Origin of the sequence: Maribacter polysiphoniae (assembly GCF_003148665.1) — a bacterium.
Lineage (GTDB): Bacteria > Bacteroidota > Bacteroidia > Flavobacteriales > Flavobacteriaceae > Maribacter_A > Maribacter_A polysiphoniae.
Window position 1 is genome coordinate 1 of sequence record NZ_QGGQ01000004.1, and the last position, 115,343, is coordinate 115,343.

General features: G+C 40.7%; 102 protein-coding genes and 1 other RNA gene. 67 read left to right on the plus strand and 36 right to left on the minus strand.

Annotated features, from left to right (window positions below; all coding sequences use genetic code 11):
* On the plus strand, window positions 1-337 hold a 337-nt coding region (locus tag LX92_RS09720; RefSeq protein WP_146197819.1), incomplete at its 5' end, for a transposase.
* A gap of 1 nt (window position 338) precedes the next feature.
* Here the strand turns inward: LX92_RS09720 and LX92_RS09725 are convergent.
* Complete coding sequence (locus LX92_RS09725; RefSeq protein ID WP_109650119.1) at window positions 339-1,238, minus strand: hypothetical protein; 900 nt, start codon at window positions 1,236-1,238, stop codon at window positions 339-341.
* 681 nt (window positions 1,239-1,919) lie between these two features.
* On the opposite strand from LX92_RS09725, the gene LX92_RS09735 reads away from it, so the two are divergent.
* The 5 genes from LX92_RS09735 to LX92_RS09755 all read left to right on the plus strand — a co-directional run bounded on the left by LX92_RS09735 (window position 1,920) and on the right by LX92_RS09755 (window position 5,242).
* Window positions 1,920-2,411 (plus strand): RNA polymerase sigma factor, encoded by a 492-nt coding sequence (locus LX92_RS09735; RefSeq protein WP_109650120.1) that lies wholly within the window; start codon window positions 1,920-1,922, stop codon window positions 2,409-2,411.
* Entirely contained in the window at window positions 2,395-3,051 is a 657-nt protein-coding gene (locus tag LX92_RS09740) for a hypothetical protein (RefSeq protein WP_109650121.1), read from the plus strand. The genes LX92_RS09735 and LX92_RS09740 overlap by 17 nt, the downstream gene beginning before the upstream one ends.
* A 114-nt stretch (window positions 3,052-3,165) precedes the next feature.
* Window positions 3,166-3,618 (plus strand): hypothetical protein, encoded by a 453-nt coding sequence (locus tag LX92_RS09745; protein ID WP_109650122.1) that lies wholly within the window; start codon window positions 3,166-3,168, stop codon window positions 3,616-3,618.
* Window positions 3,619-4,051: 433 nt separating this feature from the next.
* Window positions 4,052-4,522 carry a hypothetical protein gene (locus tag LX92_RS09750; protein ID WP_109650123.1) on the plus strand — a complete coding sequence of 157 codons (471 nt, stop codon included), beginning with the start codon at window positions 4,052-4,054 and terminating at the stop codon, window positions 4,520-4,522.
* A 276-nt stretch (window positions 4,523-4,798) separates the two neighbouring features.
* Complete coding sequence (locus LX92_RS09755; protein WP_109650124.1) at window positions 4,799-5,242, plus strand: hypothetical protein; 444 nt, start codon at window positions 4,799-4,801, stop codon at window positions 5,240-5,242.
* A gap of 77 nt (window positions 5,243-5,319) precedes the next feature.
* On the opposite strand, the gene LX92_RS09760 is transcribed toward LX92_RS09755, so the two are convergent.
* The 3 genes from LX92_RS09760 to LX92_RS09770 form a co-directional block, all read right to left on the minus strand.
* The gene (locus LX92_RS09760) at window positions 5,320-5,673 is read right to left on the minus strand and encodes a hypothetical protein (RefSeq protein ID WP_109650125.1); all 354 of its coding nucleotides are present in this window, start codon (window positions 5,671-5,673) and stop codon (window positions 5,320-5,322) included.
* A 199-nt stretch (window positions 5,674-5,872) separates the two neighbouring features.
* Window positions 5,873-6,208, minus strand: a complete 336-nt coding sequence (locus LX92_RS09765) for a hypothetical protein (protein WP_109650126.1) — start codon at window positions 6,206-6,208, stop codon at window positions 5,873-5,875.
* Window positions 6,209-6,458: 250 nt separating this feature from the next.
* Window positions 6,459-6,806, minus strand: a complete 348-nt coding sequence (locus tag LX92_RS09770; protein WP_109650127.1) for a hypothetical protein — start codon at window positions 6,804-6,806, stop codon at window positions 6,459-6,461.
* A 206-nt stretch (window positions 6,807-7,012) separates the two neighbouring features.
* Here LX92_RS09770 and LX92_RS09775 point away from each other — a divergent pair, with 206 nt between their 5' ends.
* Entirely contained in the window at window positions 7,013-7,954 is a 942-nt protein-coding gene (locus LX92_RS09775; RefSeq protein WP_109650128.1) for a TerC family protein, read from the plus strand.
* Window positions 7,955-8,012: 58 nt separating this feature from the next.
* Here LX92_RS09775 and LX92_RS09780 read toward each other — a convergent pair whose 3' ends face one another.
* The 3 genes from LX92_RS09780 to LX92_RS09790 all read right to left on the minus strand — a co-directional run bounded on the left by LX92_RS09780 (window position 8,013) and on the right by LX92_RS09790 (window position 11,354).
* Window positions 8,013-8,708: an OmpA family protein gene (locus LX92_RS09780; RefSeq protein WP_170117822.1), complete on the minus strand. Its 696-nt coding sequence runs from the start codon at window positions 8,706-8,708 to the stop codon at window positions 8,013-8,015.
* 70 nt (window positions 8,709-8,778) lie between these two features.
* A complete protein-coding gene (locus tag LX92_RS09785) occupies window positions 8,779-9,261 on the minus strand; it encodes a lipocalin family protein (protein WP_109650130.1) in 483 nt (160 codons plus the stop codon).
* 116 nt (window positions 9,262-9,377) lie between these two features.
* Entirely contained in the window at window positions 9,378-11,354 is a 1,977-nt protein-coding gene (locus LX92_RS09790; protein ID WP_109650131.1) for an alpha-ketoacid dehydrogenase subunit alpha/beta, read from the minus strand.
* 115 nt (window positions 11,355-11,469) lie between these two features.
* On the opposite strand from LX92_RS09790, the gene LX92_RS09795 reads away from it, so the two are divergent.
* The 6 genes from LX92_RS09795 (at window position 11,470) to LX92_RS09820 (ending at window position 16,406) form a co-directional block, all read left to right on the plus strand.
* Window positions 11,470-12,420, plus strand: coding sequence for an isopenicillin N synthase family dioxygenase (locus tag LX92_RS09795; protein WP_109650132.1), 951 nt, complete (start codon window positions 11,470-11,472; stop codon window positions 12,418-12,420).
* 3 nt (window positions 12,421-12,423) lie between these two features.
* Window positions 12,424-12,750, plus strand: coding sequence for a translation initiation factor (locus tag LX92_RS09800; protein WP_109650133.1), 327 nt, complete (start codon window positions 12,424-12,426; stop codon window positions 12,748-12,750).
* Between the two features lie 114 nt (window positions 12,751-12,864).
* A complete protein-coding gene (locus LX92_RS09805; RefSeq protein WP_109650134.1) occupies window positions 12,865-13,797 on the plus strand; it encodes a DUF1835 domain-containing protein in 933 nt (310 codons plus the stop codon).
* A 1-nt stretch (window position 13,798) separates the two neighbouring features.
* Window positions 13,799-14,665 (plus strand): nucleoside phosphorylase, encoded by an 867-nt coding sequence (locus tag LX92_RS09810; RefSeq protein WP_109650135.1) that lies wholly within the window; start codon window positions 13,799-13,801, stop codon window positions 14,663-14,665.
* Window positions 14,666-14,774: 109 nt separating this feature from the next.
* Window positions 14,775-15,629 carry a substrate-binding domain-containing protein gene (locus tag LX92_RS09815; protein ID WP_109650136.1) on the plus strand — a complete coding sequence of 285 codons (855 nt, stop codon included), beginning with the start codon at window positions 14,775-14,777 and terminating at the stop codon, window positions 15,627-15,629.
* Window positions 15,630-15,980: 351 nt separating this feature from the next.
* On the plus strand, window positions 15,981-16,406 hold the full coding sequence (locus tag LX92_RS09820; protein WP_109650137.1) for a hypothetical protein: 426 nt from the start codon (window positions 15,981-15,983) through the stop codon (window positions 16,404-16,406).
* A gap of 19 nt (window positions 16,407-16,425) precedes the next feature.
* Here LX92_RS09820 and ung read toward each other — a convergent pair whose 3' ends face one another.
* Both ung and LX92_RS09830 read right to left on the minus strand, forming a co-directional pair.
* Window positions 16,426-17,091 carry a uracil-DNA glycosylase gene (gene ung / locus LX92_RS09825; protein WP_109650138.1) on the minus strand — a complete coding sequence of 222 codons (666 nt, stop codon included), beginning with the start codon at window positions 17,089-17,091 and terminating at the stop codon, window positions 16,426-16,428.
* A 168-nt stretch (window positions 17,092-17,259) separates the two neighbouring features.
* Window positions 17,260-18,309, minus strand: a complete 1,050-nt coding sequence (locus LX92_RS09830; protein WP_109650139.1) for a DUF6340 family protein — start codon at window positions 18,307-18,309, stop codon at window positions 17,260-17,262.
* A 175-nt stretch (window positions 18,310-18,484) separates the two neighbouring features.
* Here LX92_RS09830 and LX92_RS09835 point away from each other — a divergent pair, with 175 nt between their 5' ends.
* From LX92_RS09835 to LX92_RS09850, 4 genes are all read left to right on the plus strand, one after another.
* Complete coding sequence (locus LX92_RS09835) at window positions 18,485-20,656, plus strand: endonuclease MutS2 (protein ID WP_109650140.1); 2,172 nt, start codon at window positions 18,485-18,487, stop codon at window positions 20,654-20,656.
* Window positions 20,657-20,838: 182 nt separating this feature from the next.
* The gene (locus LX92_RS09840; protein ID WP_109650141.1) at window positions 20,839-21,246 is read left to right on the plus strand and encodes a thiol-disulfide oxidoreductase DCC family protein; all 408 of its coding nucleotides are present in this window, start codon (window positions 20,839-20,841) and stop codon (window positions 21,244-21,246) included.
* Between the two features lie 376 nt (window positions 21,247-21,622).
* Entirely contained in the window at window positions 21,623-23,659 is a 2,037-nt protein-coding gene (locus LX92_RS09845; RefSeq protein ID WP_109650142.1) for a DUF4139 domain-containing protein, read from the plus strand.
* 117 nt (window positions 23,660-23,776) lie between these two features.
* Window positions 23,777-25,021: a mechanosensitive ion channel family protein gene (locus LX92_RS09850; protein WP_109650759.1), complete on the plus strand. Its 1,245-nt coding sequence runs from the start codon at window positions 23,777-23,779 to the stop codon at window positions 25,019-25,021.
* Between the two features lie 379 nt (window positions 25,022-25,400).
* Here LX92_RS09850 and LX92_RS09855 read toward each other — a convergent pair whose 3' ends face one another.
* From LX92_RS09855 to LX92_RS09865, 3 genes are read right to left on the minus strand one after another with little or no spacing between them, the layout of a single operon-like run.
* The gene (locus LX92_RS09855) at window positions 25,401-26,726 is read right to left on the minus strand and encodes a dicarboxylate/amino acid:cation symporter (RefSeq protein WP_109650143.1); all 1,326 of its coding nucleotides are present in this window, start codon (window positions 26,724-26,726) and stop codon (window positions 25,401-25,403) included.
* Window positions 26,727-26,786: 60 nt separating this feature from the next.
* On the minus strand, window positions 26,787-27,851 hold the full coding sequence (gene aroC / locus LX92_RS09860) for a chorismate synthase (RefSeq protein WP_109650144.1): 1,065 nt from the start codon (window positions 27,849-27,851) through the stop codon (window positions 26,787-26,789).
* 53 nt (window positions 27,852-27,904) lie between these two features.
* Window positions 27,905-30,811, minus strand: coding sequence for an FAD-binding and (Fe-S)-binding domain-containing protein (locus LX92_RS09865; RefSeq protein WP_109650145.1), 2,907 nt, complete (start codon window positions 30,809-30,811; stop codon window positions 27,905-27,907).
* Between the two features lie 92 nt (window positions 30,812-30,903).
* Between LX92_RS09865 and LX92_RS09870 the strand changes: the two genes are divergently transcribed.
* Both LX92_RS09870 and LX92_RS09875 read left to right on the plus strand, forming a co-directional pair.
* On the plus strand, window positions 30,904-31,395 hold the full coding sequence (locus LX92_RS09870; RefSeq protein ID WP_109650146.1) for a hypothetical protein: 492 nt from the start codon (window positions 30,904-30,906) through the stop codon (window positions 31,393-31,395).
* Between the two features lie 103 nt (window positions 31,396-31,498).
* A complete protein-coding gene (locus tag LX92_RS09875) occupies window positions 31,499-32,629 on the plus strand; it encodes a TlpA disulfide reductase family protein (protein WP_109650147.1) in 1,131 nt (376 codons plus the stop codon).
* Window positions 32,630-32,774: 145 nt separating this feature from the next.
* On the opposite strand, the gene LX92_RS09880 is transcribed toward LX92_RS09875, so the two are convergent.
* Window positions 32,775-33,425, minus strand: coding sequence for a rhomboid family intramembrane serine protease (locus LX92_RS09880; protein ID WP_109650148.1), 651 nt, complete (start codon window positions 33,423-33,425; stop codon window positions 32,775-32,777).
* 60 nt (window positions 33,426-33,485) lie between these two features.
* Here LX92_RS09880 and LX92_RS09885 point away from each other — a divergent pair, with 60 nt between their 5' ends.
* The gene (locus tag LX92_RS09885; RefSeq protein WP_109650149.1) at window positions 33,486-34,364 is read left to right on the plus strand and encodes a lysophospholipid acyltransferase family protein; all 879 of its coding nucleotides are present in this window, start codon (window positions 33,486-33,488) and stop codon (window positions 34,362-34,364) included.
* A 13-nt stretch (window positions 34,365-34,377) separates the two neighbouring features.
* Here the strand turns inward: LX92_RS09885 and LX92_RS09890 are convergent, their stop codons facing one another.
* Together LX92_RS09890 and glmM are read right to left on the minus strand one after the other, a co-directional pair.
* On the minus strand, window positions 34,378-35,163 hold the full coding sequence (locus LX92_RS09890) for an endonuclease/exonuclease/phosphatase family protein (RefSeq protein ID WP_109650150.1): 786 nt from the start codon (window positions 35,161-35,163) through the stop codon (window positions 34,378-34,380).
* A 10-nt stretch (window positions 35,164-35,173) separates the two neighbouring features.
* Window positions 35,174-36,562 (minus strand): phosphoglucosamine mutase, encoded by a 1,389-nt coding sequence (gene glmM / locus LX92_RS09895; RefSeq protein WP_109650761.1) that lies wholly within the window; start codon window positions 36,560-36,562, stop codon window positions 35,174-35,176.
* Window positions 36,563-36,657: 95 nt separating this feature from the next.
* Here glmM and LX92_RS09900 point away from each other — a divergent pair, with 95 nt between their 5' ends.
* The 7 genes from LX92_RS09900 to LX92_RS09930 all read left to right on the plus strand — a co-directional run bounded on the left by LX92_RS09900 (window position 36,658) and on the right by LX92_RS09930 (window position 44,848).
* A complete protein-coding gene (locus LX92_RS09900; protein ID WP_109650151.1) occupies window positions 36,658-37,242 on the plus strand; it encodes an acyl carrier protein phosphodiesterase in 585 nt (194 codons plus the stop codon).
* A gap of 12 nt (window positions 37,243-37,254) precedes the next feature.
* Window positions 37,255-38,967 carry a gamma-glutamyltransferase gene (gene ggt / locus LX92_RS09905; protein ID WP_109650152.1) on the plus strand — a complete coding sequence of 571 codons (1,713 nt, stop codon included), beginning with the start codon at window positions 37,255-37,257 and terminating at the stop codon, window positions 38,965-38,967.
* A gap of 17 nt (window positions 38,968-38,984) precedes the next feature.
* Window positions 38,985-40,583: a phytoene desaturase family protein gene (locus LX92_RS09910; RefSeq protein ID WP_109650153.1), complete on the plus strand. Its 1,599-nt coding sequence runs from the start codon at window positions 38,985-38,987 to the stop codon at window positions 40,581-40,583.
* Window positions 40,584-40,587: 4 nt separating this feature from the next.
* A complete protein-coding gene (locus LX92_RS09915) occupies window positions 40,588-41,295 on the plus strand; it encodes a hypothetical protein (protein WP_109650154.1) in 708 nt (235 codons plus the stop codon).
* Between the two features lie 79 nt (window positions 41,296-41,374).
* On the plus strand, window positions 41,375-43,579 hold the full coding sequence (locus tag LX92_RS09920; protein WP_109650155.1) for an APC family permease: 2,205 nt from the start codon (window positions 41,375-41,377) through the stop codon (window positions 43,577-43,579).
* Entirely contained in the window at window positions 43,576-44,232 is a 657-nt protein-coding gene (locus LX92_RS09925) for a lysoplasmalogenase (protein ID WP_170117823.1), read from the plus strand. Before LX92_RS09920 ends, LX92_RS09925 begins: the two co-directional genes overlap by 4 nt.
* A 190-nt stretch (window positions 44,233-44,422) precedes the next feature.
* Window positions 44,423-44,848: a GNAT family N-acetyltransferase gene (locus LX92_RS09930; protein WP_109650157.1), complete on the plus strand. Its 426-nt coding sequence runs from the start codon at window positions 44,423-44,425 to the stop codon at window positions 44,846-44,848.
* Between the two features lies 1 nt (window position 44,849).
* Here LX92_RS09930 and LX92_RS09935 read toward each other — a convergent pair whose 3' ends face one another.
* Window positions 44,850-45,611, minus strand: coding sequence for an XRE family transcriptional regulator (locus LX92_RS09935; RefSeq protein WP_109650158.1), 762 nt, complete (start codon window positions 45,609-45,611; stop codon window positions 44,850-44,852).
* 189 nt (window positions 45,612-45,800) lie between these two features.
* Between LX92_RS09935 and LX92_RS09940 the strand changes: the two genes are divergently transcribed.
* Window positions 45,801-45,986, plus strand: coding sequence for a hypothetical protein (locus tag LX92_RS09940; protein ID WP_109650159.1), 186 nt, complete (start codon window positions 45,801-45,803; stop codon window positions 45,984-45,986).
* Between the two features lie 5 nt (window positions 45,987-45,991).
* A complete protein-coding gene (locus LX92_RS09945) occupies window positions 45,992-46,651 on the plus strand; it encodes a TIGR03915 family putative DNA repair protein (RefSeq protein WP_109650160.1) in 660 nt (219 codons plus the stop codon).
* A 12-nt stretch (window positions 46,652-46,663) separates the two neighbouring features.
* Here LX92_RS09945 and LX92_RS09950 read toward each other — a convergent pair whose 3' ends face one another.
* On the minus strand, window positions 46,664-47,191 hold the full coding sequence (locus LX92_RS09950; protein WP_109650763.1) for a hypothetical protein: 528 nt from the start codon (window positions 47,189-47,191) through the stop codon (window positions 46,664-46,666).
* A gap of 114 nt (window positions 47,192-47,305) precedes the next feature.
* Between LX92_RS09950 and uvrA the strand changes: the two genes are divergently transcribed.
* The 5 genes from uvrA (at window position 47,306) to LX92_RS09975 (ending at window position 56,946) form a co-directional block, all read left to right on the plus strand.
* Window positions 47,306-50,140 (plus strand): excinuclease ABC subunit UvrA, encoded by a 2,835-nt coding sequence (gene uvrA / locus LX92_RS09955; protein WP_109650161.1) that lies wholly within the window; start codon window positions 47,306-47,308, stop codon window positions 50,138-50,140.
* Window positions 50,141-50,215: 75 nt separating this feature from the next.
* Window positions 50,216-50,902 (plus strand): LOG family protein, encoded by a 687-nt coding sequence (locus LX92_RS09960; protein WP_109650162.1) that lies wholly within the window; start codon window positions 50,216-50,218, stop codon window positions 50,900-50,902.
* 90 nt (window positions 50,903-50,992) lie between these two features.
* The gene (locus tag LX92_RS09965; protein ID WP_170117839.1) at window positions 50,993-53,755 is read left to right on the plus strand and encodes a M1 family aminopeptidase; all 2,763 of its coding nucleotides are present in this window, start codon (window positions 50,993-50,995) and stop codon (window positions 53,753-53,755) included.
* Between the two features lie 163 nt (window positions 53,756-53,918).
* Entirely contained in the window at window positions 53,919-56,333 is a 2,415-nt protein-coding gene (locus LX92_RS09970; protein ID WP_109650164.1) for an alpha-ketoacid dehydrogenase subunit alpha/beta, read from the plus strand.
* A gap of 235 nt (window positions 56,334-56,568) precedes the next feature.
* A complete protein-coding gene (locus tag LX92_RS09975; protein WP_109650165.1) occupies window positions 56,569-56,946 on the plus strand; it encodes a DoxX family protein in 378 nt (125 codons plus the stop codon).
* 1 nt (window position 56,947) lies between these two features.
* Here the strand turns inward: LX92_RS09975 and holA are convergent, their stop codons facing one another.
* The gene (holA, locus tag LX92_RS09980; protein WP_109650166.1) at window positions 56,948-57,949 is read right to left on the minus strand and encodes a DNA polymerase III subunit delta; all 1,002 of its coding nucleotides are present in this window, start codon (window positions 57,947-57,949) and stop codon (window positions 56,948-56,950) included.
* A gap of 26 nt (window positions 57,950-57,975) precedes the next feature.
* On the opposite strand from holA, the gene LX92_RS09985 reads away from it, so the two are divergent.
* The 3 genes from LX92_RS09985 (at window position 57,976) to LX92_RS09995 (ending at window position 60,397) form a co-directional block, all read left to right on the plus strand.
* Window positions 57,976-58,422 (plus strand): type I restriction enzyme HsdR N-terminal domain-containing protein, encoded by a 447-nt coding sequence (locus LX92_RS09985; RefSeq protein ID WP_109650167.1) that lies wholly within the window; start codon window positions 57,976-57,978, stop codon window positions 58,420-58,422.
* Between the two features lie 12 nt (window positions 58,423-58,434).
* Window positions 58,435-59,436, plus strand: coding sequence for a glycosyltransferase family 2 protein (locus tag LX92_RS09990; protein ID WP_109650168.1), 1,002 nt, complete (start codon window positions 58,435-58,437; stop codon window positions 59,434-59,436).
* 109 nt (window positions 59,437-59,545) lie between these two features.
* Window positions 59,546-60,397, plus strand: coding sequence for an OmpA/MotB family protein (locus tag LX92_RS09995; protein WP_109650169.1), 852 nt, complete (start codon window positions 59,546-59,548; stop codon window positions 60,395-60,397).
* Between the two features lie 69 nt (window positions 60,398-60,466).
* On the opposite strand, the gene LX92_RS10000 is transcribed toward LX92_RS09995, so the two are convergent.
* From LX92_RS10000 to LX92_RS10010, 3 genes are read right to left on the minus strand one after another with little or no spacing between them, the layout of a single operon-like run.
* Complete coding sequence (locus LX92_RS10000) at window positions 60,467-61,087, minus strand: L-threonylcarbamoyladenylate synthase (RefSeq protein ID WP_109650170.1); 621 nt, start codon at window positions 61,085-61,087, stop codon at window positions 60,467-60,469.
* 11 nt (window positions 61,088-61,098) lie between these two features.
* Window positions 61,099-61,983 carry a glycoside hydrolase family 16 protein gene (locus LX92_RS10005; protein ID WP_109650171.1) on the minus strand — a complete coding sequence of 295 codons (885 nt, stop codon included), beginning with the start codon at window positions 61,981-61,983 and terminating at the stop codon, window positions 61,099-61,101.
* A 28-nt stretch (window positions 61,984-62,011) separates the two neighbouring features.
* Window positions 62,012-64,351 (minus strand): ATP-dependent helicase, encoded by a 2,340-nt coding sequence (locus tag LX92_RS10010; protein ID WP_109650172.1) that lies wholly within the window; start codon window positions 64,349-64,351, stop codon window positions 62,012-62,014.
* 133 nt (window positions 64,352-64,484) lie between these two features.
* Here LX92_RS10010 and LX92_RS10015 point away from each other — a divergent pair, with 133 nt between their 5' ends.
* The 5 genes from LX92_RS10015 (at window position 64,485) to LX92_RS10035 (ending at window position 69,392) form a co-directional block, all read left to right on the plus strand.
* A complete protein-coding gene (locus LX92_RS10015; protein WP_109650173.1) occupies window positions 64,485-65,027 on the plus strand; it encodes a DsrE family protein in 543 nt (180 codons plus the stop codon).
* Window positions 65,028-65,038: 11 nt separating this feature from the next.
* On the plus strand, window positions 65,039-66,313 hold the full coding sequence (locus LX92_RS10020; protein WP_109650174.1) for an amidohydrolase: 1,275 nt from the start codon (window positions 65,039-65,041) through the stop codon (window positions 66,311-66,313).
* 82 nt (window positions 66,314-66,395) lie between these two features.
* Window positions 66,396-67,970, plus strand: coding sequence for an FMN-binding glutamate synthase family protein (locus LX92_RS10025; protein WP_109650175.1), 1,575 nt, complete (start codon window positions 66,396-66,398; stop codon window positions 67,968-67,970).
* A gap of 42 nt (window positions 67,971-68,012) precedes the next feature.
* The gene (locus LX92_RS10030) at window positions 68,013-68,789 is read left to right on the plus strand and encodes a hypothetical protein (RefSeq protein ID WP_109650176.1); all 777 of its coding nucleotides are present in this window, start codon (window positions 68,013-68,015) and stop codon (window positions 68,787-68,789) included.
* Window positions 68,790-68,873: 84 nt separating this feature from the next.
* A complete protein-coding gene (locus LX92_RS10035; RefSeq protein ID WP_109650177.1) occupies window positions 68,874-69,392 on the plus strand; it encodes a DUF7935 family protein in 519 nt (172 codons plus the stop codon).
* Window positions 69,393-69,474: 82 nt separating this feature from the next.
* Here the strand turns inward: LX92_RS10035 and LX92_RS10040 are convergent, their stop codons facing one another.
* Together LX92_RS10040 and LX92_RS10045 are read right to left on the minus strand one after the other, a co-directional pair.
* Window positions 69,475-70,386, minus strand: coding sequence for a patatin-like phospholipase family protein (locus LX92_RS10040; protein ID WP_109650178.1), 912 nt, complete (start codon window positions 70,384-70,386; stop codon window positions 69,475-69,477).
* Window positions 70,383-72,401, minus strand: a complete 2,019-nt coding sequence (locus LX92_RS10045) for a M1 family metallopeptidase (protein WP_244915930.1) — start codon at window positions 72,399-72,401, stop codon at window positions 70,383-70,385. The genes LX92_RS10040 and LX92_RS10045 overlap by 4 nt, the downstream gene beginning before the upstream one ends.
* A gap of 359 nt (window positions 72,402-72,760) precedes the next feature.
* On the opposite strand from LX92_RS10045, the gene recG reads away from it, so the two are divergent.
* From recG to LX92_RS10075, 6 genes are all read left to right on the plus strand, one after another.
* Window positions 72,761-74,866 carry an ATP-dependent DNA helicase RecG gene (recG, locus tag LX92_RS10050; RefSeq protein WP_109650180.1) on the plus strand — a complete coding sequence of 702 codons (2,106 nt, stop codon included), beginning with the start codon at window positions 72,761-72,763 and terminating at the stop codon, window positions 74,864-74,866.
* A gap of 358 nt (window positions 74,867-75,224) precedes the next feature.
* The gene (locus tag LX92_RS10055) at window positions 75,225-75,989 is read left to right on the plus strand and encodes an SOS response-associated peptidase (RefSeq protein WP_109650181.1); all 765 of its coding nucleotides are present in this window, start codon (window positions 75,225-75,227) and stop codon (window positions 75,987-75,989) included.
* 19 nt (window positions 75,990-76,008) lie between these two features.
* Window positions 76,009-76,380 (plus strand): VOC family protein, encoded by a 372-nt coding sequence (locus LX92_RS10060; protein ID WP_109650182.1) that lies wholly within the window; start codon window positions 76,009-76,011, stop codon window positions 76,378-76,380.
* A 222-nt stretch (window positions 76,381-76,602) separates the two neighbouring features.
* A complete protein-coding gene (locus tag LX92_RS10065; RefSeq protein WP_109650183.1) occupies window positions 76,603-79,878 on the plus strand; it encodes a S41 family peptidase in 3,276 nt (1,091 codons plus the stop codon).
* A gap of 150 nt (window positions 79,879-80,028) precedes the next feature.
* Window positions 80,029-80,901, plus strand: coding sequence for a pirin family protein (locus tag LX92_RS10070; RefSeq protein ID WP_109650184.1), 873 nt, complete (start codon window positions 80,029-80,031; stop codon window positions 80,899-80,901).
* Between the two features lie 246 nt (window positions 80,902-81,147).
* Window positions 81,148-81,756 carry a hypothetical protein gene (locus tag LX92_RS10075; protein ID WP_109650185.1) on the plus strand — a complete coding sequence of 203 codons (609 nt, stop codon included), beginning with the start codon at window positions 81,148-81,150 and terminating at the stop codon, window positions 81,754-81,756.
* Between the two features lie 120 nt (window positions 81,757-81,876).
* Here the strand turns inward: LX92_RS10075 and LX92_RS10080 are convergent, their stop codons facing one another.
* Both LX92_RS10080 and LX92_RS10085 read right to left on the minus strand, forming a co-directional pair.
* Window positions 81,877-82,812 (minus strand): 3-keto-disaccharide hydrolase, encoded by a 936-nt coding sequence (locus tag LX92_RS10080; RefSeq protein WP_109650186.1) that lies wholly within the window; start codon window positions 82,810-82,812, stop codon window positions 81,877-81,879.
* A 42-nt stretch (window positions 82,813-82,854) separates the two neighbouring features.
* On the minus strand, window positions 82,855-83,313 hold the full coding sequence (locus LX92_RS10085) for a Cif family virulence factor (RefSeq protein WP_109650187.1): 459 nt from the start codon (window positions 83,311-83,313) through the stop codon (window positions 82,855-82,857).
* A 135-nt stretch (window positions 83,314-83,448) separates the two neighbouring features.
* Here LX92_RS10085 and panB point away from each other — a divergent pair, with 135 nt between their 5' ends.
* Genes panB through LX92_RS10105 form a run of 4 tightly spaced genes read left to right on the plus strand, consistent with a single transcriptional unit; the run spans window position 83,449 to window position 86,040 of the window.
* The gene (gene panB / locus LX92_RS10090; RefSeq protein WP_109650765.1) at window positions 83,449-84,267 is read left to right on the plus strand and encodes a 3-methyl-2-oxobutanoate hydroxymethyltransferase; all 819 of its coding nucleotides are present in this window, start codon (window positions 83,449-83,451) and stop codon (window positions 84,265-84,267) included.
* Window positions 84,268-84,296: 29 nt separating this feature from the next.
* A complete protein-coding gene (lspA, locus tag LX92_RS10095) occupies window positions 84,297-84,779 on the plus strand; it encodes a signal peptidase II (RefSeq protein ID WP_109650188.1) in 483 nt (160 codons plus the stop codon).
* Between the two features lie 2 nt (window positions 84,780-84,781).
* Window positions 84,782-85,474 carry an RluA family pseudouridine synthase gene (locus LX92_RS10100; protein WP_109650189.1) on the plus strand — a complete coding sequence of 231 codons (693 nt, stop codon included), beginning with the start codon at window positions 84,782-84,784 and terminating at the stop codon, window positions 85,472-85,474.
* A 41-nt stretch (window positions 85,475-85,515) separates the two neighbouring features.
* Window positions 85,516-86,040, plus strand: coding sequence for a DUF4252 domain-containing protein (locus LX92_RS10105; protein ID WP_223308366.1), 525 nt, complete (start codon window positions 85,516-85,518; stop codon window positions 86,038-86,040).
* 22 nt (window positions 86,041-86,062) lie between these two features.
* On the opposite strand, the gene LX92_RS10110 is transcribed toward LX92_RS10105, so the two are convergent.
* Window positions 86,063-86,920, minus strand: coding sequence for a DMT family transporter (locus LX92_RS10110; RefSeq protein WP_223308365.1), 858 nt, complete (start codon window positions 86,918-86,920; stop codon window positions 86,063-86,065).
* A gap of 7 nt (window positions 86,921-86,927) precedes the next feature.
* Window positions 86,928-88,472 (minus strand): hypothetical protein, encoded by a 1,545-nt coding sequence (locus LX92_RS10115; RefSeq protein WP_109650192.1) that lies wholly within the window; start codon window positions 88,470-88,472, stop codon window positions 86,928-86,930.
* 147 nt (window positions 88,473-88,619) lie between these two features.
* Here LX92_RS10115 and LX92_RS10120 point away from each other — a divergent pair, with 147 nt between their 5' ends.
* Window positions 88,620-89,792, plus strand: coding sequence for a 2-isopropylmalate synthase (locus LX92_RS10120; RefSeq protein ID WP_109650193.1), 1,173 nt, complete (start codon window positions 88,620-88,622; stop codon window positions 89,790-89,792).
* On the plus strand, window positions 89,793-90,911 hold the full coding sequence (leuB, locus tag LX92_RS10125) for a 3-isopropylmalate dehydrogenase (RefSeq protein ID WP_109650194.1): 1,119 nt from the start codon (window positions 89,793-89,795) through the stop codon (window positions 90,909-90,911).
* A gap of 10 nt (window positions 90,912-90,921) precedes the next feature.
* On the opposite strand, the gene LX92_RS10130 is transcribed toward leuB, so the two are convergent.
* Window positions 90,922-92,142, minus strand: a complete 1,221-nt coding sequence (locus LX92_RS10130; protein ID WP_109650195.1) for a peroxiredoxin family protein — start codon at window positions 92,140-92,142, stop codon at window positions 90,922-90,924.
* Between the two features lie 130 nt (window positions 92,143-92,272).
* Here LX92_RS10130 and pheT point away from each other — a divergent pair, with 130 nt between their 5' ends.
* Window positions 92,273-94,699 (plus strand): phenylalanine--tRNA ligase subunit beta, encoded by a 2,427-nt coding sequence (gene pheT / locus LX92_RS10135; RefSeq protein WP_109650196.1) that lies wholly within the window; start codon window positions 92,273-92,275, stop codon window positions 94,697-94,699.
* Here pheT and LX92_RS10140 read toward each other — a convergent pair.
* Window positions 94,691-95,266: a fasciclin domain-containing protein gene (locus LX92_RS10140; protein ID WP_109650197.1), complete on the minus strand. Its 576-nt coding sequence runs from the start codon at window positions 95,264-95,266 to the stop codon at window positions 94,691-94,693. The genes pheT and LX92_RS10140 overlap by 9 nt on opposite strands.
* Before the next feature lie 207 nt (window positions 95,267-95,473).
* Between LX92_RS10140 and LX92_RS10145 the strand changes: the two genes are divergently transcribed.
* Window positions 95,474-96,193, plus strand: coding sequence for a hypothetical protein (locus LX92_RS10145; RefSeq protein WP_109650767.1), 720 nt, complete (start codon window positions 95,474-95,476; stop codon window positions 96,191-96,193).
* A 13-nt stretch (window positions 96,194-96,206) separates the two neighbouring features.
* Here LX92_RS10145 and LX92_RS10150 read toward each other — a convergent pair whose 3' ends face one another.
* Together LX92_RS10150 and LX92_RS10155 are read right to left on the minus strand one after the other, a co-directional pair.
* Window positions 96,207-97,346 (minus strand): hypothetical protein, encoded by a 1,140-nt coding sequence (locus LX92_RS10150; RefSeq protein ID WP_109650198.1) that lies wholly within the window; start codon window positions 97,344-97,346, stop codon window positions 96,207-96,209.
* Window positions 97,347-97,372: 26 nt separating this feature from the next.
* On the minus strand, window positions 97,373-99,001 hold the full coding sequence (locus tag LX92_RS10155) for an ABC-F family ATP-binding cassette domain-containing protein (protein ID WP_109650199.1): 1,629 nt from the start codon (window positions 98,999-99,001) through the stop codon (window positions 97,373-97,375).
* A gap of 176 nt (window positions 99,002-99,177) precedes the next feature.
* On the opposite strand from LX92_RS10155, the gene LX92_RS10160 reads away from it, so the two are divergent.
* Window positions 99,178-100,563 (plus strand): TlpA family protein disulfide reductase, encoded by a 1,386-nt coding sequence (locus LX92_RS10160; protein WP_109650200.1) that lies wholly within the window; start codon window positions 99,178-99,180, stop codon window positions 100,561-100,563.
* Window positions 100,564-100,632: 69 nt separating this feature from the next.
* On the opposite strand, the gene fsa is transcribed toward LX92_RS10160, so the two are convergent.
* From fsa to ffs, 3 genes are all read right to left on the minus strand, one after another.
* Window positions 100,633-101,286, minus strand: a complete 654-nt coding sequence (fsa, locus tag LX92_RS10165) for a fructose-6-phosphate aldolase (protein WP_109650201.1) — start codon at window positions 101,284-101,286, stop codon at window positions 100,633-100,635.
* A 55-nt stretch (window positions 101,287-101,341) separates the two neighbouring features.
* The gene (locus LX92_RS10170) at window positions 101,342-102,151 is read right to left on the minus strand and encodes an SDR family oxidoreductase (RefSeq protein WP_109650202.1); all 810 of its coding nucleotides are present in this window, start codon (window positions 102,149-102,151) and stop codon (window positions 101,342-101,344) included.
* Between the two features lie 126 nt (window positions 102,152-102,277).
* An RNA gene (ffs, locus tag LX92_RS10175) (signal recognition particle sRNA small type) lies at window positions 102,278-102,376 on the minus strand.
* A 149-nt stretch (window positions 102,377-102,525) separates the two neighbouring features.
* Between ffs and LX92_RS10180 the strand changes: the two genes are divergently transcribed.
* The 8 genes from LX92_RS10180 (at window position 102,526) to LX92_RS10215 (ending at window position 110,905) form a co-directional block, all read left to right on the plus strand.
* Window positions 102,526-103,569: a glutaminyl-peptide cyclotransferase gene (locus LX92_RS10180; RefSeq protein ID WP_109650203.1), complete on the plus strand. Its 1,044-nt coding sequence runs from the start codon at window positions 102,526-102,528 to the stop codon at window positions 103,567-103,569.
* Complete coding sequence (locus tag LX92_RS10185) at window positions 103,569-103,964, plus strand: acyl-CoA thioesterase (RefSeq protein ID WP_170117824.1); 396 nt, start codon at window positions 103,569-103,571, stop codon at window positions 103,962-103,964. The genes LX92_RS10180 and LX92_RS10185 overlap by 1 nt, the downstream gene beginning before the upstream one ends.
* Window positions 103,965-103,981: 17 nt before the next feature.
* Window positions 103,982-105,505 carry a hypothetical protein gene (locus LX92_RS10190; protein ID WP_109650205.1) on the plus strand — a complete coding sequence of 508 codons (1,524 nt, stop codon included), beginning with the start codon at window positions 103,982-103,984 and terminating at the stop codon, window positions 105,503-105,505.
* Between the two features lie 155 nt (window positions 105,506-105,660).
* Window positions 105,661-106,404, plus strand: a complete 744-nt coding sequence (locus LX92_RS10195; RefSeq protein ID WP_109650206.1) for a LytR/AlgR family response regulator transcription factor — start codon at window positions 105,661-105,663, stop codon at window positions 106,402-106,404.
* Between the two features lie 144 nt (window positions 106,405-106,548).
* Window positions 106,549-107,040 carry a hypothetical protein gene (locus tag LX92_RS10200; protein ID WP_109650207.1) on the plus strand — a complete coding sequence of 164 codons (492 nt, stop codon included), beginning with the start codon at window positions 106,549-106,551 and terminating at the stop codon, window positions 107,038-107,040.
* A gap of 236 nt (window positions 107,041-107,276) precedes the next feature.
* On the plus strand, window positions 107,277-109,349 hold the full coding sequence (locus LX92_RS10205; protein WP_109650208.1) for a tetratricopeptide repeat-containing sensor histidine kinase: 2,073 nt from the start codon (window positions 107,277-107,279) through the stop codon (window positions 109,347-109,349).
* A 69-nt stretch (window positions 109,350-109,418) separates the two neighbouring features.
* Window positions 109,419-110,090: a helix-turn-helix domain-containing protein gene (locus LX92_RS10210; RefSeq protein ID WP_109650209.1), complete on the plus strand. Its 672-nt coding sequence runs from the start codon at window positions 109,419-109,421 to the stop codon at window positions 110,088-110,090.
* A 173-nt stretch (window positions 110,091-110,263) separates the two neighbouring features.
* Complete coding sequence (locus tag LX92_RS10215; protein ID WP_109650210.1) at window positions 110,264-110,905, plus strand: hypothetical protein; 642 nt, start codon at window positions 110,264-110,266, stop codon at window positions 110,903-110,905.
* Window positions 110,906-110,913: 8 nt separating this feature from the next.
* On the opposite strand, the gene glyA is transcribed toward LX92_RS10215, so the two are convergent.
* Complete coding sequence (gene glyA / locus LX92_RS10220; RefSeq protein WP_109650211.1) at window positions 110,914-112,188, minus strand: serine hydroxymethyltransferase; 1,275 nt, start codon at window positions 112,186-112,188, stop codon at window positions 110,914-110,916.
* A gap of 111 nt (window positions 112,189-112,299) precedes the next feature.
* Between glyA and fahA the strand changes: the two genes are divergently transcribed.
* Together fahA and LX92_RS10230 are read left to right on the plus strand one after the other, a co-directional pair.
* A complete protein-coding gene (gene fahA, locus LX92_RS10225) occupies window positions 112,300-113,601 on the plus strand; it encodes a fumarylacetoacetase (protein ID WP_109650212.1) in 1,302 nt (433 codons plus the stop codon).
* A gap of 108 nt (window positions 113,602-113,709) precedes the next feature.
* On the plus strand, window positions 113,710-114,897 hold the full coding sequence (locus tag LX92_RS10230) for a hypothetical protein (protein ID WP_109650213.1): 1,188 nt from the start codon (window positions 113,710-113,712) through the stop codon (window positions 114,895-114,897).
* 36 nt (window positions 114,898-114,933) lie between these two features.
* Here LX92_RS10230 and ytxJ read toward each other — a convergent pair whose 3' ends face one another.
* Window positions 114,934-115,329, minus strand: a complete 396-nt coding sequence (gene ytxJ, locus LX92_RS10235; protein WP_109650214.1) for a bacillithiol system redox-active protein YtxJ — start codon at window positions 115,327-115,329, stop codon at window positions 114,934-114,936.
* Window positions 115,330-115,343: the final 14 nt, after the last annotated feature.

The following is a 115,343-nucleotide window of genomic DNA, read 5'->3' on the forward strand; positions in this document are numbered from 1 at the left end:
GAGCTGGCAGCGTAACTGGGAGCAGTTATCGCAGTACTTCCAGTACACCGAACCCATCAGGAAGATCATCTATACGACCAACGCCGTGGAAGGTTTTCATCGCCAAGTTCGTAAGGTAACCAAGACCAAGGGGGCATTTACCAACGACATGGCCTTGTTGAAACTGGTATACCTGGCCACAAAGAACATCGAAAAAAAGTGGACAAGCCCATTACATAATTGGAGTCTTACCGTTCAACAACTTTATATTAAATTTGGGGAGAGGATACCACTGGTCTTAAACGCCAATTCCTTTGGGGCTAGCCCCAAAGGAATTGGAACAACGGACAGAGTTTAATTTACAGACCCATACCATCTCCAATGAATTTTTCGAATTTAGAAGGACTGCCATTATCATCCCCCGTTAAAAGGTAATAGAATAAACCACAATCAGAAATATCTGCGTCGCCGCCACTATGAGCTTCTAGTCTAGAATACATCCATTTTACATCAGGGTCTTTATGATCGCGCATCCAATACCAAACAGAAAAGTCTTTTTGTGAATTCCATAAATCGTTTGGAACAGTTTTATTATTTTGATCTTTAATTTTCTTATATTTTATACGATTCCCACATAATTCCTGAACATCATTCCAAGTTCTATGATAATTGCGTCTTTTTTCTCCTTCATTAAACTCACTATGAGATAAAAGATATACATAATTAAGTGCTTCAATATTACCTTGCTTTATAACTTCTTCTACAACTTGATATAAAAATTCTGAAAGACCTGCGTGCATAAAATATAAAGGGTTGGCAGCAGTTGATTTTCCCATTTCTGAAGCCAAATTAAGTTTAGATGCTTCAAGCTGTGTTGTCACATCAAAAAATTTACTTCCATCAAAATCCCACCTTTCTATAGCCCCATCGCAACTTATTTTAAGCTCATTTTCATTATCAGGACCAGCAGGAGCATCAATAAAATTATTGTATGAGCAATGTACAAGCTTATCTTGCAAGCCCAACTTTGCAATAATTGCTAAAGAGGCTGCCGCAGCTCCCCAATCATCAGGATCTCCTGTTGGCCATTTATAGGCATTATCTGGCTCACTATTACCGTCAAAGCTAACTGCTAAGCGATTGTTATTATACTCCCATGGTTTAGAAATAGATTGTACTTGAGCTTTACATTGGGTCAATATAGATGCCATCATCATTATAATAAGAAATTCAAATATTGAATACGTTTTTTTATACATTAGTTCTTATTTATAGTAAATTTAGATACAAAATAGTTCAAAAAATATAGCATTACACCATAAGTAAAAATGAGCGTGTTGCAATGAGTAGCATAAAAATAATTCCATAAACGAAAATAGAAATAATAACTACTCTATTTTTAGTAGTTCGTATAATTCCCTTTTTAGTTTCTTCTCTAAAAAAGTACCTAAGAACAAAAGTGCCAAAAGAAAAGCTGGGCGAACCTAGAGAAAATCTTTGGGTAGCGTTGATAGGTTTTATACCAGATAAAGAGCCTTTGTTATTCTTCATTAATTCTAAAACCCTTGTAAAACCTGATAATTTCGTCTTCTTTGAACACATTGCATTATGACACTTTGCTTTGGTAAACGGCATAAAATATATAGGTCTGGGAGACCTTTATATTTTTGAGCGAGATGTAGCGCAGGCGTATTGGGCTCTACATTCTCTTCGTGCCTAGTCACTTTTATGCGACCCAACGATAGGAGGGGAGGGCTTGCGGATTTTCTATTCGGTTTTTATTTGGTAAATTATTTGCTCAATCACGCAACCAATCAATTGTAACCTGTAGCCGTATTTCAGGATGGGACGGTTTCTCCCAAAAGAGATTCTTTTTACAATTTTGACATTGGCCTGTAATAATTCCTAATTTAAGCCACTAACCAATAAAAACGACACTATTGAGTAGCGATTTTTATAAAACATCCATTTTACCATTTGCAGGAATAATCATTAAATTATGTCGAGCCTATACCAATTCGCAAGAAGATTTTGAAGATTATTATCAAGAAGTGTGTTTGCAAATCTGGAGGAGTAAAGACAACTTTCGTGAGGAATCCCAATGGAGCACTTGGGTGTATCGAATTTCTTTAAACGTTTGTTTGACCTTACTTAAGAAAAAGAAAAACAATGTTCAACATTTTGTATCCGATGCTATAACTTCTGAAGAGACTGAGGATAATTTTGCGTTTTTGGATGAATCCCTAAATGTATTATACGATGCTATCAGAAAACTCTCAGAAATAGATAGAGCGGTTATTATGCTTTATTTAGAGGAAAAATCACAAAAGGAAATCGCTGAAATTATAGGAACAAATCCTAATAATATCGGGGTTCGTGTTAAAAGGATTAAAATTAGATTAAAAAAAATATTGGATGGAGAAATCAATTGAAAATATTTGGAAGGAAGGTTTTCTTAAGAGCGACGCATTGGTAGCACCAAAAATCAACAATCTTTACAACCAAAAATCAATTCATATCATTGATAAATTCAAAAGAATGTTCAAAATAAATTTGATTGCCATTGTTGCATTCTCATTTGCTTTTTTAATCGTCTCTTTCCTAATAGGCATTCCAATAACAGGCATCCTATTTTTTGTAACCCTTTCAGTTCTTGTTTTTATCAATAGGAAATTGTTAAACGATTTAGGAAAAATAGATTTTGGCATAAGCAGTTACCAATACTTAAAAGCATTTAACCAATGGAAGAACAAACAGGTATCCATCAATGAGAAAATTTCAAAATTGTTGTACCCAATAATATTTATATCCCTGATTTTAGGCTTTTGGTTTAAAGATGCCGAAGGTATGCCTTTGGGAGAACGACTGGTAAATGAAATTCTTGTTGGTTTCCCAGACACTTATCTCATCTTTGGTATTCCATTAATAGGAATCTTTATGGTACTATTAATAATAGCCTTACTATTCCATTTTGGAGGTCGGATTTATAAATGGGATGTAAACATTGTTTACGGAAGGGTTTTCAAAAAATTGGATGAATTGATGGCCGATATCGAAAGCTTAAGGAGCTAAACACCTAGCAAAGAGGTGTGGTCGTGTAGTTTTTTTAGAAATTTTTCGAATAAAATGGGTTTTAGGTGTAATAATTTTTGATTTGGACCACCAACCAAGAAAACATTAGAAATTATGACACTAAATAATGCATTGAACTTTTTTGAAAGTTTAAAATCTGAAACAACTAATAAATCGGAGATTAAGGTTTACGGGAAATTTATATATAATCTGACCGCATTGCAGCATAGGGGATTTTCAAATGATGAAATTCAAGCTTTAGAAATGGAATTAGATCGTTTAAATTTAAATTCAAATCCTGGTAACAGAAAAAAATTCTTTAAAAAAGCACTGGGTAAATTTGAGACCTATTTAAAGGATACATTTTCCTTGATTTCCAAAGGATACTATACGAACTTGAGTGTAAGTTTAGGAATATTATTTGGCGTTGTTTTGGGTGTACTTATTGGTGAACGTTTTGAAAGGTCATTAGGGATTTCCTTTGGCATTTGTATAGGGCTGTTTATTGGTGCATATATAGGTCGTCGCATGGATGCTCAAGCTAAAGCAGCTGGAAACATACTGTAGTCATTTTAGCGGCGAGTTGATGCGTTGGCAAAGTCGCAGACACCGCTTAATAGTTTCATGACCCTGCTTATAATTCGCTTAAATAATAAAATGTTCCGGGATATTTTACATAATGCAATTATAGCTAACCGATGGGGAACAATTATTAAAGTATAGCGTGTTGGTTTCCTTTGACATAATATCTGCCGATATAGTCCTAACGGCCGATATCTGATATTATATCAAATAGCATAGCTATACGGAAACTGCACACAATACATTTGTACTATAATTTATATTATGTAAAATAGGATATTTGAAAGGACGTATGACCACCCTTTATCGAATATCCCTGCATCTTATCCAAGATAACCGTTTTCCACTCCCCTGACTGATATAAATCAGTTGATTACAATTATTTCCAAAATAAATTAGTCCCTTAAAACATGAGATAATGAAATATAAAAGTCCCCCTTTTATGCTCATTTGGGCAATGATGTTCTTTTTCCTAGGTTGTAACAATGATGACGTCAAGGAAGCCGTAATACTTCAAAGTGTTGCATATCCCATTTATGATATTTCAAATTCCAACATCTCAGGCACAGCGACCTTTACCCAGGAAGACAATGGTTCTACCCACGTTTTGATCGAGCTCGAAGGCGCCTATACCTCCGAAAATCCAGCCTACATTAGGTTTAACAGCGCTGCTGAAGGCGGTACGGTGGCCATAACCCTAAAAAACTGCGAATGCGCCATCAGTAATACCACTGTCACCCACCTGGATAATGGCAATGCCATTTCCTATGAAGGATTGGTTGCCCTAAACGGACATATTACCATTCATGGCGGTGTGGGGTACAACGCCCCCATCGTTGCCGTGGCCGACATTGGTTCCAATGCGAAATCAAGTTCAACGTCCCTTTAGCAGGTGTTGCAAATAGTCAAGGCTTTCATTCTAACGATTCCTGTTATTCCTTTGGTGGATTTCCTCCAAATGGACCCCTGATTTTCCGTTTTCGAGACTTCTTTTGGACATTTATCCCTGAATAATTCCAAAATCGTTTCGATAAAAAGCGATTTATCCTACCGAAAACTGCTATACGTCGGAATTTTCACCCTTTTGGTAGAAAAGGCATTTCCAAATACAATATCATATCAACCAATTTCTAATTTTGGAGGGAATAAACAACACTTAAGAAATATGAAAATTAAAAGTTCCCTCGCAGTCTTGGCTTTGCTTTGTGTAATGGTTTTTACTGGATGTAAAAAAGATGACGTCGAAAAAGCTGTTATTCTACAAAGCGTAGAATACCAAATTTATGATGTTTCCGGTTCTGGTATTTCCGGTACAGCGACCTTTACCCAGGAAGATAATGGTACAACACACGTATTGATTGAATTGGATGGTGCCAATACCTCTACCAATCCAGCTTATATACGCTTTAACAGTGCCGCTGAAGGTGGTGATATCGCCATTACCCTTGCTGTTTGCGAATGTGCTATCAGTAATACCACCATTACCCAATTGAACAATGGCAATTCCATAACCTATGAAGGACTGATTGCGTTAAACGGACATATTACCATACACGATGCCAACAACAACATTGTAGCCGTTGCTGATATAGGGGCTAATTCAAACTAATCACATTTATCCAATAAACCAAAAAAAGCCCTGACGTAACCGTCAGGGCTTTTTTTATATCTGAACATCATCATTGCTCAATGATGAACGTATTTTGTCCTGGCCTCCTCCATATACGCTTCCACGCCCCGTTTCAAGGCATTGAATTCCGAATATTGTTCCTGTACCTTTTCATAATATCTTTTTGTCGGATTCTTATCCTCCTTAATGGATAGAATAATAGCCCTATTGACCTTCGCAAGGGTATCCAATCTGTTTCGCAGTGACTCTATCCGTTTAAAATCTGTATAGGTTTGCGGTTCGCAACTGTAGGAATTCAAATAATTACGTAATTGACCTACGTCCTGTAAATTACGTTCCAATCGATGGATCAATGCATTTGCGCCGGGCTCAAGACCTGTTGAACCCCTGGTATTTAATAATGTTCTCATAGGATTTGATTTATGGGGTTAAACAAAAACTACTCCAATACCCTTAAATTACGAAATTATACCCACCCTTTTGAATTCCAATTTCCTTATTATCAATATTTAACGGTAATTTAGTATTCCCTTAAAATAACCTTACCATAAGGCATAAAAAAACCTCCGTGTTTCGGAGGTTTTTTGCAATGTAGTTTGGTTAAAAGGTTTATTGTTCCTCTTCAATAAAATCAATATCGGCCATGGCCTTGTTCATCTCATTGGAGAACGGATTTTTATTGAGTACTTTCAGAAGTCTTTCCCTACGTCGTTCGGAAATATCCAATGTATCCAAAATCCGCTTTCTGAGCGCAATGGAATTTTCGCGTTTTTCCTTTAGTTGCTTCCGTTCTGCAACACTAAGCACCAAATCAGGTTCATACATTTCCATAACCGTATGCTTTTTCACTTCTTGGGCCGATGGCTTATACTCCTGTGCCATAATATGGTTGGTCCCCAATACAAAAAACAGGAAACCCACCACAGTTGATGTGTTTTTTTTCATTTTGTAAGTAATAGCGTCTACCGAACAAGATAGTGAAAATATGATTTACCTCCCTTTCGCCAAAAACTACTTTAATCGAATAAATACGTCCATAGGTCGATATAATCCCCTGAATCTAGGGCTTGTAAGTATCATACGACACGGACAACGGGTTGTACTGTCTATTGTAGGGCATAAAAAAACCGATATAACCCCTACCCTTTCGAATATGATTATATCGGTATACTTCCTTACGTAAATGATAAGGTCCTTAGGGCTGTAACTTCGCCTTGGCCTTAAGGTATTTTTTGAGTTGCCCTTTGGAAAGCATGGCTGCCATATCCTCATTCTCCTGGGTGGTCAATTGTTTGAGCATAACGGCCTTATCCGATTCGGAAATATTCAGTTTCCCTACTTTCGCTTTTTTTACCATATAACCGGTAAGGGTTTGTTCAAAGTCCGCCAATTGATCGGCCTCCAAACCCAATTCCGCCGTGTATTTCTTTGTCAATTCCTTGGCCTTGGCCTTGACCACGGCATCCCCATCCTGTAATATGGTATTGGCGCTACCTATTTGTGCCAATAACAATGCACTAAAAAGTAAAATAAATTTTCTCATGGTTTATGATTTTTATTTGATATCGTTTATCCTAAATGTCTTTATATATCGTGAAAAGGTATAAAAAAAACGGATGACCGTGGCGGCAAATCCACCAATTTATGAATCAATTACAATTTTCAGGCCAAAAGTGGATAACTGTCAAAAGGTTTGTTGCCTGATTTCAAAAATACTGCTTAACTTCGGGGCTTTAAATTTGAGAAAATATGCTGGTTTGGATCCTGTTTATTGCTTTGGTAATCGTTTTTTTAGCCCTCGACCTTGGTGTTTTCCATAAGACAGAGCATGTTATTAAAAGTAAGGAAGCTGGTTTATGGACAGCCGTATGGGTTACCGTGGCACTAAGTTTCAGCGGGGTCATCTATTGGTTGTTTTCTTCTGGAATGGTTGAAAACCCTACCGGTCTAACCCCCAACAATGCGGTATTGAAATACATAACGGGATATCTTATTGAATTGTCCCTTAGTATTGATAATGTTTTTGTCATTGCCGTTATCTTCCAAGCTTTCAAGATTCCGGCCCTTTATCAACACCGGGTGCTGTTCTGGGGTATTCTTGGGGCAATCGTCTTTCGTGGACTTATGATCCTCTTTGGGGTGGCCCTGATAACCAAATTCGATTGGATCATTTATGTTTTTGGGGTTTTCCTCCTGTACACGGCCTTTAAAATGTTGAAATCCGATGAATCCCATTTCGATCCCAAAAAATCCTGGGTCTTCCGACAGATAAAAAAAATATATCCGATAACATCCACCATCAACAACCATGATTTCTTCGTTAAACGAATGGGAATCAATGCGGCCACTCCCCTATTTGTGGCCTTGATCATTATTGAATTGACCGACGTGCTATTTGCGCTGGACAGTATTCCCGCGATTTTGGCGATCACGGCGGATCCCTTTATCGTATTCAGTTCCAATATATTGGCCATACTGGGATTGCGATCCATGTACTTCCTGATCTCGAGGATGCTGGAGAAATTCAGGTATATCAACTATAGCCTTGTGGTGATTTTGGCTTTTGTCGGACTCAAGATGCTGTTCTCTCACAACATTGAATTGCCCGAATGGGTTTCCTTAACGGTGATATCCGTTTCCTTGGTTGCCGGTATCATTGCCTCTTTGGCCATACCGGAAAAAAAGAAATAAAAAAATCCCGACACCAAAATGTCGGGATTTTTTTTTAAGGCTTATATTTTGACCCTATTTAATTTCCGGTTTGCTGTTTGGCCTCTTCCTTAAGCTCCTCACTGGCAACAATGGCCAATTCTACCCTACGGTTTTTAGCTTTGCCCTCTGCAGTGGCATTATCGGCCTTAGGTTGGTTTTCACCATACCATTTTACAGTGAAACGTTCTGGACTGATTCCCTGTGAAATCAAGTAATTGGTCACCGATTCAGCCCGTTGTTGTGACAATTTCATATTGTAATCCTCAGGTCCGGCACTATCGGTATGCCCTTCAACAAGGATATTACTTTTAGGATATTCCTTGAAAATACCGGCCAATTTATCCAATGTGGTTGCTGAAGTTCCCTTTACATAGGATTTATTGGTGTCAAAATAAACACCTGCATCCTCGGTGAAGGTAACATTGATACCCTCTCCCACACGGGTCACCTCTGCACCTGGTATTTCTTCCTCAATACGTTCCGCTTGGCGATCCATACGGTCTCCGATATAGCCACCGGCAACACCACCGACCACGGCTCCGATAATGGCACCCAAGGCCGTATTTTTCCCTTTACCGATGTTGTTACCCAATACACCTCCGATTACCGCTCCACCACTGGCACCGATGACGGCCCCTTTTTGTTTATTATTCGCATTACGGGTAACACTACACCCGGTAATCAACACCATACATAATAGTACGTAAACACTTTTTCTCGCTATGCTTTTCATTTGTATATATTTATTTTTACTGTTGGATGAATTTGGTCATTCCCTTTGACCTATGATTTGGTCCTTTTTTTTATTTCTTGGTGAATTGATAAACGATGGTTACTTGTTCCCCATCGACTTGATTGTTCGATTTCAAGATCATTTCCGTTGGGGTCAAGGTGTCTATATTCAACCGATAACCCAAACCACCATCAATATCCTTGTTTTTGGCATCTATGAATTTAAACTGTAGTTGGCTGGTATAATTTTCGTCACGATCGACCACCGACCAACGAATGTAGCGATCCCCGCCATTGCAAAGGGTCGAAGGGGCGATTGTATACCGACCCGTACTGTTATTGTCCCTAAAAAACCAATTACTACCCTCAAAACAGATATCCTTGGCATCATTAAAAAGGATTGAAGAGAAATTACCCGTGTTGTTCTCATAGGAAACATCTTCCAGGATCCAAGTACCACTTAATAGATTTCTTTTTTCACGCGCTACCTTTGAGACAGAACAGGATGTCATCAACAATCCCACTATCCCAAACAATACTACTATTTTTTTCATGTTTATATTTTTGGGTTACAGCATATATATACGTTTCCAAAAAGATCTTGGATGTAATTTATAAAGGAATTTTTAACGCAATCGATAATTTATATGGTCTGTATCGAACATAGGTTTCAATACGCCAACAACTGTAATAAGGCACTCTCAAACCTTCCTTTGGACAAGTAATTGTCTTCCAATGTCTTGGCAAAAGGAATCGGGGTTTCCAAACTGGCCACCCGTTTTACGGGAGCATCGAGATACTCGAAACAATTTTCCATCACCAAGGCCGAAATATCACTGGCGATTCCACCAAAAAGACTATCTTCTTGAAGAATGATGAGTTTTCCCGTCTTTTTTACGGAGTCATACACCGCATCTATATCCAAAGGTTGCAGCGAACGCAAATCAATGACATCTGCTTGGACATCCTTATTCTTTTCCAAGGTTTCCAAGACCCAATGTACGCCCGCCCCATAACTGACGATACTGATATCATCCCCTTCCTTCAAAAGACTGGCCTTACCCAAGGGCAAGGTGTAATAGTCCTCAGGAACATCCTGATACACGCTTCTGTATAACCCCTTATGTTCAAAAAACAGCACGGGATTGGGATCGTTTATGGCGGTAGCCAATAAACCCTTGGCATCATAAGGAAACGCCGGATACACCACTTTCAACCCTGGCGTTTTGGTAAACCAAGCCTCATTGGTCTGGGAATGGAAGGGTCCCGCAGCCACCCCACCGCCACAAGGCATACGAATGACCACATCGGCGTTCGCTGACCAGCGGTAATGCGACTTGGCCAAATAATTCACAATAGGATTAAACCCTGAACTCACAAAATCGGCAAATTGCATTTCCATGACGGCTTTCATTCCGTGGATCGAGAGTCCCATGGCCGCTGAAACAATGGCCGATTCACAAATGGGGGTATTTCGAACCCGCTCTTTTCCGAAAGCTTCGACAAAACCATCGGTTATTTTAAAGACACCACCATATTCGGCCACATCCTGCCCCATTATCACGAGGTTATCATGGAGTTGCATCGATTGCCTTAATCCCGCTGAAATTGCATCGACCAATCGAATGTTCTTAGTGACCGGCCCCGGCCCCACTTCCTCATATTCAAAATCCTTATAGACATTCCGTATTTCCGTAAAGGTATCTGGAACAACTTCCTGTTCCGCAAAAGCCTTTTTCAAGTGTTCATCTATTTCAGCAATTAGCTGTTTTTTATATACTACGTCCTGGGCTTCGGTAAGAATGTTCTCATCCCGTAAATACGCTGAGTAGTTTTCCAGGGGATCCTTTGCCGCCCAGCGGTCCATTAATTCCTGCGGAACATATTTGGTACCACTGGCCTCTTCATGACCCCGCATACGAAAGGTCTTGAACTCCACCAACACAGGGCGAGGATTTTCCCGCATACTTTTACAAAGGGCATCGATTTTGGTATACACCTCCAAGATGTTGTTCCCATCAATGATATGCGATTCCATGCCATACCCTTTGCCCTTATCAGCCAAATGCTCGCACTTGAATTGCTCAGAAGTAGGTGTTGATAGTCCATACCCATTGTTTTCCACGCAGAACAATACGGGTAACCCCCATACCGCGGCCACGTTCAGGGCTTCATGGAAATCGCCTTCACTTGTGGCTCCCTCCCCGGTAAACACTGCGGTTACCTCTTTTTTTTCTTGTAGAAGTCCGGCCAAGGCAATGCCATCCGCCACCCCCAATTGAGGCCCTAGATGCGAGATCATACCCACTATCTTATACGCTTGGGTACCAAAATGGAAACTACGATCACGTCCGTTGGTAAAGCCATTGGCCTTGCCCTGCCATTGTGAAAAAAGTCGGTACAAAGGAATGTCACGGGTCGTAAACACCCCTAAATTCCGATGCATGGGAAGTATATATTCCTCCGTGGCCATAGCTGTGGCCACCCCTACTGCGATAGCTTCCTGCCCTATACCACTGAACCACTTGGATATCTTGCCTTGCCGTAATAAAATAAGCATTTTCTCCTCGATCATACGAGGTTTCAACATCGAGGTATAAAGCCTCAGCTTCAAATCATTATCAAGATCGTATTTACCGTAATCCATGCGTTATAGTATAATCACCATAAATGTAACAAAAAAGATAGGAGAGGCATTAAAAAGAGCCTCCGTTTCAATTGAACATTAATTTGTAATTTTGATTTCAGTTAAAAATACAACTATGGATATGATACCCAGTGTGGACTTGAAGGATTTTGTTTCCGGTGATCCCCAAAGAAAACAGAAATTCATTACCGAAATAGGAAATGCCTTTGAACAAATTGGCTTTGTGGCCTTGAGCGGACATTTTCTTTCGGATACGTTGGTCAAGGACCTATACAAAGAGGTAAAGAACTTTTTTGACCTACCACAGGAAATCAAGGATAAATATGAAATCGAAGGTATTGGCGGACAACGTGGGTACACGTCGTTCGGAAAGGAGCATGCCAAGGGAAAAAAGGAAGGGGACTTAAAGGAATTCTGGCATTTTGGACAGTATGTGGTGGACAATCCAAAATTGGAGGCCGAATATCCGGCCAATATCATGGTCACGGAGCTTGGGAAATTCAATAGCGTAGGCAAGGAAACCTATAAGATGCTCGAGAAGACCGCAAAATATGTCCTACGTGCCCTAGCCCTGCATTTAGGGCTGGACGAATATTACTTTGATAAGTTCATATTGAATGGTAACTCCATCCTAAGGCCTATCCATTATCCGCCCATTACCTCAGAGCCCAAAAATGCGGTCAGGGCCGCCGCCCATGGCGATATTAACCTGATTACCTTATTAATGGGTGCCCATGGTCGTGGCCTACAGGTCAAGAACCACGAAGGGGAATGGATCGATGCCATCGCCAAACCGGACCAGTTGATGATCAATGTAGGCGATATGCTATCACGCCATACCAATAATAAATTGAAATCGACCATACACCAAGTGGTAAACCCTCCCAAGGAGTTATGGGGTACCTCACGATATTCCATTCCGTTCTTTATGCATCCCATCAGCGAAATGCCCTTAAATTGTTTGGAGCATTGCATCGATGCGGAACACCCGAAACAATTCGAGGATATTACCGCCGGTGAATTCCTTCACGAAAGGTTGATAGAATTGGGATTGATAAAAAAATAGTTTATGGATTTAAGTGACCAGCTCAAAAACCTTTTCCCCGAACACGTACCCTCCGAAAACGAGTCCGATGTACCCCAATCGGATATTTGGATGCAAGATGCCCCCATTATATGCAAATATGAGAAGCGCAAGGGCAAACCCATAACCATTCTGGAAGGTTATACCGGTGCGGATACCGATTTTAAGAAGTTGACCAAGGAGCTGAAAACGAAATTAAGTGTTGGGGGGACCTTTAAAGATGAACGAATTATCATTCAGGGGGATTACCGTGATAAAATCATGCAAATACTTCAAGATAAAGGATTTAAAGTGAAACGCGTGGGCGGGTGACCCCTCCCAAAAAGCAACTTGAATTTTGAGGGTTGCGTAGTTTACTGTTAATTTTTTTTGTAATTTTCAATTATATATTACTTTTATTCGCCAAAACCAAAAAGAAACCTAAAGATGAGTTCCCTATTACATATAACCAATGGTGATAGCTTGACCGATAGGTTGAGGTCCCTGAATTTAAAAGGAGATATAATCACATGGCGCGAAATGCTATGTGAAGGTAAGACGCTGACCACTGTGGGAAGCGAATCTTTTTGGAAAACCAGATTCGAATTCCTGAACAAGAATTATAAGGTTTCAAAATCCTGGTTTATTGAAAAGACCTTAAAGGAATACCGTTCCCTTTGTAACCATAAGCAACAGGATGAGATTGTTCTCTGGTTTGAATACGACCTGTTCTGTCAAATAAACATGTTGGCGGTTATTAGTTGGTTAAAGACCCACCGTAAATATGCCAAAATCTCATTGGTGAGTTGTGGCAAGGAGGACAAGACCGATAAAATGTACGGTTTCGATGAGTTGAAGAATGATTACATCATGGATCTTTTTGAGAAAAGGGTCGAATTAAAACAGGATGATATCGAATATGCCGATTATGTTTGGCAACTATACTGTAGCGACAACCCGATACGCTTGGAAAACCTTTCCGATTTTGACAATTACAGGTTCGACTACCTTTCCGGAGCCATCACGGCCCACTTAAAAAGGTTCCCGACCATTAAAAACGGCCTGAACGAATTGGAAAACCATATTTTGGAATTGTCGGTCGACAAAAAGCCCAAATCGAAGAAAGAACTCTTAACTACAGTCATCTCAGACCAAGGATTATACGGTTTTGGAGACACCCAGATCGATCGTATCATCACCACCTTAAAACCCTTATACCACTCCTTCAACCCCGTCCGCTTAACAAAAAAAGGAAAAGAAATACTAGAGGCACAAACCAGTTATTACGCTTGCATTCAAGATAATGATGCGTATTTGGGAGGCGCCCTGAAATACAATTACCTTTACAACACTGAATCTAACAGAATTCTAAAATTATAACATGTTAGAAGCTTCCGAGCTCATCCTAAATGCTGATAACAGCATTTACCACCTTAATTTATTACCAGAAGACATATCGGATACCATTATAATCGTGGGCGATCAAAATCGTGTGGCACAGGTATCCAAGCATTTCGACATTATTGAGGTCAAAAAAGAAAAACGGGAGTTCATCACCCATACCGGAAGGATGAACGGTAAACGACTTACCGTACTATCCACGGGAATAGGAACCGACAATATCGATATTGTCCTGAACGAACTGGATGCCTTGGCCAATATCGACTTTGATTCAAGGAAAATCAAAAAGGAATTCAAGCAACTGAAGATCGTACGTATCGGAACATCGGGAGCCGTTCAAAAAGACATTCCGGTGGATTCCTATGTATTGAGCGATTACGCCCTGGGTTTCGATGGGGTTTTGCACTTCTACGAAAATGAAGGCCTATGCGATGACGAGTTTTCGGAAGCCTTTGTAAAACACACCAACTGGTCAGACAAAAAACCTTGGCCCTATCTCGTCAAATGTGATGAAACCTTGCGGGAAAGACTGATTTCAAATCGTATACGATATGGTGTAACCGGTACAAATTCAGGTTTTTACGGACCCCAAGGCCGTAAATTACGTTTAAGCCTGCAAGATGATACCCTAAATGATAAAATAACCTCATTCAAGTATAAGGACCTGAAGATCACCAACCTCGAAATGGAATCTTCGGCTATTTATGGACTGAGTAAGTTACTGGGACACCAAGCGGTCTCCCTAAATTGCATCATTGCCAATAGGGTTTCGGGTGAATTTTCCGAGAATCCCCGAAAAACCATAAATGGTTTGATCAAGTATACCCTGGACAAGTTGACCAAGTAACCACCGGGTCATTTTATCAGGAAGCTACAACTGAAATTCCAAAAAGATAATATCTTTGAGAAGAAAGAATATCTTTCGCTATAATTATTGCATTTCATAGCCATTTAAAATGAAAAAAGTAAAGATCATCGGCGTCCCCGAACATTTTAACATGCCCTGGCACTTAGCTATCGAAGAAGGGGCCTTTGAGGAACGGGGAATCGAACTTGAATGGACCGATATACCTGAAGGTACTGGCAAAATGTGCCAAATGCTCGAAAACCAGGAAACCGATTTGGCCATTATCCTTACCGAAGGACTGATAAAAAGCATTACCGAGGGAAATCCCGCAAAGATCGTTCAGGAATATATTGCCTCGCCCCTACACTGGGGCATACATGTAGGTGCCAAAAGCACCTATAATTCCATTGACGACCTAATGGGCCGTAAAGTTGCGATAAGTCGATTTGGTAGCGGGAGTCACCTTATGGCCTATGTCAATGCCCAAAATGAAGGCTGGGACACCCAAAACCTTCAATTCGAGGTCATCAACAACCTCGATGGTGCCGTGGAAGCCTTAACAAAGGGTACCGCTGATTATTTTATGTGGGAACACTTTACCACCAAACCCTTGGTAGACCAGCAAGTATTCAGAAGATTGGGGGATTGCCCCACGCCTTGGCCTTGCTTCGTCATTGCCGCTACCGATAGTTTTATACAGGATAATGCTTCCACACTTGAACATATCCTGGAAATCATAAACATGTATACCGCGGATTTCAAACAGATTCCCAGTATTGACCGCACCTTGGCCAATCGCTATGGACAACAGTTGGAAGATATACAGGAATGGATGTCAATGACACGTTGGAGTCAATCCCAATTAAAACCCCAAACGGTTGAAAAGGTACAGGACACTTTGATGGATTTAAAATTAATAGTAAAACAAAAGCCTTATACCGACATCGCCTTCTCCAAAGGGTAGCCCATTATCCGTGGATACACTAAAATTCCACATGGGAATTTTGGGGAATATTGTGTTTTCTTCATTACGGCCACCCAGCGACCGGTGCGCTAATACGCGCTATCATTCAGATCAATCCCTTGACGAAAACACATGGTGACCTACATCACCCCAAACAACATAAAAACATTATATTATTTTTTAATTAACTGTAAATAAGTATTTTAAATTCATTACTTAATGTATTGGTTTATATTTTATTGTTGGGAATTTTATACTATTTTTAATATTTTAGGTCTTGACATTGTGTTTATCCCATTCTAATTTTGTGGTGGAAATTTAACTGTTCATTGATTTAAACCTTTTGTTATTATGAAAACCAGAACCTTTTCTATAACAAGATTTTTGACATTACTGATTTTTCTATTTCTTACCCCTGCCCTTTGTGCCCAGTCATTTTATGCGTTGAAAATAGATCGGAAGATTCGATTTAAGGCTGCGGATATAACAGCTAAATATCAACCCAGATTGGTTATGGGTCCTGAACAGGCTTTGGATTTTCAATCTACGGTCGCCCGTTTCCTGGTAAAGAAAAAAGCCGTGGAAGAGGATCAAACCCTTTCCCCAATGGCCAAATATGAATTATTGAAACAACTATCGAGTCGTGAAACCTCAGCAATGGCCGATGTGCTTGAGTCCTATCGTTGGCAAGAGTATATGCGTATCAAAAGTGAGATCCAACCCATACCTAAACCCGAGAAGGCCATAGCGCTGGAGGATGCCATTGTCATTCACTGACAGTACCCTAACCATACATTTACCAATCAATTGGGGTTTTACCCATTTGCTGCAAGAGTGCATTGGTCGCACTAAAATGCTTATTGCCAAACCAGTATCCGCGATTGGCACTCAATGGGGATGGGTGTCCCGAAGTTAATATATGATGCTTGTTTGCATCAATCAATTTGATTTTTTTTTTGGCATATCCGCCCCAAAGTAAAAAAACAATTCCTTCCCGCTCCTTGGAAATTGTCTTTATGACGCTATCCGTAAAGGTCTCCCAGCCTTTTCTTTGATGGCTTCCTGCTTCATGTGCCCTTACGGTCAAAGTAGCATTTAAAAGCAATACACCATGGTCGGCCCAGCGTTCCAGGTTACCACTTTTGGGATAAGGCTTCCCCAAATCGGTTTCGATTTCCTTAAAGATATTGATCAATGATGGGGGATGCGGTATGCCATCCGTTACGGAAAAACAGAGTCCATTGGCCTGGTTTGGACCATGATAAGGGTCCTGCCCAATAATGACCACTTTGGTCTTTTCAAACGGACTATGGTCAAAGGCGGCGAAGATCTGTTTGCCCGGTGGGTAACAGGTATGCTCTTGATACTCTTTTTTGACAAAATCAACCAACCCCTTAAAATAAGGTTGGTCAAATTCGTTTGCAAGTGGCTGTTTCCAGCTATCGTGGATATCGACGGTCAAAATGGATGTTTTTTCATGATTTCGACCACAAAAATAATCATCCCGGACTTTAATCCTTGCATTTATAGTGAATCTTCCGTTTACGTGCGCAGATTACACCCACTACACGTGAAGTCTTACGTAATCACACACCTAAAATAGGCCCTACACCTGCGCTTGGACAACAGGTTATTTCGACAATTGCCGGTTTAGGTTTTCTTGCTGCCTTACACGATATTTTAGGGTGTTCAAATAACTGAGCGCATCGTTTATTTCGTAATCGGTATAGGATTTTGAGGCCCATTGTATGGCGGATTCCAAATCCCCGTTGATTTCATTGCTTATGGCCATATTATAACAGGCACGTCCGGCCACCTTCCTGTCTTTATTGGAGGTTTCCAACTGCCAAAGTTCAGCGGCACCCTCCCAATCCCCAGCTTGGGCCCTTCGTTGTGCCATTTTAAAATTATCGGTTCCCCTAACGAAATAGTCCCGGTTAACGCGATGTTTATAGGGCAGTATACGCTGGGCGTAGTCCTTACCCATATATGTACTTGTGCCCAAAACCGCTTCCTTTCTGCCCATAATAGCTTCATAGGCCTTAACGGGATTGATCCCTTTTCCCACAGAAACCACGGGATCGTTATAAACCAACTCATCGGCAATGCGACGGCTATAGGGATCATAGATACGCCATCCGTTCTTAACCAAGGTATTCAAGGTCAATTCATGGGCAGGTACCGATGCCTTTATCCCCAGATCATTGGGCAATTGCATGGTCGTCATCTTATAGGTCACTTTGGTATCGGTATCGTAAAATGCCAGTGAAAATATGGCGTCTACCTTATATTGCTCGCACAGCGATTCTATTTCCGCCCAGTCCAAAGGCGCTGGAAATACACTCAGACCTTTCTGTAACCGGGATTCATTTTCAATGATCACGACCTCCTGAAGGTTCCGGTTTTGTTCTAGGTTTTCCTTTAAGGACAGAACAGCCGCTTTAGAACCTTCCTCATCGAGATGTAGTCCTTCAGCGGATAATAGTTTATCGACCTGATCGGCGATCTTATTTCCCTCAGCAGGCAGACTGCGGTTGATAATACCGATTCGGGTTACATCCTTTGAAAGGGTTACGGGGGCCGGTTCAACGGCACTCATGGTCAAATTGTTCGTTGCACTGCAGCCTACAAAAAGTAAGGCGAGTAACGCAATTGCAGCAATGGGGTTACGACTTGTCATTGGGATAGATTTTGTTTACAACGTGAAAAGGATCGTTTATCGTATGTAAAAGCGGCATTATTAATTCTCCAGGAAGCAACAAAACGGAAAGAAAATCACGGTTGTGGGTTATGGATTTCAAAAGTTCGCCATATCATCCCTAAATCATACCTTTGCAATCGATTTATAAAGGCAAATGGGTACGATTCATACAAAAACACTTCAAGATTTAGAATTCGATACGGTATTGAAACAGCTTTCCGTACGCTGCACTACCGAGTTGGGTAAACAGAGGGCTTTGGACATTGCCCCATTACCCGATGCGGAAGACATACATCGCCAACTGGGACAGACCTCTGAGTATTTATCTTCCCTGATCAGTGACAATCGCATTCCCAACCATGGGTTTGACAGTATAGACGGAGACCTGAAATTGCTCAAAATCGAAAACACCACCTTGGAAATCAGCGGTTTTCGACGTATTGGAAACATTTGCAAGACCGTTGCCGACCATAAAAAGTTCTTTAAGAAATTCAAGGAGTATTTCCCTTTGTTATTCGAGGCTACGGAAGAAATCCAACTAAATACCGAAATACCGGCACATATTGATTCCGTTATCGACCGTTTTGGGGAGATCAAGGACAATGCCTCCGATAAATTATTGGGCATACGCCAAGAAATCAATGAGGTAAAAGGAAAGATCAACCAAAGTTTCGCTTCGGCATTGAACACCTATAAAACTTCCGATTATTTGGATGACATTCGGGAGTCGGTCGTTGAGAACCGTCGGGTTTTGGCGGTAAAGGCGATGTATCGCAAGAAAGTGAAAGGTACGGTTATGGGGTCCTCCAAAACCGGTAGTATCGTCTATATAGAACCAGAGGCCTCCTTGCGATACAGTAGGCAACTGAACAATCTCGAATTCGATGAACGTGAGGAAGTACAGCGGATCCTTAATGAACTAACGGGGCGCATTCGGCCCTTTGCCCCTTTCTTAAGCGATTATCAAGAATACTTGGCCCATATGGATATTACCGCGGGCAAAGCAAAGTACGCCTCGGAAATGAACGCCATACTGCCTAAAATCAGTGAAGAGCGTAAGATGTTCTTAAGGGATGCCTACCATCCCCTACTTTTCCTGAGCAATAAATTGAAGCGGGCGAAAACGTATCCGCAAACCATAGAATTACAACCAGACAACCGGATCATCGTTATTTCGGGTCCCAATGCCGGGGGTAAGAGTATCACCCTAAAGACCATTGGCTTGCTACAGGTCATGTTGCAAAGCGGTTTTTTGGTCCCTGTGCACGAACGCTCGTCCATGTGCCTGTTCAAAAAGGTCCTTACGGATATCGGGGACAACCAATCCATCGAAAACCATTTGAGTACCTATAGCTATCGGCTAAAGAACATGAACAACTTCTTACGGAAATGCAATAGCAAGACCTTATTCCTAATCGATGAATTCGGGACCGGGAGTGATCCTGAGTTGGGAGGGGCCTTGGCCGAGGCCTTCTTGGAGGTGTTCTATGAGCGGGGAGCCTATGGTGTGATTACCACCCACTACGCCAATTTAAAGGCCCTGGCCAATGAATTGCCGCATTGTACGAATGCGAACATGCTCTTTAATTCGAAAACCTTGGAACCCACCTTCCAATTGGTCTTGGGACAAGCGGGTAGTTCGTTCACTTTTGAGGTGGCACAAAAGAACGGCATCCCCTACTCGCTCATCAACAAGGCAAAGAAGAAGATAGAGCGCGGAAAAGTACGCTTTGATGCCACCATAGCCAAATTACAGAAAGAACGCAGCAAAATGGCTGAAACAGGCTCAAAACTGCATGAGGAGGAGTTAAAGGCAAGGGAAGAAGCCCGTCGACTTGAAACCCTGAACTCCAAGATCAAATCAAAACTGGAGAATTATCAGGAATTGTACGACCACAACCAACGAATGATCTATTTGGGAAATAAGGTGAATACCGCTGCAGAGCACTATTTCCACGATAAGAAAAAACGGGTGTTGGTTTCTGAATTGTTGCGCATTGTGGAGACCGAGAACAGTAAACGCAAGAAGAAGCCCGTCAAGGAAGTCAAAGCAGCACGGGCCAAGAAAGTCCAAGTGGCCCAGGAAGTAGAAAAAGAAGTCAAGGTTATACGCGAAAAAAAGAAAGTAGCGAAAAAGAAAGCGGTCATTGCCGAAAAGAACAAGCCGCGCCCGGTTTTCAAGATCGGTGACCGGGTCAGAATGATAGACGGAAAGGCCGTTGGCAGTATCGATAACCTGGAAAAGAACAAAGCATTTGTAAACTATGGCCTGTTCACCACCAATGTAAGCGTGGATCAGTTGGAATTGGTGGAGGCTAGGAAGTAAGATCCCTTCTCCCCTATTTGAAATTGTATCAAAATTGATTATCAGCGGATTGCATCAAATCGTATATGATTTTTGAACTAAAAAACACACCCCTTGGATTACGGAATTGAAAACCATTTCCATTGAAAAGGTTATCCTTGTCTTTCCAAGGAATTGAAACACAAACGACAGTGAAATAAAATATGGAGGATCCTAAGAAAATAGTGCTTTTTGATGGCGTTTGTAATCTCTGCAATCGATCCATCCAATTTATCATAAGACATGACAAAAAGGATGAATTCCGTTTTGCAACCCTTCAAGGTGACCTGGGAAAACAACTGGTGAAAGAGCGTCATATCGATACGGATACCGTAGATTCCATTATTCTTATTGAGCCTGGTGTGGCTTATTATACCAAGTCCACCGCAGCCTTGAAAATAGGGACTTCCTTTGGTGGCGCATGGAAACTGCTAACCGTACTGGAATTGATTCCCAGCAGCTTAAGTGATATCGTATACGATTTTGTTGCCCGTAACCGATACCAATGGTACGGCAAAATGGATGCCTGTATGATACCTACTCCAGAGCTAAAGGCCAAGTTTTTGGAATAATAGGATCCCTCCGTCATTTCGAAGGAGGAACGATTGGGAAATCCCAATACCCCGAGCCACGTCTAAATCATCAATCCACAAAGGTTTATGAAAATCAGGATGTGATTCCCCTCATACATTCGGAATGACCCACCGTCATTTTAAAGGTGGACCGACTGGGAAATCTTAATACCCGAGAGAAACCTTTACTTCCCCAACAACAAATCGTATATGATTATTGGTCCAGTTAAATGAAATACCATTGATTTACCATGACCATATACATCTTCCCTAACCCAAAATACACTTTTCCTCATCCCTTGCCCCCGCTCACGCATCGGTGGTTTCCTAATTGTCTTTCAAGAAGGACCTTAGAAAAACTTTAAAATCCAACACAATGAAAAAATTAGTACTTCTCCTGTTTCTACTACCCATCCTATTCTACGGGAACGATAAAAAAATACCGACTAAGATCAAAGAAGTCACCGTATTCCTGAACGGTGCCCAAATAACACGAGTGGCACAGGTACAGCTTACCCCTGGAACGAGTGAATTTACGCTAATCGGACTCTCCCCCAAAGTCGATGAAAGCAGCATACAGATTTCAGGGTTAAAGTCGACCTCTATCCTATCCATGCAATTTGACATTGATTATTTATCCCCATCAGAAGACAATCCGCAAATAACAAAACTTCAAAAAGTAATCGATGGGCACGAACATCAAATTGCGTTACTAAAAAACAATATCTCCGGGTTCGAGGAAGAACAGAAGGTCATCAATGCCAATAGATTGATCGGTGGAAACAACACCGCATTGGATTTGGACCGGATCAAACAGATAAGCTCGTATTACCGTGAGCGGATAATAGCCATTAAGAATGAAATACTGCAAGCCAATCAAGCCATAGAGCTGTTGAACCTCGAACTTGAGAAATATCACAAACAATTGGTCGAAATCAATAACACCCCTATCAAGGAACAAGGCGTAATACGCCTAAAAATAGACGCTCCAGCCACAACAACATTACCACTTCAAATATCGTATACGATTAAGGATGCCGGATGGATACCGAATTATGACATAAAATCAAGTCAATTGGACGCTCCATTGCGACTAACCTATAAAGCCCATGTGTACCAGAAAACGGGGGTGGACTGGAATGACGTCAAAATCAGTCTCTCCACTGGAAATCCATCTTTGAATATCGTCAAACCGAATATGGCCCCAAAGTACCTCAACTTTGTAAACCTTAATGCAGCGCGACATCGGGGACCTATTAAAAAACAAAAGTATTTTTATAACCCCACGATCAAAGAAGTCATGGGGCAGGTCACAGACGCATCGGGAATGCCCCTACCCGGAGCGAATGTAATGATCAAAGGAACCTCCTTGGGTACCCTGACCGATTTTGATGGCAATTATTCGTTGGAAGTCCCCAACGGAAAGGAATTGGAAATTACATACCTAGGGTTCACCAGTTTCGAAATACCTATCTATAGTTCGATCATTAATTGCCGTTTAGAGGAAGATGTACAAGCCCTTGATGAAGTGGTGGTAACAGGTTATGGTTTATCGGGGTCTTCATCCGGGGTAAGGATTAGGGGCCTATCGAGCAATTCAAGCCATACGAAAACCCCTGTACCCGTCACCCCACTATATATTATCGACGGAGTGCCTGTTGATGGCTTTATTGAGGGGGATTTGGATGACAACGAAATTCAATCCATCGACATCCTGAAAGGAGACAATGCCATCAGCTTATATGGTCATCGCGGAAATCATGGTGTTATTGTCATCACCACAAAGAAAAGCACTGTGGATATAGGGGCCATAAATACGAAGTTCGTCATCAAGAAACCTTATTCCCTTCCCTCAAATGGGGACATAACGGCCATTGAACTGAATACTTTTGAATTAAAGGCCGAATACGGGTATTTTGCCGCTCCCGTCCTCAATGAAAATGTTTTCATGACCGCAACCGTTACGGACTGGGAACAACATAACATGTTGCCGGGAGAGGCCAACGTTTATTTCGAGGGGAGGCTTGCCGGAAAAACAACGATTGATCCGTATACGACGGACAAGGAAATCACCTTATCCTTGGGCATTGATCCCGACATCACCGTGACCCGTTCGCAGGATCGGAATTTTAAAAGTAGATCTTTCACAGGGAGCAATCGAATCCTTGACAGAACTTACGAATTAGTGGTGAAAAACAACAAATCCACTCCCGTACAAATAAAACTGATGGATCGTGTGCCCTTATCCCAGAACAAGGAAATAAAGGTTGATGACATACAATCGAACAATGCTTCCTTAAATGCTAAAAAAGGCTTATTGACTTGGGAGCTTCAATTAGCTCCAAAACAAAGCACAACGGAAACTTTTTCCTTCAAGGTAAAATACCCAAAATACAAGTCCATTTCGATTTAATACCAGTTTTCATAAAGAAGTGTAAAAAGCCATGTTAATCGGAAGTGATCTACTAATTTTGCACCGCTCATCCGGGGTTCGTAAAAACACTTGTACGAACCCCAAAAATCAAAATTTATGAAAAGGATATCACATTGGATTTTTGATTTTTTGGTGGATCATGGACTTTCCGATTCATGGGCAGGAACCATTAACATGCTCGCTTTATTATTGTTGGTATTCATTGTTCTTTTTGTAGTGGACTTCTTTTTGCGAAAGATAATAGTAGGGGTCTTCAATCGCCTATCCAGTTCCTCTAAAACACATTTCGATGATTTATTGGTACACAACAAAGTCCCTAGGAACATTGCCCACATCATTCCCTTGGCACTTGCCTATAAGGCGATTCCAGCAATCTTTAGGGACTTCCCGAATGCAGAGCTGTTTTTCGTCAAGGCCATAGAGGTTTGTGGCATTATACTTTTCCTATGGATTGTTCGTAGTGTACTGCACACAGTAAAGGACTTTTTAAAGACCCTTGCAAGTTTAAGGGACAAGCCCATAGACAGCTACATTCAGGTATTTATGATATTTGCATGGGCCATTGGATTGTTCTATGCTTTTTCGATTGTTTCAGGCATTGAGTTATGGAAATTCCTTACCGCCTTGGGTACTGCATCAGCCGTGATCATCCTTATCTTCAAGGATACCATTTTAGGTTTTGTCGCCAGTATACAAGTCTCCATCAACGATATGGTACGTATTGGGGATTGGATTACGTTTGAGAAATATGGGGCCGATGGGGATGTAATCGAAATAAACCTGGCCACGGTAAAAGTGCAGAATTTCGATAAGACCATTACCACAATACCCACCTACGCCTTAATATCCGACTCCTTCAAGAACTGGAGGGGCATGGATGATTCCGGCGGAAGACGTATCAAAAGGGCCCTGATCATCAAACAGGAAAGCATCAAATTTTTGACCAAGGAAAATATTGAGGCGCTTAAAAAGATTGAATTGATTCGTAATTATCTTGAAACCCGGGGTAAAGCCATTAACACCTTCAATAGTGAAAATGGAATAGACAAATCACTTTTGATCAATGGAAAAAACCTTACGAACGTGGGGGTTTTCAGAAAATACATCGACACGTATATCAATCGTCATTCTGGGATAAACAAGGAGATGACCATTATGGTGCGTCATTTGAAACCCTCCCCACAAGGGTTACCCATAGAAATCTATGCCTTTAGTAGTGATAAACGTTGGGCCAATTACGAATACATCATGGCTGATATTTTCGATCATCTATTAGCTGCCATTCCCTACTTTGAATTGGAAGGTTTTGAATTGCCCAGTAGCACTAATTTTAAGAAATAGGAAGTCATTTCGAAGGAGCAACGACTGAAAAATCACAGTATGCCGAGCTGCGCCTTAAACAACATTCAACAAAGGTTTACGAAAATCAGGATGCGATTCCTCGGCGCTATCGCTTTGTCGGAATGACCCACCGTCATTTCTAAGGAGGAACGACTGGAAAATCACAGTATGCCGAGCTGCGTCTTAAACAACATTCAACAAAGGTTTACGAAAACTAGGATATGATTCCTCGGCACTATCGCTTTGTCGGAATGACCCACACGTCATTTCGAAGGAGGAACGACTGGGAAAACGCATTAGGCCAGGCCATAAACAATAATTCAATGGGTATGGAAATCAGGATGTGATTCCTTCACGGTCTTTATAAAAATCCTATCCCCTACTTGACTTCATCCAAGTGGTCATCCCAATTCTCTACATGGGGTTTCCCTAATTTACCTACCGATTTCGCCACTATGGTAGCAACCGTAGCATCACCGGTCACATTGATTATGGTGCGGCACATATCCAATGGTCGGTCAACAGCGAATATCAACGCCAAGCCTATAGCCAGTTTGTCCGCAGGAAAACCTACGGATTCCAATACGATGACCAACATAACCATTCCCGCCCCTGGCACCGCCGCAGAGCCAATTGACGCCAATAAAGCCGTTAGCACAATAATCAATTGTGCTCCCAGACCCAGATCAAAGTCCAACGCTTGGGCGATAAAGACAGCAGCAACACCTTGATAAAGGCTTGTACCGTCCATGTTAATAGTGGCACCTACCGGCAACACAAAGCTGGAAACCTCCTTATCAACACCAATATGTTCTTCTACCCTTTCCATGGTAACGGGTAAGGTTGCCGCACTGGAACTCGTTGAAAACGCCAATAATTGGGCTGGACTAATCTCTTTTAAAAACCAAAATGGATTTATTTTCGCATAGGTTGATACGACAATAATGTAGAAAACAATCATTAAGAACAACCCCAGAACCACAACCCCAGCATACTTAAGTAGTGCCAATAATAAATCGGGGTCGCTAGAAGATACCACTACACTTGCCAACAGGGCGAAAACAGCTACTGGCGCAGTCAACATGATCAAATCGACCATTTTCAAAACCACATCGTTCAGGGCATCAAAGAATTTTTTAAGGGGTTTTGCCTTTTTCTCACCAATCAATAACATGGAAATACCCATAAAGATGGTAAAGAATATGACTTGAAGCATCAGCTTATTATCGCTCATCGACTTAAAGGCATTATCCGGTACCATATTCTCCAGGAAACTTAACGGACCTGCTTCCTTTTGTTTTGTAGCTTCGGCTATTTTGGAAGTGACCCCACTATCATTGGCATAGGCCGTAGTCAATCTATCAATGGTGTCTTGTGAGATGCCGTCACCAGGACGCATGATGTTGACCAAGATCAACCCGATGGTAATGGCCACAATCGTGGTACATACATAAATCACTATGGTTCGTATGCCTATATTCCTGAATTTTGAAATATCCTTAAGATCGGAAATACCCTTGATAAGGGAAGCAAGTATCAATGGAATGGCAATCAACTTCAAGAGTTTGACAAAAATAGTGCCCAAGGGTTGTACCCAGTCAGAAACAAAATCCCTGCCCCAACTAATCTGTGTCATGGCAAAACCAAATAGGATTCCAAGGAACATTCCTATTAAAATCTGCCAGTGCAATTCCATTTTCTTCATAGACCTTTCTTTAAATGAGACGGAAATATACCAATTTGTTTGGAAAGGTCGAAGAAGTGGCTACAAATTTATCGAACGTGCCAGCAAGGAATAATCGGCAAGTACCAATGCAGCCATAGCCTCAACAATAGGCACCGCCCTTGGAACAACACAGGGATCATGACGCCCCTTTCCTTTTGTCATAACCGTATTACCCTCCTTATCAATGGTTTCATAAGGCTGTATAACGGTGGCCACAGGTTTAAAGGCTACATTGAAATAAATATCCATTCCATTGCTGATTCCCCCTTGGATTCCTCCGCTGTAATTGGTTTTTGTACTTCCATCCGGGTTGTATTGGTCATTGTGTTCACTGCCTTTCATTTTGATTCCTTCAAAACCACTTCCGTATTCAAAACCCTTTACAGCGTTGATAGACAACATGGCCTTACCCAATTCGGCGTGCAACTTGTCAAAAACGGGTTCTCCCAAACCAATGGGTACATTCTGGATCACACAAGAAATAACGCCACCTATGGTATCGCCTTCTTTACGAACCTCCTTGATGTACTCCTCCATTTTTGAAGCCATTACCGGGTCCGGACATCGCACAGGGTTTGATTCGATCAATGAAAAATCGAGCTCCTGATAATCCTTGGCGAGTTTCAAGTCACCCACCTGGGAAACATATGCATTGATTTTTATACCTGACAGGAATTGTTTGGCAATAGCCCCAGCTACTACCCTACTGGCGGTTTCCCGTGCAGAACTCCTGCCTCCTCCGCGATAATCACGGAAACCATACTTTTGATCATAGACATAATCGGCATGGGAGGGCCTGTAAGAATCTTTGATATGGGTATAGTCCCCAGATTTTTGATTGGTATTGTGAATGGCGAAACCAATGGGTGTTCCCGTGGTTTTGCCTTCGAATATTCCGGAATAGAATTCCACAGTATCAGGCTCCTTACGCTGGGTCACTATGGCCGATTGACCTGGTTTTCGCCGGTCAAGTTCCTTTTGGATGGCCTTGAGGTCAATTGAAATCCCTGGAGGACATCCATCTAAAACCCCGCCAATTGCAGCACCGTGCGATTCCCCGAAGGTTGATAATTTAAAAAGGTTACCAAAAGTATTCCCTGCCATACTTATATATTAAGTGAGTGCCAAAGATAAATGTTAATGAACGGATTCAAAAATCAATTTACCAAAGCATTTTTTAAGATTGTAATAGGGTGCATTGCATCCCTGTCGGTGCCGTCCTTTATTTGATGTCTACAGCTGGTTCCGTTGGCTGAGATAATGGTCGTTTCCCCACTCATACGGATGGCAGGAAACAATTTAAGCTCCCCAATTTGCATACTTACATCGTAATGCTCTTTTTCATACCCAAAGGAACCGGCCATACCACAGCAACCGGAACTAATGATGGTCACCGAATAATTCTCGGGCAAGTTGAGGATATCAAAAGTCACTTTTTGATTCGACAATGCCTTCTGGTGACAATGGTTATGTATTTTAATGGTTTTGGCCTCTTTGGTAAATCTATCGGAAGTCAAAAGACCCTTCTCAATCTCTTTGGCCAAAAATTCCTCAATTAAAAATACGTTATCCGCAATCGCCTTCACCCCTTCTTGATCCGGGACCAATCTTTTGTATTCATCCCTAAAGGATAATATGGCTGATGGTTCTATTCCAAGCACCGGGGTATCTTGTGCCAAAAACACTTTCAATTCCCTGACGTTGTCCAAGGCCAATTTTTTAGCCTGTTTCAAAAACCCTTTTGACAAATAGGTCCGTCCACTTTCCGCATAAAACAATTGTACATCATAACCCAATCGGGTAAGCAGTTCTATAGCGTCCTTACCGAGGTCGGTATCCATATAATGGGTGAACTCATCAATATACAGAACCACCTTCTTGTTTATTTTATTATCCTGTAATTTAATCTTTTGAAGATGTTTATTGAAATTAAAACTTGAAACCTTTGGCATAGACCGTTCCTTGGCTACACCAACTGATTGCTTCAAAAGTCCACTAAGCCATTCGGAGCCATAAACAGCATTGGTAAGCCAGGCCACCTTACTACCGATTTTATTGAGTTTGGTATTGTACGCAAAGAGTTTGCTTCGCAATGAATACCCATTTCGTTCTTGGTATTGATATAGAAATTCCGCCTTAAGACTGGCAATATCCACATTACTGGGACATTCACTGGCACAAGCCTTACAACTTAAACAAAGGTCGAAAACCTCCTTTAACTCACTTTTATTGAATCTATCCGAAGCACCCCCAGTGGTTAAAAATTCGCGAAATGCATTCGCCCTACCCCTAGTGGTATCCTTTTCATTCTTGGTGGCATGATAACTGGGACACATACCCCCTTTTGCATGGTGGGTTTTTCGACAATCGCCACTCCCGTTACATTTTTCAGCAGCCTTTAAAATCCCCTCACTATCCGAAAAGTCCATTAAGGTTGTAATCTCAGGCTCATCCCTATCAATTTCATAACGTAGGGATTCATCCATTGGGAAGGCATCGACAATCTTTCCTGGGTTGAAAATGCCCTTGGGATCAAAGGAAGCCTTGATGCGCTTAAGAAGTTCGTAATTCTTTTCCCCGATCATCAATGGGATAAACTCTGCACGGACAATACCATCACCATGTTCCCCACTAAACGAACCTCGATATTTTTTGGTCAGTTTAGCGACATCCGTGGTAATAGACCGAAACAAAGCTACATCCTTGGATTTCTTAAGGTTCAGTATCGGCCTCAAATGCAGTTCACCCGCACCGGCATGGGCATAATAAACCGCATTTTGCTTATACCCTTTCATGATTTCACTAAACTCCGCAATAAAATCCTTCAGGTCCTCAAGGGCAACCGCGGTATCCTCTATACAGGCCACGGCTTTCATATCCCCAACGATATTACCCAAGAGCCCAAGTCCTGCTTTACGAAGTTCCACGGCTTTCGCTATATCCCCCCCATAAAGAATAGGATTGGCATAACTCAACCCGGAAGCTTTTATAGTCGCGATAAGCTTTTGGATCTCGTTTTGAAGCTCTTCCTCGCTATCCGCCTTTAGTTCCAGCATCAATAACGCCGCTGGATCCCCTTCCACAAAAAAACGGTTTTTGAGTTGGGTCTTATTGTTTTTGGTGCAATCCAAAATAACCTTATCCATCATTTCGCATAAGTGCAAACCATGATCCATAACAGGGACCACATCACTCAAACAATCTTCCAAGGTGGTATAATGGGTAACCACCATAGCGGAATACTTTGGTGGTATTTCATCCAAATGCACCGTAATTTCAGTGGTAAAAGCCAAGGTTCCCTCACTTCCCGTAAGCAGGTTACAGTAGTTGAAGGTTTCTTCCGGTCCATCGAAAATGCTGCTTTTCAACAATTCATCTATCGCATATCCGGTATTCCGCCTATGAATTTCCGGTTTTGGAAATTCATTCTTTATCTCCTCTTGTATTTCTTTATTGGACAACTCATTGAATACGTCTTTATAAATCTTTCCTTCAAGGCTATCCAAAGCAATTTTTTCTTGGAATTCCTTTTTTGAAAGAGGTTTGAATTCCACTTCTGAACCATCGGACAATATTGTTTTTAAGGAAATAACCTTATCCCTGGTTACCCCATATTGGATGGATGTGGTCCCAGAGGAATTGTTTCCGACCATTCCTCCCAACATACAACGGTTCGATGTAGATGTATTCGGTCCAAAAAACAAGCCGTGTGGTTCCAGGTATTGATTAAGCTCATCACGAATGACACCCGGCTGTATGGTTACCCGTTTATTCGCAACATCCAAATCAATGATCTGGGTAAAATGTTTTGAGACATCAACAACGATTCCATCACCCACACACTGTCCGGCCAAGGAAGTACCTGCCGTCCTTGGAATAAGCCCCATGTTGTTCTTGGATGCGAATTCCACTATTTTCTTAATATCCCCAACATTCCTAGGAAAAGCAACAGCCTTAGGTATTTTACGGTAAACCGAGGCGTCTGTGGCATACAAGGTTGTACTTAAATTATCTGTCAGTAAGTCTCCAGCAAGTTCCTGCCTCAACGCATTCATATTCTCCATGATCAATCCGGTACAATTTATCGCGTAAAATTAAGATATTATTTTCAGCAATGTAAAGAATCCTTATTTTTACAACTCAAAAATCAAATCTTATGAAATTTTTAAAAACACTTACGTTAATTGCTTGTATTGCTTCATTTTCGACTGTGTTCGGTCAGGAAATCTCAGAACACGCCATAGGTTTACGTATGGGGGACAGCGATGGTTTTGGAGCGGAAATCTCTTATCAAAAGTCACTTTCACGATACAATCGACTTGAGGTTGATTTAGGATGGAGGGACAATCGTAATTTCAGCGCCTTTAAACTTTCAGGTATTTACCAATGGGTATTGCCCCTAGACGGTAATTTCAATTGGTACTACGGTGTTGGTGGTGGATTGGGAAATGTAGACTTTGACTATCTTACCAATGATGATGACGGGCTATTTATTTTTGGTGCGGGTGATATAGGTGTAGAATATAATTTTGACATACCCCTTCTGATTTCACTGGATTTCAGACCTGAAATAGGTTTGGTAGGATACGATGGTTTCTCGGACAATTTCGACTTTGATATCGCCTTGGGAATACGGTACCAATTCTAATCAACTGACAACCAAACAAGAACAAAGCCCCCAACAATTGCCGGGGGCTTTTTATTTATGGGTAGTTATAACTACATTTACACTTCTATAAAAAACATAACGAATGAAAAACATTTTATTACCCCTGATTGCCTTGGGAATTTTAGCTTCTTGCAACTCAAAACCAGAAGGTTACACAATCAACGGAACATTAATCGGTGATGTCGCCGATAGTACTGCAGTATATTTAAAGAAAGCAGGCAAGCAAAATGGCCTTGTCGATGTTGATACAACCATGGTTGTTAACGGAAACTTTGTGTTCACAGGTCAAAAAAACAGTCCTGAAATGCATTTTATCTTTGTAGACCAACTTGGTGGTTATGCAGCTGCCATAGTGGAGAATGGTGAAATTGAATTTACGGCCCACAAAGACAGTCTTGGTTTTGCCAAAGCCATCGGCACCCCACAAAATGAATTTCTATACGATTTTCAAAAAAACTCAAGGGAGGTATCAAATCAGGCTATGAACATACAAAAAGACCTTAGAACCGCTACCGGGGCAAGGGATACGGTTTTAATAAACTCTTTGCAAGAAGAACTGAACGAGTTAAGGGGCGAGTACGAATCTTTTGAACTTGACTATATAAAATCACACCCCAATGCTTTGATTTCCGCATTATTGATCGATAGAGCCATCAACACCAGAACATCGACTGAGGAGGAGCTTCGGGAATTGTATGACGGCCTCACCCCTGAAATCAAGGAAACTGAAGCCGCCAAAAAAGTCTTGAAGACCCTGGATGCCTTAAATAAGAAGGAAGCAAGTTCCAAAAACACCAGTGTAGGTGCCGTTGCCCCCGATTTTTCAGCCCCATCACCCTCAGGGGAATTTTTAGCCCTTAGCGATGTCAAGGGTAAGGTTACCCTTATTGATTTTTGGGCCGCTTGGTGCAGACCTTGTCGTGCCGAAAATCCCAATGTGGTAAAGGTGTACAACAAATACAAAGGAAAAGGACTGAGTATCATCGGTGTTTCCTTGGACAAAACAGCGGAAGCCTGGAAAAAAGCCATCAGTGATGACGGATTGGAATGGCACCATGTTTCCAATATTGCCTATTTTGACGATGCCATCGCAAAATTGTACAATGTTGACGCCATACCGGCTACTTTCTTACTGGATGAAAACGGAGTCATTGTTGCCAAAAACCTTAGAGGCCCTGCTTTGGAGGCCCGTATTTCGGAATTGCTTGATTGATCGGGCAACCCGCAATAACAAAAAGCCCTTCAAGTGCATTATACTTGAAGGGCTTTTTATGTTTTACAACCTTAACACAAAAACAGGCGTATTGCAATTAAAATCACCAAGAGCTATTTCGAAGCTCCATAAAAACAAATGGCTTTTAAATTTTACCCAATTTTTCCATCACGAATAGAATAACAATTGGAATGGCCAAAAGAATTACCATTAAGGTGTCGGTAACCAAAAGCTCGGGCTTGAACAACAACGTCGCGACATAACCTCCAATCGCACCTCCAAAATGGGCTGTATGCCCAATATTGCCCAAACGCTTTTTCATACCATAAATAGAATATAACAGATACCCAATACCCAATACATAGGCCGGTAAAGGTATAGGTATGAACATGATTCCCAATCGCATATCAGGCTGTAACAAAATGGCCGCATACAATATTCCCGTAACCGCGCCACTTGCCCCAACAGCACTATAGTAAGGTTCATCCTTATGGAAAAACAATGCCAATAGACTTCCGGCGATTAGACTTATAAAATAAATTCCCACGAATTTCGCAGGACCGAACCACGAAATGACCACATCGGCAAAAAAATATAGCGTGAACATGTTCATAAAGAGGTGGGACATATCCACATGCAGAAAACCTGATGTCAGCATTCTATCTTTTTGTCCCGCCTTGATCGCACCAATTCCAAACTTATACCGTTCGAAAAAATTAGTGTCATTAAACCCTTTTAAGGATGCGAGTACATTGGCCGCTATAATGGCAATGGTAGCGATGTGTAAATTATACATGTTATGAAGCGTTACATTTCGTGTCAAATATAGCTATATTTGCGGTTTACTACATAATTCATGCAGCTACTTGCCTTTATTTTAACCTACCCATTATTGTGGGTTATTTCAATTCTGCCCCATCGTTTGTTTTATGGGTTCTCCGATTTTATGTTCTTTTTGGTGTACCGTGTTGTCGGGTATCGAAAAAAAGTAGTTCGTGGTAACCTGGAATTGGTTTTTCCCGACAAATCCAAAGAGGAATTAAAAGCAATAGAAAAGGATTTTTACCACCATATGTGCGACATGTTCCTGGAAATGGTCAAAGGCATGAATCTTTCAAAAGAAGCCTTTAAAAGGAAATATAACGTTACCAATATCGAGGTACTTCACGAGATCGAGAAAGAGAAAAGCATATTACTGGTTTGTGCACATTATGCCAACTGGGAATGGAACGTAAGCCTTAGCAATTACACGGCTTCCAAAGGCTATGCGGTTTACCAAAAAATAAGTAATCCTTATTTTGACAAACTGGTCAAAAAAATCAGGGCCAAACACCACACCAGCCTTATCACCCAAAAAGAAACCGTCAAAACCGTAATCCAGAATCATCAGGACAAGGTTCGGGCCATTTACGGAATGGTCAGCGACCAATCGCCCCAGGCCCAACGAGCCCATTATTGGAAAGAATTCATGGGGGTTAAGGTCCCTGTATTTAACGGTGCGGAAACTTTGGCACGGAAACTTGATCTTGCCGTTGTATTCTTAAAAGTCAGTAAAGTGAAACGCGGTTACTACAATGCAGAGTTCATACCCATTACCACAGCCGGAAGCAACACTGCAAAAAATGAAATCACGGATAAGTTCCTCACCCTCACCGAACAACAGATCAAGGAACGTCCGGAACTATATTTTTGGACCCATCGCCGTTGGAAACACAGAGACAAGGCCCCAAAATAGGTTACACAAACTTCTAGTTCGATTGATAAACCAAGGTGGCTATTACAATGCAATGATCGCTGGCATAATTTTCACAAACTATTTCATAATCGATGACCTTCCACCGTTCTGGCATGTTATATAAGATATGATCCAAACAAACTTTCGGTTGATTTGCAGGCCAAGTTTTTTGTATGGCCTCGGGAATTTGGGGTTTATAGAATGTACTCCTTAGTATTTTCAAGGTTTCACTGTCAGGGCCATCATTTAAATCGCCAACCAACAACGTTGGGTATTCGGATGCTCCCAAGGCCTCATTAATGGCTTTTGCCTGCATTAGTCGATCCGTATTATCGCTCAAATGATCCAAATGCGTACCCACAAATTGAATGACATTTCCGTTTTTTGTCTTTACCCTAGTCAATAGCGCAGCTCTCGGTTCAGAATCAATCTGGTGTGGCAACGGAATATTCTCGGAAGCAACAAAACTAAGCCTGGAAAGAACCGCCTCTCCGTATTCCCCTCCATCAAAGTACATCGCTCTTGCGAATAACGACGCCATATGGGTACGTATGCCAATTTCAGTAGGCAAATCAAATTTCTTTGCCCTATTGGTTTTAAAATCGACTTCCTGCATGGCAACCAAATCAGGCTTGTACTTGTTTATCACTCCGGCAATGGTGTCCAGATTGAAATCATTTTTAGTGGTTGCCCCATGCAGTATATTAAAACCCATCACCTTTAAAGTATCGGTTTGGGAATACCCATTGAAGTAAATACAGAATACAACACAAAGTAACAACCTTATTTTATTTGCCATGGCTTGAATTTTAGATGCCTGAAATCTCCTTGATCTCACCGATAATGCGATCCGCCAATCCATCAGCTTCACTTTGACTTTTGGCTTCCGTATAAATTCGGATAATAGGTTCGGTATTCGACTTACGTAAGTGCACCCAATTTTCGGCAAAATCGACCTTTACACCATCAATGGTGGAAACTTCCTCCCCTGCATATTTATCTGCCATGGATTTTAAGATACCATCAACATCCAATTCGGGAGTCAATTGAATTTTCTTTTTGCTCATATAATAGCTCGGATAGCTATCGCGCAGTTCTTTAACCGTTCCACCTTTTTCTGCCATCAACATCAAAAACAACGCTGTACCGACCAAAGCGTCACGACCATAATGACTTTCGGGATAGATGATACCGCCGTTTCCTTCACCTCCAATAATAGCCTTATTCGCCTTCATCTTGGTCACCACATTCACTTCACCCACCGCTGCAGCCTCATAAGTACCACCATGCTTTTCGGTAATATCACGTAACGCCCTTGAGGACGAAAGATTGGAAACCGTATTTCCTTTGGTTTTTCCCAACACATAGTCGGCACAAGCCACCAAGGTATATTCCTCACCAAACATTTCACCATCATTACTGATAAAGGCCAATCGATCCACATCCGGGTCCACCACAATACCAAAATCAGCCTTTTCCTTGACAACCCGTTCACAGATATCACCCAAATGCTCTTTTAATGGTTCTGGATTATGGGGAAATTCACCGGTTGGATCACAATACAATTTCACCACTTCAACCCCTAAGGTCTCCAGTAATTTTGGAATAACGATACCCCCTGTTGAATTGACCCCATCGACCACCACTTTGAAATTGGCCTTTCTTATGGTATCGGCATCAACCAAATCAAGGTCTAAAACCTCATCAATATGAATATCGATATACGCATCATTCTTGGTTATACTGCCCAGGTCATCGACCGCTGCGAATGTGAAATCCTCACTTTCCGCAATCCCAAGGATTTTGGCTCCCTGTGAAGCATCCAAGAACTCCCCTTTTTCATTCAGAAGTTTCAATGCGTTCCATTGTTTGGGGTTATGACTGGCAGTCAATATAATTCCACCATCCGCTTTTTCCAAAGGAACGGCAATTTCAACGGTAGGTGTTGTTGACAAATCCAAATCAATGACATCGATCCCCAGTCCCACCAAAGTGGAAACCACAAGGTTTTGAATCATCTCACCGGATAACCTTGCATCCCTACCTATGACCACTTTTAAATTTTCCTTTTTTGAATAGCCTTTTAGCCATATACCATAAGCGGCTGCAAATTTAACTGCATCAATAGGTGTTAAGTTTTCACCTGGTTGACCTCCTATAGTACCTCTTATCCCTGAAATTGATTTAATAAGCGTCATGATTTTTATAAAGTTTTTATGCAAATATAAAAGACTAATGCCAATCCTAACCTTCAATTTGGTAAATTCGACCTTATGAACCATTTAATAGCCCTATGAATTTTCTGGCCCATATTTATCTTTCTTTCGATGATGAGGAAATTGCCCTAGGCAACTTTATTGCCGATAGCATCCGTGGAAACAAAATCGACCACTTACCAAGCCGTATTCAAAAAGGCGTCATATTGCATCGGGAAATAGACACCTATACCGATTCGCACCCCATCCCCAAAATAAGCAGTAAACGCTTACACAAAAACTACAGTCATTATAGTCGGGTAATTGTTGATATCTATTACGACCATTTTTTAGCCAAGAATTGGAAACACTATTCCGATACGCCATTAAAGATATTCGTGGATAATTTTTATGACCTATTGGAAGATAATTACACGATACTACCAACAGGTGTCCAACGAATGATGCCTTATATGATCAGTGATGACTGGTTGTACAATTATTCTAAAATGGAGGGTATCGACAGGGTTTTGCAGGGCATGGACCGAAGGACAAAAAACAGGTCAAAAATGAATTTTGCTATTTTAGACCTGGAAGAACACTATTCGGATTTCGAAAGGGAATTCACTTCCTTTTTTAATGAACTGATTACTTTTTCAAAACAAAAATATAAATCACTTTAGGCTGTATATCAAATGATAATAACAAATAAAATAAAGTACTACTTTAGATATATTTTTCTGATTTCCATTGCTGTTACCATAACGCAATGCAGGAAACAACCAGCTAAACCCACGGGATTGGTTGCGGAAAAAGCCATGGTTGTTTCCGCCCGTAAAGAAGCTTCGGCCATTGGGGTTGAAATACTCAAAAAAGGCGGAAATGCCTTCGATGCCATGGTCGGTACGGAACTGGCCTTGGCTGCGGCCTATCCTTTTGCAGGGAACCTGGGAGGTGGCGGTTTTATGGTCTACCGAAAGGGTAATGGGGATGTAGGTGCCTTGGACTATCGTGAAAAAGCCCCATTATCCGCCCATAAAGACATGTATTTGGATTCACTTGGGAATGTCATTCCCGGAAAAAGCACCATTGGAGCTACTGCCGTTGGTGTTCCCGGCACTATCGCCGGCATTTTCAAAGTACACGAAGCATTTGGAAGCTTACCCATAAAAGATATCATCGACCCGGTAATCAGGTTGGTTGAACAAGGTGTTGTTGTTACAGAAAGGCAAGCTGCCCGACTCGAACATTATAGAGAACAAATACTTGAGGTAAATGGTGATAATACGCTGTTTTTCAATACTTGTTCTGCGGGTGACACCTTAAAATATCCCGCTTTGGCAAACACTTTGAGGCGTATCGTCAAAAACGGACGTGATGGGTTTTACAAGGGAGAAACCGCAAAGATATTATCAACATTCATCCAAGACCAAGGAGGGTATGTCACTATGGCAGACCTAGCCAAGTACGAGGCAAAATGGCGTCAGCCCATCACCTTCAACTATAAGGACCTTAGAATAATATCAATGAGCCCTCCTAGTAGTGGAGGCGTTACCATGAACCAGATATTCAAAATGATCGAACCCTATGAAATATCCGATTTTGGACATAATTCCACCGAAACCATTCAATTGTTCACTGAAGCCTGCCGGCGTGCTTATGCCGACCGTAACTTCTATTTGGGTGACCCTGATTTTGTCGATATTCCCCTTGATGTATTATTGAGCAATAAATACTTAGCAGGTCGCATGGAAGACTTTACTTTCAATAAAGCTACCTTATCCTCTGAAATGGAACGTGGTAAGATCCATATTTCAGAAAGTTCCGAAACCACACACTACTCCATTGTCGACCAAGAAGGCAATGCCGTATCGGTTACCACCACCTTAAATGGGGCATACGGTTCCAAGTTGTATTGTGATGAATTAGGGTTTTTCCTCAACAATGAAATGGATGATTTCAGTGCCAAACCCGGGGTACCGAATATGTTTGGACTTATTGGTGCCGATGCAAATAGTATCGCACCAGAAAAAAGAATGCTAAGTTCAATGACCCCAACCATTGTTGAGAAAGAAGGTAAACTTTGGCTCGTTGTAGGAAGTCCAGGGGGATCGACCATCATAACGGCAGTGGCACAAACCATCTTGAACACATACGAATTCGACATGAGCATGCAAGAAGCCGTCAACGCACCGAGATTCCACCATCAGTGGCTACCAGACTTTATCGTATTTGAACCCGATGGTTTTTCAACGGATATTAAGAAGGAATTAAAATCGAAGGGATATATCATCAATGAAGACCGTACACCAATCCTCGGCAAGGTAGATGCCATCCGAAGGTTACCCGATGGTAGTTTGGAAGGTGGGGCGGACAAACGGGGTGATGATACTGCCGTAGGCTTTTAAGAAAACAACCACAAAAAATGATCCAGTCCTATAAAAGAAAACCCGAATTGGCCACCCATTATGACGCCATACTCATAGGCTCAGGAATGGGAAGTCTTGCAACCGCTGCGATTCTAGCGAAAGAGGGTCAAAAAGTATTGATCTTAGAGCGTCATTATACCGCAGGTGGCTTTACCCATGTCTTTAAGCGTAAAGGCTATGAGTGGGATGTAGGCATACATTACATTGGGGAAGTGCAACGCGCCCATAGCGTCACAAAACTATTATTTGACTATATCAGTGACGGCAACCTTAAATGGGCCGATATGGGAGAAGTCTATGATCGTATCATCATTGGGGACAAATCCTTCGATTTTGTAAAGGGCGTCAAAAAATTCAAACAACAACTATACGAATACTTTCCAGAAGAGCAAAAGGCCATTGACGACTATATCGATATGGTTTTTGCCAGTACCAAGACAGCGCGAAATTTTTTTGCCGAAAAGGCCTTGCCTTCCCTAATTTCCAAGTTTATAGGCAAGAGGATGCGCAAACCATATCTTAAATTCTCGGACCAGACCACTTATGATGTATTGGATCGGTTGACCAACAACAAAGAACTCATCAAAGTACTGACCGGACAATATGGGGATTATGGATTACCCCCAAAAAAGAGCAGCTTTTCAATGCATGCCGCCCTGGTTAGACATTATTTCAGCGGCGGAAGTTTTCCGATTGGTGGTTCATCACAAATTGTCGAAACCATCGCTCCTGTCATCGAAAAATCCGGTGGTACCATTCTGATCAATGCCGAAGTTGATAAAATACTGGTTGAAAACAATACGGCGACCGGTGTATTAATGGTGGACGGGAAAACCCTACATGCCAAGCGCATTATTAGCGGGGCCGGAATTATGACCACCTACCAAAAACTATTGCCCGTCGCCATTCGGAAAAAACACAACTTAGACGAACAATTAAGACATATACAACGTTCCGTATCCCATGCCTGCCTTTATATTGGATTGGAGGGCTCACCTGATGAATTGAAATTACCCAAAACCAACTTATGGATTTATCCTGAAGGGACTGAGGACCATGACACCATCGTGGATAATTTCCTAAAGGACAACGAAGCCCCCTTACCGGTTATATACATTTCCTTTCCGTCGGCAAAAGACCCGGATTGGTCCAATCGCTACCCTGGAAAAAGCACTATTGACATCATAACCATAGAGCCTTATGAAAATTATGCCAAATGGGAAGGCTCACGATGGATGAAACGGGGCACGGATTACGAAGAACGCAAAGAAAAAACCGCACAAAGACTATTGGAAGCCCTATACAAACAACTACCCCACTTAAGGGGTCATGTGGATTATTATGAGCTTTCCTCCCCCCTAACCACAAAACACTTTGTAAATTATGACCAAGGGGAAATTTACGGTATAGACCATACGCCCAAACGCTTTAGACAGAGATTCCTGAAACCGGGTACCCCAATCAAGAATTTCTTTTTAACCGGACAGGATATTGTTACGGCAGGAGTGGCAGGTGCCCTATTCGCAGGGGTATTGACCGCATCGGCCATCACGAAAAAGAACATTATTAAAAAAGCAATGCAAAAGACCACATAACCCAATGATCAAAAAACTTTTAAAAATTGGCCTTGTACTATCCATTATCCTTTTGGTTGGAGCGTTTGTCATCTATTTAATTTATAATGAACCCGTACCCGTAGGACAACCCGGTCCACAAGCGGATGCCTTGGCCCATAAAATGGTAAATGCCGTGAACGGAAAAGCTTACAGCCATACCCGTTATATTGAATGGTCGTTCCGAGATGGAAAACACAGGTACAAGTGGGACAAGGAGTTGGGTAAAGTCAGCGTCACTTGGGACGACACTACCGTAAACCTGAATCTTAACAATCCCCAAAAGAGCCAAGTAACAAAAGTCGGGGAAGTGATTTCCGACACGAAAAAACGTAAATCGGCCATTGAAAAATCAATTTCAATGTTCAATAATGATTCATTTTGGCTTGTGGCCCCTTTCAAGGTTTTCGATAAAGGGGTTGTCCGTAGCATGGTAAATATGGATGATGGCACTGAAGCCCTTTTGGTTTCTTACACTTCAGGGGGCAGCACACCTGGGGATTCTTATTTGTGGGAATTACAGCCCAACGGTTTCCCTAAAAGTTTTAAAATGTGGGTCAGCATTATTCCCTTGGGTGGCATAAAGGCAACCTGGGATGATTGGCAATTGACAGAAAGTGGTGCCTTTCTACCCAAAGCACACCAATTAGGCCCCATGACTATTGACATGGGTGATGTAAAAGGTTATAATTAAGGTGAATATCCATCAGATATTTAGTTTAACACTATCCTAGACGTTATTTTTATATCCCAGAAGCAAACAATACAATCGAATGCCGGAAAAAAAGAAATTCGGAACCTTTGCAGGTGTTTTCACCCCATCTATCCTCACCATCCTAGGGGTCATCATGTACATGCGTCTGGGCTGGGTAGTTGGCAATGCCGGACTCATGGGTACCTTGGGGATCATACTCATCGCCCATCTGATTGCCGTGAGCACCGGCCTAAGCGTTTCATCTATTGCCACAGATAAAAAAATCGGAGCCGGGGGCATCTATTATGTGCTTTCAAGAAGTATGGGCATTCCCATTGGTGGGTCTATCGGTATTGCCCTATATGTAGGTACCGCTTTTTCCATTGCCTTATATCTTATCGGTTTTTCCGAAAGCTTCAATTCGTATTTCGGTTTTGGAACGACGGTGGACGATTTACGGATTACGGGCACGATAGCCCTATTGGCTTTGACCGTATTGGCAATGATCAGTACCTCCTTGGCCCTTAAAGCCCAATTTTTTATCTTGGCGGCCATAGCAATATCGTTAATTTCCATTTTTTTAGGAACCACGGAATTCGCCCCACATACGGTGGCCATGTTTTCCAATGACAATTCTGTTTCCCTGGAAGTTGTATTCGCTGTTTTTTTTCCTGCCGTCACAGGATTCACTGCCGGTATAGCCATGAGTGGCGACCTGAAGGACCCAAAAAAATCAATACCAATAGGTACCCTTGCCGCAATCGCAACAGGACTCATCGTCTATATCGTTTTAGCCGTCTTTATATCCTTTACCGTTCGACCTGATGTTTTAAGGTCGGATTATAACATCCTAATGAAAATAGCCCTATTCGCCCCTGCCGTGGTCGCAGGCATCTGGGGAGCAACATTGTCCTCTGCATTAGGCGGCATTCTAGGAGGCCCTAGAATATTGCAAGCCATGTCCATCGACAAGGTCACCCCTAGGGTCTTCGGAAAAGGAAGAGGCAGCAACAACGAACCTATCAATGCCCTTTTCTTGGTTTTTGTGATCGCCGAGGCAGGTATCCTAATTGGGGAATTGGACGTTATTGCCCGCGTGGTATCCATGTTCTATTTAACCGCATATGGCTTTATCAATATTTCATATTTCCTCGAAAGTTGGGCCAATCCGGATTTTCAACCCAGCTTCAAGATCAAACGGTGGATCGGACTGCTTGGATTTATCGCCTGTTTTTCAGTCATGTTTAAATTGGACATGATCGCGATGATTGCGGCCCTTGTCGTGATAACGGTATTATATTACGCCTTGCAACGGAAAGAAGTAAAAATACAGTCCAACGACGTTTGGGGCAGTGTCTGGGAAAATGTCGTCAACAAAGGACTAAAGAAAATCGATGCCAAAGAATACCAAAACACAAATTGGAACCCCAATATAATTCTGTTTAGCGGTAAGAGCGACCATCAAAAGTATTTACTCGAATTGGGAAAAACGGTTTCAGGCAGGACTGGAATAGTCACTAATTTCAAACTTATTCTTGATACCAAAAACAACATTCCCCTACGCAAGACCGAACAAACGATACGGGATGAAAACTTTCAAGAACTGGGCATCTTCGGCAGACAAATAAAGGTTGACAATATTTATTCGGGTATTACTAACATAGCTTCCACCTTTGGTTTCTCTGGGGTCGAACCCAACACCATCATGATGGGATGGCCCAAAGGGTTGGAAAATTCAATAGAATATTCCAAAATGACAGAAACACTCCTGCATTTGGACTATAACCTGTTGTATTTGGATTTTGACCGGAAAGCGAAATTCGGAAATTACGGTTCTGTGGATTTTTGGTGGCGTGAAACCGATAGCAAAAATGCGGAAATGATGCTTAATATCGCCCGATTCATTATCGCCTCACCGCGATGGGACAATCCTGACATCAGGGTTCTTTTCGTAAACAACAATAATGTTGCCGTTGACTTGATCCATGATAAGATCGCAAAATTAGTGGAAGACCTTCGCGTGAAGGTGCAGATCAAAATCATTAATAACGCCGTGGAACAAAAACCGTTTTATGATATAATCGCGGAGGAGTCCTCCTCAACCGACCTAACTTTAGTGGGCATTCCCGATTACAAAATAGAAAAACAGGCTGAATTTGTAATGAAGACCAACCATTTATTCAAAACCATAGGTTCTACCCTACTTGTAAAGGCCTCCCATAATTTCAATGAATTGGATCTCGACTTGACAAAGAACAAAACAACCGAAAAACAATGGGTATGAATCCAACAAAACAGTGGTTTACCCTATTGGTATTGGCCCAGGTAATTTCGGCGATAATAGCCACTGCGACGGACGTGTTCATTTTTAAGATAAGTGTTGCCGCCCTCGGTGCGATAATCCTATTGATTGCATTTTCCAAAAAATTAAGGAACGCATTCGATGTATGGGTCGTTATTCTTGCTTTTGTCTGTTCTATGATCGGGGATTTCTACCTATCGCATATGAACGGAAACAACTCAATGTTCGTTATTGGTATTTCATTGTATTTATTGGCGCACATTGGGTATTTGATTTTTTCCTTACTCAACGGTACCATACGATGGAGGTATACCCTTTTAATCACAACTGCGTTTTTGATTTTCTTTTACTTTTCACTATATCCGAACATCCCGAATAAAACACTTATGGTTACGGTATTGTTTTACTTGATTGTATCCTGTGTTTCTTTGGGTGCTGCATTGGGTATTAAAGCTTTACCTAAAATAAAACTGCCCTACGTTTTTGGAATCGCATTGGTTTTATTTTCTGATACTATTATCTCCTTTAAGGAATTCGTGCATTATGATGCATTGAACGTCTTGATTTTGCCCACCTATTATCTTGCACAAATTGCCATTACGATCGCCTTGTATAATAAAAGCAAACACGGTTAGAAAAAAATACCAGGGCACCTTATGCTATGACCAAACCGTCATTTCGAAGGAGGAACGACTGGGAAATCGTATTAAGTCAAATAAAATAACCACACACTACATTTTAGCCGGGTTTAACTACATCACAATAATCCATAATAAAAGAATCCGTGAAAATTCGCTATTTTTAATCCTATAAAAAAGGACTCCTATGACATTACGTATTTTACAAAAGGATGATATAACCCCGGATTTAAGCAAGCAGGTCCATGACCTGTTTCAGGTATTGAGTGCTGACATAGTACAATGGGATATAGCCCAAGTAATGGCACAAGGCAACGAATTCGTCTTTGCAGGCTGTTGGGAGAACGGAAAATTGGTAGGAATGGCTACCTTGGCAACTTACAAGGTCATATCGGGCTATAAAGGAATGGTCGAGGATGTGGTACTATTAGAGGAATATCGCGGCAAAGGGCTTGGTAGAAAATTAATGGAGCTCCTTATTCGGGAAGGACAAAACCTTCATCTGTCCGAAATATTGCTTTTCAGTGGACATCATCGAAAACCAGCCATTGCGCTTTACACCAGTTTGGGTTTCAATTTAAAGAACAGCGGCATGTACACCCTGAAGCTATAAGTTAGTTTCTGCCTTGGTTGAACTGATTTTTCAATTCCTCCATGGACTCTTGTAATTGTCGCAACAGCCCCTTTTCCGTGGTGGCATCTACCCCAAAGGTTATCTTACTGTTTACCTGCCATATTTCCTGCACCTGTTGCGGTTCAATTTCGTAAGGTGGATAGGTTTCATTCAAGGATATTAAAGTAATATTGTTGGAAGTAGGGGCCTTTTCGATTTTCTTTACCAAAACAGCATCCTGCAAAACCACGACATAAATTTTATTGGGACTAACATGTGAAATATCCTCAACCGCTTTGGCCAAAACCCATTCCCCCGGTTTCAAGTTAGGCAACATACTATCCCCCTCAACCTGAAACCCCCTATACGTGGCATTCCTGAATTCCGGCAACGGCAAATCAAATGCCGGCAATTGTTTATACCAACTAGTATCCTGTATATTTTGCGGATACCCTGCGGCCGCCTTTGCATTTACCAATACCATATTTTCATTGTCGGAAGAATCTACGGTAACGACCTTAGGAATCACACTTGTGTTGGAAGTTTCCAAATACTGCATCCCACTTTCCCCAAACAACCATAAGGGGTTTATCTTGAATTGTTTCAAAAGCTCGGCAACTACCCTACCCGATAATTTTGTCCTCCCTCTTTCAATATCCGCCGTTGTATTACTAATACCCAAAACCTTTGCAAATTCGGCCTGCGTATACCCTAGCGTCCTACGCACCTCGGTAAACCGTTTTAATATAAGTTCATTTTCCATAATCCCTGTCCGGTCGAGCGCAGTCGAGACCTAAATCAATGAATAGTACTACCTCTCGACTGCGCTCGAGGGGCCATATTGGTTTTCACTTCCCAAAGATACATATTTAGGAATATATCCAAAATATTATTGGAATATTTCCATAATTAGGAATTATTCCATATTTTTGGATTATATACCAATAACAATATGACAAATACTACAATTCAGGACAAACTTGGTTTTTTCGCCCAAGCAGGCACAAGGGATGTCCCTAGTGGAAACAAGATGGTCAATATTATTTTGGCCCGAACGAACACCCGGCCCGTTTTGGCCAAAAAGGGTGTCGATAAAGATCGATTTGCCAGAAACAGCGTTCAATTAAGTTTATTTTAAAAATTATGGAGAATTCTAGGGTATTAATCTATGATGGGAGTTTCAATGGTTTTCTTACTTCCTTACATATTGCACTTGAAAACAATATCGAGGTAATGGGGTTCCAAAAAAGCAAAACCAAGCAAGAAGGGCTTTTTATGGACCAGCTAGTCATTACTACCCATAAGGCTAAGGCGGAATCCATTTGGAAAAGCCTCGAAAAGAAAAGTCACACAGCCATAAGAACGATTTATTTTGCCTTTTTAAGTGAGGCTGATGGGGTTGATTTTATGCTCTACGAATATGTCAGGAAATTATACGGCATGCTGAATGCCCACGATGTGGAACAATCAGCATTGATTGAAACCAAAATTTCCAAATTGGCATTGCAAGTGAACAGGGAGAAATCGTATATCGAAAGTTCTGTGGATTTTCTAAAGGACGATGTTTGCATATATTATGCTGATTTGGAACCCAGTTTCAATATACTACCCCTCATCTCCCGACATTTTAGGTATAAATACCCGAAACAACATTGGATCATCTATGATAACAAGCGCCAATATGGTGTATATTACAATGGCCTTTCCCTTGAAATCATTTCAAAGGAAACCAAGGAGAGCTACTTAATGGGTAAAATACATGCCAATCCTTATTTAGAGACAAGCTACAGGATGGCCATGTAATAACCGACAAAATTACTTGGTCCTTTCCCCAACAAAATGGTCGCTCTTATTTTGGAAAAGCACATTAAAAGAGGTTAAACTACCATAAATACGGGTTATATATTGCTGTAAATCAACCTTTTCCTGATCATCCAAATTCTTGCTGGCGTTTATCTTTTGTTCCATCACCCGAATCCTGTCCCGTACCATAACAATTTTATGAAAGAAGGTATCTATGGATATTTCCTTATCAGATAGACTGGCCTCACCAGGTTTGAGGATCAACGAGCCACCTTTCCATTTACTGGCCAAAGCTGTCGCATTATTGATATCGCTCCACTTTCTCAAAATCGATATCAAGCTTAACTCAACATCAGAAAAGCTAACCGTGTCCACTTCATCGGTAACAGCTTCTATAACATCAAATTGCGTATCGATATCAATAGTTTCCAATCCGCCATCGATAAAAGTTACCCAATACTGTTGTGAAGTAAGGTTGGTCACAACCCCTTTACCCAATTCAGGATGCTCTATCCTAGAACCTATGCCTAATAATTTCATAAGAAAAATGATAAATTTTAAACCAAAATTAACTTTCAGGATTGATAAATCAAAACTTCGGCAGCTTCCTTTTAATGGGGCAAAACCGTACCTTTGCAACTTTGCCATAAAAGGATGACAAACTACGAGGAAAATATCGAGGTCAAAGGAGCACGCGTGCACAACCTCAAAAATATAGATGTAACGATACCCAGGGAGAAATTGGTGGTCATCACCGGTCTTTCCGGAAGTGGTAAGTCATCACTTGCCTTCGACACCATTTATGCCGAAGGTCAGCGTAGGTATATCGAAACCTTTTCGGCCTATGCCCGACAATTTTTGGGTGGACTTGAGCGGCCCGATGTTGATAAAATCGACGGACTCTCCCCTGTAATCGCCATTGAACAGAAGACCACCTCAAAATCACCGAGATCCACAGTGGGGACCATTACGGAAATCTATGACTTCCTAAGGTTGCTTTTTGCCCGTGCGGGAGATGCATACAGCTATAATACTGGAGAGAAAATGGTCAGTTATAGCGATGAGCAGATCAAAGAACTCATTAAAACGGATTACGATGGCAAAAGAATCAATATTCTCGCCCCAATCATTAAATCGAGAAAAGGACATTACCGGGAGTTGTTTGAGCAAATCGCAAAGCAAGGCTTCGTAAAGGTCCGTGTAGACGGTGAAATCAAGGATATTGTAAAGGGAATGAAGGTCGACCGTTACAAAACCCATGATATTGAAATTGTCATAGATCGCCTAAAGATCGCCGAGGACACGGAATTGGACAAACGAATAACCGAATCCTTGAATACCGCCATGTATAGCGGTGATAACGTATTGATGGTTTTGGAGGAAGGTACCAAGGAACCCCGGTATTTCAGTCGTGACCTTATGTGTCCATCAACAGGTATTTCCTATCCAACCCCCGAGCCCAATACCTTTTCCTTCAATTCACCCAAGGGCATGTGTAATCGATGCAACGGTCTGGGTCACGTATACGAGGTAAATGAGTTGAAGATTTTCCCGAACAAAAAACTTTCTATCCATGCCGGTGGTATTGCGCCATTAGGGCCGTATAAAAAGTCCTGGGCATTCAAACAAATCGAAACCATAGCCAAACGTTATGATTTTGAACTATCAGACCCCATTACTAAAATACCCAATGAAGCCATTGATGTTTTATTGCACGGAGGAAAGGATAGTTTTGATATCGAATCGAAGACCTTGGGCGTAAAGCGAAATTATAAGATCGATTACGAAGGCATATCGAACTTCATCAAAAACCAGTTCGAAGAATCTGACAGCACTTCCATTAAACGATGGGCCAAAGAGTATATGGACAAGATTACCTGTCCCACCTGCAACGGTACGCGGTTACGCAAAGAATCGTTGAATTTTAAGATCGAAGAGAAAACCATTGCCGAAATATCCCATATGGATATTGCCGAAGTGGCTGATTTCTTCAACGGATTGGAAAAGAGGTTAAAAGGCAACCAACTTAAGATCGCCGAGGAAATCATCAAGGAGATTAAAACCAGGATCCAGTTTTTATTGGATGTCGGTTTGGATTACCTCTCCTTGGACCGCAGTTCCAAATCACTTTCTGGGGGCGAGGCGCAACGTATTCGTTTGGCTACCCAAATAGGCACTCAATTGGTCGGTGTACTTTATATATTGGATGAACCGAGTATTGGCCTTCACCAACGGGATAACAACCGATTGATCAGCTCCTTGGAAGCCCTTCGGGATATTGGAAATTCAATCATTGTTGTAGAACATGACCGCGATATGATCGAAAGGGCCGATCACGTTATAGATATCGGACCAAAAGCCGGTCACCATGGGGGCGAAATCATTTCACAGGGTACGCCTGCGGAACTGAAACACCACAATACCCTAACGGCCGATTACATTACGGGGGTGCGAACAATAGCCGTTCCCAAAAAACGCAGAAAAGGGAATGGTAAGAATATCGTCCTGTCGGGTTGTACAGGAAATAATTTAAAGAACGTAAGCATTCGTATTCCCTTGGGCAAAATGATCGGGGTAACCGGGGTTTCGGGCAGTGGCAAATCCACATTGATCAATGAGACCCTCTACCCTATTATGAACGCACATTATTTCAATGGTGTCCGTAAGCCCATGCCCTATGAATCAATAAAGGGATTAGAGCACATCGATAAAGTCATAGACATCAACCAAAGTCCGATTGGACGTACCCCCCGGTCCAACCCAGCCACGTATACAGGGGTATTCAGTGAAATACGTTCCCTTTTCTCAAAAACCCCAGAGGCAGCCATAAGAGGTTATAAGCCAGGACGATTTAGTTTTAATGTCAAAGGGGGTAGGTGTGAAACTTGTCAAGGTGGTGGACTCCGGGTAATTGAAATGAACTTTTTACCGGATGTATATGTCGAATGCGAAACATGTAACGGTAAGCGTTTTAATAGGGAGACCTTAGAAATACGATATAAGGGAAAATCAATCTCCGATGTTTTGGAAATGACCATAAACGATGCCGTCAATTTTTTTGAATTGATTCCCAAAATCCATAGAAAACTAAAGACCATTCAAGATGTGGGATTAGGTTATATTTCCCTAGGGCAGCAATCCACCACGCTTTCCGGCGGAGAGGCCCAACGGATAAAATTGGCAACTGAACTTTCAAAACGGGATACTGGCAATACTTTTTATATCTTGGACGAGCCAACCACGGGGCTACATTTTGAAGACATCAGGGTCTTAATGGAAGTACTGAACAAACTCGTGGACAAGGGGAATACCGTCTTGGTGATCGAGCATAATCTGGATGTCATTAAAATGGCCGACCATATCATCGACATAGGATACGAAGGTGGTCGTGGCGGAGGAATGGTCGTCGCCGAAGGTACGCCCGAAGAAATCTGTAAAAACGAAAAAAGTTACACCGCACAATTTTTAAGACCTGAATTGGGTTTATAATTGTGATCAATACGATTAGTAATGGTAAAGCATTATTTAATCGAATGAAATACATCATAAAACATAAGTTATACAATGAGAAAAGAGCAACATTTTAAAGGTTGGAATGAAATTAAGACCAACGATTCATGGGCCATATTCAAAATCATGGGTGAATTTGTCAGTGGTTTTGAAAAAATGAGTAAAATTGGGCCTTGTGTCTCTGTTTTCGGTTCTGCTCGGACCAAAGAGAATATGGAATTTTACCAACTTGCCGTGGATATTTCGAAAAGAATCGCTGAGGCCGGCTATGGGGTTATTACCGGTGGTGGACCTGGAATAATGGAAGCAGGTAACAAAGGAGCCCATTTGGCGGGAGGTACTTCCGTTGGACTGAATATAGACCTTCCTTTTGAGCAACATGACAATCCATATATAGACAGTGATAAAAGTCTTGATTTTGATTATTTCTTCGTTCGAAAGGTAATGTTCGTAAAGTATTCCCAAGGTTTTGTGGTTATGCCAGGGGGTTTTGGTACTTTGGACGAGTTATTTGAAGCCATAACCTTGATACAAACCAACAAAATTGAAAAATTTCCTATTATCTTAGTGGGTACCAAGTTTTGGGGAGGATTAATCAATTGGGTCAAAGACACGATGCTAAAAGCCGGAAATATTAGTGAGAAGGATTTAGACCTTATAAAAATGGTCGATACAGCGGATGAGGTTGTTGATATCCTTGATTCTTTCTACAAAGGCCGTTCTTTAAGCCCAAATTTCTAAATGTAATCATTGAAAAAGAGAGTATATTATAATTTCCTTTTTGGTATAACAACCTTTCTACTAGGGTTTCAATATGCGCATTGCCAGCATATGAACACCCTATCCGTTAGGTTGAACGGGGATACCAAGGAATTGAACATACAGCAAGAATTCATTTATAAGAATTCTTCAAAGTATACATTGGATGTACTCTATTTCAATGATTGGGCACACGCCTACTCAGACAAAAACACAGGCCTTGCCAAAAGATTTGCCCAGGAATTCAAAAAAAGCCTCCACTTGGCAAAAGACCAAGAACGTGGAAAAACCACCATTCTAAGTGCCGTGGATGACGAGTACAGGGGGTTGAACTGGGAGCGGACAGCTGAAAAGGACATTATAAAGGTTATCCTGAACAAACCCCTAAAGCCGGGTGACCAAGTTCAGCTCTATATGACCTATACCGTTAAATTACCTCCAGACAAGTATACATCATATGGTTACAACAACAGAAATGAGTACTATTTAAAAGATTGGTATTTGTCCCCTGCCGTTTTCAATAATGGCAAATGGCATTTGTATTCCAACAAGGACCTCGAGGATTTATATACCGATATTACCACGACCAGGGTTAGTTTCCAATACCCCAAGAACCTTTACCTAACCACCAATTACAGAAACCTTGGCACTTCCAATTTTTCCAACGGCAAACAAACCCAGCTCGAAGCCTTAAAGCAAAAGAACTGTGAGATCATCCTGAGTCCGTTCCAAAAATTCAAGACACATGTAACGCCCTATATGACCGTGGTCACCGATTTGCATTCACCCAAATATGATGTAATATCCCAAGGTATCTCAATAGATAAGGTCTCCAAATTCATTTATGACAATCTTGGCAAATACCCCCATTCACAACTATTGGTAAGCCAAAAGAATTACAATAAGAGCCCTTTATATGGCATAAGCCAACTACCGAATTTTATAAGGCCTTATGAAGAGCAATTTCAGTTTGAAATGAAATTCCTAAAAACGGCATTGAACAAATTTTTGGAAGAAACCCTATACCTCGACCCCAGAAAAGAACAATGGTTGAAGGATGCCATTGCCAATTATCTAATGATAGATTATGTGGAAGAGTATTATCCCAACCAAAAACTCTTGGGAAAACTATCGAAAATGTGGGGTATCCGTGGATTTAATTTGGCAAAAATGGACTTTAACGAACAATATCCATTTCTGTATATGCTCACAGCCCGGAAAAACCTGGACCAACCCCTTAGGACACCGAATGACTCCCTTATAAAATTCAATCAAAAGATTGCCAACAAATACAAGGCCGGTATGGGTTTATCCTATTTGGCCGACTATATTGGAAAGGACAAGATCGATAAAAGTATCAAAACCTATTTCAAGCATTATTCCTTGAATTCCGCCAAAGTAATCGATTTCGAATCCATTTTAAAACGATCGACCGATACTGATATTGATTGGTTTTTCAGGGATTACCTCTCAACTGCCAAAAAGATAGATTTCAAAATAAAGAAAATCACCAAATTGGATGATTCCTTAAGAATCACACTCAAGAATAAGGAAGGGACGAATGTTCCCATTTCCCTTTTTGGTATCAAGAACGATACTGTTATTTCCAAATACTGGTTTACCGATATTACATCCGAGAAAACCTTTACCATTCCACGAGGCGAGGAGGAACGAATGGTCTTGAACTACGACCACAAAATACCCGAATTCAATGAAAGGGATAACTGGAAATCGTTGAAAGGATTTTTTTCGAGCAACAAAAAATTACAATTTCGTTTTTTTAAGGATACCGAAGACCCCTATTACAATCAAGTCTTCTATGTACCCGTCCTTAATTTCAATATTTATGACGGTTGGTCTCCCGGTATGCGGATCTACAACAAGACCTTTTTGGAAAAACCCTTCGTATACGACTTTGCACCCTCGTATGCCATTAAGGAAAAGGCTTTGGTCGGGTTCGGTAAATTCAACTACCGAAAATATTTAAGCAAAAGTGGCCTATACGTTGCCAATTATGGTTTTAGGGCATCAACATCCCATTATCAGAAGAACTCGAGATATACGACCATTACCCCTTCGATAGGTTTTGGATGGCGCCCTGACGACCTACGCTCGAACAAAAGGGATTTTCTGAGTATACGCCACGTCAATGTATTCCGAAGTCTGGATGAAAACCTTGAAAATGTCGAAACAGATCCCGATTACAGCGTTTTAAACGCACGTTTTACCCATAGGGACAATGGTATAGTCGATTATTTTTCCTGGTTTGCGGATGCCCAATATGGCAAGGACTTTAGCAAACTTTCCTTTGAACTCGAGTATCGTAAATTGTTCGAGAACAATAGACAATTCAATTTTAGGTTTTTCGCAGGTAAGTTCTTGAATAATTCCATTCGCCCCGATATTAGGTTTTTCGACTTTGCCCTTGATAGGCCCAATGATTACCTCTTCGATTATAGCTACTTGGGGCGATCTGAAGAGACGGGCATTTACAGCCAACAAATCATTATCGCAGAAGGCGGGTTTAAGTCAAAATTGGACAACCCATTCTCGAATAACTGGATGGCTACCGTAAATACCAGCATCAATGTTTGGCGCTGGATTGAATTCTACAGTGATTTCGGGTTTATAAAAAGAAAAGAGACTAAAGAACGGTTGGTCTATGATTCGGGTATTCGCTTAAATTTGGTCACTGATTATTTTGAACTCTATTTTCCATTGTACTCCAATAATGGATGGGAAGTATCCCAACCCAGTTATGAGGAGAAAATACGATTCATAGTTACCCTTAGCCCTAAGACATTAACAGGGTTGTTTACGAGAAAATGGTTCTAAATCCTTGCCATATCCCCAATTATTAAGCCAATATTTTTTCAAATCATAAATATTACCTACTTATTTGCGAAATTTATTAATAATTGTTAAATATTTTAACCTATTTATCAATTGCAAAATCGCAAGTCGTTTGGTACTTTTGTAAAAAGTCAAACCACAGTATATGGACATCTCTCCAAAAACAAGTACAGATATTTCTTTTGATGATTTTAGAACCCAGATCCTACAAGATTACCAAATAGCTTTCATGAGTAGGGTGTGTAGCCTTTTAGGGCGAAAAGAAGTACTTACGGGGAAGGCTAAATTCGGTATATTCGGAGACGGTAAGGAATTGCCCCAATTAGCCATGGCCCGAGCTTTTCGCAATGGGGATTTTAGAAGTGGATATTATCGCGACCAGACTTTTATGATGGCGTTGGGACTACTTAGCCCCAAGGAATTCTTTCATGGCCTTTATGCCACTACGGACATCAACAAGGAACCCATGAGTGCCGGAAGGCAAATGGGAGGGCATTTTATGACCTTTAGTTTAAACGAAGATGGCTCTTGGAAAGACCTGACACAACAAAAAAACAGTAGTGCCGACATTTCTTGTACCGCAGGCCAAATGCCGCGATTACTAGGACTGGCACAAGCTTCCAAGGTATATCGTCATTTGACTGGCGTAGATGCCACCAAATTCTCTGACAAGGGCAATGAGGTCGCTTGGGGTACGATAGGAAACGCCAGTACAAGTGAAGGATTGTTTTTTGAAACGATCAATGCAGGTGGTGTACTTCAAGTCCCTATGATCGTGAGTGTTTGGGATGATGAATATGGTATTTCCGTACCGGCCAAATACCACACGACCAAAGAGGATATTTCGAAACTGTTATCCGGATTTCAAAGGGATGAGGATCACGCAGGATATGAATTGTTAAAGGTCAAGGGTTGGGACTATACGGCATTGATGCATGTATATGAAAACGCTTCGGATATCGCCAGGGAACAACATGTACCCGTAATCATACATGTAACGGAGCTGACACAGCCTCAAGGCCACTCCTCCTCCGGATCGCATGAAAGATATAAAAGTGCTGAACGCCTCCAATGGGAAAAAGACAATGACTGTAATAAACGTTTTAAGGAATGGATTTTGGAATCGGGAATTGCAACACCCGAAGAGCTTTCCAAAATGGAACGGGAAATACGACAAAAGGTAAGGGCTTCAAAAAATGATGCTTGGGCCGAATTTTTGGATCAGCACAAAAAAATGAAGAAAGTGCTGTTAGACCTAATGAACAATGTCGCCAGCAAAAGTGCCAATCGCAATTTCATAGCGAAATTAAGAAATGACCTTATCGCCATAGAAGAACCCCTTAAGAAGGATTTAGGGGTTATTTCCCGAAAAACCCTACGCTATCTGATAGGGGAAGAATCCCAAGAAAAGGATGCCTTGGTTAATTGGATAAATGATTTTCTCGAAAAGACGCAACATAAATTCAGTGTTAACCTATATAGTGACAAACCTAATAGGGCCACGAATATCCCGGCTGTCAAGCCCATTTACAACACCGACATTCTAGAAGAGGTTGATGGTAGGGTTATATTAAGGGACAATTTTGACAGATTGTTCGATAAATATCCAGAAGCCATGGTTTTCGGTGAGGACAGTGGTACGATAGGAGACGTCAACCAAGGCTTGGAAGGGCTTCAAAAAAAATATGGGAAAATACGGGTTGCCGATACGGGAATACGGGAATCCACGATTATAGGACAAGGTATAGGGTTAGCGCTTAGAGGGTTACGCCCCATAGCTGAAATCCAATACCTGGATTATATTTTTTATGCCACTTCTCCGCTAACCGATGATTTGGCCACGATGCTTTACCGAAGTTCGGGAAAACAAAAAGCGCCATTGATTGTTCGTACCAGAGGACATCGATTGGAAGGTATTTGGCATTCCGGATCCCCAATGGGAGGACTTATTAACCTTTTGAGGGGCATGTACATTCTGACGCCTAGGAATATGACCCAGGCAGCTGGTTTTTACAACACCTTAATGAAAAGCGACGAACCGGCCTTGGTCATAGAAAGTTTGAACGGGTATCGCTTAAAAGAGAGAAAACCTGAAAACCTTGGGGAGTTCTGTACCCCCATCGGGGTGGTCGAGACCTTAAAAACCGGTAATGACATTACTTTGGTTTCCTATGGATCTACAGTGCGCATTGTGTTAAGGGTGGCCAAGGAACTTGCCGAAGTGGGTATAGATGCGGAGGTCATCGACGCCCAGACCCTATTGCCATTCGACATCAATCACGATACGGTTAAAAGTGTTCAAAAAACCAATAGACTATTGGTTATAGACGAAGATGTACCAGGTGGATGTTCAGCATATCTAATACGCGAAATAGTAGAGAAACAAGGCGGATACAAGTATCTGGATAGTCAACCCCAAACACTGACCAGTAAAGCTCACCGACCAGCATATGGTACGGATGGCGATTACTTTTCAAAACCAAATGCCGAGGATATTTTCGAAACGGTTTATGCCATCATGCATGAAGCCAATCCTTCCGATTATCCTAAATTAAGATAACCCTATACTACCTTTTTTTAAAATCCACCGATCGGTGGATTTTTTTATGTTCCATTTCTTCTAAAACTTTTTTGGCAAGAAATATAATTAATGGCGTAAAAATGGATTCCGGTAACGCCAAAAATCCTCTGTTTTAGCATAAATCTTTTATTCACAAGCCTTTACCGAACCCAACATCGCCTTTTAGATTAATTAAAAAATTGGTACTTTTAATGGCTTTCAAATTTTACACTTTATGAAAAACAACCTTACCTCCCAAATCGGCTTGGCTTTCTTAAGAATAGCTCCCTCATTAATGATGATTACCCATGGTCTTCCCAAGTTCCAGAAATTGATAAGTGGTAATTTTGAATTCGGAGACCCTATCGGAATCGGAGCAACCCCTTCCTTGTTTCTTACCGTAATTGCTGAGTTCTTTTGCCCTATTTTGATTATCATAGGGATTAAAACGCGTTTAATGGCCATACCACCGGCGATAACCATGCTGGTCGCTGCATTCATCGTTCATGCGGCCGACCCTTTTGGCAAAAAGGAAATGGCTTTGGTCTATTTGGTTTTCTTTGTAGCGATTATCTTATTAGGACCCGGAAAATTCAGTGTTGACAAGAGGTGATTTATAAAATATTCACCAATAACTCCTTCAATAAATCCGATGAGGGCAAGGCATTGGCCCCTACCCCTTTTCCTTTAAGATCCATCTCCCGCAAATGGGAAACAATGGCGCTTACCTTTTTCATGGGATAATTCCTTGCAGCGACTTGGTACTCTTCCACAAAATATGGATTTATCCGTAAGGCACTGGCCACATTCTTTGGTGAACGGTCATTCAGCCCATGATACTGCAGTAATTGTGAAAAAAAGCTGTGCAATAGGGTTACCGTCAACACAAACGGATTGTCTTTCGGGTTTTGGGAAAAATAGTTGATTATCTTATAGGCCTTAAGCACGTCTCTCTCCCCAATGGCCTTTTTCAATTCAAAATTATTGTAGTCTTTACTTATACCAATATGTTCCTCAATATTTTCAGAGGTTATCTGACTTTCTTTGGGAAGGATCATGGTAAGCTTCACCAATTCCTTACTGATCCTACTTAAATCGGTTCCCAAATTTTCAACAAGTAAGATGGAGGCCTTATGGGAGATGCTGTAACCTTTACCCTGCAGTACCTTCCGTATCCAGTCGGAAACTTGGTTCTCATATAATTTCTTACTCTCGAATAAGACGCCATTTTTTTGTACTACCTTGTATAACTTCTTGCGTTTATCCAATTTTTTATACTTGTAACAAATAACCAGTACTGTTGTTGGTTGTGGATTTTCCGCATAATGGATCAGTTGCTCAATGGTCCTTGAAAGGTCCTGGGCCTCCTTAACGATAACCACTTGACGTTCGGACATCATTGGGTAGCGCTTGGCTTGCCCCACGATTTCATCTATATTGACGTCTTTGCCATATAGGACCATTTGGTTAAAACCCTTCTCCTCTTCCGACAGTACATTTTTCTCAATGAATTGGGAAATCCTATCAATATAATAAGGCTCTTCCCCAAATAGAAAATATAACGGACTAATATTTCCCTTTCGAATATTGGCAACTATTTGTTTTACTTCTTCCATTCAAAAAAAATCATCAAATTTGTCACATGCAACGGCTAAACTTCCCTGTCTATGATTTTCGATTCAAAAATAGCGAAAATAACATCCATATTTTTGATGCCATACGCAAAAAATTTGTGGTATTGCAACCCGAGGAATGGGTTCGCCAAAATGTGGTGCAATTCTTGATCCACGAAAAAAAATATCCAATAAGCCTGATCAATGTTGAGAAACAAGTTACTGTAAACAAAATAAAGAAAAGGTACGATGTCGTTGTTTTTGACAGCTTGGGCAACATTATCCTCTTAGTTGAGTGTAAAGCCCCACAAATTGCCATTACACAACATACCTTTGATCAAATTGCTAGATACAACATGCAATTAAGGGCTACCTACCTAATGGTTACCAATGGCCTGCAGCATTTTTATTGCAAAATGGACTATGACAGAGAAAAATATATGTTTTTAGAGCAAATTCCTGATTTTAGCCGTTAATTTGCAAGCGTTTTGAAAATAGCGATAGTCATATTAAATTGGAATGGAGAGGTTCTTTTGGAAAGATACCTGCCTTCAGTAATACAATATTCGCAAGGCGCCGATATTTATGTGGCCGATAATGCTTCTACCGATAGTTCAATCGATTTTCTAAACAACAATTTCCCTCAGATCAACATCATAAGGAATGCCTCCAATGGGGGGTTTGCCAAGGGCTATAACGACGCTTTGAAAAAAGTAGAGGCCGATGTGTTTTGCTTATTGAACAATGATGTTGAAGTCACCCCGAATTGGTTGGTCCCCATTAAAGAGGTTATGGAAAATAGGCCCAATGTCGATATCGTACAACCAAAAATCCTTGACCTCATGCGTAAGGATCATTTTGAGTATGCTGGTGCGGCGGGAGGATTCATAGACCAATTGGGATACCCTTTTTGCCGGGGACGTATTTTTCAGGAACTGGAAAAGGATGAGGGACAATACGATGATATTCGTGAGATATTTTGGGCCACTGGTGCATGTATGTTCATTAAAAGTGGGGTCTTCCATGTCTTGGGTGGATTTGATGAGGAATATTTTGCACACCAAGAGGAAGTCGATCTGTGTTGGCGCGCCAAGAATGTTGGCTATGGGGTATATTATGTAGGCACTTCAAAAGTATATCATTTAGGTGGCTCGACACTGAGTAACATGAACCCTAAAAAAACCTATCTCAATTTTAGGAACTCCCTTTTTTCCATCACGAAGAACCTACCCAGACGTAAAGCCTTATTGATTATTTTATTTCGATTACTCCTAGATGGTGTTGCTGCCCTACGATTCGTATTTCAAGCTAAATTCAGTCACTGTTTGGCCATACTCAAAGCCCATTTAAGCTTTTACACTAAATTTAGGAAGATGTACAGAAAACGGGAGAAATCAAGTTTTTTGAAAAATTACTACATCACAAAATCCATAGTATGGTCCCATTTCGTAGATGGTGTAAAGAAATTTAACATTTTAATAAAAGATTAACTAATTTAGCTCATACAAGGAAAGCGAATTGTATAATTTTGATATAGAATTTAGTTCTTTTATTCTTAGAGAAGTTTATCAATAATTAAAACAAGTTATAACGGAGATTATGAAGAAAATTATTTTAGGTTGTTTAGGCATAACTATGTTGTTATCGTCATGTGTTTCACAAAAGAAATATGCAGATTTAGAGGCCAAGCACAAAGAAGCCCAGGATTTATTGAATTCAGCAACGGTTAAATTGAACAGTTGTTTGGAAGATAAGGCCACGGCATCTTCAAGATTGCAGACCTTAGAGGATCAAAATGCATTCTTAAAGGCGAATAATCAAGAGTTGATCAATAACATGGGTAATTTGACCACCTTAACGACAAAAGGTGCGGAAAACCTTGAAAAATCACTTGAGAGTTTACAGGAAAAAGACCTTACCATCAGAAAATTACAAAATGCCATTACAAGAAGGGATTCTGTAAACCTTGCTTTGGTACAGAGCTTGAAAGGTGTTTTGGGTAATTTGGATGATGAGGATATTGAAATCAGCGTTGAAAAAGGCGTTGTATTTGTCTCTATTTCCGACAAGCTATTATTTAGTAGCGGAAGTTATAATGTAACCAACAGGGCCAAACAAGTTCTTGGTAAGGTTGCACAGGTAGTTAACAACAAACCTGATTTCGAATTCATGGTAGAGGGCCATACTGATGACGTTCCTTACAGAAAAGGTGTGTTATTGGATAACTGGGACTTGAGTGTTAAGAGAGCTACTGCTGTTGTTCGAATCCTACAGAAGGATTACAATGTTGATCCTAAGCGTATGACTGCTGCCGGTAGAGCTGAATATGTACCTGTTTCACAAACAGAAAAATCCAAAAACAGAAGAACACGTATTGTGGTACTTCCAAAAATCGATCAATTCTATAGTATGATTGAAGAAGGAATGAAAGATCCTGCTATCAATAAATAGATTGCACAACAAATTCTAAAAACCGCCCAAGCATATTGTTTGGGCGGTTTTTTTATGCCTTTTTATTTCTTAAAAAATATCTATACTTCCTTTTCCTTCCCTAAGAATTTCGGGTTCTTCCTCGGATAGGTCAATTACGGTCGACGCGACATTGTCCCCATACCCCCCATCAATAACTATATCGACAAGGTTGTTCCACTTTTCATAGATAAGTTCGGGATCCGTAGTATACTCCAACAACTCATCCTCATCATAAATCGATGTGGATACGATTGGATTCCCCAATTCCCTGACCAAAGTCTGGGCAATGGCATTATCCGGAATCCGAATACCTACAGTTTTCTTTTTCTTGAAATCCTTTGGTAAATTGGAACTGCCGGGTAAAATAAACGTATAAGGGCCAGGAAGTGCCCTTTTTAAGATCTTAAAGGTCGAAGTGTCTATTTGACGTACATAATCGGATAGGTTACTTAAATCGGCGCAAATAAAGGACCAATTGGCCTTTGCCAATTTAACACCCTTGATACGTGCTATTTTCTCCAAGGCCCGGGTGTTCGTAATATCACAACCAAGACCGTATACCGTATCCGTAGGATAAATGATAAGTCCTCCTTTTCGAAGGACCTTGATTACCTTTGCTATCTCCTTCGGATTGGGATTCTCTTCGTATATTCTGATCAACTCCGCCATAATACTATTCTTTATTGGGTTACCTGGTAAACCCTTACATAATCAATTTCCATTGTTGACGGAAAAATAGTATCATCCACGCCTTCTTTTCCGCCCCAATTGCCTCCTACAGCAATATTCATAAGAAAGTAAAAGGGTTTTGAGAAAGGCCAATTACTTTCATTATAATCCTTTGGCCTCCTAAAGGTAAATATAATATTTTCGATATCATCAATATAGAATTTCATATACTCCTCGGACCATAGCATCCCATAATTATGAAAATCCTCTTCAGCCGATTCCAGTTCAACAGGTCCGGAAGAGGCCTCCGTACCATCAACATGGTTATTGGCCGTACTGTGTATGGTAAAATGAACGTTGTTCGGGTCATAACTTACGTATTCCATGATGTCTATTTCACCACAAGCAGGCCATCCCACAGTGGAAATATTGTCCCCAAGCATCCACAAAGCCGGCCAAAGACCGTTCCCTCTTGCTTCAGGTAATTTTGCCCTTATTTCCATTCGGCCATAAACAAATGATTTCTTACTGTTCAATCGTGTTGAGGTATAATCCCCCACGCTTTGGCCATCCCCGACTTTCATGGCTTTGATCTTTAAAGTGCCATCACTTACCTCTACATTATCATTGGCAACATAATTCTGCAATTCATTATTGCCCCAACCGTTTTGGCCGGTTTCAAACTTCCAATTGGCTTTGGAAAGGGAATTACCATCAAATTCATCGCTCCATACCAATGTTGCCCGACCCCAATAACCCGGGGCATTTACATCATAGTCTTCTTGCTGAACCCCACCCCCCTGTTCCTTTTCCTTACTGCTTGGGGATTCATTACAGGCTTGAGCCATCAATACCAAAAAAACCAAAACAGAATATCCTAGATGATGATTTTTCATTGAACCGTATATTATTGACTATTATTATTTAATCCCCTTTAGAGGAAATCACTTCCAGTTTAGCAAAACGCAGCAACAACTTCTTCACATCACCCTGATCGAATTTTATTTCTGCTTTTCTGTCATTTCCTACACCTTCCATGTTGATGACCTCCCCTCTCCCAAATCGGGTGTGGTTAACAATGGCCCCTACTTTAAGGTTACTATCTATTGCATTTGTATTACCTATAGGTTTTGCCAATTCGGGTTTCAACTTTCTTAGCTTACGCAATTGATTTTCGTTGGGCTTGCCTATTGGTGGCGGTGTGCCCGTTTTAGGTTTTACTTGTCGTAACCTGCTTTTATCCACTTCCCCGAAAATATCGGCATCAATCAATGTTTTATATCGATAACCTTTATCTATAGGTGTTAGGTTCTCCACGTATTTTTCGTCAATTTCCTCGAGGAACCGACTAGGTTCCGCATCGATAAGCTTACCCCAGCGATATCGATTCTGTGTATAAGTTAGATAGGCCTGTTCTTCGGCTCTTGTCAATGCCACATAAAACAACCTCCGTTCCTCTTCCAATTCGCTACGCGTATTCATACTCATGGCCGATGGGAATAAATCCTCCTCCATCCCTACAATATATACATAGGGAAATTCGAGCCCTTTTGCCAAGTGGATGGTCATCAAGGCCACCCTATCATCATCACCGGTATCATTGTCCAAATCCGTCGCCAGGGCCACATCCTCCATAAACTCCCCAATATTCCCAGTAGCATCGGCAATTTCCTTTTGTCCCTCAACAAAATCCTTTATACCATTAAGCAATCCCTCAATATTTTCCATTCGGGCAATCCCTTCGGGGGTACCATCCTTTTTAAATTCAAGAAGGATCCCTGTTTTCTTGGCTACATGTTCCGCAAGTGCAAAGGCATCGGCACCTTCGTTCATAATTTGAAAACTCTTGATCATGGTGACAAAATCCTGTAGTTTTCGCTTGGTTCCTGAATTTATTTTAAGATTAATACGATCCAGATTCTCTATCACCTCAAAAATAGACCGACCGTAATGATTGGCGGCCACAACCAACTTATCCAACGTTGTCTGACCAATACCCCGGGCAGGGAAATTGATAACCCGTTTTAAGGCTTCCTCATCCTTCGGGTTAATCACCAGTCGTAAATAGGACAGTACATCCTTAATCTCCTTACGTTGATAAAAGGAAAGTCCACCATAAATACGGTACGGAATATCCCTCTTTCGCAAGGCATCCTCTATGGACCTAGACTGCGAATTGGTTCGATAAAGGACTGCGAAATCACCATTGGGAAGTTGTTGTTGCATTTTGTTCTCAAAAATGGAACCTGCCACAAAACGGCCTTCCTCGGCATCTGTAATACTACGGTGTATTTTTATGGGCGGACCATCATCATTGTCCGTCCATACCTCCTTTTCAAGTTGGTTCTTATTGTTCGCGATAATGGAGTTCGCTGCGTTAACGATATTCTTGGTAGAACGGTAATTCTGTTCCAACCGGTACATCCCAACGTTATCATAATCACGCTGAAAGTTCAGGATATTACTGATATTGGCCCCCCTGAACGAATAGATACTTTGTGCATCATCCCCTACCACGCAAATATTCTGGTACCGATCGGAAAGTGCCTTAACGATCAAATACTGGGAATGGTTGGTATCTTGGTACTCATCCACCAAAATATATCGGAACCGATCTTGATATTTCATTAAAACCTCTGGGAACCGCGTCAAAAGCTCATTGGTGCGCAGTAATAGATCATCAAAATCCATCGCACCGGCCTTAAAACAGCGATTGACGTATTCCTCATAAATCTCACCTGTTCTAGGACGTTTGGCCATGGCATCCGCCTCGATCAATTCGGGATTCTGCATATAAGCCTTTACCGTAATCAAACTGTTCTTGTACGATGATATCTTATTCTGTATCTGTTTATACTTATAAATATCCTTATCCAATCCCATTTCCTTGATAATGGAGGCTATCAAACGTTGGGAATCCTGGGTATCATAAATGGTGAAATTACTTGGGTAACCCAGTTTATCCCCGTCATAACGTAATAATTTCGCAAAAACGGAGTGAAAAGTACCCATCCAAAGATTTTTAGCTTCCGAATCACCAACAATATCAGCGATACGTTTTTTCATTTCCCTTGCCGCTTTATTGGTAAAGGTCAGTGCCAAAATATTAAATGAGTCCACACCCTGCGCCATTAGGTGCGCAATGCGGTACGTTAGAACCCGTGTCTTTCCAGAACCAGCACCGGCAATAACCATTAGCGGACCGTCTTTATGCAGTACGGGAGCCTTTTGGGCCTCATTTAATTCATCTATAAAATTTTTCAATACAATCAGGAATTTAGTGCGGTGAATTTAGCACTAATTCACCGGACCCTAAAAAGCTACACCCAATAATTATGAACAATGAAAATTGAATATTCTTTCAATTTGAATATATTTAGGCATAAAAAGTCCGAATATGCCCCAATTTAACTCGATTCCTTTATTTCTTGGTTTCATCCTTAGCCTTTCAATGGGTGCACAAACCAAAAAAGCCGGACCGATAATTTTAGATTTCGGGGAAGTATGGACCATAAATGCCCCTGATTTCAAAACCGATACCTCGATGGATTTCAAAGCGGTCTTCGATATCATGAATTCCCCTGATGAACATCGTACATTGAATTCCTCCATTGAAACCGCTGCCCGCTTCTTGAATATGCATGCTCAAAACGGTGTGCCAATAGAACAATTGAAAATAGCATTGGTCGTACACAGTAAAGCTTCAAAAGACATTATGAACAATGAAGCCTACCAAAAACGATACGGTACAAACAACCCCAATATTGATTTGGTCAAGGCTCTTATAGATGCAGGCGCACAAGTTGTCTTCTGCGGACAATCCGCTATGTCGAGGGGCATAGCCCAAAAAGAACTCATAGATGGTGTTCAATTATCGCTCTCGGCTATGACCGCTTTGATCCAATTTCAAAATAACGATTACAAAACCATTAAATTCTAAACCAGATACTTATGAATAAATACTTCAGTTTAGTACTACTCCTTATCGGAAGTTTGGCGTTCGGCCAAAACCCAAGTCTTGACAAAGACTACCAAGCGATTGAAAATAAGGTGATTGAATGGCGAAGGGAGATTCATCAAAACCCTGAATTGTCGAACCGCGAATTTAAAACCGCTGAAAAAATTGCCAAACATTTAAAGTCTTTGGGAATTGAAGTCCAAACCGGAGTTGCCCATACAGGTGTTGTTGGCATTTTAAAGGGTGGACAAGATGGGAAAGTTATTGCCTTAAGGGCCGATATCGATGCCTTACCTGTTTACGAACGTAATGATTTACCTTACAAATCCAATGTAACCTCTGAATTCTTAGGGGAAAAGGTCGGGGTAATGCACGCTTGTGGCCATGACACCCACACCGCTATTTTAATGGGAGTGGCCGAGGTCCTATCCAAAAACAAGGATAAGATCAAAGGAACCGTAAAATTTATATTTCAACCTGCTGAGGAAGGTCCACCACCCGGGGAAGAAGGGGGTGCCCTGCTCATGGTTAAGGAAGGAGTGTTAAAGAACCCCGATGTGGATGCCATTTTTGGTTTGCATATCAATTCGGAGACTCCAGTTGGTATTATTCGCTATAAATCAGGAGGAACCATGGCCGCTGCCCAAAGCTTCACCATAAACGTTAAAGGAAAACAAAGCCACGGGTCACAACCTTGGTCGGGTGTTGATCCTATTTTGATCAGTGCCAAAATCATCGACGGTTTGCAAACGATCATCAGCCGTGAAGTCGATTTAACCAATGAAGCCGCGGTCATAACCGTGGGCAAGATCAAAAGTGGGGTGCGTTTCAATATCATCCCCGAGAGTGCCGAAATGATCGGGACCATTAGGACCTTGAATTATGACATGAAAGACCATATCAACAAAAGAATGATGGAAATGGTGCCTGCCATTGCAAAAGCCTATGGTGGTGATGCCACCATTGAAATCAAGGACGCTACCGACATCACCTACAACGACCCTGCCCTTGTAGAGCAAATGTTACCTACCATGAAACGGGTCGCTGGTGAAAGCAACGTACAAACACGGAAAGCCGCGACCGGAGCCGAGGATTTCTCCTATTTTCAACGTGAAGTCCCTGGTTTTTTCTTTTTCTTAGGAGGAATGGCTCCCGGTACAACCGAATCCTTTCCACACCATACCCCAGATTTCCTTATTGATGATAGCGGCTTGTTGCTTGGGGTCAAAACGCTAACCGAAATGAGTTTGGATTATTTGAACCAATAGTATCTACATTGCAGAATAAAACAAAAGGTCAGAGACAATCTAGACCTGAATTTTAAGATTATTAAGTCATAATTAATTACTCATGGATTCTTTTCTTAGTGTTTTAGGTAATATTTCTTGGTGGATGTGGATGCTTATCATCATATTGATCGTAGCCATCCGGGATATTTTTTTTCAAAGTGCCCATACCATTTCGCATAACTTTCCGATTGTGGGGCATTTACGTTATTGGTTGGAAAGTATTGGCCCGGAAATGCGACAATATTTTGTGGCGAACAATCGGGAAGAACTACCCTTTAACCGTATAGAGCGAAGTTGGATATATGCCTCCGCCAAAAGGGAGAACAATTATGAGGGCTTTGGAACGGACAGGGATATTTACGCCCACCAACATATCTTCGTAAAAAACCAAATGATGGCCTATAAGATCGGGCCTGACCATCCCAACGCCAAGGACAAATGCTTTTTGCCCTGTGCCAAGGTCATCGGTAGTTACAACAAACGCAGAAAACCATTTAGACCGGGATCGGCCATAAATGTATCCGCAATGAGTTTCGGTTCGCTTTCCGCAGCGGCGGTTGAATCCCTGAACCTAGGTGTTGCCAAAGCCGGAGCCTACCATAATACAGGGGAAGGAGGCCTATCACCTTATCATAAAAAAGGAGGGGATATCATTTTTCATTTCGGGACGGGTTATTTTGGTGTTCGTAGTGATGACGGTAATTTCTCCATGGAAAAATTAAAGGTATTGGTCAATGAAAACCCATGTATCAAAGCCATTGAAATTAAACTTTCACAGGGTGCCAAGCCTGGTAAGGGCGGTGTTCTACCAGGTGCCAAGATAACTCCGGAAATTGCTAAGATCAGAGGGGTTGAAGTGGGCAAGGATGTCCTCTCCCCTGCCACCCACAAAGCTTTTGACACCATTCCTGAGCTGCTACAACTCATTGAGGATATTGCAGAACAAACTGGATTACCTGTTGGGGTAAAGGGAGCGATAGGAAAATTGGACCAGTGGGAAGCATTGGCCGATCTTATGATCAAAACAGGCAAAGGACCTGATTTCATTACGGTAGATGGAGGTGAAGGTGGCACAGGTGCTGCCCCACCGAGTTTTGCCGATCATGTATCACTTCCCTGGGTATACGGATTTTCAAGCCTGTACAAAATGTTCTTGGACAAGAAATTAACCGATAGGATTGTTTTTATCGGGAGCGGAAGACTGGGATTCCCCGCCAAAGCCGCTATGGCCTTCGCTATGGGCGTAGACTGCATCAATGTTGCCCGAGAGGCCATGATGAGCATTGGATGCATCCAAGCACAGGTTTGCCATACCAACCGGTGTCCGTCTGGAGTGGCCACACAAAATAAATGGCTTCAAGGCGGTATTCATGTACCCCTTAAATCGGACCGATTGGCACAATATTTCAAGACTTTCAGAAAAGAACTGATTGAAATTACCCATGCAGCGGGTTATGAACACCCTTGCCAATTTACCATGGATGATATACAAGTCAATGTTGATGATGATTTCTTACATAGTGACCTAAAATCAACATACGGATATGAAAAATCGAAAGTACCTTTCAAAAGCATGCATGAACTATATGCTTGTGAATTCTTAGGTGGACAAGATTTTCATGACATTCCCAAATAGTATACTTTTGCGTTTAATTATTAAAATTACCCATTAAGCCTTATGAAACAAATTTTACTTAGCCTAACCCTAATCCTGATTTCCACTACTTCTATTTTCGCACAGCGAAAAAGTGACCTGATTGCCGAGATTGCATCACTTAAAACGGAATTGGACTCTACAAAAGCTATTGTTATAAAAGCCAAAAAAAATGAAAAAGTAGGCTTAGCCCGGGCAGAATCCTTCGAGTCCCAGGTTAAGGAATTACAGGATGCCAATGCCACCCTACTTAAAAATCTAAACAGTTTTGCTGAAGTTTCGAATAAAAATTCTGAAAACATCAATAAAGTGATGGCTAAACTGGAGCAGAAGGAAAATCAGTTAAAGGCCATCAACAATAGCATCGCCTCAAACGATTCAACATCGGTTGTGGTATTGACCAATGCCAAACAATCACTTGGGGAAAATGCAAAAATAGGTATTGCCAATGGTTCTGTGATCATTGCATCAAAGTTGGAATCCATATTTGGAAATACCACAGGCACGACCATAACGGCTGAAGGTACAGCATGGTTAGAGAAGATAGGGAACATCCTAAAAACAAATCCAAAGGTGTCTTTGACTATTGAAGGATTAAGTATGACCGGAGAGTTGGATTTGGCAGCCGATCAGGCATCCGCTATTGGTTCCCTTCTTCAAAAACAGTTCTCGATTGCCTCCAATAGGATTCAAACCTTGGGTAAGGATGGTAATTTCAAGGAAGGTATCAACCTAGTCATACATCCAGATTATGCACGGTTTTATGATATGGTTAAAGAGCATATGAAAGCATCGAACTAATTTGGAGGCTTATTGAAATCGTATATACTTTTTCAAAAAAACCTGCGTTTTAAATTGCGTAAACCGAGCTAAATACCAATTAAAATGACAGGAGATCAAATCTTTCAATTATTTGCTTATCTATTACCCTCAGTAGTCGTAGGGGCAATTTCTTTTTATTTTTTTAGAATGCACACCAATAATGAGGAAGGCCGTCGGCGGTATCTTTTACATAAGGATTCTCAGCTAAATACGCTTCCCATACGATTGCAGGCCTATGAACGGATGGCTTTGTTTCTAGAGCGAATCGCCATACCGAGTCTTGTCGTTCGCGTAGCACCGAAAACAGCTGATAAGAACGATTACGAAAACCTTTTGATACGTACTATCGAAAATGAGTTTGAACACAACCTATCACAACAGATTTATTTGTCGGATGAATGTTGGAACATCATTAAGGCTGCCAAAAGCGCAACCATTCAAATGATTCGTAAGGCTGCCTTGAGCGAAACCGATTCGGCGGACAAACTTCGAGAAGACGTTCTTAACCAAACAATGGACAAGCAATCCCCTTCAGCCACTGCCCTTTCGTATGTAAAAAAGGAAATAGGGGAACTGTGGTAGAAGCCTTCAAGAACTACGTACTGTAAAATTGTGGCTCCATTGCATTCGTGTTGATGGAGTTCAATCGAACGACGATGGGAAATCAATCCGCATCAAGTTCCAACTGGGAGGTCTCCAAATTCTTATATTTGGCGAAATTATAGCCACTCGCCCACCATGTAGTCATTTTTTCCTTGTTGAAAATCAATGAATTGGTTGTGAGCACTGCCGGAGTATAATAAAAATTGATAACCGCTCCCTGGTGGTTCGCCACATACTTACCTATACGAATGTTCTGACCTTCAATACGGTCCAACATAAAGGCAAACATAGACGTCAGCAAAGCAAAGGCATTCTTTGAAGGCAAACGATTGAACATCGTGGTCTCGGTCTGTAAAATAATCGCATCTATTTCCGTTGCCCCACGTTTTATGGCCTCTTCGATAGGGACCATGGACCCGAGTCCACCATCGGCATATTCACACCCGTTTTTTCTGACCAAACTCATAAAGGGGGTATAGTTACAGGAAATCCAAATCCATTCACAGAATTCTTCGTAGTTAAAATCGTTGATCGATTTATATTCCACTTGATTCATCGATAGGTTGGAAACCGTAGCGACAATATCCTTTGGTCCGTTCTTGAGCATGTGGAATTCTTCCTCCGTAAGCGTATTCTTGATTAATTTTAGTAGGTTTTTACTCTCCCCAAAAGTTTTACTACCCCTATAGAAATTCTTAAGAACATTCCAATGGTCAATTCCGATGGTTTCAACCCCATGTTTTTTTTGAATAACAAAAGGACAGTTACTGAAAATACTATTTTGGTTCACCGAGGTATAGACTTCTTTTATCTTTTCGATTTTTTGAAGGGCCAAATGGGAGATTAACAAACTACCCGTGGAAGTTCCTAAAAAAAGATCATAGGAATGGTTTAACCCTTTCATTAAATATTCGGCGACACCCCCTGCGAAAGCACCTTTGCTTCCTCCTCCCGATATGACCATTGCTCTCATTGCAGACTCAATTTGGTCCTAATATAGCGAAGTTCGTCATCATTCATCCCTTTTGTTAGGCCTATGATACGATTTCTTTGACCATCAACCTTTAGAAGGGTATCAAGTAAACCTCTGGCATATTTACGAAACTGCCAAGAATGATGCACGCAGGCATTGACCAGATCCAATATGTTCTGATCCGTATATTCAAGAACGTCCCCAATGATTCCAAAAGCCGTCTGACGGGTTTCCATAGAATACTTTGGAGAAGTATACCCATACAGTTCTGAAAGATATGCTTCCTTTGAATCATCATCATAATCCTTGGTCAGTGACGCCAATAACAACCATAGTAAGCGCACATTTTTATTGGGCAAACCCATCACACCCTTGGTCTTGTCCAAATACCGACCCCTATCTTGGGGAAATGAAATCCATAATCGATATAATGCATTTTCTTGGGTGATATAGCTTTCATCCTCCAATAAGGATTCATACTCCTTTTTGAGTGCCAAGGGAATCTTGGAATAGGCCAAAGTCAAGGCCTGTCTTATTTTGATGGATTTGCTGTCAAACGCAGATTGGATGAGTTCTGGGGGGAATTGCTTATGGTTCCTCAAAACCAACCGAGCCCTAAATTCCTCATTATCAAATTCATCCCAATATTTTTCAATAATGTTCTTCTTGTCTTTCAAACTTGTGGTCAACGCCCATTTTAGTTTTATAAAACCGGCCACAGCGGATGATTCCGTTGTCAAAAAGTCCTTTACCTTTTCCATCGGAAAAGTGGTTGAACCTAACCATAGTTTCTTAAATGGACTAAGATCCATATCCGCTGCCAATTCCATTTCCCTTATAAAATCATCAATGGTAACATTCTGAAATCGGTATTTCCCCAAATAATTCTTAACCCCATTTTTAAAAGCATCATCCCCTACCTGATTACGCAACATGACTAAGGCCCAGGCCCCTTTTTCATAAAAGGTAAGGCTACTTGCCTTGGGATTGGTCAAAGCCTCCCCTTTCCCTTCTTTGGCCTGTTCATTCAATTGTTGGGCCGAATCATAAAGCTTCCAATAGAAATAATCATTCCCAAAAATTTCCTTTTCAGCCAAATAAGCATAATAGGTGGCAAACCCTTCGTGCAGCCAATGATGGCTCCCGTTTTTTTCCGTAACCAAATTCCCAAACCATTGATGGGCCAGTTCATGCGCGTTGACATTCACGTAATTCTTATCAACAAATGCGATGGAATCAATAACATACCCATCGGAAAAAATGGTTGTTCCTGTATTTTCCATTCCTGCGTATAAAAAATCCTTCACAGGAATCTGTTTATAATTCTGCCAAGGATAGGGTACACCTATCTCCTGCTCCAAAAAGTCAAAAATTGACTTGGTATACCGGTAGGTAGGTTCTACTTTTAGACTGTCTTTGGGGTAATAATAATTCTCAATAGGAATACCACTCGTGGCCGTTAATTGTTGCTTGCTGTATTTTCCGATTGCAAAGGACAACAAATAACTACTCATGGGTTCACGCATATCATATGACCAGGTTTTAAGTCCATCTTTCGCCCTGACTTTTTTAAGAACACCGTTGGCAATTACCTCATATTCCGGATCAAATGAAATATTCAGGTCAAATTCCACCTTCTCTTCCATATCGTCAAAACTGGGCAACCAATGGCTGGTGTATTTCCCCTGTCCTTGGGTCCAGACCTGCCCATTACCTTTTAAATGGTCATCCATATCAATAAAGTAAACCGTCTGTTGGGGTTTGGCAACATAGTGCAAGGTTAAGGAATAGCTCCTGTTCCTTTTAAAATTCTTATAAATTGATATTTTAGTTTTGGAGGTCTTGAAGGTTGTTTTTTTATGGTTCAACAAGACTGAATTAAATGTCATATCCTGGGCATCCAAGAAAACGGAATCTACATCCTGTTTTACTTTGAAGTGATAAACCACAGACCCTTGAATGACTTTTTGTTCTACCAATGGCTTGATGCTCACCGCTGCATGGATAAAGTCCACTTTATCCTGATGTTGGGCAAACAAACAAGTTGTGGAAATACTACATAGACACAGGAAGAAAAATCGTCCAAACATACCATAAAATTACAATGTTTTTATCAAATGTCGTTAGAGACCCCAAAGACATTTCGAAGGAGGAACGACTGGGAAATCGCACAAGCAACTCCATACCATTATCTTTTACCTAAGCAGGATGTGATCCCTCGTCGCTACCACTCGCTCGGAATCACCAAGAAACCCCAATATCGGGCAACAAAACAACTTATCCGCTTTGCTTTTCCATATGCGAATTCTACCATAGACCGAAATCACCAATCACTAAAATTGCATCTAAATCCCAATACGCTTATTTTTATCGGATGAATGCCAATTTTCTTCAGACTCCCATTACCTACCTTAAAGGTGTAGGCCCGCATCGGGCCCAAATATTGCAGTCGGAGTTAGGTATTGGCACTTATCAAGACCTACTGAACCTTTTTCCCAACCGATATATCGACAAAACCCAATACTATACGATCGGGCAATTACAACGCAGTAATGCCGATGTTCAGATTGTTGGGAAAATCATTCACTTAAAAACCGTGGAACAAAAGAAAGGGAAACGTCTGGTGGCCACCTTTGTCGATGATACGGGTGAAATGGAATTGGTATGGTTCCGGGGTCAAAAATGGATACGGGAAAATCTAAAGCTAAATATACCTTATGTCATTTTTGGGCGATGTAATTGGTATAACGGAAAGTTCTCAATGCCCCATCCTGAAATGGAATTGTTGACAGAGCATGAAAAAGGTCTTAAAATTACGATGCAGCCCATTTATCCCTCTACGGAAAAATTGGGGAATAGCGGCATCACCAATCGTGTCATCAATAAATTACAACAACAACTGTTTATTGAAACCAAAGCGAGGTTCAGGGAAACCCTTTCCGACAGTTTATTGCACGACTTAAAACTAATCACTAAGAGTGAAGCCTTGTTCAATATCCATTTTCCCAAAGACCAAGCCCTTTTGGCCAAGGCCCAATTTCGTTTGAAATTTGAGGAATTGTTCTATCTACAGTTTCAGTTGATTTCAAAAAAAATGTTGCGAAAGCAAAAAATAAAAGGGTTTAATTTTGACCAAGTAGGTGAACGTTTCAATGATTTTTACAAGAACCATCTGCCTTTTGAGTTGACCAATGCGCAAAAAAGGGTGATTAAGGAAATAAGGGCCGATTTGGGGAGTAATGCCCAGATGAACCGATTATTGCAAGGTGACGTGGGATCAGGAAAAACCATTGTGGCATTAATGACCATGCTATTGGCGATAGACAATGATTATCAGGCCTGTTTAATGGCTCCCACTGAAATCCTGGCAAATCAACATTTTAATGGTATCAAGGAACTTTTGGAAGATATGGGGGTGCGAATTGCACTATTGACGGGTTCTACGAAAAAATCGGAACGCAACATCATCCATCAGCAGCTTGAAAGTGGGGAATTGCACATTCTTATCGGTACCCATGCCCTATTGGAAGACAAAGTAAAATACAAAAATCTGGGTCTAGCCATCGTTGATGAACAACATCGATTTGGTGTAGCGCAACGTTCCAAATTATGGCATAAAAATGAGTTTCCCCCACATATTTTGGTTATGACGGCTACCCCGATTCCCAGAACCTTGGCGATGAGCCTGTACGGGGATTTGGACATTTCGGTCATTGATGAGCTCCCACCCGGACGTAAGGCCATTAAGACCGTACATCGCTACGATTCAAATCGCCTTAAGGTATTTGGATTTATCAAGGATGAAATTAAAAAAGGACGTCAGATTTATGTGGTCTACCCGCTGATCCAAGAATCAGAGGCCTTGGATTACAAGGATTTGATGGATGGTTATGAAAGTATCGCAAGGGATTTTCCGCTTCCTGAATATCAAATTTCGATTGTTCACGGTAAAATGAAACCTGCGGACAAAGATTATGAAATGGAACGTTTTGTTAAGGGAGAAACCCAGATAATGGTAGCCACTACGGTCATTGAGGTCGGCGTGAATGTTCCCAATGCCTCAGTTATGATCATCGAAAGTGCTGAACGTTTCGGATTGTCCCAATTACATCAGTTACGGGGCCGTGTAGGTCGTGGTGCCGACCAGAGTTATTGTATTTTAATGACCAGCCACAAACTGTCCTCCGAAGCCAAGACCCGACTGGAAACCATGGTACGCACCAACGACGGATTCGAAATTGCCGAGGTCGATCTAAAACTACGGGGACCCGGGGATTTAATGGGCACCCAACAAAGTGGCATCCTAAACTTAAGAATTGCCGACATCGTAAAGGACAATGATATTCTCAAGACCGCCCGACACTACGCCATAAAAATCCTAAAAGAAGACCCGGGACTTGAAAAACCTGAAAATTTAATACTTCGACATACCTATGCCCAAATAGTCAAACAAAAGAATATCTGGAATTATATTAGTTGAATCAATTCCTTGGATATAAATCGGTTTGGCATATCCCAAGTGTTATCGTCTTTTATAAACTATAATATATTCACTTCGTTACCTACGAGCCTTTGGCTGTTAATCAAAATAGGGGTGTTCCACCATTATCCAATCACCCAAACCTTTAATTTCCATGGATTTAAGCAGCGATCATCATAAGTAGCGGATAAATTCTTAACTTTCCCTAAGCATCACTACGTTGAAAAGTTTGGGACGATAATGGATTACATGGTTTTTCCATATTCATTACTGCCATTGATCTTTTGTCCTAAGAGTATGAAAACCCCAAAAAAACATAGTGTGAAGTGAAAACAAAAACCCTTTTTACCATTTACCCATGTGCTATGATATAAAAGCTAGTCTGGAAGGCCAATTGGCGAAAGCCAAAAAAGATCAGGATTATGTGGCTGTGGAAGAGATTTTGGAAAAATTAATTCCCTTCACTGACCTGCCCATACACCATGCCTCGGGTTTTAGCCATCCTGATTTACTTATCTATACCGACCGTTCCCCCAATTTTCCTGAGGTGGCAACATGGGGACTTGTTCCCTTTTGGGTTCATGATGAGGAACAACGCAAAAAAATATGGAATAGCACCCTAAATGCCCGCGGGGAAACCATCTTTGAAAAACCGGCTTTTAAAACAGCTGCCCATAACAATCGCTGTATCATCTATATCGATGGATTTTACGAACACCATCATTTTAAGGGCAAGACCTATCCTTTTTTTGTCCATCGAAAAAACAATGAACCTATGGCATTGGCCGGATTATGGAGCGAATGTGAAAATAATGAAGGGGGCACCTCGATAACCTTCACTATAGTGACCACCAAAGGCAATTCCCTTATGGCTAAAATCCATAATAACCCCAAACTAAAAGAGGCTCGAATGCCTTTGATCCTTACCCATGGGCGTATTGACCAATGGGTAAGCCCTATAGCACAAAACACTATTGAAAAACTTATCGAATCATATACGGATGATGAACTCGAAGCCTACACGGTAAGGCGATTAAGAGGAAAGGAATATCTAGGCAACGTAAAAGAAATCTCCCAACCATTTGAATATGCCGAGCTGGAATTTAACAATCAAGAATATTAATCAATAAATTAAAAAGGATATGGAATTAGGAGCTTTTTCGGTAAGTCTCAATGTTAAGGATCTTGAGGCTTCAAAACACTTTTATGGGAATTTGGGTTTCACGGTTTTTGGGGGGGATATGGAACATAATTACCTTATCATGAAAAATGCCGACACCCTTGTGGGGCTTTTTCAGGGTATGTTCGAAAACAATATACTAACCTTTAATCCGGGTTGGGACGCTAACGCCAACAAACTGGAGTCTTTTGCTGATGTAAGGGAAATCCAAAGTAACTTAAAACAAAAAGGTATAGCCTTACTTCAAGAGACCGACCAAAACGGTTCTGGTCCGGCAAGCATCATGTTAACGGACCCTGATGGAAACACCATTCTTATAGATCAGCATGTATAGCTCAACTATTGATTACTCGTTTATTTGTTTTGGCAAACGTCTTACGGATCATGATCAATAGGTACATTTCCTTGCCGTGCCATCTAATAACCCCCAATTAATGCTATCATAAAGAAATACCGGTATAATACACCCTTTCAATTTGGTCCGAAAACCATATAATGAGTGGCAATCGGATTTTATTTATTACCTTTTCATCTACTTAGTTAATTCGAATACGACATGAAAAATATCCCATTGCTTTTACTGCTTTTTTGCCTAATTGAATCAACAAATGCGCAAATTAGTGCCCAATTACTACAACATCCCGATGTTTCCAAAACACATATTACTTTTATTTATGGTGATGACGTATGGATCGTTCCCAAATCCGGTGGCCTTGCCCATCAACTAAGTTCCCCTGAAGGAGTTGAAAGTTATCCACGCTTTTCCCCCGATGGAAGCCTAGTGGCCTTTACCGCTAACTACCATGGAAATAGCGATGTATACCTAATTGATATACATGGAGGTATCCCCCAACGATTGACTTTTCACGGACAGTTTGATCGGGTTTTAGGTTGGACCCCGGATGGTGATTCCATTCTATTCGCATCATCCAGAGAGAGTGGTCGTCAACGCTATAATCAATTTTATACCGTTTCAAGACATGGGGGTTCACCCAAAAAACTCCCCATACCCTATGGAGAATTTGCCTCCTTTTCCCCCAATGGTCAAAAAGTAGCTTATACGGATAGATCTAGGGTAAACAGAAATTGGAAAAGATACCGCGGTGGCACGGCACCCGATATTTCTGTTTTTGACCTGAACACCTTTAGTACCGAAAACATAACCAATACTGACGCAAATGATGAATTACCCATGTGGAATGGGGATGTCATTTACTATATGTCCGATAATGGTCCCAACAAAAGAAATAATTTGTGGAAGTATGACCTAGCAACAAAATCAAATACCCAGCTGACCAAATTTACGGACTTTGACATAACCTTCCCGGAGAGTGGGCCTGATGATATCGTATTCGAGGCAGGTGGGAAATTATACCTGTATAAACTATCATCAAATACCATTTCAGAAGTTGAAATTCAAGTGGTTTCGGATCAAAAAGGACGGATTCCACAACAAAAGAGAGTAGCTTCATTCATCCAAAACACTACCCTATCCCCCGACGGCAATAGGGTCATTGTCCAGGCGAGGGGGGAATTGTTCAATTTACCCGCGAACGAAGGTTTCACAGAAAACATCACAAGAACATCTGGAAGTGCCGAACGGAAACCAGCTTGGTCACCAGATGGTAAACATGTTGCCTATTGGAGTGATTCTAGTGGCGAGTATCAATTATATCTACATGATATGACCGGGGAACAATCGCCAAGAATGGTCACTGATTTCAAAAACGGATTCAATTATTCCATTCATTGGTCCCCTGACAGCAAAAAGATCGCATATGTAGATCAAGCCATGGGAATTAATTATTTGGATGTAGCTACCGGTAAGGTCATACAAGCCGACAAGGGTAAATATATGTTTGAAGGAGGTTTGGAAAATTTCCGGGTAACATGGACCCCTGATAGTAAATGGTTTGCTTATGCCCGTGGTACAGAGAATCCATCGACCACTGCGATTTTCGCATTCAATACGGCCAACAACAAACTGTCCCAACTTACTTCGGGATACTATTCCGATAATTCACCGACCTTCAGTGCCGATGGAAAGTATCTTTTTTTTACGACCAATAGAACATTCGAGCCCGTTTATTCAGACCTCGACAACACATTCATCTACCCCAATACAACAAGTATTGCCGTGGCAACCTTAAACAAAACAGTAAGTTCTTTGTTGGCGTTGAAAAATGATTCGATCGAACTATTGAAAGAAGACGGGAATAAAGACGAAAAGGAAGGAAAATCAAAGAAGAAAAAAGATGAAGACACCGATGGGGATGCTAAAAAAGAAGTACCTAAGACCACAATTGACATTGTAGGATTCGAGAATCGCGTAGAGATGTTGGACATTCCCTCTGGTAATTTAGGGAACCTAGCCGCAATTGAAGGTAAACTGCTGTTTACACGTTTTCCTAATTCAGGGGCGCCGGAAGATACCTTCCCATCCTTGGATTACTATGATTTCGAAGAAAGGGAAGTAAAAAACATTATTTCAAAAGTTAACGATTTTGAGGTTTCTGCAGATGGCACAAAAATTCTGGTCAACCAAGAAAAAAAACTTGCAGTATTGGAAATTAAGGCCGATCAAAAAATAGACAAAACAGTACCAACACAAGATATGGTCATGTATATAACACCCCAGGATGAATGGAAACAGATATTCAATGATGTCTGGAGGTTTGAGCGAGATTATTTTTATGATCCCGGTATGCATGGTGTGGATTGGAATGCGATGAGAACAAAATACGGGCAGTTGATTGACCAATCGAACACACGGAATGACGTTAATATTATCATTGGGGATTTGATAGCGGAACTCAATGCCTCCCATACCTATACCGGCGGAGGTGATACAAAAAACGCCGATATGATGAATGTGGGGTATTTAGGGGCTGACATAGCCCTAGAGAACGGAAAATATAGAATCAAAAAAATAATCTCAAGTGCCCCCTGGGACGTTGAAGTGCGATCACCCCTTGCTAAACCTGGAATAAACATCAGCGAAAATGATTATATTCTAGCAGTGAATGGGCGTCCTATTGACATTGCCAAACCAATCTTCGAGGCCTTTCAGGGGTTGGCCGATGCCACCGTCCAAATAACTACCAATAGCACGCCCTCGCTGACCAACGCCAAAAAACATATTATAAAATTGATGGCATCTGAAACCAGGTTGCGTCATTTGGCCTGGATCGAGAACAATCGCAAACAAGTTGAAAAAGCCACCAATGGGAAAATAGGCTATGTCTATGTTCGCAGTACCGGACTTGATGGTCAGAATGAATTGGTACGGCAATTCTACGCTCAAATGAACAAGGAAGGTTTGATTATTGATGAGAGATTCAATAGTGGGGGACAAATTCCTGATCGATTCGTAGAGCTTTTAGATCGCGAGCCCTTGGCCTTCTGGGCTGTTAGGGATGGAAAAGACTGGGCTTGGCCACCCTCGGGAAATTTTGGTCCAAAAGTCATGCTTATTAATGGCTTTAGTGGATCTGGAGGTGACGCTTTTCCCGATTATTTCAAAAAGAGAGGTATTGGTCCATTGATCGGTACCCGAACTTGGGGCGGACTTATCGGAATTTCAGGTGCACCCGGTTTGATCGATAATGGAAGAATAACCGTTCCTACTTTTAGAATGTACGATCCAAACGGTGAATGGTTTAAAGAAGGCCATGGTGTTGACCCCGATATCGAAGTAGTTGAGGATTTTCAAAAATTGGCGAATGGGATAGATGTACAATTAGAGGCCGCCATTAAGGAGGTTCTTCGATTACTTGATAGTCCCACCAACTTTAAAACACCGTCCAGACCCAATTATGAAAATCGGAATTAGCCTTTTGGGTAGTTTCTTAACAGATAACTTCCAAAAATCAATTCGGCTAACCAATTAGATGTTGTATCGTAATATTGTTTAACAGGATCAAATATCCGTATGGATAAGACCGTCCTAAGAATATTGTTTTTTTAAATTATCAGAACAATCATGAGTACAAATAAAAAAGTAAGGACTTTAATCCCTGTATTTACCATAGATATGGGAGGTATCCCCATTAAACAAGCCCTACCTACCACGAAAGTGAACCAAGTTGATCCATTTCTATTATTACATCATGGGAAATTGAAGTATAGAAAACATGGGAAAGCGATTCACCAAGGCATCGGGCCGCACCCGCATCGGGGTTTTTCACCAGTGACCTTTATTGTCAATGGTGAAATTCATCATCGGGACAGCCGTGGCAATAATCAAATCGCAAAGAAAGGAGAAGTCCAATGGATGCATGCCGGTTCGGGTATCATACACAGTGAACGCCCCTCCCAAAAACTAGTCGACCAAAATGAATACAATGAGTTTGTCCAGCTTTGGATAAACAGTCCGGCTGCAAAGAAAATGCAACCACCCAAATACCAATATATTCCTGAAGATGAAATCCCGAAATTCCATTCGGGGGACAATCAGGTTTGCACCAAATTAATTACTGGCACTTATGGTGACCTTAAAGGTAAAATCATTGCTGAGAGCGAATTACTCATTCTTTGGTCCACAGCCCATGGCCCAGGGAAAGGGACTTTCGATCTTCCTAAAGGTTTTAATGCCATGCTCTACACCATAAATGGTGAAATAAAGCTTAAAAATTATGGTAAGGTTGAAAAAGAATGTTTGGTGGTCTTTGAGAATGAAGGGGATCAGATTACCGTCGAAACTATGGATGCAACCGAATTCCTAATCCTTTGCGGTGCACCCCTAAACGAGAAAATGGTACAACAAGGACCTTTCGTCATGAATTCCGAAACAGAGATTTTAGAAGCTATGCGCGATTATCAAATGGGAAAAATGGGGATTTTGATAGAAGAATAATCTAGGCCTTAATTCGAAGAAACCTGATTTTCAATTGTCCTTCAAGCTATAGAACCTGAATTATTGTACCATTGGTTCTTATGGGCAACCAAATAATATCCAACGTGAAATTTTGATGGAATCCAAAGGTGTGAATCAGTTTTTTTGTTGTACTATTAAATATCTTTTTTAACAACCAACCAACTCCAAATGAAGATTTTTTCAAATGAACCATCTTTAAAGCGGTTTCACAAAATGTAAAATCGCATGAAAAGATATAACGAGGACTTTTTAGACAAGATTAAGGGTTTTAATTTACAAGTCCTTGAAAACAGTAAGTACCCTATTTACGCCTTATCCAAAGAGCTAAAATTCATATATTTCAATCCTGCTTGGTCCCATTTTGCGAAAGACAACCAATTTGAAGGAAGAGCATTAAAAAATCTTTCCCTTGGCAGTCCCTATTTAAAATCGATCAAAGGTGTTTGGCTTAAACTCTTCTTTCAAAAGAATTATAAGAAGGTAATACGAACCGGGGAAACCTGGCATCATGAGTACCAATGCTCTAGCAATGAGTTCTATCGTTTTTATCATCAAACCGTTTATCCCTTACTGGATAAATCAGGGGTGTTGATTGTAAATACGGAAGTATTCAAATTACCCATGGACCAAATGAACATCAAAACCTTTGAAGTCATTATCGAAAGATACACCCAACCGAACAACCGTATTAATCAATGTAGCAATTGTAGACATACACAGCGTGCCGATAAACCTGATTTATGGGACTGGGTACCGAATTGGGTAGAAAAATTACCGATCAATTCCAACTTAAGCATTTGTCCCACATGTGAGCATCTTTATAAAGATTCTTAAATATGGCTTTCTTGCCCAGTCGTTTAACTTTCCGTTCCCAGATGCGGTACTTTGCGTGTATATACAAAAAAGGCGCCAAGAGAAATTATCTCGACGCCTTTTTCGTACCCTAAGAAGGCCCTAATCGAGAGCTGGGGTAACCACAATACTTCTGAATTCCACGGGTCCGTGATCACCTTGAATTAAGAATGACCCTGGTTCAGCCTCGTTATTATCCAAAGCACCACCAGTCATTCCCGGTATATTTTGATTGGTGATTATTTCTTTTCCGTTGGCTACGATGGTCACCCGTCTTCCGATCAAGGTAATGTCATACGCTTGCCACTCCCCTGCTGCTTTCGCCGCCATTTCATTAGGGGTAAGAAAACCGTATATACCTCCAAAATAAATACTTGAAGGTTCCAATCCTTTGTTATCGGCAATTTGCACCTCGTATCTTCCCCGAAGATAGATACCGCTATTACTTTCCTCAGGATAACGGAATTCAATATGTAATTTAAAATCGTCGAATTTTTCATCGGAAATTAAATTGACCCCTGATTTTTCACTGGTAAGAACACCGTTTTTCACCTTCCATTGGTTTTCACCCTCGGCATGCCATCCTTCTAGATTTTTACCATTGAACAGTGCTTTCGGCGCTCCCCATACGGGTTGGGGATTATAGGCCAACTTAGGTGCCCTGGTCCCTGTCCATTCATATGTCTTACCATCGGTATAGACCATTTTACCCTTTAGTAGATCTCCTTCCATTATCCCCTCGAACTCCATATACCGTTTACCCGGTTCCCATTGCGGTGGTATGGCAAAACTGAATTTACCTTTGTTCAATTTCACCTCTGCTATAGGTCTTGCACTTCCAAAAGCATAAACAAAACGCCCCACCAATGTATTAAAGCCCGAATGGCTGATCTCTAACCAGGAAGGAAGTTGCTTCCCGTCTTGTGAGATGGTTAAATTCCATTTTCCCTCAATCGATTTCCCTTCTTGTGCACTTAATTGGAATGAAAGTGTAACGAGCATAACAACCGCTACTATTCTTAGCTTTTTAATATTCATTGTACTATGTATTTATTAGGTTTCCTTAATGTTAAAAATATTCTATTGTTCACAACCTTCCCTTCTCCTAGTATCGATAAGGTAAATGATTTTCCAATTTCCGTTATCCTTGAACAATTGGAATGAATTTACCCCGCAGTGGCTAAAATTGCCATTATACCAGAATTCATAGGGTGTCCATGCATTCGCCATAGCACCATCGATCTGTATGTTGAACGATACTATTCGTTCTTGAAAATCGACCGAATCGGGAATTTGCACTATTGATTTTAAAAACGTGTTGAAATCCTCTGCCCTTAAGGCATCCTTACCGTCTTTTGAGGCACCAATGGTTTGGGCTATTACCCCATCCATAACCGATTGCTTCATCAAAACGGAATCCTTGGAATGAAAGCCTTCAAAAAAAGCTTCAATGGTGTGCCTTATTTGGGCCTCTTCATTGACTTGGGCTGCCATATCCATAAAAACAAGAAGCAATACCAGTGGTATCAATTTTTTCATATCCCCTTATTTCTTTCAAAAATAAGTTAAAATAGACAAAGGACAACCAGGATAATGGTCAATATAAAAATCATAATCCATCAACCCCTAAACAACTACAAAATCATTACTTTTATCGATTGTAAATTAAATGCAATGTCTACAGCAAAAAAAGAATACAAAAGGGTTACCGTAAAGTCCCTCGTTGATATGAAAAAACACGGTGAAAAGATTTCAATGCTTACCGCATATGATTACTCAATGGCCAAAATAGTTGATGCAGCCAAGGTCGATGTAATCCTTGTAGGGGATTCGGCCAGTAATGTCATGGCGGGTTACGAAACCACATTACCCATTACCCTGGACCAAATGATCTATCACGCCTCATCGGTTTTGAGAGCGGTAAAAAGGGCATTGGTCGTCGTCGACATCCCTTTCGGGAGTTATCAAAGTGACCCCAAGGAAGCCTTGCGTTCCGCGATTCGAATTATGAAAGAAAGCAGGGCCCATGCCGTAAAAGTCGAAGGGGGTGAAGAAATCAAGGAATCGGTAAAAAGAATACTGAATGCCGGTGTTCCCGTAATGGGACATTTGGGCTTAACCCCACAAGCCATATATAAGTTCGGAACGTATACCGTTAGGGCCAAGGAAGAGGAAGAGGCCAAAAAATTGATTGCCGATGCCAAATTATTGGAACGTTTGGGTTGCTTTGCGATCGTTCTTGAGAAAATACCTGCAGAACTGACCAAAAGGGTTTCAGAAAGTATTTCCATCCCTACCATAGGCATAGGTGCTGGCAAACATGCCGACGGACAAGTACTTGTCATACATGACCTTTTAGGAATGACCCATGAGTTCAACCCGAGATTCCTTCGAAGATATATGAATCTATATGAAGAAATGGGTAACGCCATTTCGCAATATGTCGATGATGTAAAAAGCAAGGATTTTCCAAATGATGAAGAACAGTATTGATTTTTAATTCTTTCACCAATTCAAGGTACATGTTAAAACGAATAAGCATTGTTATTTTTGTGCTTTTGAACGTCGGGTGCGATCAATTGTCTAAAGAACTTGTTCGAAAACACGTTGAACCGATGGATTATATCCAGGTGGTGAACGACAATTTTATTTTGACCAATGTGGAGAATACCGGGGCTATGTTAGGATTTGGACAAAGCTTGCCCCCTACCCTAAAAATGATATTCCTACAAGGGATTCCCTTAATCGTATTATTGATTTTACTGACCAGGACCATTCAAAAATCAAATCTGAATCGTTGGTTGGCACTGGCTTTTGCCTTTGTAATTGGGGGTGGTATCGGTAATTTGATCGATCGTATTGCCTACGGCTCTGTGACCGACTTTTTTCTGGTAAAGTTGGGGTTCATTAAAACCGGCATCTTTAATATGGCCGATGTTTCTGTAACCATAGGGGTTTTCTTGCTGCTATTTGTAACGATAAGATATAGAAATTTATCAATTTAAGGATGGCAAAGATAATCTCAAATCCGAAAAACCTTCAGGTTCTTCATGAAGACAACCATCTGATTGTCATCAACAAACGCCCTGGCGATATTGTTCAAGGGGATAAAACCGGGGACACCCCACTGAGCGAAGTCGTAAAGCAATTTATCAAGGAAAAATACAACAAGCCCGGTAATGTTTATTTGGGGGTCCCACATCGGTTAGATCGCCCCACCTCGGGTATTGTGGTTTTTGCCAAAACCTCAAAAGCCTTACCAAGACTGAATAAACTTTTTGCCGAAAAGGAAGCTAAAAAAACTTATTGGGCAATCGTAAAAAATAGACCTCCAAAAGATTTCGACACCCTTACCCAATGGTTGCGGCGCAATACCAAACAGAATAAGTCCTATGCCAATAACAAGGAAGTATCGAATAGTAAAAAGGCCATTCTAACCTACAGGTTGATCAAAGAATTGGACAACTTCTTTTTGTTGGAAATTGATTTACAAACGGGGCGCCATCATCAAATTAGGGCGCAGTTATCGGCAATTGGCTGCCCTATAAAGGGTGATTTGAAATATGGCTTTGACCGCAGTAACAAAGATGGTAGTATCCATCTACATGCGAGAAGGTTATTGTTCATTCATCCTGTACAAAAAGAACCCTTGGAAATTATCGCTTCTACACCCAATGATCCCGTTTGGAACGCTTGTTGATGTTTTTTGTTACTTTTAGTACGGACACAAAACACTATACCATGATTAAAAAAGGATTATTACTTATCTGCCTTGTTCTGATAACTTCGTGTGGAAGCTATAGTTCAATAGACACATTCTATAATGCCCATAAGGACGATAATCAGGTAACGGCCATTCGCGTTCCCCGATTTATGTTGACATTGGTTAGCGGTATTTCACCCGAAATGCAGTCCTTGGTAGGCAACACCAAGGATTTACGCTATATGCGATTTCCTAGTGCCACCCCGGCAAGAACCCAATTTCTGAACAAGCAAATGAATGGTATTACAGGGAATTCCTTTATTGAAGTATTTCGCAAAAACGACGAGTTGAAAAGAAATGTAGTTTCGATACGTGAAAAGCGGAACAGTGTTAAGGAAATATTGATCTACAACAATGACAATCTAAATGGATCATTCCTGTATTTTAATGGGGATTTCGACCCTGTAAAAGTACGTGAAATGGCAAAGAACAATGAGTTTGGTAAAATGGGTGACGGACTTATACAACAATTCAGTGCACAAACCCCAGGAATAAATCAATAAGTGTTTACTGGAACGAAAGGTCCTATCGGGAAGACCTTACACTTTCAATGACCACCGACCCCAAAATAAATACCCCTCCGATTATTGTCGTTAAGGCCGGGATCTCCGATAAAAAAACGGCCCCGATCACTATACCATAAACGGGTTGAATACTACTGATAATACTGATGGTGGTTATTGAAAAATGCTTGAAAGTCATTAGAAAGAGGGTGTGACCAATAGCTGTTGTCAAAACGGCCAAGGCAACTATTCCTTCCCACTGTGACAAGAGCGTTGGGGGAGCTACAAAAAACAAGGCCGGAAACAATAGCAATCCTATGATACCCGTTTGATAGACCATCAAAGTCGAACCATGGTAACTTGCTGATTTTGATTTAAGTATAATATTCCTTAAAGCATAAAACAAGGCCGATAAAATACCCATGCCTATGGCCACAGTTGTCGAATTACCAATATTAAAATCGGGTGCTAAAAAATAAATTCCACATAAAACCAATAATCCCAATAACACATGAATCCTTTGAAACTTAGTCTTGAGGATCATAGGCTCCAAAAAAGCGGTAATCACAGGATACGTAAAGAGGGACAACATTCCTATGGCCACATTGGACATTTGTAAGGCATAAAAATAGGTAAGCCAATGGAGACACATTAGAACTCCACCCAAAATAACCATTAGCCGATCGCTAGCATTGATATGCAATGGGATTCCTTTATACCTGCAGTAGACAAACAAGACAAAAAAGGCCAAAATACCCCTGGTCGCAATCGTTACGGGTACTGGTAAATCGACATACCTACCAAGTGCCCCTGATGTACTGACAAAGAGCATTGCCAAATTTATTTCCAAGAGGTGGGACAGATGCTTACTATTCTTCAAACTGTAGTTATCGGGTTTGCTGCATGGCTTTCTCCCTGATAATCTGGGCTACAGGTTTATTTTCCAAATGACTTTCCAACCAAGAGAGAATATCCAAATAAAGAAAGGCGCGTTTCTCATACGGATGGTTCTCGTACTTTTTAAGTTCGTTATACAGTTTTTGGAATTCATTGCGTAGGTCACTTGGGTAAATACTGCCTAAATTCCGTAAAAACTTGATCATCTCTTTCTGAACCGCATGAAGATCGTTCATTTTCATCAAAAACTTATATGTGCTTTTCAATTGGAGTTCCATATGGTAATCCATACCCGCCTCATAATGGGCCACCAAACTCAATACCCTGGCAAAACACATGAGGTCTTCGCGCATTTTCAGGTTCTTATTGTCGATGATCCTTTTTAAATATAAAATACAATTCTTATTGTCCCCTACACCAAAGTACAAACTTGCTATCTTATAGTATAAGAGCATAATATGGTGTGCATCCAACCGATCCTTGTGTTTGGCAATACCATATTCTATGATTTTCACCAGATACAATCCCTTTTCAAAAGTGCCCTCCATAAAATGGAGATTCAATTTATTCGCATTGATATACAAAAAGGCCAATGAGCTGATGTTATCATTTTTCGGAAAACTTTTTGCCTCGACCATGGCTTCCAATCGATACAGTGTTTCCCTAAATTGTGAACTGTATTTCACGTAGAACAAAGACTCCAATAAATAATGGTTTCCCTTTATGAAAAACACAGGATTCAATTGGATCATTTTTTCATTTTCATAAAAAAGATCGACCCATTTATTCGAATACTTATAACAGGAAAGAAAATCCTGGATTAAAAAACTATACCATAAATGTGCCTTGTACAGCCATAATTTCTCCCTAAAACCAAGTTTATCGATATTGTACTTGGGTAATTTATTCTTGAAATAGGTCTTTACCTTAATTAAATCCTCATCACTTCGAACATATCCGACCTTTAGCATGAGTCCATATAGCTGCAATGATAAATTGGAAAGCTTGCTTGCCATTACATTTTGCTCGGACAACTGCTTGGCCTGTACTACCAACTCATCTGCCCTATCGGGAATACTTCGGGTAATATATTGGGTCTCAATTAATTTTTCAAGTTCCACGATCTCATAAGCAATATTCTTCTCTTCATTGTCTATGGCGATATATTTCGATTTATCTAGTATTTTCAGACTCTGCTTATAAAGTCCTTTCTGGTATAATATGGTGGCAAAATCCAATTGCTCCCGTAATTGCACCCTAATATTCTGATTTACAGGATTTAAACGAAGACTTACAAGAATCTGTTTGTACAAATGGGCCTTAAGGTTAGAAAGTTGCGATTTCTTAACAATACCACTGTCCAAAATTACCTTTTCGTCATAGCGCTTTGTTTTATCCAATAAATTGAATAATGCTAAAAATTTAGCATCCGTATTCACCCCCAAACGTCCAACATAAAGTTTAAACTGACGTTTTTCTGACTTGGAGAGTGATTTCACCAGAACAAACAATGCATCTTTATGCGTATTTGTCATCGTAATCTATATAGTTTAAATAATTGTTTATCAATAACTTATACTGACCAAAAAGTTACTTAACGTTGTAAATGTGATTCTAAACCCCAAATCAACAAACCTATTGGCCATATATTCGTAAAAGGCTAGTAAAACTACGTAAATATAATGAGTAAAGATATAGTACAGATTTTTGATACCACACTACGTGATGGGGAGCAAGTCCCGGGATGCAAATTGGACAAAGAACAGAAATTGGTCATTGCCAGGCGTCTCGATGATCTTGGCGTCGATATCATCGAAGCAGGGTTTCCTATTTCGAGTCCGGGCGATTTTAATGCTGTCTATGAGATTGCTAAAATTGTAAAACATGCTACTGTATGCGGATTGACCCGTGCGGTGAAAAAAGATATTGAAGTAGCTGCCGAAGCTTTAAAACCTGCCAAAACCCCAAGAATACATACAGGTATAGGAACATCAGACTCCCACATACGACACAAGTTCAACTCGAACAAAGAGGCTATTATAGAACGGGCGGTCAGTGCCGTCAGTTACGCGAAAACTTTTGTTGAGGATGTAGAGTTTTATGCAGAGGATGCCGGTAGAACGGATAATGAGTTCTTGGCAAGGGTTTGTGAGGCAGTCATAAAGGCAGGTGCAACGGTGTTGAACATTCCTGATACCACTGGGTATTGCCTTCCTGAGGAATATGGGGCCAAAATGAAATATCTAAAAGAAAATGTGACAGGTATACATAAAGCCGTACTTTCGTGCCATTGCCACAACGATCTAGGTTTGGCTACCGCCAATTCCATCGCAGGGGTAATCAATGGAGCCCGTCAGATTGAATGTACGATAAATGGTATTGGGGAACGTGCCGGAAATACTTCCTTAGAGGAAGTGGTAATGATATTAAGACAACATCCTTATCTAGGCATCGATACCAATATCAATAGTAAATTACTTTATGACACCAGCCAAATGGTTTCCGATAAAATGGGAATGTTGGTGCAACCCAATAAAGCCATCGTGGGAGCCAATGCCTTTGCACATAGCTCGGGTATCCATCAAGATGGGGTGATAAAAAACAGGGAGACCTACGAAATCATGGACCCTGCCGAAGTAGGGGTAAACGAATCCTCGATTGTCCTTACCGCAAGAAGTGGCAGGGCGGCTTTGGCCTATAGGGCTAAAAAAGTGGGGTACGAACTTACCAAGGTACAATTGGACATTGTCTACCAAGAGTTTTTGAAATATGCCGATCAGCAAAAAGAAATCGTGGATGAAGACATTCATGAGATCATAGAGAGTAGCAAAATAAAAATTGAAAGCATTTCATAAATGAAATTGAACATTGCCGTTTTAGGTGGGGATGGTATAGGACCCGAAGTTATCGCGCAAGCCGTGAAATGCCTACAAGCCGTTGAAGAAAATTTTGGACACGATTTCACATTCACAAATGGATTGATCGGTGCCGCTGCCATTGAAAAAACGGGTAGCCCAATCCCTGAGGAAACCGTAGCACTCTGTAAAAATTCCGATGCCACTTTGTTTGGAGCCATTGGTACACCGGAGTACGATAATGACCCTATGGCCAAAGTGCGGCCGGAAGATGGACTTTTATATTTACGGAAAGAGCTGGACCTTTTTACCAATATAAGGCCCATAAAAGCATTTCCTGCCTTGATCAAAAATTCCCCTTTAAAACGCAATATTATCACTGGGACCGATTTGGTCATTTATAGGGAACTTGTAAGCGGTATGTACTTCGGTGAAAAAAGTTTGAGCGAGGACGGAACCATAGCCACCGATCTTTGTAGGTACACCGAAAACGAAATAAGCCGTGTGGCCCATATGGCCTTTAAGGCAGCAAAAAAGAGGAAAGGCAAACTTACCTTGGTTGACAAGGCCCATGCGCTTGAAACCTCAAGATTATGGCGAAAAGTAGTCACTAACATTGCAGAAAGCTATCCTGAAGTGGAATTCACTTGTATGTATTTGGATCACGCCTCAATGTCCATATTATTGGAACCGAGTTCCTTTGATGTGATTTTGGCCAGCAATATGATCGGAGACATTCTCTCCGCCCAATGCAATGTGCTCATCGGATCTGCGGGATTGCTTCCCTCAGCGTCGATCGGTGCTGAAAATGCCATGTTCGAACCCATACACGGTTCTTATCCACAAGCGAAGGACAAGAATATTGCCAACCCAGTGGCTGCTATTTTTAGCGCTGCACTACTCCTTGAACACTTTGGACTTCAAGAAGAGTTTAATGCTATTGTTTCTGCCGTTCACAAATCGTTCATGAAGAAAATAGTGACCATCGATATTATGGGGAGTACAAAATACGGTACATCCAGTGTTGGTGACTTTATCGCAAGGAACATTGTTGATGCCGATGACAACCTGAACATCAATGATGAGAACATTGGTCTGGGCAAATCAACCATTATCTAAAAAAGTTTATTTATTCGGATGCCAATTGTTTGACAAATGCATCGAATTCTTTCTTAAAGGAATCATACTTTTCACCAGTGGCAGGGCCATTGAATCCCGTGTGTATCTTTTTCACTACGCCATTCTTATCTATAAAAATGGTTGTGGGGTACGAAAGTACATGGTTTAACATGGGCAATTTCTCTTGTGCCTTTATTTTGCTTGACGACCCATATTGGGCCAACAATATGGGATATTCTATACCTATGGCGTTCTTTAACCTATTGATGCGCCCAAAAGCTTCTTCCTCGGTCTTGGCATATTCAAAGGCCAATGCGACCACAGCTACATTCAGTTGTGGATTCTCTTCTAAATAGTTAACGAGGAATTTTGATTCATCCAGGCAATTGGGACACCAAGTACCCATGATCTGAACGATAATGGCTTTGTTCTTGAATGCAACATCCTCTAGGGAAACTTGTTTCCCTTTCGTGTTTGGAAAAGAAAAATTGAATTTCCCTTGTCCGGTTTTTAAGAATGTCAAGGAATCTGCATCGGGTAATTCGAAATTCACATTTCTTCGTCCTTCAAAAGGTTCCTGGAAATGATTGCCCGAATAGAAAGTTCCATTCATCGTACTATCCGTGACTTTTGCAATGAATAAAAACGCATGGGCACCGTCAAAAGCGGATAATTTCATGATATCCCCATCCATAATACCTTCTAAATAACGGTAGTCCCCTGTTGTTGTCCTGAATGTACCCTTTACTTTGTTTCCTTCTTGGGTGAAAATTCCTTTACCCAAATAACTGCCTATCGTATCCGGACTGAATTCGGTCTCCCATATTCCGGATACATTCATCGATGCCCCCTGTTTTGCATTGAAACGTGCCAACTCCCCTTGGGTGGCCCTAAAAGGCACAACGCGATTCAGACTTTCTTTTATAAATTCACCCGTAATTGTGGTGTCTGTGAATTTTCCTGCAATGTACCCTTCGAAAACCGGCATCCGTATGACCAAGGAATCCTTCATGATTTCTATTTCATCAACATGAATTATCTCTTCCGCATTATGGATTTCGATAACAGGGCGCCCATTCAATTGCTTTAAATCGAATGAAAAAGGTAGAATTTCATTATCTTGAACTGATAATTCAGCTCGCCATGTACCTTCAGCGAGTGAAGTGCGATTTAAGTTTTCGCAAGAATAGCCGACAATCAAGACCAAAAGAATCAAAATAAAATTTCGCATAAGTGAAGTTTTCAAAAATTGTATCGAAAAAACAAATAATTACTTACAAAAAAAATTAAAACAATTCAATTGAAACAGTATTGAATGTCTTATTTCATTGTTTTATCTTTACCAGCTTTAAATACAACCAATGAACATTTCTTATAACTGGTTAAAACAGTTTCTCAAAATAGATTGGGAAGCAAAGGATACTGCTGAACTTTTAACCGATCTAGGCCTAGAAGTCGAAGGTATATCACATTATGAAACCGTTAAGGGAGGTCTTAAAGGTATTGTAGTAGGTCATGTACTTACTTGTGAGCAACACCCAAATGCAGATCGCCTAAAATTGACCACTGTTGATATTGGCCTTGAAAAGCCTGTGCAAATAGTGTGTGGTGCCCCCAATGTAGCCAAAGGCCAAAACGTGCCGGTAGCCACTATAGGTACTGTCCTTTATACAAAAGAAGGGGAATCATGGAAAATAAAGAAAGGAAAAATCCGTGGTGAAGAAAGTCACGGAATGATCTGTGCCGAAGATGAATTGGGTATTGGGGAGAGTCATGATGGAATTATGGTCTTAGATGACTCCCTAACACCGGGAACCCCAATGGCCGAAGTTGTCGAGATAGAAAGTGATGAGGTTTTTGAGATCGGGCTCACCCCCAACAGGGCGGACGCCATGAGTCATTATGGTGTTGCAAGGGATTTGAAGGCCGGACTCAAGCAAAAAGAAGTCGAAAAAGAACTTATTACCCCTTCAACAAGTAATTTTAATATTACCGACCGTTCCTTGAAAATGGATGTATTGGTTGAAGACAACAGCTTGGCTCCGCGTTATTGTGGGGTAACCTTAAGCAATTTAATCGTGCAACCCTCTCCAAATTGGTTGAAGAACCGTTTAAAAGCGATTGGTTTAAACCCGGTCAACAATATTGTCGATGCCACCAATTATGTGTTGCATGAGATGGGGCAACCCCTTCATGCCTTTGATGCCGATCGTATTTTTGGTAAGAAAATCGTTGTAAAAACATTACCCAAGGGAACAAAATTCATGACCTTGGATGGTATTGAAAGGGAACTTCACGAAGAAGACCTGATGATTTGCGATGGAGAAAAGCCTATGTGTATTGCCGGTGTCTTTGGTGGAATAAACACAGGGGTTACCGAAAATACCAAATCCATCTTTTTGGAAAGTGCCTATTTTGATCCCGTATCCATAAGAAAAACGGCAAAAAGACACGGACTGAACACCGATGCTTCTTTCCGATTTGAAAGAGGTATCGATATCGAAAATGTAGAATACAGCCTCAAAAGGGCTGCGATGTTGATCAAGGAAATCGCCGGAGGGGACATTACCTCCGATATCGTTGACCTATACCCTAATAAGAAAGACAACTATCAAGTATTTTTATCCTTTGATAAGATTGATAAGCTAATAGGCCAAAATATACCACGGGACACCATAAAATCGATCTTGGCTTCGCTTGAAATAAAGGTCAAGAATGTTACCGAATCGGGAATGGGCTTGGTGATACCTTCCTATAGGGTTGATGTTCAACGCGAAGTGGATGTTATTGAGGAAATACTTAGGGTCTATGGATACAATAATATTGCCTTTGGCGATAAATTGAATGCATCCATTGCCCCCATTTCAAAATTCGAGGATTACAACCTGCAATATGTCATTGGCGATTTACTTGCTGCCAGGGGATTTCATGAGATAATGACCAACAGTCTTACCTCACCCGATTATGTTGATTTAATAGAAGAACTGAAACACGAGCAATCAGTAACCATTTTAAACCCTTTGAGTACAGATTTATCAACGATGCGCCAAAGTATGTTACTGAATGGGCTGGAAACCATATCGTACAATATAAACCGGAAAAGCCGCAACCTAAGGTTCTTTGAGTTTGGAAAGACCTATCATCAATACAGCGATGGACATGTAGAGGACAAACATTTAAGTCTTTTCGTTACCGGTAATAGGAACAGTACCGGTTGGGCCTCCCCTGCCAAACCTACCGATTTCTTCTTTTTTAAATCCGTGGTCGAGAACATTCTAAATCGATTGGGAATACTGGACATCAATACCAAACCTATTGAAAGTACCATTTTTTCAGAGGGCTTGACATTTACCTGTAAGAAAAAGAAGGTAGTACATTTTGGGGTTGTCAATAAATCATTGATAAAGCAATTTGATATTAAACAAGAGGTTTTATATGCTGATTTTAATTGGGACAATATTATTGAACTGGTGCCCAAATCAGAAATTAAATTCAATCCAATCCCTAAATATCCAGAAGTAAAAAGGGATTTAGCCTTACTGATAGATGAACGTGTAGGATTCAAGGAAATACACGACATTGCTTTTCAAACGGAGCGAAACCTCTTGAAAAAGGTGAATTTGTTTGATGTTTATACAGGTGACAAACTTCCCCAAGGTAAAAAGTCCTACGCGGTTAGTTTTACCCTGCTCGATGAAAAAAGCACGTTAACCGATAAGCAGATAGACAAAATAATGTCTAAACTGCAACAGAAGTATACTACGGAACTCGGTGCGGAACTAAGGTAAAAAGTTTACGGTCTTAGGCAAGATCACACTATCTATTTCGTGGATAATACCATTACATTGGTCTGAATCCGCGGTGATGATTTTTGCCGAGTTCCCATAACTGTCGGTCAAGACAATGTCTATCCCATCTATGGTAGCCGTCAGCACTTCACCTTGTACGGTCATAAAGGTCGCCTTACCTTGCCCCCTACATAATTCCCTGAGAATCTTAGAGGCCGAGAACTTCCCTGCTATGATATGGTACCTTAAAAGTGCCTGTAAATCACTTTTGTTCTCAGCTTTGAACAAATCCGTTCCTGTATTCGAAAATAGCGCATTCAAAGCCTTATCTGAGGGTGCAAAAACGGTGAACGGACCATCAAAAGCGAGTGCATTGTGCATACCTGCTGCCTTTAAGGCGGCTATTAAGGTTGTGTGGTTCCCAGAGTTGGTAGTAGATGAAATAATGGATTCTTCAATATCCAACGTCAAATACTTATTACTTAAATCTGTGTAACTATCTTGTGCTGAGGCAAAAAAGGTCAAAAAAAGAGTCAATAAGGCCACGGGGGAGGCATAACATTTCATTTAGGTTTAATTTAGGGCGTGATAATAAATCTTCGACGAACGGTATCAAATTACCGACAATATACAATTTATACCCATGTACAAAACTGATAAATTACATGTTTTTAGTATTTAACACAATATTAACATTTGTGGTTTAACATTTCAAAATTTGAAACCAAGGCAAATTATGTTACTTTGAAGCATCTTGACGAAAAACGATATGCTATGTTTCTGGAAAATACGGATTTAAAAAGAGCGCTGAACCATGCCAGGCATAAGGATAGCCACGTTATCGATATTCATGAAGAGCTCGATAAAATATTCAAGGCCAGTGATGACCATGATAATAGAATTGGGGAAAACCTTCTAAAGAATGGTTCCAAAGTCACCCATCAACTCAATTTTGACCTGTTGGAATCAGAACATATCTATCATATAAACCATATCAAGAAAATCTGTATTGATTATCGCCTTCGATTTCTGGATTCGAAGTATTTCAAGGGAACTATTCCCCCTGAAGCGATTTCAAGAATCAAACACATTGAAAAAGCGCACCAAACCGAACTTTCCGGTTTCAAGATCATCGCTCCTTCGAAACTTTTCAAACTCAAGGATAAAGATGACCCCCTGCTATTCGTTCCGCTGGGTAATGGCTATTATTATTTCATCCACAAATGGGGCAATGACCTACATCCTTTGCGAAAAGTGTTGATGTGGCCGTTCAGGAACATCGTAAACCTCTTGGTTACCATCATCATTTTAAGCTATTTGACGACCCTGATCACACCTATTGGTCTTTTTACCAAAACCAGTTCGGGTTATGAGTTTTGGTTGTTGTTCTTTTTTATGTTCAAATGGGCAATAGCCGTCGTATTGTTCTACGGTTTCGCCAAGGGAAAGAATTTCAACCATGCCATTTGGAATAGTAGATATTGCAACTCGTGAGTAGACTTCGCCCCTACTCGTCCTTATAGTAAATTTGATAGGGAACCCCATCTAAATCAAGGTTGTCCAAAAATTTAGGTTCCGGTTCCAATTGGATTCTCAACAAACCACCTTTAAGCCCATTATCGCTCTTCTGGTACCCTACAAGCATAACATTGTTTCCATCGTCATAACTTACCATAGTGGTTTGCCCTATTTTAAATTCAAAAGTCAATTGGGTTTCCGTTAAAAAATTCCCGTAGTAATACAACAGTGCCTTATTATTGGCAAAATCGTATATCGCAGGCACACCCGATGTTTCAGAGTCATCCGGTCTAATATAGAAAAGCCGCCCGGCAGCATCAAAACAATACATTTTGGATCCAGAGAATTTCGGTGCGGTCGCTTCTTCGTAGTTCACGTATTTCACCGCCAGGGTGCTACTATTCAATACCGTATGTAGTTCTTGGTATGAAATAATAATGTTTTTCTGGTTATCTTCAAAAATCCGTTTAACATTATATCCCAAACCAATCCCATGTACAACCGTTAGGGTCGTGGTATCTATTACCGAAAGCTCATATTCATCGGTAATATCCCAATCCAAGGTCAATACGAACAAACGGCCATTAGTCACAACCATTTGTGATGGTTTTTTATCCAATTCGATATCCTCCCTATTATTTGCCTCACTGGCAAGATCAAGAGTCCTTACGTAGTATTTGTTTATTTTTGAGGTTTCCTCTTTGCAATAGGCTACATATAAAATATCCCCGTCAAGGGCAATGGAAGTTACCGTTAGGTCACATGCCAATAAATCGCCAAAGACATCAACAGTGGTTGATATATCCTCATCAAAATCGTGTATGGTCACTTGTCCATCACAATCGCTGACTTTGGTATAAAAAGCGAACATTGATCCGTTCTGGAATGTTATGTCCGGTAACGGAACATTTGCAAAAGTACTTTCCGCACTGCTTACATCCAATTCGGACTCATCCGCTTCAAGCATTTGAACGGATAATTGCCCATTGCTTTGCTGCAATAAGACATAATCCGCCTCATAGACTATTTGCTCTTCTTCTTTTTCTTCAGGTAGTGTGGAATCATCTGATGTGCTACAACCTATGACCACAAATGCCAATAATGCATAAATAATGCTGTAGGTTTTCATAATGTAAGATTTAGGGACTGATAAAACTATACCGTCACATCATACATTTTATTGCGTTGCTCCTTAATGGTCTTATCAGACATATATTCATCAAACGTCAAATATCTGTCAATGTTGCCCTGTGGCGTCAATTCTATGATACGATCGGCAACGGTCTGTGCGAATTCATGATCATGGGTGGTAAAGAGCACTGTTCCTTTAAAATTCTTAAGGGAATTATTGAATGCGGTAATACTTTCCAAATCCAAATGGTTGGTGGGTTCATCCAACATTAACACATTGGCCCTGAGCATCATCATTCTACTCAACATACAACGTACTTTCTCCCCACCGGATAAAACCGTACATTTTTTCAAGGCCTCTTCCCCACTAAAAAGCATCTTTCCTAAAAATCCACGAATATAAACTTCCTCGCGCTCTTCCTCGGTCTTGGCCCATTGGCGCAACCAATCCACTAGATTGATATTTTCCGTAAAAAAGCCGGAGTTATCGGCAGGTAAATAGGATTGGGTTGTAGTAACCCCCCACTGAAATTCCCCTTCTTCCTGTTTCCTATTCCCATTCAGAATTTCATAAAAAGCCGTGGTGGCCCTGGAGTCCCTTGAAATGATCGCAACCTTATCGCCCTTGGCTAAATTGATATTGACCTTATCGAACAATAAATCACCATCTTCCGAAGATGCCTTTAATCTTTCAATGTTCAATATTTGGTCGCCTGCTTCACGTTCACGTTCAAAAATCAATGCAGGGTACCTTCTGCTTGAGGGTTTTATATCCTCAACCTTTAATTTAGAAAGCATTTTTTTACGTGAAGTAGCCTGTTTACTCTTGGCAACGTTGGCACTAAAACGCATAATGAACTCTTGAAGTTCCTTGGCTTTCTCCTCTGACTTCTTATTCTGTTGGGCACGTTGGCGCGCAGCCAATTGACTACTCTCATACCAGAACGTATAGTTACCTGAAAACAGGTTCATCTTGCCAAAATCGATATCCGCAATATGGGTACATACCGCATCTAGGAAGTGACGGTCGTGGGATACAACGATTACGGTGTTTTCATAATCCGCCAAAAAGTTCTCCAACCAACCGATTGTCTCATAATCCAAATCATTGGTAGGCTCATCCATGATCAAAACATCAGGGTTTCCAAAAAGGGCCTGTGCCAAAAGCACCCTTACCTTAAGTTTGGAATCCACATCGGACATCAATGTGTAATGCAACTCCTCATGAATACCCAAATTGGACAACAAGGCCGCTGCGTCACTATCGGCGTTCCATCCGTTCATTTCTTCAAATTGCACCTGAAGTTCCCCAATTTTATCTGCCTTCTCATCGGAATAATCGGCATAAAGAGCATCAATTTCATTTTTGATCGCAAAGAGCGGTTTATTACCTATGACCACCGTCTCGAGTACCGTGTTCTCATCGTAGGCATTATGGTTTTGCTCCAATATCGACATACGTTTACCCGGTTCCAGATGTACGTGTCCCGAGGTCGGATCTATCTGTCCCGATAGAATTTTGAGAAAGGTACTTTTACCCGCCCCGTTGGCTCCGATAACCCCATAACAGTTCCCTTGGGTAAACGAAACATTTACTTCATCAAACAAAACGCGTTTACCAAATTGAACAGATAAATTTGAAACTGATAACATTCTCCCTTATTTTAAAATCCGTGCAAAAATAGACAATTTAATAGCTCTATACCAATAAACTTTTTCCTTAGGCCCTATGGATATATTAACTCTATCCGATGGATATTTAACTCGCAATTAACAAGGTAACATGTTCCTGTTGCTTAAATTTGTTGACATATCGTAGATATTCTTATATGAATAAAAGTTTACTTTATTTATTTCTTATCTTTTTAGCAGGCTGCAGCGATAGCGAAAAAATTTCCCCTAGAGTTTTTTTTGGTGGTGAAATTGTAAACCCTACCAGCAAATATGTTGTTCTTTATAAAGGGGATGTTGTTATCGACTCCTCAGCCTTGGATACCAATAACATGTTTTCCTTGCAATTGGATTCCATACAGGATGGTCTCTACTACTTTAAACATGCCCCCGAATATCAAAACGTCTATTTAAAAAAAGGGGATAGTCTTTTAATACGATTGAACACGGTTGATTTTGATGAATCCCTTGTGTTTTCGGGAAAAGGTGAGGAAGTCAACAACTTTATGATGGAGGTTTACCTGACCAAGGAACACGAAAAAAGAATCGTCGATGATTATTACTGGTTAAACCCGGCCGAATTCAGTAGGAAAATCGATTCCCTGCAACAACAGAAATTAGATCTTCTAAGCGATCTTAATATTGACTTTTCATTGACCGATAAGGAGCTTGAAATCGCCAAAGCCGACATCATATATAATTATGCCATGTTTAAGGAACGTTATCCTTTTAAGCATAAAAGATTGGCGAAGGCTAAAAAAGTGCCGAAATTAGATGAGGATTACTATGCGTATCGCAAAAATCTAACCTACAACAATGAGGATTTTACCTATCTAAGACCCTACTACGAGTTTATGGTGAACCATTTTGGCAATTTGTCCTATATGTCCTGTACCCATGGTTGTGACATTAAGGATAAGATGGCCAAAAACCACCTACATTTCAACAAGCATAAATTAAAACTTATCGATAGTCTGGTCGTTGAGAAACAATTAAAGGACAACCTTTTTAGGAATGTAGCCGTTGATTATCTGTTGAAAGTACATGATACCGAAGAAAACAACAAAATATTCATGGAGGTCTTTCGGGCACTATCCGGGGATAACAGGCATATGGATGAAGTTAATGACCTATATTCCGGAATTAGGAACATACAACCCCATAAAAGAATACCAAGTATAGATTTGACCGATTATAGTGGCGATCAGGTGTCTTTAACCACTATAGCCAAAGACAGAAAAACCGTATTCTATTTTTGGTCCGCATCGAACAAAAAACACTTGAACGACATTGCTAAACGCATCCACTATTTAAGTCAACATGAACCCAAGTACAACTTTGTAGGTATAAATGTTCAGACCAATTTGGACGAATGGAAATCCTTGGTCAAGGTAAAAGGCTTCGACCCCAATAATCAATATCGTTCGGACAATTTTGAGAAACTCACAAAAACCCTGATTATTTATCCGATGAACAAATGCATCATTACCGATAACGAAATTATCGTTGATGCCTTTGGGGACATATATCATTCTTTTAAATAAAAAACCCAAAAACCATCGGCTTTTGGGTCTATCTATTCATAGCTTGTTTAAAAGATTAAGCTATATCCTTTAGTTTCCTTTTTTATAATCTGCCAAGAATTTCTCCAATCCACTATCCGTCAAAGGATGTTTCAGAAGGCCTTCAATTGAAGAAAGAGGTCCGGTCATTACGTCTGCACCGATTTTAGCACAATCAATGACATGCATGGTGTGTCTGATCGACGCAGCCAATATCTGTGTTTCAAAAGCATAATTATCATATATATGACGAATTTCAGCAATCAGGTTAAGTCCGTCAGTTGAAATATCATCCAATCTACCTATAAATGGTGACACATAGGTAGCTCCTGCTTTTGCGGCCAATAAGGCCTGTCCAACAGAAAACACCAATGTACAGTTGGTACGGATACCATTATCCGAAAAATACTTCAACGCTTTTATACCATCTTTGATCATAGGCACTTTTACTACAATCTGTTCGTGCAGTTCGGCCAACTCCTCACCTTCTTTGACCATAGCATCAAACTCGGTAGCGATAACTTCAGCGGATACATCACCATCTACAATATTACAGATATCAACATAATGCTTTAAAATATTGTTACGTCCGGTAATGCCTTCCTTGGCCATTAATGACGGATTGGTGGTAACACCATCCAAAACCCCCAATTCCTGGGCTTCCCTGATTTGATCTAAATTGGCTGTATCGATAAAAAATTTCATGAATTTGTTTTTAATTAATTTTCTAGGTAATGTTTTAAAAATGAATATACCAAAATTACAACTTATAATGATTCAATAACAGCTTCTCATAGGCTTTATCGGGTAAAGTCCGTTTAAGGAAAATAGAGAACTTTTGCATAAATGAACCCACCTTATAATGCACTTTGGGATTTTTGGTATTTATAATACGGTATACTTTTTCGGCCACCTGAATGGGATTATTGCCCGAAGAAACATCATCATTGATCGATTGCAAGGTTTTCCCGTATGCATCCTCATATGGGGAGCCTTTTAAAACCGGTGCATGATATCTTCCGCTGGCTATGTTCGTCGCAAAATCACCAGGAGCCAAATTGGTCATTCGTATGCCGAAATTCCTGGTTTCCATTCGAAGCGCCTCCGTCGTAACTTCCAAAGCACCTTTGGTAGCTGAATAAATGCCGCGATAAGGTAACCCCATATAGCCGGCAATGGAGGTTATATTGATAATGAGTCCGTCCCCCTGCTTCCGCATTTGGGGCAAAACAGCCTTTATCATATGCAATGGGCCATGGAAATTGGTCTCAAAGGTTTTAAGAATCTCTTCGTGTGGGGTTTCTTCTATCGGGCCTGTTATTCCCACACCTGCATTATTGACCAACACATCCAACCGACCTTCCTTTTCTATAAGTTGGGAAACAGCCTTTGCAATCGTACTTGTATTCCTAACATCCAACTCCAGGAGGTCAAAATCACTGAAATCAGGGTATTTAGCCAGATTCCTTGTTGTTCCGTAAACTTTAAATCCTTTGGATTTCAATAAATTTCCGATGGATTTCCCTATTCCAGAAGAGCCTCCCGTTATAAGAACTACTTTTTGTTCCATATAAGTTATAGATTAAGTTTTAAAAAAAGGTCTGGTAAAAAGCGATTTACATAGAAGCCTAAAGTACAATGACAATATGGTCCGAAAATCAAATACACGCTTTTTATGAAAAATGAAGGTATAAAAAAACGGCAAGCTACCTACATCGCACCGCTACAACCATATACCCTTGCTGCGTTCCCACCCTGGGGGATTCTACAGGAGCTGGTCGTGTAGGACTTGCCGAATGCAAATATACAATCTTTTAAAACTTTTTCAATCGTTTTATATTCTAATTTTAATGAATTAACTTGCCTTTTTTATTGATATTCCTAAGTGTTTCTAATAGAGAATAATACAGTCGGGAATACCTAAATCAACAAATAAATATATTCATGAATCTTATTAAGCTTACCTCTTTTAGTTTTCTCCTACTGCTATTCATGTCCTGTGGCAGTGGCAATACCAAGGCAACTTCTTTATTCGAAATTCAATTGGAAGGCAATAAAACGGATTTCAAACAACATCAAACCGTAAGTGTCGGCATTAAAAACAAGAAGGAGAAATCAATCAATTCGGTAACCTATACCATTGATGGCAAGGAACTCGAGGTTAAGGAAAACAAAATTACATTTGACCTTACGACTTTGGGGGCCAAGACCCTTAAGGCCACTGTCGATTATGATGATACCCGTATCGATGTTTCAAAGAAAATAAAAGTATTGGCGCCTACCCCTCCTGCCCTATACACCTATGAAATCATAAACGAATTCCCTCACGACATCAAGGCATATACCCAAGGTTTGGAATTCCATGATGGCATACTCTATGAGAGTACCGGAAAAAAAGGAAGGTCTTCTTTAAGGAAGGTCGATTTTAAAACCGGGGAAATCCTAAAACAAATACGCCTTGAGGATTCCCAGTTTGGCGAAGGAATCACGATTATGAACGGTAAGATATACCAGCTTACTTGGCAAAATGGAATTGGATTCGTGTATGACTTGGAGAAATTCGAGAAGATAGACACTTTCCAATATGGGGAAAGCAAGGAAGGCTGGGGACTATGCCATAATGGAAACAAAATATTCAAAAGTGATGGTACCGAAAAGATTTGGTTTTTAAATCCCGATACCTTAGCCGAAGAGGGCCATATTGAAACAGTGACCAATAAATCGGTATTCAACATGGCCAATGAACTGGAGTATTTGGATGGGAAGATCTATGCCAATGTTTACCAAAAACCAAGCATGATGATTATTGATGCACAAAGTGGAGCCATTGAGGGCGTCATCAATTTCGGTGGTTTAAAGGAAAGGGTCACCAAACACCAAGAACTGGATGTGCTTAACGGGGTAGCTTATCATCCAGAACGAAAAACCTTCTTTGTAACAGGCAAAAACTGGGATAAAATGTTCGAGGTAAAAATCATCAAAAAATAATGGAGTCCTACGAAAAGAAAATAATTGTCTCCCAAGCAGATCTAGACGACCTAAACCATGTGAACAACGTGCGTTATGTTCAATGGATCCAAGATATCTCTAAAGAACATTGGCAATCTACCGCTCCTAAAGAAATGCAGGCAGGTATACTCTGGGTCGTCAAAAACCATAATATCGATTATCTCAGTTCTGCCGTCTTAGGTGACGTAATTTTAGCCAAAACCTTTATAGCAAGCACAAAAGGAGCCATTTCGGTGCGTTGTGTGGAAATGTACAATGATAAAACGAATGAGCTTATAGTCCGTTCCGTTACAGAATGGTGCCTGCTCAATGCGATGACCCTAAGACCGATCCGCATTTCAGAGAAAATCCAAAAGGTCTTCCTGAGCGATTAAACGGAAAAACCAAAACTATGCAGCGGATCGTATTCCCAATTTCTGCCTTGATACTTATAATGGTATGGAGTTCGTGCAGAAATGATTTCGAGTATGCATACAACCCTGGTAATTTGGAGTTTTCAAAGGATACCGTTTTTCTTGATACCGTTTTTTCCAACATATCGAGCAGCACCTACACCTTAAAGGTATACAACCCCAACCATGACGACATAGAAATTCCTTCCATCCGACTAAAACAGGGGCAAAACAGTGCTTATCGACTTAATGTAGACGGCATGGCAGGAAAGGAATTCACGAATATACCCATCCTGGCCAAAGACAGCCTTTACATATTTGTTGAAACCACCTACAGCCCCACCAATGATGGGAAGCAATTTTTATATACCGATGCTATTGCGTTTAAGGGACTATCGAGCACCCAAGAAGTGCAATTAGTCACTTTGGTAAAGGATGCGATTTTACGATATCCCAAAATATTGGAGAATGGTATCAAGGAAACCCACCCTTTGAATATGGATATCGATGGGAACCAAAATAATGTAGAAGGATTTTTTTTAAAGGATGATGAATTGATATTCACCAATGATAAGCCCTATGTAATCTACGGGTATGCGATAGTTCCGGAAAACCAGACCTTACAGGTCAATGCGGGAGTCAGGATCCATTTTCATGAAGGTTCGGGGATATATGTTTCTAAGGGAGCTTCCCTACATATCAATGGTACGTTAAGTTCTTCCCAGGACATCTTGGAAAACGAGGTTATTTTTGAAGGAGATCGACTAGAACCCGAATATTCGAATGTTCCTGGGCAATGGGGTACGATTTGGATTGCAGAAGGAAGCCTAAACAACACCATGGAACATGTAACGATCAAAAATGCTACAATCGGCACCATTGTTAAGGGTGATGGACAACGACAAACCTCAAGCCTAACTATAAATAACACCCAGATTTATAACTCCTCCTTCACCAATCTACAGGCAATAAACACCTATGTTACGGGGGAAAACACCGTATTAGGGGGTGCGGGTGGCAATTCCCTACACTGTTCCCGTGGTGGTCGCTACGAATTCACCCATTGCACCATTGCGAATTATTGGTCACATGGTTCAAGATTGGGAACGGCTTTAAAAATAGATAACTATGATTCCACCACTTCAGGGGATTTGGTTTTGGCCCAGTTCAATAATTGTATCATTGATGGTAGTGCCCCAATCGAAATATCATTACATCCTAACGAGGCCAATGCTTTTAATTTTACTTTCGACCATTCCCTTATAAAATTTGAGGATACTTCTGGGCAATACAAAAACAATACTTTGTACGATTTTAACGACAACACCAAGTACACTGAAGTCCTTTTTAACCAAAACACTGATTTTGAAGGATTTAATCGTGATGTATATCAATTAGGTGAGGCTTCATCAGCCATTGACAAGGCTGATTTGGCATATTCCTTACCTATTCCTTATGATATCATTGGTACGGAAAGAACCCAAAATCCGGATATTGGGGCATATGAATACACTCCCAAATGATTGTTTGTTGCATATTCTTCCCTATAAATAGGTGTTTTCCTTCAAATTAAAATATTTTTATACATTACAAACACAAACCTTATTTATTATAAGGTTTTCCTATGTCCATGGTTCCCCGACTATCATAACTTTGCTATTGACAAATAGCTAATACATTGGAATTCAATTACTCCATTATCGATTCTGACGCCACCTCCAATCTGCAACTGCAGCATTTTTTGGAGGAATACGGTGATTTTTCGTGCTCTTCCTTGGCTAAAAATAGTAACGACGGTCTAAATGCAATTTTAAAATATTCCCCCGACGTCGTTTTTGTGAACCTGAATGAAAATGCCTCCGAATATTTTCAAATGGTCATTGAACTTCACCAGTATGTCAAGAAATTACCGGTCATCATTGGTATATCCAAAACAAAGAATCATGCCTATGAGGCCATTAAAAATGGTTTTTTCGATTATTGGTTGAAACCCTACAATGAATTCGACATACGAAAATCCTTGCTGCGCCTTAAAAAGCAAATGCCCGAAACTACTCCCGTCCATTCCCAAGCCGCAACGATTTGTTTAAAATCATACCGGGATTTCCAATACTTGAACACGAATGATATTCTTTACCTGCAAGCCGATAACAACACCACGGAATTTGTGATGAAGGATGGAAGCGTTGTCAATGCTTTCAAAACCTTGAAAACATTTGAAAACCAATTACCTCCGAATTTCATACGAATCCATCAGAGTTATATTATCAATACCATCTTCATTTCAGGTATCAGTTATGGAAAATCAGTGTGCACCTTAAAACTTAGAAACCTACAACTACCCTTTTCGAAGTCGTATAAAGCGAATATCGATGAGGTAAAGAATCTTTTATCAAAAACCGCGATTCTTTCCAATAATTAGGTGAATTCTCTCAAAACTGGTTCGAATACTCCTCAAACAATGCCAAATACTCATACTTTTTAAAATACTCTATCTTACTCTTGGGGTCTTATTAGTTTTACAACGTAATAAAAAAGAAACCCCTAACAAAAATTATTTAAGATTATGAGAAGAGCACTTAGTATTTTAGCAGTATTGGCCTTAATGATTGGATCAATGGCAATGATCAATGTAAATGACACCCAAGATCAAGACACAATAACTTGTGACGACTGTGCCCATACCAAAGACAGAAGAAAGGAAAAAGTGGCATCGGCAACTTGTGACGACTGTGCCCATACCAAGGACAGAAGAAAGGAAAAAGTGGCTTCGGCAACTTGTGACGACTGCGCCCATACCAAGGACAGAAGGAAAGAACAATTGGCTTCGGCAACTTGTGACGACTGTGCCCATACCAAGGACAGAAGAAAGGAAAAAGTGGCTTCGGCAACTTGTGACGACTGCGCCCATACCAAGGACAGAAGGAAAGAACAATTGGCTTCGGCAACTTGTGACGACTGCGCCCATACCAAGGACAGAAGGAAAGAACAATTGGCTTCCGCAACTTGTGACGACTGCGCCCATACAAAAGACAGAAGAAAGGAAAAAGTGGCATAGGCAGCTTGTAACGATTGTATCCACACAAAAGACAGAAGAAAGGAAAAAGTGGCATAGGCAGCTTGTAACGATTGTATCCACACAAAAGACATAAGGAAAGTAAAAAGTATAGTCTAGTGGTATATTAGCAACTCAAGAGCTATTGAACAAAGAAGGTATAAAATAAAGTTCCTTCAAAACAAAAAAGGTCTTAGTCTTACAAAGATTAAGACCTTTTTGTTTACATTAGTGTCACCATGCTTAAAACCAATCTACCACAATCACCCCCATTGACCAAATGGCTTTTGCATATCCTATTATGCGCTGCCTTAGGCTCTTGCACTCTGCCCAACACCAAAACCGAAGCTCCCCAAACCATTGCAAATGATAGTATTTTAAGCTGGATATCCCTTGGGAGTAATTCCGAAATGCCCCTGAAGCAAAAAAACGAATTACTAAAAAAAGCATATATAGCGGCAGACAAAAGCACCATTGATAGTGCACGAATAAAATATTATTCCAGACTTTCATTGGCCTATTTGGAACTAAATGATTCCTCTTTGTTTCGTTCGGTCAACCATAAAGCAATTTCAATATCCAAAAAGTTGAATGATACGGTTGCTGAAGCCAATGCCCACTGGGATTTGGCTGACTTTTTTGATACAAAAATGGTAAAGGACAGTTCCTTTTACCATTATTCCGAGGCGCAAAAAAAATATGAATCCATTGGGGACAAATATCTATCGGGAAGAATGTTTTTCAATATGGCAGTACTCCAAACCAATGTCAAGGATTATACAGGTGCGGAAATAAATGCCTTTAAGGCCATAGAAAGGTTAAAGCCCTTGGATGAATATCTAAGACTCCACCGCTGCTATAGTTTATTGGGTTCAATCACAAAGGAACTCAAGGAATATGAACGATCCCTCGAATATTTTAACCTAGCCGAGGAATACCTTTCTGAAATAGACGATGAAAAAACCAAAAAAAATTTCTATTCCAGATTACAGAACAACATTGGTAACGTCTATAAAGATCAAGGGAATTACAAAGCCGCTAAGCGATACTACCAAAAAGCTACATTGAACCAAGATAGTTTACAGTTCAATCAACCTTCCATCTACGCCTTACAATTTAACAATTTAGTCCTCAGCCGCTTTAAACTGGGAGATACCTTAAATGTTTTCAAGGATTTGGAAACCGTTAAACAGATTCGGGAAGAACAAAACGATATTGAAGGGCTTTCGTTAGTCGAATATACGTATGCAGAATACTATTTATCGTTGAAAGACACGGTAAATGCCATGGTAAGTGCCCGACATGCAATGCAACACGCGGAGCAGGGATCCAACAACAAAAGGTTGTTGGCCTCATTGGGATTGTTGGCGCGCATCGATCCCGAAAATTCATTGAAACATACGGAAAGGTATATTGCCTTATACGATAGTCTTGTTCAACTGGAACGACAGGAACGCAATAAATTCACACGAATACGTTTCGAAACCGATGAGTTTATCGCAGAGAATGAATCCCTAACCCGAAAAAAACAAATATGGACAGGCTTGGCATTAGGTATTTTCCTGCTTGGGGTATCCGTTTATGTGATTTTCCATCAGCGAGCAAAAAACCAAGCCTTACGTTTTCAACAGCAACAACAGACCAGTAACCAAGAGATATTCGATTTAATGTTGTCCCAAAAGCAAAGAATCGCCGAAATAAAGAAAGCCGAGCAAAAACGAATTTCCGAAGAATTGCACGATGGGGTCCTAGGGAAAATGCTGGGGGCTAGAATGGTGCTTACCGGATTGAACAAAGTCAGCACGGAGGAAGCACTATTGGAAAGGGCTAAGGCAATAGCCGCACTAAAGGACGTTGAAGGTGAAGTACGTGCCATTTCCCATGAATTAAGTCACGCTGCCTATCATAACATAAACAACTTCATCACTTCCATTCAAGAATTACTCAAGAATGTATGTACGCTGAATCATCTTGAATATTCTTTCCAATATGATGAATCCCAAGATTGGGACACAATGAAAGGTGACATCAAAATCAATCTATATCGTATGATCCAAGAGATTTTACAAAATGCAGTCAAACACGCATCTTGTAAGAATATTTTGGTTAGTTTTGTACGAACAAATGAGGAGATTATCGTGACCATTACCGATGACGGAATAGGGTTTGTATCAAAATCGGGCAAAACCAAAACGGGTATAGGTATGCGAAACATCAGATCAAGAGTAGAAAAACTCGGCGGTACTTGGGAAATTGATAGTGTTATAAACAAAGGAACGACGATTACTTTGAATATACCGCTTAAAAATTAAAAATCCAACCCAAGATGCCCCTTGGAAAACAAAATTGACACACAATAGAATTGTACTAATAGACGGAAAATGAAGATTGTACGACTTTTATCGGTAGATGACCACGCCATGACGGCCATGGGTTATAAATACATCCTGGAAGGTGCGGAATTCGATGGCTTTCAAGTTAAGGTAGATACAGTGAATACTTTTGAAGGGGCTATTGAGAAGATTGACTTTTCGCAACGATCTTTGCCTTATGATATTCTTTTATTGGACATATCCCTTTTTCCTACACATTCCAACGACACTAGAAGTGGTGAAGACCTTGGGATATATGCAAGGGAAAAAGTCCCAGCTTCGAAAATCGTCTTCATGTCATCATTTAGTGATAGTTACCGTATCAACAGTTTATTCAAAACCGTTGACCCTGATGGGTATATGGTAAAATCGGAAATAGATGAAAAATCACTTTGCGCAATGGTACGAACCGTTTTGGAAAGACCGCCCTATTACACCGCAAGTGCCCTATCTGCGATTCGAAAGAAAATGGCCAATGACTTTGACCTGGTAGATGAAACCGATAAAAAAATCCTACACTATATCTCTACCGGAACCCGTACGAAGGATATAGGCCCTATTATATCGGTCGCCCCCACAACAGTGGAATCAAGAAAAAGGCAATTAAAACAACTTTTCGGTATTGAACACGGTAATGATATCGAACTTATTGAGGAGGCCAGAAAACGCGGATTCATATAATCCCAGTTTTTTAACATTTTATTTCATTTTTTAAATAACTAATAATCAGCTATTTAAAAAACAAACTGCATTTTATAAAGGACAACCTTATATTTCATAAGGTTATCCTAAGTCCTGTTTTATAGACATACCGTTAAATTTGAGGTCAATTGTAATTCAAATAGCCCTAATCAATGTCTACAGCCCCCGAAAATTCTAGAAACAACTTTCCCAAAAGGCGAGCACAAAGTGCTTCCTTTAGGGGACTTTCCGCATTTACCAATAATCTTGAAAAATTCTTTTTTTCAGAAATCTCAATACGGAATAGCGCGACAAACGACAATAAGATCAGTTTGATTATCGATTTGAATTGTGATTTGAATTTACTCGATTTGGTCATAAACTCCTATAAGGGTACATGGGGAACATTCAACCAATGCAAATACTCCCTAGCGAATGAATTGGCATTATTAGAGCAGTACAATGACATTCCTTTCGACGTTGAAGAGTTTTCCATCAACCTAAAGGACACAAGTATAATCATAAACAAAATATACGAACAAAGTATTTCCGCCCATTTGGATGCGGTTATAAGTAATCTGGAAAAACACTACGTTCAATTAACCAAAGGAAATGTTGAAGTTCCTTATGAAATTTTCATGGCTGTTTTTGAGGATGACATTTTAACACCCGATTTTGCCAGTAGCCAAACAAAAAAGACCCATAACTATACAAGCTATTGGGCCTTATATTTTGAATCCGAGCAAGATGCCGTTATTTACGACCTTAAGAACAACAGGTTTATCTATGAGGATTTACATATGATAAACGAATAGTCTGTCTATCAGGCATTGTACAAAGCCCTATCTTGCATTAAAGCGTTTACCTCAATCTTAACCTGAGCTATTACATCCTCATTTTCGGCATTGGCAAGAACGCGATCGATGAAATCAACTATAGTCGACATTTCGTCTTCCTTTAACCCACGTGTAGTAATCGCTGCTGTACCAAATCGTATTCCAGAAGTTACAAATGGTGATTTATCATCGAACGGAACCATATTCTTGTTAGCCGTAATATCCGCCTTTACCAACACTTTTTCCGCATCTTTTCCTGTAATGTCCTTATTACGCAAATCGATCAACATCATATGGTTGTCGGTTCCCCCTGAAATAATATTATATCCTTTTGCAACAAATGCTGAAGCCATGGCTGCCGCATTTTTCTTGACCTGTAGCATATAATTCAAGTATTCATCGGTCAATGCTTCTCCAAAAGCAATGGCCTTTGCCGCAATAATATGTTCTAACGGTCCACCTTGGTTACCAGGAAAGACAGCCAAATCCAACAATGCGGACATCTTTCTCAAATTTCCATTCTTCAAACGAATTCCAAAAGGATTGTCAAAATCCTGCCCCATTAAAATCAATCCACCCCTTGGGCCACGCAAGGTTTTATGGGTCGTAGTGGTTACAACATGACAATGTGGAATCGGATCATTAAGTATGCCTTTTGCAATTAAACCAGCTGGGTGTGCTATATCTGCCATAAGGATGGCATCAACACTATCCGCGATTTCACGAAAACGTTTAAAATCCATATCACGGGAATAGGCAGAAGCTCCGGCTATGATCAAATTTGGTTTTTCCTTTAACGCGATTTCCTGAATAGCATCATAGTTAAGTACGCCTGTCTCGGCATCCACACCATAAAATACGGGATTGTACAATCTTCCCGAAAAATTAACGGGTGAACCATGGGTTAAATGTCCTCCATGTGAAAGGTCAAATCCTAGAATCTTGTCACCAGGTTTTAAAAATGCGTGGAAAACCGCGGCATTTGCTTGCGACCCCGAATGAGGCTGGACATTGGCATAGGTTGCCCCGAATAATTCCTTTGCCCTATCAATGGCGATTTGCTCAACTTGATCTACTACTTCACATCCTCCGTAGTATCGTTTCCCAGGATATCCTTCGGCATATTTGTTGGTCAATACCGAGCCAGCGGCCTCCATTACCTGGGGACTGGTGAAGTTCTCTGAAGCTATAAGTTCAATACCGTTCAATTGTCTTTGTTTCTCAGCTTCTATTAAATCAAAAATGAGATGGTCACGTTGCATATTTTCTTTTATGTTAAATGAGCCGTAAAAATACAAATTGCCAATTGGTTATTGATGGAAAATAATATATTTGATTTGGAATTTATCAAATACAAATTAACAATTTGAGATATGGAGATACTTGCGAACAATCCTAATAGAAAAACTTGGATACCCACCCCGGAAAATACCGACTTTCCAATACAGAACATACCCTTCGGTGTTTTTTTAACCCGGGATGATATTATCACCATAGGCACCCGGATCGGTGATACTGCCATAGATTTAGGGGCAATGCACCAATTGGGGTATTTTGATGGAATTCCTTTGACCGATGATATTTTTCTGCAAGACACCCTAAATGATTTTATCTCTGACGGACAAAAAACATGGCGTTTGGTGCGTAACCGTATTAGTGAGGTCTTCGAAATCGGGAATGAGACGTTGAAAAATAATGAGAACCATAAGAACATTATTCTATTTGCCCTCAATGAAATAGAAATGCAACTACCAGTGCAAATTGGTGACTATACCGATTTTTACTCCAGTAAAGAACATGCCACCAATGTGGGTACGATGTTCCGTGACCCCGAAAATGCACTGCTTCCGAATTGGTTACATATTCCTGTAGGGTACCATGGTAGAAGTTCTACGATCATTCCCAGTGGCATACCGATTCACAGGCCCATGGGACAAACCATGCCCAAAGGTGCGGAAAAACCCATCTTCGGCCCTTCTCGATTGGTTGATTTTGAATTGGAAATGGCCTTTATCACTACGGATGCCAATTCTTTGGGAGAGCCTATTGCCGTAGAGAACGCGGAAGACCATATTTTTGGAATGGTCTTGTTCAACGACTGGAGTGCCCGGGATATACAAAAATGGGAATATGTTCCCCTTGGACCCTTCTTGGCCAAAAGTTTTGCTTCCTCGATTTCCCCATGGATCGTAACCTTGGATGCGTTGGCACCCTACAGATGTAAAGGTCCAAAACAAGAACCAAAGCCTTTTCCTTATTTAGCCCTTCAAGGGGAACACAGTTTTGATATTCAATTGGAAGTGGATTTGATTACACCGGAAGGCATCCCCACGACAATTTCAAAATCGAACTTCAAATACCTGTATTGGTCCATGGCACAACAATTGGCCCATCACACCACAAACGGTTGTAAAGTCAATAGTGGTGATATGATGGGCAGTGGAACGATTTCCGGTCCAACCCCCGATTCATATGGGTCAATGCTGGAACTTGCATGGCAAGGCACAAAACCCATTACCTTAAAGGACGGGAGTGAACGTAAATTCATTCAGGACAATGATACCGTAGTCATTAAGGGCTTTTGTGAAAGAAACGGACATCGTCTTGGTTTTGGTGAGGTTTCCACAAAACTATTGCCTGTTTTTAATTCCAAAAAAGATAAAAAGAACATGTAAAAAGGTTTTTCGTCGAAACAATACGATAATTTATCGTTTTACGTTATCAACAAACACAGTTTTGGCACGAGTGTTGAAAATGTAGTATACAACGGTAAATTAAATATCATGAAGAAACTTTTACTAGTAAGCGGAATTTTACTTTTTATGTTGTCTTGCGGCGGGGTAAAAAAGACCCAACAAGCCCTAAATACAGGCAATTATATGAACGCCATAAACAGTGCCGTTCAAAAGTTAGCGGAAAACAAAGACAAAAAAAGCAACCAATCTTATGTGCTTTTATTGGAGGAAGCCTTTCAAAAAAACACTGAGAGGGAGTTGGAACATATTGCTTTTCTACGAAAAGACGGTAATCCCGCAAATCTTGAAACTATCTATAAAGGATACGAAAACCTAAATCGCATTCAAGAAATGATAAAACCATTATTGCCCTTGCGCATTAATGATCAAAATAGATATGCTGAGTTTTCCCTAACCAACTATGATAGTGAGATTATTGCCACAAAGGACAAACTTTCATCGTATTTGTATGATAATGCTTTAAATCTTTTGACCAATGCCACCAACAAATACGATTATAGAAAAGCCTATGATGATTTTGATTATTTGAACGAAATTAATCCTGGCTATGGCGATACTAGGTTAAAAATGGAAGAAGCCTATCAAAAGGGCCAAGATTATGTAAAGGTAGCAATGGTAAATAATACAGAAAAGATCATTCCTGTTAAGCTTGAGGAGGAACTATTGAATTTCAATGCCTTTGGATTGGAAGACAAATGGACAAAATACCACACCAACCCCCTTTCAAACATCGACTATGATTATGATATGCAAATAGAGTTAAGGGAAATCAATATTTCCCCTGAACAAGTGAACGAAAAGCAGATCATAAAGGAAAAACAGATAAAAGACGGTCAAAAATACCTTTTGGACAATGAAGGCAATGTTGTTAAGGACAGTCTAGGCAACAAAATAAAAGTGGACAAGTTCAAAACGGTCAAATGTAATTTTTATCAGTTCACACAATTCAAAACTGCACAAGTTGCGGGCTTTATAAGCTATTTTGACCTGGAAACGAAACAACAACTAAATTCCTATCCCCTTGCCAGTGAATTTGTATTTGAACATGTGTATGCCAATTACGACGGTGATAAAAGGGCTTTGGAAAATGAATTGGTTTCCTTGTTAAACCTTGCCGCGGTTCCGTTTCCTTCAAACGAACAAATGGTATATGACGCTGGTGAAGACCTTAAAAATCGTATAAAAGGAATTATAACCTCACACCGATTCAACTAAAAAAAAGGCCCTGAATTTACTTTCAGGGCTTTTTTATTATATATAAGAATTAAGTTCAATGGAATTGATTCCCCCATGGGAATCATGGGCTACCACTACCCCATTGCGTATGACCAAAAGCTGTGGCGATTGGTGCACTACCTGGAATTTGATGCCTGTTTCATTGGAAACCTCCCTAAAACTATGTAAATCCAAATAATAGAGATCGAATTGATCTTTGGGATAATCATAATTGGCATTAAACGTATTCAACACCATTCTACTGATACCACAGGTCGTTGAATGTTTAAATATTACCTGGGTCTTGTCTTTTGATTTTTCTGCAATTTCATCCAATTGATGTACCGAAACCAGGGGTTTCCATGGTACATTGGGTTGTTCTTTCTTAGGTTTTTCACCACTTTTACCAAAAAGGTCCTTAAATAATCCCATAGTGTGTTTTTATC

Coding starts and splice junctions, on each gene's coding strand:
- LX92_RS09725 (WP_109650119.1), bottom strand. CDS start 1,238: ATGTATAAAAAAACGTATTCAATATTTGAATTTCTTATTATAATGATG.
- LX92_RS09740 (WP_109650121.1), top strand. CDS start 2,395: ATGGAGAAATCAATTGAAAATATTTGGAAGGAAGGTTTTCTTAAGAGC.
- LX92_RS09745 (WP_109650122.1), top strand. CDS start 3,166: ATGACACTAAATAATGCATTGAACTTTTTTGAAAGTTTAAAATCTGAA.
- LX92_RS09750 (WP_109650123.1), top strand. CDS start 4,052: ATGAAATATAAAAGTCCCCCTTTTATGCTCATTTGGGCAATGATGTTC.
- LX92_RS09755 (WP_109650124.1), top strand. CDS start 4,799: ATGAAAATTAAAAGTTCCCTCGCAGTCTTGGCTTTGCTTTGTGTAATG.
- LX92_RS09760 (WP_109650125.1), bottom strand. CDS start 5,673: ATGAGAACATTATTAAATACCAGGGGTTCAACAGGTCTTGAGCCCGGC.
- LX92_RS09765 (WP_109650126.1), bottom strand. CDS start 6,208: ATGAAAAAAAACACATCAACTGTGGTGGGTTTCCTGTTTTTTGTATTG.
- LX92_RS09770 (WP_109650127.1), bottom strand. CDS start 6,806: ATGAGAAAATTTATTTTACTTTTTAGTGCATTGTTATTGGCACAAATA.
- LX92_RS09775 (WP_109650128.1), top strand. CDS start 7,013: ATGCTGGTTTGGATCCTGTTTATTGCTTTGGTAATCGTTTTTTTAGCC.
- LX92_RS09780 (WP_170117822.1), bottom strand. CDS start 8,708: ATGAAAAGCATAGCGAGAAAAAGTGTTTACGTACTATTATGTATGGTG.
- LX92_RS09785 (WP_109650130.1), bottom strand. CDS start 9,261: ATGAAAAAAATAGTAGTATTGTTTGGGATAGTGGGATTGTTGATGACA.
- LX92_RS09790 (WP_109650131.1), bottom strand. CDS start 11,354: ATGGATTACGGTAAATACGATCTTGATAATGATTTGAAGCTGAGGCTT.
- LX92_RS09795 (WP_109650132.1), top strand. CDS start 11,470: ATGGATATGATACCCAGTGTGGACTTGAAGGATTTTGTTTCCGGTGAT.
- LX92_RS09800 (WP_109650133.1), top strand. CDS start 12,424: ATGGATTTAAGTGACCAGCTCAAAAACCTTTTCCCCGAACACGTACCC.
- LX92_RS09805 (WP_109650134.1), top strand. CDS start 12,865: ATGAGTTCCCTATTACATATAACCAATGGTGATAGCTTGACCGATAGG.
- LX92_RS09810 (WP_109650135.1), top strand. CDS start 13,799: ATGTTAGAAGCTTCCGAGCTCATCCTAAATGCTGATAACAGCATTTAC.
- LX92_RS09815 (WP_109650136.1), top strand. CDS start 14,775: ATGAAAAAAGTAAAGATCATCGGCGTCCCCGAACATTTTAACATGCCC.
- LX92_RS09820 (WP_109650137.1), top strand. CDS start 15,981: ATGAAAACCAGAACCTTTTCTATAACAAGATTTTTGACATTACTGATT.
- LX92_RS09830 (WP_109650139.1), bottom strand. CDS start 18,309: ATGACAAGTCGTAACCCCATTGCTGCAATTGCGTTACTCGCCTTACTT.
- LX92_RS09835 (WP_109650140.1), top strand. CDS start 18,485: ATGGGTACGATTCATACAAAAACACTTCAAGATTTAGAATTCGATACG.
- LX92_RS09840 (WP_109650141.1), top strand. CDS start 20,839: ATGGAGGATCCTAAGAAAATAGTGCTTTTTGATGGCGTTTGTAATCTC.
- LX92_RS09845 (WP_109650142.1), top strand. CDS start 21,623: ATGAAAAAATTAGTACTTCTCCTGTTTCTACTACCCATCCTATTCTAC.
- LX92_RS09850 (WP_109650759.1), top strand. CDS start 23,777: ATGAAAAGGATATCACATTGGATTTTTGATTTTTTGGTGGATCATGGA.
- LX92_RS09855 (WP_109650143.1), bottom strand. CDS start 26,726: ATGAAGAAAATGGAATTGCACTGGCAGATTTTAATAGGAATGTTCCTT.
- aroC (WP_109650144.1), bottom strand. CDS start 27,851: ATGGCAGGGAATACTTTTGGTAACCTTTTTAAATTATCAACCTTCGGG.
- LX92_RS09865 (WP_109650145.1), bottom strand. CDS start 30,811: ATGGAGAATATGAATGCGTTGAGGCAGGAACTTGCTGGAGACTTACTG.
- LX92_RS09870 (WP_109650146.1), top strand. CDS start 30,904: ATGAAATTTTTAAAAACACTTACGTTAATTGCTTGTATTGCTTCATTT.
- LX92_RS09875 (WP_109650147.1), top strand. CDS start 31,499: ATGAAAAACATTTTATTACCCCTGATTGCCTTGGGAATTTTAGCTTCT.
- LX92_RS09880 (WP_109650148.1), bottom strand. CDS start 33,425: ATGTATAATTTACACATCGCTACCATTGCCATTATAGCGGCCAATGTA.
- LX92_RS09885 (WP_109650149.1), top strand. CDS start 33,486: ATGCAGCTACTTGCCTTTATTTTAACCTACCCATTATTGTGGGTTATT.
- LX92_RS09890 (WP_109650150.1), bottom strand. CDS start 35,163: ATGGCAAATAAAATAAGGTTGTTACTTTGTGTTGTATTCTGTATTTAC.
- glmM (WP_109650761.1), bottom strand. CDS start 36,562: ATGACGCTTATTAAATCAATTTCAGGGATAAGAGGTACTATAGGAGGT.
- LX92_RS09900 (WP_109650151.1), top strand. CDS start 36,658: ATGAATTTTCTGGCCCATATTTATCTTTCTTTCGATGATGAGGAAATT.
- ggt (WP_109650152.1), top strand. CDS start 37,255: ATGATAATAACAAATAAAATAAAGTACTACTTTAGATATATTTTTCTG.
- LX92_RS09910 (WP_109650153.1), top strand. CDS start 38,985: ATGATCCAGTCCTATAAAAGAAAACCCGAATTGGCCACCCATTATGAC.
- LX92_RS09915 (WP_109650154.1), top strand. CDS start 40,588: ATGATCAAAAAACTTTTAAAAATTGGCCTTGTACTATCCATTATCCTT.
- LX92_RS09920 (WP_109650155.1), top strand. CDS start 41,375: ATGCCGGAAAAAAAGAAATTCGGAACCTTTGCAGGTGTTTTCACCCCA.
- LX92_RS09925 (WP_170117823.1), top strand. CDS start 43,576: ATGAATCCAACAAAACAGTGGTTTACCCTATTGGTATTGGCCCAGGTA.
- LX92_RS09930 (WP_109650157.1), top strand. CDS start 44,423: ATGACATTACGTATTTTACAAAAGGATGATATAACCCCGGATTTAAGC.
- LX92_RS09935 (WP_109650158.1), bottom strand. CDS start 45,611: ATGGAAAATGAACTTATATTAAAACGGTTTACCGAGGTGCGTAGGACG.
- LX92_RS09940 (WP_109650159.1), top strand. CDS start 45,801: ATGACAAATACTACAATTCAGGACAAACTTGGTTTTTTCGCCCAAGCA.
- LX92_RS09945 (WP_109650160.1), top strand. CDS start 45,992: ATGGAGAATTCTAGGGTATTAATCTATGATGGGAGTTTCAATGGTTTT.
- LX92_RS09950 (WP_109650763.1), bottom strand. CDS start 47,191: ATGAAATTATTAGGCATAGGTTCTAGGATAGAGCATCCTGAATTGGGT.
- uvrA (WP_109650161.1), top strand. CDS start 47,306: ATGACAAACTACGAGGAAAATATCGAGGTCAAAGGAGCACGCGTGCAC.
- LX92_RS09960 (WP_109650162.1), top strand. CDS start 50,216: ATGAGAAAAGAGCAACATTTTAAAGGTTGGAATGAAATTAAGACCAAC.
- LX92_RS09965 (WP_170117839.1), top strand. CDS start 50,993: ATGAACACCCTATCCGTTAGGTTGAACGGGGATACCAAGGAATTGAAC.
- LX92_RS09970 (WP_109650164.1), top strand. CDS start 53,919: ATGGACATCTCTCCAAAAACAAGTACAGATATTTCTTTTGATGATTTT.
- LX92_RS09975 (WP_109650165.1), top strand. CDS start 56,569: ATGAAAAACAACCTTACCTCCCAAATCGGCTTGGCTTTCTTAAGAATA.
- holA (WP_109650166.1), bottom strand. CDS start 57,949: ATGGAAGAAGTAAAACAAATAGTTGCCAATATTCGAAAGGGAAATATT.
- LX92_RS09985 (WP_109650167.1), top strand. CDS start 57,976: ATGCAACGGCTAAACTTCCCTGTCTATGATTTTCGATTCAAAAATAGC.
- LX92_RS09995 (WP_109650169.1), top strand. CDS start 59,546: ATGAAGAAAATTATTTTAGGTTGTTTAGGCATAACTATGTTGTTATCG.
- LX92_RS10000 (WP_109650170.1), bottom strand. CDS start 61,087: ATGGCGGAGTTGATCAGAATATACGAAGAGAATCCCAATCCGAAGGAG.
- LX92_RS10005 (WP_109650171.1), bottom strand. CDS start 61,983: ATGAAAAATCATCATCTAGGATATTCTGTTTTGGTTTTTTTGGTATTG.
- LX92_RS10015 (WP_109650173.1), top strand. CDS start 64,485: ATGCCCCAATTTAACTCGATTCCTTTATTTCTTGGTTTCATCCTTAGC.
- LX92_RS10020 (WP_109650174.1), top strand. CDS start 65,039: ATGAATAAATACTTCAGTTTAGTACTACTCCTTATCGGAAGTTTGGCG.
- LX92_RS10025 (WP_109650175.1), top strand. CDS start 66,396: ATGGATTCTTTTCTTAGTGTTTTAGGTAATATTTCTTGGTGGATGTGG.
- LX92_RS10030 (WP_109650176.1), top strand. CDS start 68,013: ATGAAACAAATTTTACTTAGCCTAACCCTAATCCTGATTTCCACTACT.
- LX92_RS10035 (WP_109650177.1), top strand. CDS start 68,874: ATGACAGGAGATCAAATCTTTCAATTATTTGCTTATCTATTACCCTCA.
- LX92_RS10040 (WP_109650178.1), bottom strand. CDS start 70,386: ATGAGAGCAATGGTCATATCGGGAGGAGGAAGCAAAGGTGCTTTCGCA.
- recG (WP_109650180.1), top strand. CDS start 72,761: ATGAATGCCAATTTTCTTCAGACTCCCATTACCTACCTTAAAGGTGTA.
- LX92_RS10055 (WP_109650181.1), top strand. CDS start 75,225: ATGTGCTATGATATAAAAGCTAGTCTGGAAGGCCAATTGGCGAAAGCC.
- LX92_RS10060 (WP_109650182.1), top strand. CDS start 76,009: ATGGAATTAGGAGCTTTTTCGGTAAGTCTCAATGTTAAGGATCTTGAG.
- LX92_RS10065 (WP_109650183.1), top strand. CDS start 76,603: ATGAAAAATATCCCATTGCTTTTACTGCTTTTTTGCCTAATTGAATCA.
- LX92_RS10070 (WP_109650184.1), top strand. CDS start 80,029: ATGAGTACAAATAAAAAAGTAAGGACTTTAATCCCTGTATTTACCATA.
- LX92_RS10075 (WP_109650185.1), top strand. CDS start 81,148: ATGAAAAGATATAACGAGGACTTTTTAGACAAGATTAAGGGTTTTAAT.
- LX92_RS10080 (WP_109650186.1), bottom strand. CDS start 82,812: ATGAATATTAAAAAGCTAAGAATAGTAGCGGTTGTTATGCTCGTTACA.
- LX92_RS10085 (WP_109650187.1), bottom strand. CDS start 83,313: ATGAAAAAATTGATACCACTGGTATTGCTTCTTGTTTTTATGGATATG.
- panB (WP_109650765.1), top strand. CDS start 83,449: ATGTCTACAGCAAAAAAAGAATACAAAAGGGTTACCGTAAAGTCCCTC.
- lspA (WP_109650188.1), top strand. CDS start 84,297: ATGTTAAAACGAATAAGCATTGTTATTTTTGTGCTTTTGAACGTCGGG.
- LX92_RS10100 (WP_109650189.1), top strand. CDS start 84,782: ATGGCAAAGATAATCTCAAATCCGAAAAACCTTCAGGTTCTTCATGAA.
- LX92_RS10105 (WP_223308366.1), top strand. CDS start 85,516: ATGATTAAAAAAGGATTATTACTTATCTGCCTTGTTCTGATAACTTCG.
- LX92_RS10115 (WP_109650192.1), bottom strand. CDS start 88,472: ATGACAAATACGCATAAAGATGCATTGTTTGTTCTGGTGAAATCACTC.
- LX92_RS10120 (WP_109650193.1), top strand. CDS start 88,620: ATGAGTAAAGATATAGTACAGATTTTTGATACCACACTACGTGATGGG.
- leuB (WP_109650194.1), top strand. CDS start 89,793: ATGAAATTGAACATTGCCGTTTTAGGTGGGGATGGTATAGGACCCGAA.
- LX92_RS10130 (WP_109650195.1), bottom strand. CDS start 92,142: ATGCGAAATTTTATTTTGATTCTTTTGGTCTTGATTGTCGGCTATTCT.
- pheT (WP_109650196.1), top strand. CDS start 92,273: ATGAACATTTCTTATAACTGGTTAAAACAGTTTCTCAAAATAGATTGG.
- LX92_RS10140 (WP_109650197.1), bottom strand. CDS start 95,266: ATGAAATGTTATGCCTCCCCCGTGGCCTTATTGACTCTTTTTTTGACC.
- LX92_RS10145 (WP_109650767.1), top strand. CDS start 95,474: ATGTTTCTGGAAAATACGGATTTAAAAAGAGCGCTGAACCATGCCAGG.
- LX92_RS10150 (WP_109650198.1), bottom strand. CDS start 97,346: ATGAAAACCTACAGCATTATTTATGCATTATTGGCATTTGTGGTCATA.
- LX92_RS10155 (WP_109650199.1), bottom strand. CDS start 99,001: ATGTTATCAGTTTCAAATTTATCTGTTCAATTTGGTAAACGCGTTTTG.
- LX92_RS10160 (WP_109650200.1), top strand. CDS start 99,178: ATGAATAAAAGTTTACTTTATTTATTTCTTATCTTTTTAGCAGGCTGC.
- fsa (WP_109650201.1), bottom strand. CDS start 101,286: ATGAAATTTTTTATCGATACAGCCAATTTAGATCAAATCAGGGAAGCC.
- LX92_RS10170 (WP_109650202.1), bottom strand. CDS start 102,151: ATGGAACAAAAAGTAGTTCTTATAACGGGAGGCTCTTCTGGAATAGGG.
- LX92_RS10180 (WP_109650203.1), top strand. CDS start 102,526: ATGAATCTTATTAAGCTTACCTCTTTTAGTTTTCTCCTACTGCTATTC.
- LX92_RS10185 (WP_170117824.1), top strand. CDS start 103,569: ATGGAGTCCTACGAAAAGAAAATAATTGTCTCCCAAGCAGATCTAGAC.
- LX92_RS10190 (WP_109650205.1), top strand. CDS start 103,982: ATGCAGCGGATCGTATTCCCAATTTCTGCCTTGATACTTATAATGGTA.
- LX92_RS10200 (WP_109650207.1), top strand. CDS start 106,549: ATGAGAAGAGCACTTAGTATTTTAGCAGTATTGGCCTTAATGATTGGA.
- LX92_RS10205 (WP_109650208.1), top strand. CDS start 107,277: ATGCTTAAAACCAATCTACCACAATCACCCCCATTGACCAAATGGCTT.
- LX92_RS10210 (WP_109650209.1), top strand. CDS start 109,419: ATGAAGATTGTACGACTTTTATCGGTAGATGACCACGCCATGACGGCC.
- LX92_RS10215 (WP_109650210.1), top strand. CDS start 110,264: ATGTCTACAGCCCCCGAAAATTCTAGAAACAACTTTCCCAAAAGGCGA.
- glyA (WP_109650211.1), bottom strand. CDS start 112,188: ATGCAACGTGACCATCTCATTTTTGATTTAATAGAAGCTGAGAAACAA.
- fahA (WP_109650212.1), top strand. CDS start 112,300: ATGGAGATACTTGCGAACAATCCTAATAGAAAAACTTGGATACCCACC.
- LX92_RS10230 (WP_109650213.1), top strand. CDS start 113,710: ATGAAGAAACTTTTACTAGTAAGCGGAATTTTACTTTTTATGTTGTCT.
- ytxJ (WP_109650214.1), bottom strand. CDS start 115,329: ATGGGATTATTTAAGGACCTTTTTGGTAAAAGTGGTGAAAAACCTAAG.